Annotated in this window: 106 protein-coding genes (2 of these 106 only partly in view); 58 read left to right on the top strand and 48 right to left on the bottom strand. The window is 63.4% G+C overall.

Features of this window, described 5'->3' with window-relative positions:
• Window positions 1–1,092: the beginning of a penicillin acylase family protein gene (locus tag ATY02_RS07930; protein WP_068581851.1), read on the bottom strand. Its footprint begins 1,338 nt before the window's first position; only the first 1,092 of its 2,430 coding nucleotides appear in the window; the start codon lies at window positions 1,090–1,092; the stop codon falls past the left edge of the window.
• 147 nt (window positions 1,093–1,239) lie between these two features.
• The gene (locus ATY02_RS07935; RefSeq protein ID WP_068581854.1) at window positions 1,240–1,878 is read right to left on the bottom strand and encodes a glutathione binding-like protein; all 639 of its coding nucleotides are present in this window, start codon (window positions 1,876–1,878) and stop codon (window positions 1,240–1,242) included.
• Window positions 1,879–2,012: 134 nt separating this feature from the next.
• Here ATY02_RS07935 and ATY02_RS07940 point away from each other — a divergent pair, with 134 nt between their 5' ends.
• A complete protein-coding gene (locus ATY02_RS07940; RefSeq protein WP_068581857.1) occupies window positions 2,013–2,573 on the top strand; it encodes a cysteine hydrolase family protein in 561 nt (186 codons plus the stop codon).
• A 55-nt stretch (window positions 2,574–2,628) separates the two neighbouring features.
• Here the strand turns inward: ATY02_RS07940 and ATY02_RS07945 are convergent, their stop codons facing one another.
• Genes ATY02_RS07945 through ATY02_RS07960 form a run of 4 tightly spaced genes read right to left on the bottom strand, consistent with a single transcriptional unit; the run spans window position 2,629 to window position 4,352 of the window.
• A complete protein-coding gene (locus ATY02_RS07945) occupies window positions 2,629–2,829 on the bottom strand; it encodes an SEC-C metal-binding domain-containing protein (RefSeq protein WP_010221064.1) in 201 nt (66 codons plus the stop codon).
• A gap of 6 nt (window positions 2,830–2,835) precedes the next feature.
• Window positions 2,836–3,321 carry an LEA type 2 family protein gene (locus tag ATY02_RS07950; RefSeq protein WP_068581864.1) on the bottom strand — a complete coding sequence of 162 codons (486 nt, stop codon included), beginning with the start codon at window positions 3,319–3,321 and terminating at the stop codon, window positions 2,836–2,838.
• Window positions 3,322–3,373: 52 nt separating this feature from the next.
• Entirely contained in the window at window positions 3,374–3,850 is a 477-nt protein-coding gene (locus tag ATY02_RS07955; protein WP_068581866.1) for a YchJ family protein, read from the bottom strand.
• A gap of 4 nt (window positions 3,851–3,854) precedes the next feature.
• Window positions 3,855–4,352, bottom strand: coding sequence for a DUF6231 family protein (locus ATY02_RS07960; RefSeq protein WP_068581869.1), 498 nt, complete (start codon window positions 4,350–4,352; stop codon window positions 3,855–3,857).
• Between the two features lie 190 nt (window positions 4,353–4,542).
• On the opposite strand from ATY02_RS07960, the gene ATY02_RS07965 reads away from it, so the two are divergent.
• The 3 genes from ATY02_RS07965 (at window position 4,543) to ATY02_RS07975 (ending at window position 6,461) form a co-directional block, all read left to right on the top strand.
• A complete protein-coding gene (locus ATY02_RS07965) occupies window positions 4,543–5,232 on the top strand; it encodes an OmpA family protein (protein ID WP_068581871.1) in 690 nt (229 codons plus the stop codon).
• 199 nt (window positions 5,233–5,431) lie between these two features.
• On the top strand, window positions 5,432–5,710 hold the full coding sequence (locus ATY02_RS07970) for a DUF1145 domain-containing protein (protein WP_068581884.1): 279 nt from the start codon (window positions 5,432–5,434) through the stop codon (window positions 5,708–5,710).
• Window positions 5,703–6,461 carry a hypothetical protein gene (locus tag ATY02_RS07975; protein ID WP_068581887.1) on the top strand — a complete coding sequence of 253 codons (759 nt, stop codon included), beginning with the start codon at window positions 5,703–5,705 and terminating at the stop codon, window positions 6,459–6,461. The genes ATY02_RS07970 and ATY02_RS07975 overlap by 8 nt, the downstream gene beginning before the upstream one ends.
• A 52-nt stretch (window positions 6,462–6,513) precedes the next feature.
• Here ATY02_RS07975 and ATY02_RS07980 read toward each other — a convergent pair whose 3' ends face one another.
• Complete coding sequence (locus ATY02_RS07980) at window positions 6,514–6,978, bottom strand: CopD family protein (protein ID WP_068581889.1); 465 nt, start codon at window positions 6,976–6,978, stop codon at window positions 6,514–6,516.
• 99 nt (window positions 6,979–7,077) lie between these two features.
• Here ATY02_RS07980 and dinG point away from each other — a divergent pair, with 99 nt between their 5' ends.
• The 5 genes from dinG to pdxH all read left to right on the top strand — a co-directional run bounded on the left by dinG (window position 7,078) and on the right by pdxH (window position 15,067).
• Window positions 7,078–9,222 carry an ATP-dependent DNA helicase DinG gene (dinG, locus tag ATY02_RS07985; RefSeq protein WP_022642691.1) on the top strand — a complete coding sequence of 715 codons (2,145 nt, stop codon included), beginning with the start codon at window positions 7,078–7,080 and terminating at the stop codon, window positions 9,220–9,222.
• Window positions 9,223–9,411: 189 nt separating this feature from the next.
• Window positions 9,412–11,772: a beta-galactosidase gene (locus tag ATY02_RS07990; RefSeq protein ID WP_068581890.1), complete on the top strand. Its 2,361-nt coding sequence runs from the start codon at window positions 9,412–9,414 to the stop codon at window positions 11,770–11,772.
• A 103-nt stretch (window positions 11,773–11,875) separates the two neighbouring features.
• Entirely contained in the window at window positions 11,876–13,021 is a 1,146-nt protein-coding gene (locus tag ATY02_RS07995) for a serine hydrolase domain-containing protein (protein ID WP_068581893.1), read from the top strand.
• 141 nt (window positions 13,022–13,162) lie between these two features.
• On the top strand, window positions 13,163–14,398 hold the full coding sequence (locus ATY02_RS08000; RefSeq protein ID WP_068581895.1) for an OmpA family protein: 1,236 nt from the start codon (window positions 13,163–13,165) through the stop codon (window positions 14,396–14,398).
• Between the two features lie 21 nt (window positions 14,399–14,419).
• Window positions 14,420–15,067, top strand: a complete 648-nt coding sequence (gene pdxH, locus ATY02_RS08005; protein WP_068581897.1) for a pyridoxamine 5'-phosphate oxidase — start codon at window positions 14,420–14,422, stop codon at window positions 15,065–15,067.
• Between the two features lie 10 nt (window positions 15,068–15,077).
• Here pdxH and ATY02_RS08010 read toward each other — a convergent pair whose 3' ends face one another.
• Window positions 15,078–15,314, bottom strand: a complete 237-nt coding sequence (locus ATY02_RS08010; RefSeq protein ID WP_068581899.1) for a hypothetical protein — start codon at window positions 15,312–15,314, stop codon at window positions 15,078–15,080.
• A 174-nt stretch (window positions 15,315–15,488) separates the two neighbouring features.
• On the opposite strand from ATY02_RS08010, the gene ATY02_RS08015 reads away from it, so the two are divergent.
• Window positions 15,489–15,953, top strand: coding sequence for a glycine zipper 2TM domain-containing protein (locus ATY02_RS08015; protein ID WP_031321034.1), 465 nt, complete (start codon window positions 15,489–15,491; stop codon window positions 15,951–15,953).
• 77 nt (window positions 15,954–16,030) lie between these two features.
• On the opposite strand, the gene nhaA is transcribed toward ATY02_RS08015, so the two are convergent.
• A complete protein-coding gene (nhaA, locus tag ATY02_RS08020; RefSeq protein WP_068581907.1) occupies window positions 16,031–17,218 on the bottom strand; it encodes a Na+/H+ antiporter NhaA in 1,188 nt (395 codons plus the stop codon).
• Window positions 17,219–17,540: 322 nt separating this feature from the next.
• Between nhaA and ATY02_RS08025 the strand changes: the two genes are divergently transcribed.
• Window positions 17,541–18,635 (top strand): PLP-dependent cysteine synthase family protein, encoded by a 1,095-nt coding sequence (locus tag ATY02_RS08025; protein WP_068581909.1) that lies wholly within the window; start codon window positions 17,541–17,543, stop codon window positions 18,633–18,635.
• Between the two features lie 40 nt (window positions 18,636–18,675).
• On the opposite strand, the gene ATY02_RS08030 is transcribed toward ATY02_RS08025, so the two are convergent.
• The 3 genes from ATY02_RS08030 to ATY02_RS08040 form a co-directional block, all read right to left on the bottom strand.
• Window positions 18,676–20,289, bottom strand: a complete 1,614-nt coding sequence (locus ATY02_RS08030; RefSeq protein ID WP_068581910.1) for an NAD(P)/FAD-dependent oxidoreductase — start codon at window positions 20,287–20,289, stop codon at window positions 18,676–18,678.
• Between the two features lie 112 nt (window positions 20,290–20,401).
• Entirely contained in the window at window positions 20,402–21,076 is a 675-nt protein-coding gene (locus ATY02_RS08035) for a COG3650 family protein (RefSeq protein ID WP_068582203.1), read from the bottom strand.
• A 70-nt stretch (window positions 21,077–21,146) separates the two neighbouring features.
• Window positions 21,147–21,746: a short chain dehydrogenase gene (locus ATY02_RS08040; protein ID WP_068581913.1), complete on the bottom strand. Its 600-nt coding sequence runs from the start codon at window positions 21,744–21,746 to the stop codon at window positions 21,147–21,149.
• A 105-nt stretch (window positions 21,747–21,851) separates the two neighbouring features.
• Between ATY02_RS08040 and ATY02_RS08045 the strand changes: the two genes are divergently transcribed.
• Window positions 21,852–22,760: a LysR family transcriptional regulator gene (locus ATY02_RS08045; protein ID WP_068581916.1), complete on the top strand. Its 909-nt coding sequence runs from the start codon at window positions 21,852–21,854 to the stop codon at window positions 22,758–22,760.
• Window positions 22,761–22,920: 160 nt separating this feature from the next.
• Here ATY02_RS08045 and ATY02_RS08050 read toward each other — a convergent pair whose 3' ends face one another.
• From ATY02_RS08050 to ATY02_RS08090, 9 genes are all read right to left on the bottom strand, one after another.
• Entirely contained in the window at window positions 22,921–23,421 is a 501-nt protein-coding gene (locus ATY02_RS08050) for a DoxX family protein (protein ID WP_068581918.1), read from the bottom strand.
• Between the two features lie 19 nt (window positions 23,422–23,440).
• Window positions 23,441–24,193, bottom strand: a complete 753-nt coding sequence (locus ATY02_RS08055) for a DNA-binding domain-containing protein (protein WP_068581921.1) — start codon at window positions 24,191–24,193, stop codon at window positions 23,441–23,443.
• Window positions 24,190–25,074, bottom strand: coding sequence for a DUF692 domain-containing protein (locus tag ATY02_RS08060; RefSeq protein ID WP_141698274.1), 885 nt, complete (start codon window positions 25,072–25,074; stop codon window positions 24,190–24,192). Before ATY02_RS08060 ends, ATY02_RS08055 begins: the two co-directional genes overlap by 4 nt.
• A 28-nt stretch (window positions 25,075–25,102) precedes the next feature.
• Window positions 25,103–25,405 carry a DUF2282 domain-containing protein gene (locus tag ATY02_RS08065; RefSeq protein WP_022642707.1) on the bottom strand — a complete coding sequence of 101 codons (303 nt, stop codon included), beginning with the start codon at window positions 25,403–25,405 and terminating at the stop codon, window positions 25,103–25,105.
• A 154-nt stretch (window positions 25,406–25,559) separates the two neighbouring features.
• Entirely contained in the window at window positions 25,560–26,261 is a 702-nt protein-coding gene (locus tag ATY02_RS08070; RefSeq protein ID WP_068581931.1) for an ABC transporter ATP-binding protein, read from the bottom strand.
• Window positions 26,262–27,029: a high-affinity branched-chain amino acid ABC transporter ATP-binding protein LivG gene (livG, locus tag ATY02_RS08075; protein ID WP_068581936.1), complete on the bottom strand. Its 768-nt coding sequence runs from the start codon at window positions 27,027–27,029 to the stop codon at window positions 26,262–26,264.
• A complete protein-coding gene (locus ATY02_RS08080) occupies window positions 27,026–28,282 on the bottom strand; it encodes a high-affinity branched-chain amino acid ABC transporter permease LivM (RefSeq protein ID WP_068581938.1) in 1,257 nt (418 codons plus the stop codon). Before ATY02_RS08080 ends, livG begins: the two co-directional genes overlap by 4 nt.
• On the bottom strand, window positions 28,279–29,202 hold the full coding sequence (gene livH / locus ATY02_RS08085) for a high-affinity branched-chain amino acid ABC transporter permease LivH (RefSeq protein WP_068581942.1): 924 nt from the start codon (window positions 29,200–29,202) through the stop codon (window positions 28,279–28,281). Before livH ends, ATY02_RS08080 begins: the two co-directional genes overlap by 4 nt.
• A gap of 230 nt (window positions 29,203–29,432) precedes the next feature.
• Complete coding sequence (locus ATY02_RS08090) at window positions 29,433–30,560, bottom strand: branched-chain amino acid ABC transporter substrate-binding protein (protein WP_068581943.1); 1,128 nt, start codon at window positions 30,558–30,560, stop codon at window positions 29,433–29,435.
• 338 nt (window positions 30,561–30,898) lie between these two features.
• On the opposite strand from ATY02_RS08090, the gene ATY02_RS08095 reads away from it, so the two are divergent.
• Window positions 30,899–31,204 carry a DUF2288 domain-containing protein gene (locus ATY02_RS08095; protein ID WP_068581949.1) on the top strand — a complete coding sequence of 102 codons (306 nt, stop codon included), beginning with the start codon at window positions 30,899–30,901 and terminating at the stop codon, window positions 31,202–31,204.
• Window positions 31,205–31,491: 287 nt separating this feature from the next.
• Here ATY02_RS08095 and ATY02_RS08100 read toward each other — a convergent pair whose 3' ends face one another.
• The gene (locus ATY02_RS08100; RefSeq protein WP_068581955.1) at window positions 31,492–33,672 is read right to left on the bottom strand and encodes a hypothetical protein; all 2,181 of its coding nucleotides are present in this window, start codon (window positions 33,670–33,672) and stop codon (window positions 31,492–31,494) included.
• Between the two features lie 197 nt (window positions 33,673–33,869).
• Between ATY02_RS08100 and ATY02_RS08105 the strand changes: the two genes are divergently transcribed.
• On the top strand, window positions 33,870–34,763 hold the full coding sequence (locus tag ATY02_RS08105; RefSeq protein WP_068581957.1) for an NAD(P)-dependent oxidoreductase: 894 nt from the start codon (window positions 33,870–33,872) through the stop codon (window positions 34,761–34,763).
• Here ATY02_RS08105 and ATY02_RS08110 read toward each other — a convergent pair.
• Window positions 34,657–36,933, bottom strand: a complete 2,277-nt coding sequence (locus ATY02_RS08110) for a putative bifunctional diguanylate cyclase/phosphodiesterase (protein WP_068581960.1) — start codon at window positions 36,931–36,933, stop codon at window positions 34,657–34,659. The genes ATY02_RS08105 and ATY02_RS08110 overlap by 107 nt on opposite strands.
• Window positions 36,934–37,075: 142 nt before the next feature.
• Window positions 37,076–37,444, bottom strand: a complete 369-nt coding sequence (locus tag ATY02_RS08115; RefSeq protein ID WP_068581968.1) for a YkgJ family cysteine cluster protein — start codon at window positions 37,442–37,444, stop codon at window positions 37,076–37,078.
• Between the two features lie 313 nt (window positions 37,445–37,757).
• Here ATY02_RS08115 and ATY02_RS08120 point away from each other — a divergent pair, with 313 nt between their 5' ends.
• Window positions 37,758–39,104, top strand: coding sequence for a spinster family MFS transporter (locus tag ATY02_RS08120; protein ID WP_068581970.1), 1,347 nt, complete (start codon window positions 37,758–37,760; stop codon window positions 39,102–39,104).
• A 69-nt stretch (window positions 39,105–39,173) separates the two neighbouring features.
• On the opposite strand, the gene rapA is transcribed toward ATY02_RS08120, so the two are convergent.
• Complete coding sequence (rapA, locus tag ATY02_RS08125) at window positions 39,174–42,023, bottom strand: RNA polymerase-associated protein RapA (RefSeq protein ID WP_068581971.1); 2,850 nt, start codon at window positions 42,021–42,023, stop codon at window positions 39,174–39,176.
• A 218-nt stretch (window positions 42,024–42,241) separates the two neighbouring features.
• Here rapA and ATY02_RS08130 point away from each other — a divergent pair, with 218 nt between their 5' ends.
• Window positions 42,242–42,583: an aspartate-semialdehyde dehydrogenase gene (locus ATY02_RS08130; RefSeq protein ID WP_068581972.1), complete on the top strand. Its 342-nt coding sequence runs from the start codon at window positions 42,242–42,244 to the stop codon at window positions 42,581–42,583.
• Here the strand turns inward: ATY02_RS08130 and ATY02_RS08135 are convergent.
• The 3 genes from ATY02_RS08135 to gcvA all read right to left on the bottom strand — a co-directional run bounded on the left by ATY02_RS08135 (window position 42,553) and on the right by gcvA (window position 45,208).
• On the bottom strand, window positions 42,553–43,785 hold the full coding sequence (locus ATY02_RS08135) for an aminotransferase class V-fold PLP-dependent enzyme (protein ID WP_068581974.1): 1,233 nt from the start codon (window positions 43,783–43,785) through the stop codon (window positions 42,553–42,555). The genes ATY02_RS08130 and ATY02_RS08135 overlap by 31 nt on opposite strands.
• Window positions 43,782–44,252: a RidA family protein gene (locus ATY02_RS08140; protein WP_068581980.1), complete on the bottom strand. Its 471-nt coding sequence runs from the start codon at window positions 44,250–44,252 to the stop codon at window positions 43,782–43,784. The genes ATY02_RS08135 and ATY02_RS08140 overlap by 4 nt, the downstream gene beginning before the upstream one ends.
• A 65-nt stretch (window positions 44,253–44,317) precedes the next feature.
• Window positions 44,318–45,208, bottom strand: a complete 891-nt coding sequence (gene gcvA, locus ATY02_RS08145) for a transcriptional regulator GcvA (protein ID WP_416220655.1) — start codon at window positions 45,206–45,208, stop codon at window positions 44,318–44,320.
• A gap of 164 nt (window positions 45,209–45,372) precedes the next feature.
• Between gcvA and ATY02_RS08150 the strand changes: the two genes are divergently transcribed.
• Complete coding sequence (locus tag ATY02_RS08150; RefSeq protein ID WP_164487266.1) at window positions 45,373–45,534, top strand: hypothetical protein; 162 nt, start codon at window positions 45,373–45,375, stop codon at window positions 45,532–45,534.
• Between the two features lie 144 nt (window positions 45,535–45,678).
• Window positions 45,679–45,795, top strand: a complete 117-nt coding sequence (ccoM, locus tag ATY02_RS36415; RefSeq protein WP_007959205.1) for a cytochrome c oxidase subunit CcoM — start codon at window positions 45,679–45,681, stop codon at window positions 45,793–45,795.
• A 148-nt stretch (window positions 45,796–45,943) separates the two neighbouring features.
• Here the strand turns inward: ccoM and ATY02_RS08155 are convergent, their stop codons facing one another.
• Both ATY02_RS08155 and ATY02_RS08160 read right to left on the bottom strand, forming a co-directional pair.
• Complete coding sequence (locus tag ATY02_RS08155) at window positions 45,944–47,419, bottom strand: inorganic phosphate transporter (RefSeq protein WP_053135489.1); 1,476 nt, start codon at window positions 47,417–47,419, stop codon at window positions 45,944–45,946.
• 375 nt (window positions 47,420–47,794) lie between these two features.
• Window positions 47,795–47,995, bottom strand: a complete 201-nt coding sequence (locus tag ATY02_RS08160; protein WP_068581982.1) for a hypothetical protein — start codon at window positions 47,993–47,995, stop codon at window positions 47,795–47,797.
• Between the two features lie 656 nt (window positions 47,996–48,651).
• On the opposite strand from ATY02_RS08160, the gene pcaR reads away from it, so the two are divergent.
• From pcaR to pcaC, 9 genes are all read left to right on the top strand, one after another.
• On the top strand, window positions 48,652–49,494 hold the full coding sequence (gene pcaR / locus ATY02_RS08165; protein ID WP_068581983.1) for a pca regulon transcriptional regulator PcaR: 843 nt from the start codon (window positions 48,652–48,654) through the stop codon (window positions 49,492–49,494).
• 114 nt (window positions 49,495–49,608) lie between these two features.
• Entirely contained in the window at window positions 49,609–50,955 is a 1,347-nt protein-coding gene (locus ATY02_RS08170; RefSeq protein WP_068581985.1) for an MFS transporter, read from the top strand.
• 269 nt (window positions 50,956–51,224) lie between these two features.
• Entirely contained in the window at window positions 51,225–52,085 is an 861-nt protein-coding gene (locus ATY02_RS08175; RefSeq protein ID WP_068581988.1) for a CoA transferase subunit A, read from the top strand.
• On the top strand, window positions 52,082–52,861 hold the full coding sequence (locus tag ATY02_RS08180; protein WP_068581991.1) for a CoA-transferase subunit beta: 780 nt from the start codon (window positions 52,082–52,084) through the stop codon (window positions 52,859–52,861). Before ATY02_RS08175 ends, ATY02_RS08180 begins: the two co-directional genes overlap by 4 nt.
• Window positions 52,858–54,063 carry a 3-oxoadipyl-CoA thiolase gene (gene pcaF / locus ATY02_RS08185; protein ID WP_176719745.1) on the top strand — a complete coding sequence of 402 codons (1,206 nt, stop codon included), beginning with the start codon at window positions 52,858–52,860 and terminating at the stop codon, window positions 54,061–54,063. The genes ATY02_RS08180 and pcaF overlap by 4 nt, the downstream gene beginning before the upstream one ends.
• Window positions 54,064–54,177: 114 nt before the next feature.
• Window positions 54,178–55,473, top strand: coding sequence for an MFS family transporter (locus ATY02_RS08190; RefSeq protein ID WP_068581998.1), 1,296 nt, complete (start codon window positions 54,178–54,180; stop codon window positions 55,471–55,473).
• Between the two features lie 48 nt (window positions 55,474–55,521).
• On the top strand, window positions 55,522–56,886 hold the full coding sequence (locus ATY02_RS08195; RefSeq protein WP_068582000.1) for a 3-carboxy-cis,cis-muconate cycloisomerase: 1,365 nt from the start codon (window positions 55,522–55,524) through the stop codon (window positions 56,884–56,886).
• Window positions 56,887–56,897: 11 nt separating this feature from the next.
• Complete coding sequence (gene pcaD, locus ATY02_RS08200) at window positions 56,898–57,686, top strand: 3-oxoadipate enol-lactonase (protein ID WP_068582003.1); 789 nt, start codon at window positions 56,898–56,900, stop codon at window positions 57,684–57,686.
• Between the two features lie 21 nt (window positions 57,687–57,707).
• A complete protein-coding gene (pcaC, locus tag ATY02_RS08205; protein WP_068582006.1) occupies window positions 57,708–58,106 on the top strand; it encodes a 4-carboxymuconolactone decarboxylase in 399 nt (132 codons plus the stop codon).
• 75 nt (window positions 58,107–58,181) lie between these two features.
• Here the strand turns inward: pcaC and adeC are convergent, their stop codons facing one another.
• Genes adeC through emhA form a run of 3 tightly spaced genes read right to left on the bottom strand, consistent with a single transcriptional unit; the run spans window position 58,182 to window position 63,943 of the window.
• Window positions 58,182–59,645 (bottom strand): AdeC/AdeK/OprM family multidrug efflux complex outer membrane factor, encoded by a 1,464-nt coding sequence (gene adeC / locus ATY02_RS08210; protein ID WP_068582010.1) that lies wholly within the window; start codon window positions 59,643–59,645, stop codon window positions 58,182–58,184.
• Window positions 59,642–62,782 carry an efflux RND transporter permease subunit gene (locus tag ATY02_RS08215; protein ID WP_068582012.1) on the bottom strand — a complete coding sequence of 1,047 codons (3,141 nt, stop codon included), beginning with the start codon at window positions 62,780–62,782 and terminating at the stop codon, window positions 59,642–59,644. The genes adeC and ATY02_RS08215 overlap by 4 nt, the downstream gene beginning before the upstream one ends.
• Before the next feature lie 3 nt (window positions 62,783–62,785).
• A complete protein-coding gene (gene emhA, locus ATY02_RS08220; protein WP_068582014.1) occupies window positions 62,786–63,943 on the bottom strand; it encodes an efflux RND transporter periplasmic adaptor subunit EmhA in 1,158 nt (385 codons plus the stop codon).
• A 265-nt stretch (window positions 63,944–64,208) separates the two neighbouring features.
• On the opposite strand from emhA, the gene emhR reads away from it, so the two are divergent.
• Both emhR and ATY02_RS08230 read left to right on the top strand, forming a co-directional pair.
• The gene (emhR, locus tag ATY02_RS08225) at window positions 64,209–64,841 is read left to right on the top strand and encodes an efflux system transcriptional repressor EmhR (RefSeq protein ID WP_068582020.1); all 633 of its coding nucleotides are present in this window, start codon (window positions 64,209–64,211) and stop codon (window positions 64,839–64,841) included.
• 162 nt (window positions 64,842–65,003) lie between these two features.
• Complete coding sequence (locus ATY02_RS08230) at window positions 65,004–65,888, top strand: DMT family transporter (RefSeq protein WP_068582023.1); 885 nt, start codon at window positions 65,004–65,006, stop codon at window positions 65,886–65,888.
• Window positions 65,889–65,985: 97 nt separating this feature from the next.
• On the opposite strand, the gene ATY02_RS08235 is transcribed toward ATY02_RS08230, so the two are convergent.
• The 3 genes from ATY02_RS08235 to ATY02_RS08245 are packed head-to-tail and all read right to left on the bottom strand — an operon-like array spanning window position 65,986 to window position 68,556.
• Window positions 65,986–67,035 (bottom strand): alkene reductase, encoded by a 1,050-nt coding sequence (locus ATY02_RS08235; protein WP_068582026.1) that lies wholly within the window; start codon window positions 67,033–67,035, stop codon window positions 65,986–65,988.
• A gap of 33 nt (window positions 67,036–67,068) precedes the next feature.
• Window positions 67,069–68,235: an MFS transporter gene (locus tag ATY02_RS08240; RefSeq protein ID WP_068582031.1), complete on the bottom strand. Its 1,167-nt coding sequence runs from the start codon at window positions 68,233–68,235 to the stop codon at window positions 67,069–67,071.
• 18 nt (window positions 68,236–68,253) lie between these two features.
• Window positions 68,254–68,556 (bottom strand): ArsR/SmtB family transcription factor, encoded by a 303-nt coding sequence (locus tag ATY02_RS08245; RefSeq protein ID WP_068582035.1) that lies wholly within the window; start codon window positions 68,554–68,556, stop codon window positions 68,254–68,256.
• A 154-nt stretch (window positions 68,557–68,710) separates the two neighbouring features.
• Here ATY02_RS08245 and ATY02_RS08250 point away from each other — a divergent pair, with 154 nt between their 5' ends.
• Window positions 68,711–69,301: an ACP phosphodiesterase gene (locus tag ATY02_RS08250; protein ID WP_068582039.1), complete on the top strand. Its 591-nt coding sequence runs from the start codon at window positions 68,711–68,713 to the stop codon at window positions 69,299–69,301.
• A 7-nt stretch (window positions 69,302–69,308) separates the two neighbouring features.
• On the opposite strand, the gene ATY02_RS08255 is transcribed toward ATY02_RS08250, so the two are convergent.
• Both ATY02_RS08255 and olsB read right to left on the bottom strand, forming a co-directional pair.
• Window positions 69,309–70,103 (bottom strand): lysophospholipid acyltransferase family protein, encoded by a 795-nt coding sequence (locus tag ATY02_RS08255; protein WP_068582045.1) that lies wholly within the window; start codon window positions 70,101–70,103, stop codon window positions 69,309–69,311.
• On the bottom strand, window positions 70,103–70,858 hold the full coding sequence (gene olsB / locus ATY02_RS08260) for an L-ornithine N(alpha)-acyltransferase (RefSeq protein WP_068582048.1): 756 nt from the start codon (window positions 70,856–70,858) through the stop codon (window positions 70,103–70,105). The genes ATY02_RS08255 and olsB overlap by 1 nt, the downstream gene beginning before the upstream one ends.
• A gap of 141 nt (window positions 70,859–70,999) precedes the next feature.
• On the opposite strand from olsB, the gene ATY02_RS08265 reads away from it, so the two are divergent.
• From ATY02_RS08265 to ATY02_RS08310, 10 genes are all read left to right on the top strand, one after another.
• A complete protein-coding gene (locus tag ATY02_RS08265; protein ID WP_068582052.1) occupies window positions 71,000–71,896 on the top strand; it encodes an acyl-CoA dehydrogenase in 897 nt (298 codons plus the stop codon).
• Between the two features lie 70 nt (window positions 71,897–71,966).
• Window positions 71,967–73,064 carry a serine hydrolase domain-containing protein gene (locus ATY02_RS08270; protein WP_068582053.1) on the top strand — a complete coding sequence of 366 codons (1,098 nt, stop codon included), beginning with the start codon at window positions 71,967–71,969 and terminating at the stop codon, window positions 73,062–73,064.
• 11 nt (window positions 73,065–73,075) lie between these two features.
• The gene (locus ATY02_RS08275) at window positions 73,076–73,390 is read left to right on the top strand and encodes an amidase (RefSeq protein ID WP_228022310.1); all 315 of its coding nucleotides are present in this window, start codon (window positions 73,076–73,078) and stop codon (window positions 73,388–73,390) included.
• A gap of 154 nt (window positions 73,391–73,544) precedes the next feature.
• A complete protein-coding gene (locus tag ATY02_RS08280) occupies window positions 73,545–74,720 on the top strand; it encodes a M20 aminoacylase family protein (protein WP_068582059.1) in 1,176 nt (391 codons plus the stop codon).
• Window positions 74,721–74,819: 99 nt separating this feature from the next.
• Window positions 74,820–76,130, top strand: coding sequence for an MFS transporter (locus ATY02_RS08285; RefSeq protein ID WP_068582063.1), 1,311 nt, complete (start codon window positions 74,820–74,822; stop codon window positions 76,128–76,130).
• The gene (locus tag ATY02_RS08290; protein WP_068582065.1) at window positions 76,127–77,590 is read left to right on the top strand and encodes an amidase; all 1,464 of its coding nucleotides are present in this window, start codon (window positions 76,127–76,129) and stop codon (window positions 77,588–77,590) included. Before ATY02_RS08285 ends, ATY02_RS08290 begins: the two co-directional genes overlap by 4 nt.
• Before the next feature lie 84 nt (window positions 77,591–77,674).
• Window positions 77,675–78,448, top strand: coding sequence for an IclR family transcriptional regulator (locus ATY02_RS08295; RefSeq protein ID WP_068582068.1), 774 nt, complete (start codon window positions 77,675–77,677; stop codon window positions 78,446–78,448).
• A 136-nt stretch (window positions 78,449–78,584) separates the two neighbouring features.
• Window positions 78,585–79,892 (top strand): OprD family outer membrane porin, encoded by a 1,308-nt coding sequence (locus tag ATY02_RS08300; protein ID WP_068582070.1) that lies wholly within the window; start codon window positions 78,585–78,587, stop codon window positions 79,890–79,892.
• 109 nt (window positions 79,893–80,001) lie between these two features.
• Window positions 80,002–80,583 (top strand): YceI family protein, encoded by a 582-nt coding sequence (locus ATY02_RS08305; protein WP_068582072.1) that lies wholly within the window; start codon window positions 80,002–80,004, stop codon window positions 80,581–80,583.
• A gap of 1 nt (window position 80,584) precedes the next feature.
• Window positions 80,585–81,742, top strand: coding sequence for a phospholipase D-like domain-containing protein (locus ATY02_RS08310; protein ID WP_068582074.1), 1,158 nt, complete (start codon window positions 80,585–80,587; stop codon window positions 81,740–81,742).
• 96 nt (window positions 81,743–81,838) lie between these two features.
• Here ATY02_RS08310 and bglX read toward each other — a convergent pair whose 3' ends face one another.
• Window positions 81,839–84,130 (bottom strand): beta-glucosidase BglX, encoded by a 2,292-nt coding sequence (gene bglX / locus ATY02_RS08315; RefSeq protein WP_068582075.1) that lies wholly within the window; start codon window positions 84,128–84,130, stop codon window positions 81,839–81,841.
• A 331-nt stretch (window positions 84,131–84,461) separates the two neighbouring features.
• Between bglX and ATY02_RS08320 the strand changes: the two genes are divergently transcribed.
• The 7 genes from ATY02_RS08320 (at window position 84,462) to ATY02_RS08350 (ending at window position 89,820) form a co-directional block, all read left to right on the top strand.
• Complete coding sequence (locus ATY02_RS08320) at window positions 84,462–85,070, top strand: LemA family protein (RefSeq protein WP_068582077.1); 609 nt, start codon at window positions 84,462–84,464, stop codon at window positions 85,068–85,070.
• Complete coding sequence (locus ATY02_RS36330) at window positions 85,070–85,993, top strand: TPM domain-containing protein (protein WP_068582079.1); 924 nt, start codon at window positions 85,070–85,072, stop codon at window positions 85,991–85,993. Before ATY02_RS08320 ends, ATY02_RS36330 begins: the two co-directional genes overlap by 1 nt.
• 33 nt (window positions 85,994–86,026) lie before the next feature.
• Window positions 86,027–86,782, top strand: coding sequence for a TPM domain-containing protein (locus tag ATY02_RS08330; RefSeq protein ID WP_068582205.1), 756 nt, complete (start codon window positions 86,027–86,029; stop codon window positions 86,780–86,782).
• 29 nt (window positions 86,783–86,811) lie between these two features.
• Entirely contained in the window at window positions 86,812–87,429 is a 618-nt protein-coding gene (locus ATY02_RS08335) for a TPM domain-containing protein (RefSeq protein ID WP_068582083.1), read from the top strand.
• A gap of 129 nt (window positions 87,430–87,558) precedes the next feature.
• Window positions 87,559–88,773 (top strand): class I SAM-dependent methyltransferase, encoded by a 1,215-nt coding sequence (locus tag ATY02_RS08340; protein ID WP_068582086.1) that lies wholly within the window; start codon window positions 87,559–87,561, stop codon window positions 88,771–88,773.
• A gap of 148 nt (window positions 88,774–88,921) precedes the next feature.
• Window positions 88,922–89,503: a DJ-1/PfpI family protein gene (locus ATY02_RS08345; protein ID WP_068582089.1), complete on the top strand. Its 582-nt coding sequence runs from the start codon at window positions 88,922–88,924 to the stop codon at window positions 89,501–89,503.
• A gap of 14 nt (window positions 89,504–89,517) precedes the next feature.
• The gene (locus ATY02_RS08350; RefSeq protein ID WP_068582091.1) at window positions 89,518–89,820 is read left to right on the top strand and encodes a ribbon-helix-helix domain-containing protein; all 303 of its coding nucleotides are present in this window, start codon (window positions 89,518–89,520) and stop codon (window positions 89,818–89,820) included.
• 148 nt (window positions 89,821–89,968) lie between these two features.
• Here the strand turns inward: ATY02_RS08350 and ATY02_RS08355 are convergent, their stop codons facing one another.
• The 7 genes from ATY02_RS08355 to ATY02_RS08385 all read right to left on the bottom strand — a co-directional run bounded on the left by ATY02_RS08355 (window position 89,969) and on the right by ATY02_RS08385 (window position 97,643).
• Window positions 89,969–90,589: a hypothetical protein gene (locus tag ATY02_RS08355; RefSeq protein WP_053135436.1), complete on the bottom strand. Its 621-nt coding sequence runs from the start codon at window positions 90,587–90,589 to the stop codon at window positions 89,969–89,971.
• A gap of 9 nt (window positions 90,590–90,598) precedes the next feature.
• Window positions 90,599–90,889, bottom strand: a complete 291-nt coding sequence (locus ATY02_RS08360) for a hypothetical protein (RefSeq protein WP_228022260.1) — start codon at window positions 90,887–90,889, stop codon at window positions 90,599–90,601.
• Between the two features lie 199 nt (window positions 90,890–91,088).
• Window positions 91,089–93,650 (bottom strand): TonB-dependent receptor, encoded by a 2,562-nt coding sequence (locus ATY02_RS08365; protein ID WP_068582096.1) that lies wholly within the window; start codon window positions 93,648–93,650, stop codon window positions 91,089–91,091.
• A 121-nt stretch (window positions 93,651–93,771) separates the two neighbouring features.
• The gene (locus ATY02_RS08370) at window positions 93,772–94,734 is read right to left on the bottom strand and encodes a FecR family protein (RefSeq protein ID WP_068582099.1); all 963 of its coding nucleotides are present in this window, start codon (window positions 94,732–94,734) and stop codon (window positions 93,772–93,774) included.
• A complete protein-coding gene (locus ATY02_RS08375) occupies window positions 94,731–95,279 on the bottom strand; it encodes an RNA polymerase sigma factor (protein WP_068582101.1) in 549 nt (182 codons plus the stop codon). The genes ATY02_RS08370 and ATY02_RS08375 overlap by 4 nt, the downstream gene beginning before the upstream one ends.
• A 154-nt stretch (window positions 95,280–95,433) precedes the next feature.
• The gene (locus ATY02_RS08380; RefSeq protein WP_068582103.1) at window positions 95,434–97,017 is read right to left on the bottom strand and encodes a rhodanese-related sulfurtransferase; all 1,584 of its coding nucleotides are present in this window, start codon (window positions 97,015–97,017) and stop codon (window positions 95,434–95,436) included.
• Window positions 97,014–97,643, bottom strand: coding sequence for a cysteine dioxygenase (locus tag ATY02_RS08385; protein ID WP_068582105.1), 630 nt, complete (start codon window positions 97,641–97,643; stop codon window positions 97,014–97,016). Before ATY02_RS08385 ends, ATY02_RS08380 begins: the two co-directional genes overlap by 4 nt.
• A 106-nt stretch (window positions 97,644–97,749) precedes the next feature.
• On the opposite strand from ATY02_RS08385, the gene ATY02_RS08390 reads away from it, so the two are divergent.
• From ATY02_RS08390 to ATY02_RS08425, 8 genes are all read left to right on the top strand, one after another.
• The gene (locus ATY02_RS08390) at window positions 97,750–98,649 is read left to right on the top strand and encodes a LysR family transcriptional regulator (protein ID WP_068582107.1); all 900 of its coding nucleotides are present in this window, start codon (window positions 97,750–97,752) and stop codon (window positions 98,647–98,649) included.
• Between the two features lie 156 nt (window positions 98,650–98,805).
• Window positions 98,806–99,627, top strand: coding sequence for an ABC transporter permease (locus ATY02_RS08395; protein WP_068582110.1), 822 nt, complete (start codon window positions 98,806–98,808; stop codon window positions 99,625–99,627).
• 3 nt (window positions 99,628–99,630) lie between these two features.
• Window positions 99,631–100,425 carry an ABC transporter ATP-binding protein gene (locus tag ATY02_RS08400; RefSeq protein ID WP_068582113.1) on the top strand — a complete coding sequence of 265 codons (795 nt, stop codon included), beginning with the start codon at window positions 99,631–99,633 and terminating at the stop codon, window positions 100,423–100,425.
• On the top strand, window positions 100,422–101,621 hold the full coding sequence (locus tag ATY02_RS08405) for an acyl-CoA dehydrogenase family protein (RefSeq protein ID WP_068582115.1): 1,200 nt from the start codon (window positions 100,422–100,424) through the stop codon (window positions 101,619–101,621). Before ATY02_RS08400 ends, ATY02_RS08405 begins: the two co-directional genes overlap by 4 nt.
• A complete protein-coding gene (locus tag ATY02_RS08410) occupies window positions 101,618–102,556 on the top strand; it encodes a D-isomer specific 2-hydroxyacid dehydrogenase family protein (protein ID WP_068582117.1) in 939 nt (312 codons plus the stop codon). Before ATY02_RS08405 ends, ATY02_RS08410 begins: the two co-directional genes overlap by 4 nt.
• A gap of 154 nt (window positions 102,557–102,710) precedes the next feature.
• Window positions 102,711–103,520, top strand: coding sequence for a class II aldolase/adducin family protein (locus ATY02_RS08415; RefSeq protein ID WP_068582119.1), 810 nt, complete (start codon window positions 102,711–102,713; stop codon window positions 103,518–103,520).
• A gap of 11 nt (window positions 103,521–103,531) precedes the next feature.
• Entirely contained in the window at window positions 103,532–104,494 is a 963-nt protein-coding gene (locus tag ATY02_RS08420; RefSeq protein WP_068582128.1) for an ABC transporter substrate-binding protein, read from the top strand.
• Window positions 104,495–104,532: 38 nt separating this feature from the next.
• Window positions 104,533–105,732, top strand: a complete 1,200-nt coding sequence (locus tag ATY02_RS08425; RefSeq protein WP_068582137.1) for a dipeptidase — start codon at window positions 104,533–104,535, stop codon at window positions 105,730–105,732.
• Between the two features lie 7 nt (window positions 105,733–105,739).
• Here ATY02_RS08425 and ATY02_RS08430 read toward each other — a convergent pair whose 3' ends face one another.
• Both ATY02_RS08430 and ATY02_RS08435 read right to left on the bottom strand, forming a co-directional pair.
• Entirely contained in the window at window positions 105,740–106,489 is a 750-nt protein-coding gene (locus tag ATY02_RS08430; protein WP_068582139.1) for a hypothetical protein, read from the bottom strand.
• On the bottom strand, window positions 106,483–107,499 hold the full coding sequence (locus ATY02_RS08435) for a hypothetical protein (protein WP_068582141.1): 1,017 nt from the start codon (window positions 107,497–107,499) through the stop codon (window positions 106,483–106,485). Before ATY02_RS08435 ends, ATY02_RS08430 begins: the two co-directional genes overlap by 7 nt.
• A 321-nt stretch (window positions 107,500–107,820) precedes the next feature.
• Here ATY02_RS08435 and ATY02_RS08440 point away from each other — a divergent pair, with 321 nt between their 5' ends.
• The 3 genes from ATY02_RS08440 to ATY02_RS08450 all read left to right on the top strand — a co-directional run.
• A complete protein-coding gene (locus ATY02_RS08440) occupies window positions 107,821–109,398 on the top strand; it encodes a flavin monoamine oxidase family protein (RefSeq protein ID WP_068582143.1) in 1,578 nt (525 codons plus the stop codon).
• An 89-nt stretch (window positions 109,399–109,487) separates the two neighbouring features.
• The gene (locus ATY02_RS08445; RefSeq protein WP_068582146.1) at window positions 109,488–109,985 is read left to right on the top strand and encodes a RidA family protein; all 498 of its coding nucleotides are present in this window, start codon (window positions 109,488–109,490) and stop codon (window positions 109,983–109,985) included.
• A gap of 25 nt (window positions 109,986–110,010) precedes the next feature.
• A protein-coding gene (locus tag ATY02_RS08450; RefSeq protein WP_068582148.1) for a TonB-dependent receptor plug domain-containing protein crosses the window boundary here: on the top strand, window positions 110,011–112,270 show its 5' portion. Its footprint extends 209 nt past the window's final position; 2,260 of the gene's 2,469 nt are visible here — the first part of the coding sequence; it begins with the start codon at window positions 110,011–110,013; its stop codon lies off the right edge, out of view.

Below are 112,270 nucleotides of genomic sequence, written 5' to 3' on the forward strand. Positions count from 1 at the left end.
TTTGACGAAGTAGGTCTCATTGCGCACGGTCACCGGCTGCCATTTGCCGTTGTTCTGGTAGTACAGCGAGTTGCCCTGGCGCTTGAGTTTTTCCAGGAACAGGTCCTGGTTGTCGCCCACCACCGAACTCAGGCTCCAGGCCACCTTGCCATTGAAGCCCTGGAGAATGGCTGGCAGGCCGGCGATCGAGGCGCCGGCGGCCTGGTACTTCGGCGCCCGGATCTGGACGTAGTGCCAGGCGGCGATCTGGCTGTCGCTGGCCAGCAGGCTGCGGCCACTGCGGCTGCGCTGGGGAGCGATGGCCAGGCTGCTGCCGCCGCTGAGGCCCAGGCTGTTGAGCTGGGCCAGCCGGTTGGCCGCCTGGCTGACGTCGCCCAGCCCGGGAATGGCCAGGTTCAAGCCCTTGAGCTTGTCGGCCTCGGCCAAGGGCAGAGGCTCATCGGGGTAGCTGGGGGTCAGCCATGGCAGCTTGTCGGTGCCGACTTTTTGCGCCAGTACCAGGGTATTGATCTCTTCGAGCAGGTTGGCGGACTGGCCGAAATTCAACAGGCAGAAGATCAGCGCCGAATCCTCGGCCTTCCAGTATTCGGGGGTATAGCCATGGGCCGCCAGGTCCGGTGGCAGCTTGTCGCGATAGCGGAACAGGTAGGCGTTGACGCCCCGGGCATAGACTTCGAAGAAGCGCTTGATCCGTGGCGACGAGGCCTTGTAAAGCTCGTCGGCGCTTTTCTTCAGGTTGACCGCGCGCATCAGGCGATCGACGTCCAGGGCCTCGGCACCGGACATCTCGGCCAAGCGGCCCTGGGCCAGCAGGCGCAGGGTCACCATCTGGCCGATGCGATCGCTGGCATGCACGTAGCCCAGGGTGAACAGGGCATCGTGGAAGCTGTTGCTTTCGATCAGGGGAACGCCGACGGCGTTGCGTCGCACGGAAACGTTCTGTGCCAGGCCCTTGAGGGGTTGCACGCCAGAGGCCGGAGGCAGGCTGTCCTGGGCATTCCAGGACTGGCATCCGGTCAGGCTCAGGGCGCCGGCCACTGCTGCGGCGACGCCGAACCGGGGAAGAAAATGTAAGAAGGCTGGCGAGGCCATGGCAAAGCTCCTGCGGGGGGTAGCGTCGATAAAGGCGCTACGTTAGTGAGCAGGCGAGTGCCGCGCAAGCGGGGCGACAGGTATTTGTCGGGCGCTGCGCACATGACCTTCGCCAGCAGGCCGGCGGACGGTGGGCGGACGCCTTGATCAGGCCGGGTTGACCCGCTCCACCAGGGCATAGGCACGCTCGGTGGCCGGACGCGCCTGGATGCTGTCGAACCAGCGGTGCAGGCGGGGGAAGTCCTCGAGTCGCTGGCTCTGTTTCTTGTGGGACGCGACCCATGGATAAATCGCCATGTCGGCAATGCTGTACTGCTGGCCGGCGACGAACGGCCGGTCTGCCAGGCGCCGCTCCAGCACCCCGTACAGCCGCGCCGTTTCATCGATGTAGCGCTTGATTGCGTAGGGAATCTGTTCCGGTGCGGCATGGCTGAAGTGATGGTTCTGCCCGGCCATCGGTCCCAGGCCCCCCATTTGCCAGAACAACCACTGCAGGGTTTCCTGGCGGCCGCGCAGGTCCTTGGGCAGGAACTGGCCGGTTTTTTCCGCCAGGTACAGCAGGATGGCGCCGGACTCGAACAGCGACAGAGGCGCGCCCCCGTCGAGGGGTTGGTGATCGACGATGGCCGGTATGCGGTTGTTGGGGGCGATCCTGAGGAAGTCAGGCTTGAACTGTTCGCCCCGGCCAATGTTGACCGGGTACAGGGTGTAGGGCAGTCCGGCTTCTTCCAGGAACAGGGAAATCTTGTGACCGTTGGGGGTGGTCCAGTAGTACAGGTCGATCATGCAGTGCTCCAGGTGGGAAGTATCCGGGGTCAACGACAGCAAATTCGGGGGCTGGTTACTCGATGGCTCGCTGGGCAAGGGAGGCCATGCTGAAGTGGGTACAATCCGCTGATCGTCCCGGGAGAATCGACTCCATGTCCCTCAACGCTGATACGGCACTGATCATCATCGACCAGCAACAAGGCATCCTGCACCCGCGGCTTGGCCCGCGCAACAACCCTCAGGCCGAGGAGCGCATGTTGCAGTTGCTGGCCCACTGGCGTGACCGAGGCTGGCCGGTGATTCATGTACAGCATCTGTCGCGCTCCACGGAGTCGGTGTTCTGGCCCGGGCAAGCCGGAGTGGAGTTCCAGCCACGCTTTCGCCCGCAGGGGGCCGAAGGGCTGCTCCAGAAGCAGGTGCCGGACGCATTTTGCGCCAGCTCGCTGGAAGCGCAGTTGCGCCAGAAGGGGATCGGGCAATTGGTGATTGTCGGCGTGGCCACCAATAACTCAGTAGAGGCAACGGCGCGGACGGCTGGCAACCTGGGGTTTGCTGTGTGGGTGGTGGCCGATGCCTGCTACACCTTCGACAAGCCCGATTTTGCCGGACGGCGACGCTCGGCCCAGGAGGTACATGACATGTCGCTGGCCAATCTGCATGGCGAGTACGCCACGGTGGTGAATCTGGAACAGCTCCTTGCAGGAACTGCCTGATAGGAGGAGCGCTTGCCGGCAAGCCAGTGCCGGCAGGCGTCGGTTCACGGCTTGATCAGGCGCCGTGGCACTTCTTGAACTTCTTGCTGCTGCCGCATGGGCAAGGATCGTTGCGACCGACGTCTTTCAACGCGTTGCGCACAGGCTCCTGGTGGCCGTGGTTGCAGTGCGGGCCGTGAACATGGCCATGGTCGTGATCATGATGGTCGTGATCGTGGTTGCAGTCAGGGCCATGGACATGGGGTTGCTGGGTCATTGCGGGTCACTCCGGGATAAAATCGCCGGGAATTATCACGCCATTGCGCTTCAGGTGCACGTCTTTGCCGATGAATAATCCCACCTCCAGTTCTCCTTCCAGGCGGTAGGGAATGGGATGGTCGGGCTTGTGCAGGAGTTTCACCAGGTCACGAATCTGCGGCCACAGGTTGGTGCGTACCGGCACCTTGAAGTAGCGGCTGCTGTGGGGGCTGACGGTGAACCATTGCTCATGCTCACCGTCGCTGAGCAGGAAGCGCTCCAGGTAGACCCGATAGGTCAGGCGGCGCACGGTCAGGTCGTCGTCGTTGGGGTTGTCTACCCGCAGGTGCAAGGTGAAGCGCTGTTCCAGCAGGTTGGCCTTGACCACCTCGACCTTCACCAGATGCACCTCGGGGGCGGGCTGCTCGTCGGTGAACCAGGACGCGCAACCGGACAGGCCCAGGATCACTGGCAGGCAGATGGCGCGTAGCAGGCGTAGCTCACCAAACATTGCAAGACTCCCTTTGTAGTGGCTGCTGCCCATCCTGGGCCTGGATCGATCTTCAGCGGATGAAGTAGCTGGCGCAGCACTTCTTGTATTTCTGTCCACTGCCACAGGGGCACGCGTCGTTGCGCCCAGCCTTGAGGGGCACCGTGGGGTCGATGAAATACCAGCGTCCCTGGTTCTGGACGAAGGACGAGCGTTCGCGATGGCTGTGCTCGCCCTGGCTATCGTGCCAGCGGGCGGTGAAGGTCACGAAGGCGTGTTCGGGCTGGCCGCCGAAGACCTCCGAACTTTCCACGTGCAGCCCCAGCCAGGTGCTTTGCGCGCTCCAGTCGCTGATGGACTGGCGATCCAGACCCGGCTGCTGCACCGGCAGGGTCGTGGCCAGCAGGTAATCCACCTGCCCCAATACATAGGCGCTGTAGCGCGAGCGCATCAGGGCTTCGGCGCAGGGCGCCGGATGGCCCGCGTGGTAGTGGCCGCAGCAGGCATCCAGCAGGTTGCCGCTGCCGCAGGGACAAATCGAGGCACTCATTGTGTTACCACCAGTACTTTCCAAAATTTTCCGGGTTTGCCCAGAAGCGTGAGTTGAGCCAGTCGGGCACTTGCTTGTATTCAAGCAGATCGTAGGTAAACAGCGTCAGCACCTGCTGTTCCCGCTGGAAGCGTTCGCTGGCTTGCAGGGCCAGGGAGAAGAAATCGGTTTCCTGCCAGTTGCACGCGGCCAGGTCGGCCAGCACGGCGATACGGCTGGCATTGAGATTGCGAATGCCGCCCAACAGGTTCAAGCCGTCGCGCTTGGGCAGGTGCTCCAGGCAATCCACCGCCAGGGCGAGGTCGAAGCGTCGTGCCGCCAGGTCTGCCGGCAAGGGGCCGGGGGCGGCCTGGAAGACGTCGCATGCAGGGTGGGCTTGCTTGAAGGCAGCCAGGGCCGGGAAGTCGCTGGCCCCGATCAGCAGCAGCTGTTTGGGTGCATAGCGCTCCAGCAGGGCGGCCAGTGCCTGTTGTGGTGTTCGGGAAGAAATGCTGGCGCTCATCATCGGTCCTCGGTCAGAGCGCCCAAGACTAGCGTGCCGGCATCCTCGGGCCTAGAGCGGTTCGCCAGTTAATCCACGATCCCCCCGTATTTACGGGACAAAACCGGGGCTGGCCCTTTGCTGGCGCAGATCAATAGCCAGGTCTTTACTCCGTGAATCGGCCTCGAGCCGATCCCTGAGGAGAAATCAGATGAGCATCATTCGTACGGCAGTACCCCTGGTTCTGTTGACCGGTGTGTTGACTGGTTGTGCAGGCCTGCAGAAAACCGACTGGCCGATCTGCGCCGCGGTGGGTGGCGTCACGGGCGCGGCGCTGGGCGCCACCGAAAGCTCGGCATGGGCGGGCGGTGGCGCACTGTTTGTCGGCGGCCTGGCAGGCGCCTACTGCTGGGTGCATGGCGATGGCGACGAGGACGGCGATGGCGTGCCGGACAGTCGCGACAAGTGCCCGCATACGCCCAAAGGCGTGCAGGTCGATGCCAACGGCTGCCCATTGCCTCCACCCGTGGTGGAAGAGGTCGTGGTGGTCAAGGAAGAAACCATCGTCATTCGCGATGTGCACTTCCATTTCGACTCGGCCAAGCTGACCGATGCCGACAAGGCCAAGCTCAACACCATCGTGACTCGCCTGAAGCAGGAGTCCGCTTCGGCGCAGCTGCGCGTGACTGGCCATACCGACAGCGTCGGCAAGGCAGCCTATAACCAGAAACTGTCTGATAAACGCGCTCACTCGGTGGTGGAGTACCTGATCGAGAACGGCGTTTCCCGCTCCAGCTTCGTTTCGGTCACCGGTGCCGGTGCCAGCAAGCCGGTGGCGGATAACAAGACAGCTGAAGGACGGGCGATGAACCGGCGCACCGAAATCCAGATCAATCGTTGAGGCATATCGCCCCGCGCGTCCCATGGAGCGCGCGGGGTCCCGGGGGCATTTCAGAAGAGGGTGACCAGAAGATCAGGGGCGCGATCCTCGTCGATCCGGCAGCTAAACTGTCGTCGGGGGAGAATTTGCATCGCCCTCTGGCTTATCCCGGTAAGAAGTCGTTACTGTGCGCGCAAAGAATAATTCACAAGGGGAGCATATGAAGGTTTTATGGGGGCTGGGGAAGTTTCTAACGCTGGTGTTTTGGCTGGTGGTGTTGATCAACCTGGCCAAGCCATTGATCAACCCGCTGCACCTGCTGGTCAATCTGGCCGGTTGTCTCTTGTTGCTGACCCACCTGCTGGAGCTGGCGCTGTTCAATGGCAGCCTCACGGGGCGGGCGCATCCCTGGCGTGATCGCTTGCAGATCCTGCTGGTAGGCGTCTTCCACCTGCAAACCCTTCCAACCCCTGTCGTTGTCGAGGCCGACCATGCGTAAGCTCTGCCTGCTCGCCCTATTGTGTAGCCCCCTGGCCATGGCCCAGGACGTCAAGGTCGACACCAACTCGTTCATGCGGTTGCCCAATACCGCCAGCACCTTGCAGTTGCAGCGGCTGGACGTCGCCGACCATGCCACTTTGCTGGTGCCGGCCAATGTAACCGAGCTCAAGGTCGAGCAGATGCACTTGGGACGCGAAGCGCGGATTGCCATCGTGCCCACGCAGCAGAGCCTGCAGTTGCTGGTCCGACATGCGCAGTTGGACGCTGGCAGCCAGATCACCTCCCGAGGAGCGCCGGGTACCTATGAGAAGACGGCCAAGCCCGGTCGCAACCTGAATTTGCGCATCGAGTCGCTGGACGCCCAGGAGTTGTCGGTGGATGCCCGGGGCGGTGCCGGGGCACCAGGGTATGTCGGTCTCGATGGTGCCAATGGCCAGGAGCCTGGCTGCACCTGGGGCGAGGCCGGGCGTGGTGCCGATGGCGACAATGGCGGCAACGGGCACCCAGGCGCGGCGGGTGGCCAGGTTCGCCTGGAGCTGCCGCGGGATTTCCCGAGTGAGCAGATCAAGGTCCTGGTCGATGGTGGCGCCGGTGGCCTGGCCGGTGTCGGTGGCAAGCCGGGGGCCGGTGGCAAGTCCAAGGGCTGCCTGGTCTATCGCACCGATGGCGGCAAGAGCGGGCGTCCCGGCGCCCAAGGCGAGCCCGGGGCGGTGGGCGCGGCAGGGTCTCTGACGGTGCAGCGCCTGTAGCCGTTCCGTCAGTCGCCTATATAGATCGCCCGCTTTCGCGGGCGATTTCGTTTCAGAAGGTCGGTCGGGCTGCCGCCAGGGCCACCAGCAGCAGGCCGATGATCAAGTTGATGCCTACCAGGCGGCGGATTCGCCCCAGCACCGCGGCCCCGGCCGGCCAGTCCTGGCTCGCCACTGCCTGGCGCAGCTCCGGCAGTTGCAGCGACTGGATGCGGATGAACAGGGCAGTCATCACCAGATAGATCCCCATCATGATCTGCACATAGCGCGGAGCGGTTTCAAAACCGTTGAAGCGCAAATGCAGCAGGCCGATGCCACTGATCGGCAGGATCACCACCGCTACCCAGACCCAGGCGAAAAAACGCGGGAATACCTGGGCCCACAATTGAAGCCGCTGTGGGCCCTCCAGGGCCGCCACGGCTGCAGGGCGCAGGACCATCCAGGCGAAAAACATGCCGCCAACCCAGACCAGGGCGGCCAGGACGTGCAAGCTGTAGGCGAGGGCGAAAGCGGTCATTCGGGTACTCCGTTCTGCGCAGGATGAATTAGCGGGGTATGATAGCGGCCGATTCGAACCACTGAAAATTTATCCAGCGTTTTGTGCGCCTGAAGAACCATGATCAGCAACGAACTCAAAACCACGATCCAGGGCGCCTACTCGCGTTTTCTCGAAGCCAAGAGCCTCAAGCCGCGCTATGGCCAGCGCCTGATGATCGCCGAGGTGGCCAAGGTCCTGGGTGACGTCGATACCGACGACGAGGGCCGGCGCAGCGGCGATCCGGCGGTGGTCGCGGTAGAGGCTGGCACCGGTACCGGCAAGACCGTGGCCTACAGCCTGGCGGCGATCCCCACGGCCAAGGCCGCCGGCAAGCGCCTGGTGATCGCCACCGCCACCGTCGCCCTGCAGGAGCAGATCGTCTACAAGGACCTGCCCGACCTGATGCGCAACAGCGGCTTGAACTTCAGCTTCGCCCTGGCCAAGGGGCGCGGGCGCTACATGTGCTTGTCCAAGCTCGACATGCTGCTGCAGGAAGGCCACGCGCAGACCGCCACCGCCCAGCTGTTCGAGGAAGAAGGCTTCAAGATCGAGGTGGACGAGGCCAGCCAGAAGCTGTTCACCAGCATGATCGAGAAACTGGCCGGCAATAAGTGGGACGGCGACCGCGACAGCTGGCCCAACGCCCTGGAAGACGCCGACTGGGCGCGCCTGACCACCGACCACAGCCAGTGCACCAATCGCCATTGCCCCAACTTCGGCCAGTGCGCCTTCTACAAGGCCCGGGAAGGCATGGGCAAGGTCGACGTGATCGTCACCAACCACGACATGGTCCTGGCCGACCTGGCCCTGGGCGGCGGCGCCGTACTACCCGACCCGCGCGACACCCTCTATGTGTTCGACGAAGGCCATCACCTGCCGGACAAGGCCATCGGCCACTTCGCCCACTACACTCGGCTGCGCTCCACCGCCGATTGGCTGGAACAGACCGCCAAAAACCTCACCAAGCTCCTGGCCCAGCACCCGCTGCCGGGTGACCTGGGGCGGCTGATCGAGCAGGTGCCGGAGCTGGCGCGGGAGATCAAGACCCAGCAGCAGTTCATGTTCACCGCCTGCGAGCAGATCGCCGATTTCAAGACCGGTGAAGACATGGAAGGCCGCGAGCGGCCGCGCCATCGTTTTGTCGGCGGGCTGATTCCCGATCACATGCGCGAGATGGGCATCGAGCTGAAGAAAGGCTTCTCGCGACTGACCGACCTGTTCACCCGCCTGACCGACCTGCTCAAGGAAGGCATGGATGGCGAGGTCAACATCGGCATCGCCAGCAACCAGGCCGAGGAGTGGTACCCGCTGTTCGGCAGCCTGCTGGCCCGAGCCTCGGGCAACTGGGAACTGTGGACGGCCTTCACCGTCGAGGACCCGGAGGACAACCCGCCCATGGCCCGTTGGTTGACCCTGGCCGAGAGTGGCTCGCTGTTCGATATCGAGGTCAACGCCAGCCCGATCCTGGCCGCGGAAATGCTGCGCCGCAACTTGTGGAACGTGGCCTACGGCGCCCTTGTGACCTCGGCGACCCTGACCGCCCTGGGCACCTTCGACCGCTTCCGCATGCGTGCCGGCTTGCCGAAGAAAGCGGTCACCGCCGTGGTGCCCAGCCCGTTCCACCATGCCGACGCTGGCGTGCTGCGGGTTCCCGACCTGCGGGCCGACCCACGGGATGCCGCGGCCCATACCGCTGCGATCATTCGCGACCTGCCGGAACTGGTGGAAGGCTCCCGGGGCAGCCTGGTGCTGTTCTCCTCGCGCAAGCAGATGCAGGACGTGTTCGACGGCCTGGATCGCGACTGGCGCAAGCAGGTGTTCATCCAGGGCAACCTGTCCAAGCAGGAGACCCTCAACAAGCACAAGGCCCGGGTCGATGGTGGCGATTCCAGTGTGCTGTTCGGCCTGGCCAGCTTCGCCGAAGGGGTGGACTTGCCTGGCGCCTATTGCGAGCACGTGGTGATCGCCAAGATCCCGTTCTCGGTTCCGGACGATCCGGTGGAGGCCGCGCTGGCGGAGTGGATCGAGGCCCGGGGCGGCAATCCGTTCATGGAAATCTCGGTGCCGGATGCCTCTCTCAAGCTGGTCCAGGCCTGTGGCCGGCTGCTGCGTACCGAGCAGGACCGCGGCACCATCACCCTGCTGGATCGGCGCCTGGTCACCCAGCGCTATGGCAAGGCGATCCTCAACGCCCTGCCGCCTTTTCGCCGGGAAATATCCTAGGCTGGCCCAGACCGCATTGCGCCGGGCAGGCGAGCACGCCGCCCGGCGACGGCTTGGGTATCCACATCGTCCAGGGTATTTTCCCTGGTTTACCGGGCAGGGCCGCACCTTTGCGCGCCCCGCTGTCTATTTCACGTCAATGCTTGAGCACCGGCCGCCCAGCGGCCCTACAAGGAGAAACCGGCCCATATGATTCGCCGCTCGTTGCCCGTCGTACTTGCCCTGTTGTTTGCCGCGCCTGTGTTGGCGGCCCCTGCCGGACAACAAACGTTGTTCAACTTTGTCCGCCCGGCCTCGGTGGTGCAGGTAGCGACCCAGGATGCCAACCTGCCGCAGTACAACGCCGAACAGACAGCCGAGGGTGAAGTGCTGCGGCGGGTGACGTTCAATCCGACGCTGCGTCCCAGCTTGCGCCTGAGCCCCCAGGAGGGTGCCTGGGACTGGTCGCAATCGGGGCTGATGAGCCTGCGTATCCAGAGTGCGATGAATTGGGCCCTGACCCTCTACGTGACCATCCAGAGCAACGATGGCCAGACCCTGGTCAGCCGAGTCGATTTACCCGCCGGCCCGGCGCAGACGCTGCTGGTGCCCTTGGTGGCCAGCAGTGCCCTGGAGCAGGGCATGAAGGCTGCGCCGCCGATGCCCATGACCGTGGACGGCCAGCGCATCCTGCTGGCCAGCAGCGAAGGGCAGCTGGACCGCAGCCAGGTGGTATCGGTGACCCTCTCTCTGGACAACCCCAAGGCTTCGCAAAGCATCCTCCTCGAGCGTTTTGGTGTGCAGGACAGCGAGGGTGTGGTTCGTGCCGTGTATGGCTCCCTGGTGGATGGCTATGGCCAGTCGACCCGGGACCGCTGGCCGGAGAAGGTCGCCAGCGACGAGCAGCTCAAGGCTGCAGCCAGCAAGGAGCAGCAACAGCTCAAGGGCTGGCTCGCCGAGCGCGAAAAGGCCCCCCTGGATCGCTTTGGCGGCTTGAGCCAGGGGCCGGCCTTCAAGGCCAGCGGCTTCTTTCGCACCCAGAAGCGTGATGGTCGCTGGTTCCTGGTGACTCCCGAGGGGCATCCGTTCTATTCCCTGGGGGTCAACACCCTGGCTGCGGACAACAATCGTACCTATGTCGCCGGGCGCGAATGGATGTTCAGCGACCTGCCCAAGGACGGCGAGCCGCTGGCGGCCTACTACGGTGACGGCGACAACCGTGGCGGCAACGGTGCCGACCGGGGCCGGGGCTACAACAGCGGGCGCTGGTACGACTTCTACCGGGCCAACCTGCAGCGTACTTATGGCGCACCTTGCGCCGCTGCTGGCGCGGCCGTGTCGGCGCCCGACCAGGCGGCCCCCTGCGCGGCACCGGGGTTCGACCAGAAGCGCTGGCTCGGCCACACCCTGGACCGCCTGCAAGCCTGGGGTTTCAACACCATCGGCAACTGGAGCGCGCCGGCCCTGGGCCTGGCCGCCCGGGTGCCCTACACCCTGCCGCTGTCGATCGTCGGCGACTACGCCAGCATCAGTACCGGCAGCGATTGGTGGGGCGGCATGCCCGATCCCTTCGATCCGCGCTTTGCCATGGCCACCGAGCGCGCCGTGGCCATCGCCGCCCGGGATCATCGTGACGATCCGTGGTTGATCGGTTACTTCGCCGACAACGAGCTGGCCTGGGCAGGTCCGGGAAATGACGCGAAATCTCGCTTCGCCCTGGCCTACGGCACTTTGCGCCTGACCACCGATGTCCCGGCCAAGCGCGCTTTCCTCAAGCAACTGCGCGACAAGTATCGCAACCAGCAGGGGCTGTCCAAGGCTTGGGGGATCGATCTGCCGGCCTGGGAGTTGCTGGAAGACCCGGGCTTCGAGGCGCCGCTGCCAAGCCCCGAGCATCCCGAGATCGAGGCTGACTACCGGCATTTCCAGCGAGTCTTCGCCGACACCTACTTCAAGACCATCGCCGATTCGTTGAAGTGGCACGCCCCCAACCACCTGCTGCTGGGAGGGCGGTTTGCCGTCAGCACACCTGAGGCGGTGGCGTCCTGCGCCCAGTATTGCGACGTGCTGAGCTTCAATATGTACACCCTCAAGCCCCAGGACGGGCAGGACTTCGCCTACCTGCGCAGTCTCGACAAGCCGGTGCTGGTCACCGAGTTCAACTTTGGCTCCCGGGATCGCGGCCCGTTCTGGGGCGCAGTCACCGAACTGGCCCGGGAGGAGGAGCGGGGACCGGCCTATGCCAACTTCCTCAAGCAGGCGCTGAGCGAGCCATCCATCGTCGGAGTGCACTGGTTCCAATACCTGGACCAGCCGGTGACCGGACGCCTGCTGGACGGTGAGAACGGTCATTTCGGCCTGGTGGGTATTACCGATGTGCCGTTCCAGGGCTTTGTCGAGACCGTGCGCAAGGGCAACCTGCTGGCGTTGGAGCAACTGGGCAAGGCCGCGCAGCTCGCGCGGGCCCAGGCCGAGCAGGCGGCCGCCAGCGGGCCTGCGGCGCAAAACCGGAACGCACCGAGCGCCACGGGTGAAGCGCACGCTGGTGGCCATTCCGGCAACGGCCACTGACGACTTTCGGGCCCCGCCGGGTGGGCCCGGTTGTTCCCAAATCCCCTCGAGGCTGAAACAATGCGCGCCACGTTGCCGAGCATTGTCGCAGGGGGATTCAGGGGTGCAGATTCAAGGTCATTACGAGCTCAAGTTCGAGGCGGTACGCGAGGCTTTCGCGGCGCTGTTCGAAGATCCCCAGGAGCGTGGCGCCGCGCTGTGCATCCAGGTCGGCGGGGAAACCGTGGTCGACCTTTGGGCCGGCACGGCCGACAAGGACGGCGCCGAGGCCTGGCACAGCGATACCATCGCCAACCTGTTTTCCTGCACCAAGACCTTTACCGCCGTGACCGCGTTGCAACTGGTGGCCGAGGGCAAGCTCAAGCTGGACGCGCCGGTGGCCGACTACTGGCCGGAATTCGCCGCGGCGGGCAAGGCGGCCATCACCTTGCGCCAGTTGCTGTGCCACCAGGCCGGCTTGCCGGCCCTGCGCGAGATGTTGCCGCCCCAGGCGCTGTACGAGTGGCAAACAATGGTCGACGCCCTGGCGGCCGAGCAACCCTGGTGGACGCCGGGGGAGGGGCACGGTTATGCCGCCATTACCTATGGCTGGCTGGTGGGCGAGCTGATCCGGCGGGCCGATGGCCGCGGCCCGGGCGAATCCATCGTGGCCCGCGTGGCCAAGCCCCTGGGACTGGACTTTCATATCGGCTTGGCCGACGAGGAGTTCCACCGGGTGGCGCATATCGCACGGGGCAAGGGCAATGTCGGCGACGCTGCGGCCCAGCGCTTGTTGCAAGTGACCATGCGTGAGCCTGAGGCGATGACTACCCGGGCCTTTACCAATCCTCCGTCTATCCTGACCAGCACCAATAAGCCGGAGTGGCGGCGCATGCAGCAGCCAGCGGCCAACGGCCACGGCAATGCCCGCAGCCTTGCCGGGTTCTACAGTGGCTTGCTCGATGGCAGTTTGCTGGAGGCCGAGATGCTCGATGAGCTGACCCGCGAGCACAGCCTGGGCATGGACAAGACCCTGTTGACCCAGACGCGCTTCGGCCTGGGCTGCATGCTGGACCAGCCCGATGTGGCCAATGCCACTTTCGGTCTGGGTGGGCGGGCCTTCGGGCATCCGGGGGCGGGTGGTTCGGTAGGTTTTGCCGATCCGGAGCGCGATGTAGCGTTCGGATTTGTCACAAATACCCTGGGACCCTACGTGTTGATGGATCCTCGTGCACAGAAACTGGTGCGGATTTTGTCGGATTGTCTGTAAAAAGGTTGCTGTTAAGAACTTTTTTTGCTTAAACATGCGTGGAAAGCTGCAGGATGGAACCCTGTGGCTTTTATAATTTCCAAGCGTCTGTTTATAACGGTTATTTAGACCGAATTTTTTATCTCATTTTGTGGATATCCCATGTCGTCGAACAAGTCTCTAGCCTTGGCCATCTGCTTGACCGTAACCGGTTGTGCACAAACCCCACAAAATGAAGCGGACGGCGGCCATTGGTGGTCGTTCGGTACCGATAAGGCCAGCAGCAAGGAAGTTTCGGCTGCCCCTGCCAACGACAAACCCGCTACCGCCGAAGCCGCTCCGGCTGCCCCGGCGAGCAAGCCAGCCGCTCCGGCTGCTGCTGGCAAGGCCACCGCGTCGGCCAAGCAGGCCGCTCCTGCCGCCAAGCCTTCCGCTGGCAAGCCTGCTGCAACCGCCGCTGCCGAGCCTGCCCCGGCTCCTGTCGCCGCGACCCCAGCCCCAACCCCAGCTCCAGCCGCTCCGGTCGCCAAGGCCGAGAGCAGCAACTGGTGGTGGCCGTTCTCTTCCTCCAAGGATGAGGCCGACAAGCCGGTAGCCGATGCCAAGAAGGCCGAGCCAGCTCCAGCGGTGGCCAAGGCCGTCGACTCCGAGAGCAACTGGTGGTGGCCATTTGGCAAGAGCCAGCCCAAGCCCCTGAGCAAGGTCAACGTGGCGGACATTCCGATGCCTGACCCGAAAATCACCCAGGCCTGGCTGGACGACTACGAGCCTCGCCTGCGTGAAGCGGTGAAGGACAGCAAGCTGCAAGTGGAGCGTCGCGAGAACGTGCTGGTGGTTACCGCGCTGGTCGATGCTTCTTTCAACCCGGATCGTCCGGCCATGCTGCTGCCCGTCACCCTCGGCCCGTTCACTCGCGTGGCCAAGGCGGTGGAAGGCGACTCTAAGACTGCCGTGCTGATCCTCGGCCATGCCGACGCCACCGGCCCGACCCTGGCCAACCAGAAGTTGAGCCGTGATCGTGCCCAGTCCGTGGCCGCTATCTTCAGCCTCAGCGGCTTGAAGCAAGACCGCCTGATGCTGCGTGGCATGGGCGCGGTGATGCCGCGTGCCGCCAACGACAGCCCGCAAGGTCGCTCGCTGAACCGTCGCGTGGAAATCATGCTGACCCAGCGCAGCACCATGCTTGGCCTGCTGAGCAAGTACAACCAGCCGACGCCGTCCGAGACTGAAATGGTTGCCGTGCAGGACGCCAAGCCTCCGGTCCCAGCCCCGGCCAGCAAGAAAGCCGCTGCCGCCAAGAAGGCCCCGGCCAAGAAGCCAGCGGCCAAGAAGGCTCCGGCCAAGAAAACCGTCGCGGCTGCCAAGAACCCTACGGCCACCGCCCAGGCCAAGAACTGATTTGCAGGATAAGGAAGCAGCATGACTCAGTCTCTGGCTGATATGCGCCGCGACTATACCCGTGACGGCTTGTCCGAGGCCCAGGCCCCGGTCGAGCCCCTCGCGTTGTTCCACCAGTGGTTTGCCGATGCGGTGAAAACCGAGCAGCCACCGGTGGAGGCCAATGCGATGACCCTGGCGACCGTCGATGCCGACGGCCGTCCCCACTGCCGGGTCCTGCTGCTCAAGGGATTGGACGAACAGGGTTTTACCTTCTTCACCAACTACGACAGCGCGAAGGGACAGCAACTGGCTGCACGGCCCTTTGCCGCCATGACCTTCTTCTGGCCGACCCTGGAGCGCCAGGTACGGATCGAGGGGCGGGTAGCGAAGGTCAGTGCGCAGGAATCGGATGCCTATTACCAGGTGCGTCCCCTGGGAAGTCGCCTGGGAGCCTGGGCATCACCGCAGAGCCGGGTGATTGCCGATCGTGCCGAATTGCAGGAGCTGCTCAAGGCCACCGAGGCCCGCTTCAGCGATAGCCAGCCCGATTGCCCCGAGCACTGGGGAGGCTATCGACTGGTGCCGGAACGCATCGAGTTCTGGCAGGGGCGTGCCAGTCGCCTGCATGACCGCTTGAACTACCGCCTGCAGGCCGGGGAGTGGGTCCGCGAACGCCTGGCTCCCTGAACCTTGCCGATCACTCGCCGGGATAACCGGCCGCAGCGGCCTCCAGCCATTGCGGCAGGTCCCGGCGTTTTACTTTCTGGCGCTGGGCTTCTGCCAGTCGCTGCAACATGTACTGCTTCTTCTGTTCGTCGCTGCCTGCCATGGACAGCGCCAGGTCCCGGTCTGTCCAGCGCTTGATGCGTACGTACAGCCACCAGTGGAAATACAGGCCGGCGACCGTGACCACGAAGATGATGAAGTAATCCATGGAAAATCCTTTGTTCGATAGCGTTATGCTGGAGGCTGGGGCTACCGTAGCGAGGGTGCCAGGTGCTCATTCAGCCTGTACTTGGGCTGAATGAAAGCAATTTTATCCGGGCCGCGCCGTGACAGGTGTCAAGCTGCGGAGTCTAATGATTTATTGTCCCTTGGAGTTGATCCTATGCGTAAGTCTGTTTTGCTGGTTGCGTCCTTTACCACGATGGCCATGTTGCTCGGCGGTTGCGCCTCCAACCTGACCGGTGATTCCTATTCCCGTGATGAAGCGCGTCGTGTGCAAAACGTGCGTCTGGGCACCATCGAATCCCTGCGTCCAGTGAAGATCGAAGGCACCAAGACCCCAATCGGCGGCGCTGCTGGCGCAGTGATCGGCGGTGTGGGTGGCAGCGCCATCGGCGGTGGCCGTGGCAGTATCGTCACTGCAGTCATCGGTGCTGTGGCTGGCGGCCTGCTCGGCTCGGCTACCGAAGAAGGGCTGACCCGTACCCAGGGCGTGGAGATCACCGTGCGTGAAGACGACGGCAGCATGCGCGCCTATGTACAACAAGTTCAGGAAAACGAAGTGTTCCGTGTTGGCGACCGCGTTCGCATCATGACCGTCAACGGCACCAGTCGTGTAACTCGCTGATTTTCCATCAGCCAAACAAAACCCCGGCCAGGCGACTGACCGGGGTTTTGTTTTTTAAGCCAGGGCTCCTTGGGATATCAAGAGGCTACTGGATTGCTCTTGCGGCTGGCGGCAGCCGTCACGGCATAACCGATCAGCGCGGCCAGCAGTGAGCCGGTGAGAATACCCATGCGATCCATGCCCGCGTATTCGCTGGCGCCAGGTACAAAGGCCAGGGAACCGACGAACAGGCTCATGGTGAAGCCGATTCCGCAGAGAATCGCCACACCGAACACCTGTCCCCAATTGGCGCCGGCAGGCAGTGCGGCAAGACCGGTCTTGACCGCCAGCCAGGTCAGGCCGAATACACCGACCGTCTTGCCCAGCAGCAGGCCGACGGCGATGCCCATCGGTACGAAGTGGGTGAAGCTCTCCAGCGTCACGCCGCTGAGCGACAGCCCGGCGTTGGCAAAGGCGAACAACGGCAAGATGCCGAACGACACCCAAGGGTGCAGCGCATGCTCAAGGGCCAGCAGTGGCGACGGCTCGGCGTTACGAGTGCGCAGGGGAATGCAGAAGGCCAGGGTCACGCCTGCCAGGGTGGCATGGACACCGCTCTTGAGTACGCAGACCCAGAGGATCAGGCCGATGATCATGTAGGGCCCGAGCTTCACCACGCCCATTCGGTTCATCGCGACCAGGGCGGCGATGCAAGCTGCCGCCAGCATCAGCGACAGGGTCGACAGGGCGCCTGAATAGAAGATCGCAATGATCACGATCGCCCCCAGGTCATCGATGATCGCCAGGGTCATCAAGAACAGCTTCAACGAGGTCGGTACCCGCTTGCCCAGCAGCGCCAGTACCCCGAGGGCGAAGGCGATATCGGTGGCGGTAGGAATCGCCCAGCCGCTGAGGGCTGGCGGGTTGTCGCGGTTCAGGTACCAGTAGATCAATGCCGGCACCAGCATGCCGCCAATGGCCGCAGCGCCAGGCAGGACTATCTGCGAAGGCTTGGACAACTGGCCATCGAGGACTTCCCGCTTGACCTCCAGGCCGATCAGCAGGAAGAACAGCGCCATCAGGCCATCGTTGATCCACAGCAGCAACGGCTTGGCGATCTTCAAGGCGCCCACCTGGGCAACCACCGGGGTTTCCAGGAGACCGTTGTACAGCCAGGACAACGGCGAGTTGTTGATGATCAAGGCCAGGACGGCAGCAGCGATCAACAGCAGCCCGCTGGCGGCTTCCATGGCAAAGAAACGGGTGAAAGTACTACGCAGAGGCAAGGTCGCTCTCCATTTAAAACCAGACAAAGGTGGCACACCCTAACCCGTACACTTGGTTGTTAAAACAAAAGTTATATTCTTTTTTGTTATAAGCAGGAAGCAAGCGGCCTGCTGAAAAAGTCCGCTGGCAGTTGTGTTTCCAATTGCTTCACAGCTGTACCTGTCAGGGCTGGAAGATATTTCCTAACATGTCCATCCCCGTGGCTTGCAGGGCCTTTCCCGACAACGGGAAGTGCCTTGTCGTCCCGGGCCTGGATCACCTATGCAGGGTGCATTTCATCTTCTTGCGCCGGTATGGCGTTCGATCCGCAGAGAATAGAACATGAGCGACAATCGCCAGTGGGCCCGTGAGGCCATCCGCATCATCGAAGCCGATTTCCAGCGCAGCGCCGATACTCACCTGATCCCGTTGGCGTTGCCTGGGCGTCCGGGCATCGAGCTGTACTTCAAGGACGAATCCAGCCATCCCACCGGTAGCCTCAAGCACCGCCTGGCCCGTTCGCTGTTCCTCTATGCCTTGTGCAATGGCTGGCTCAAGCCCGGGGCGCCGGTGATCGAAGCCTCCAGCGGCTCCACGGCGATTTCCGAGGCCTACTTCGCGCGACTGCTGGGCTTGCCCTTTATCGCGGTGATGCCGGCCACCACCTCCCAGGAAAAGATCGCCCAGATCGCCTTCTATGGCGGCAAGAGCCATCTGGTGCAAGACCCCACGCAGATCTACACCGAGTCCGAGCGCTTGGCCCGTGAAAGCGGCGGGCACTTCATGGACCAGTTCACCTACGCCGAACGCGCTACCGACTGGCGGGCGAACAACAACATCGCCGAGTCGATCTTCCAGCAATTGCGCTTCGAGCGTTACCCGGAGCCTGCCTGGTTGATTTCCAGCCCGGGTACTGGCGGCACCACTGCAACCCTGGGACGCTATGTGCGTTACCGCCAGCACCAGACCCGGGTGCTGTGCGCCGATGCCGAGCGCTCGGTGTTCTTCGACTACTACAACAGCGGAGATGCCAGCTTGCGCCTGGATTGCGGTTCGCGGATCGAAGGCATTGGCCGGCCCCGGGTCGAAGCCTCGTTCCTGCCCCAGGTCATCGATGCCATGGTCAAGGTCCCGGACGCCCTGTCCCTGGCGGCCATGCACTACCTGGCCCAGCGCCTCGGGCGGCGGGTCGGTGGTTCCAGCGGCACCAACCTGATCGGTGCCCTGATGGCCGCGCAGCAGATGGCATCTGCCGGCGAGGCGGGGTCGATCGTGGCGATTCTCTGTGATGGTGGCGAGCGTTATGCGACCACCTACTACGATGAGCAGTGGCTGGCGGAGCAGGGCTATGAATTGACGGCCTTGATCGAGGCAGTGGCCGCGAGCGTAGAGCAGGGGGCTGCCTTGCCTGCCAGCGTATTGCGCGCTGGTATCTGAATGATGAGGGAGCTGCACCGGCAGCTCCCTCATTCCGGCCTCAGCCTTGGATACCGAGGATGTTGCGGGCCACGGCTTCGGCGATACGGATGCCATCGACGCCGGCGGACAGGATGCCCCCGGCATAACCGGCGCCTTCACCGGCCGGGTACAGGCCCTTGAGGTTCAGGCTCTGCATCGAGGCATCGCGAGTGATGCGCAGTGGTGACGAGGTACGGGTCTCGATCCCGGTCAGCACCGCGTCATGCAGGGAGTAACCCTTGATCTGCCGCTCGAAGGCCGGCAGGGCTTCGCGGATGGCTTCGATGGCGAAGTCCGGCAGGGCCAGCGCCAGGTCACCCAGGTTTACCCCAGGCTTGTAGGACGGCTCGACGCTGCCGATGGCGGTGCTGGGCTTGCCGGCGATGAAGTCACCCACCAGCTGCGCCGGGGCCTGGTAATTGCTGCCGCCGAGGACGAAGGCGTGGGACTCCAGGCGTTCCTGGAGCTCGATACCCGCCAGCGGGCCGCCCGGATAGTCCACTTCCGGGGTGATGCCCACCACGATGCCGGAGTTGGCGTTGCGCTCGTTACGCGAGTATTGGCTCATGCCGTTGGTGACCACGCGGTTCGGCTCGCTGGTAGCCGCCACCACGGTGCCTCCCGGGCACATGCAGAAGCTGTACACCGAGCGGCCGTTCTTGGCGTGGTGCACCAGCTTGTAGTCGGCGGCGCCGAGTTTCGGGTGCCCGGCGTACTTGCCCAGGCGGGCGCTGTCGATCAGTGATTGCGGGTGCTCGATGCGGAAGCCGACCGAGAACGGCTTGGCCTCCATGAACACGCCCTTGGCGTGGAGCATGCGGAAGGTGTCGCGGGCGCTGTGGCCCAGGGCCAGGACCACATGGCGCGAATGCAACTGCTCGCCGCTTTCCAGGACCACGCCGGTCAGTTGCTCGCCGTCCACCAGCAGGTCGGTGACTTTCTGCTCGAAGCGCACTTCACCGCCCAGGGCGATGATCTCTTCGCGCATCTTCTCCACCATGCTGGTCAGGCGGAAGGTGCCGATGTGCGGCTTGTTGATGTAGAGGATCTCTTGCGGCGCGCCGGCCCGGACGAACTCAACCAGGACCTTGCGACCGTGGTGCTGGGGGTCCTTGATCTGGCTGTACAGCTTGCCGTCGGAGAAGGTTCCGGCACCGCCCTCGCCGAACTGCACGTTGGACTCGGGGTTGAGCACGCTCTTGCGCCACAGGCCCCAGGTGTCCTTGGTGCGCTGGCGCACTTCCTTGCCGCGCTCGAGGATGATCGGCTTGAAGCCCATTTGCGCCAGCAGCAGGCCGGCGAAGATCCCGCAGGGCCCGAAGCCCACTACGATCGGCCGTTCCTGGAGGTCGGCCGGGGCCTGGCCCACGACCTTGTAGCTGACATCCGGCGCCGGGTTGACGTTACGGTCGTCAGCGAACTTCTGCAGCAGGGCCGCCTCGTCGCGTACGGTGAGGTCGATGGTGTAGATGAGCAACAGTTCCGAGGACTTCTTGCGCGCGTCGTAGCTGCGCTTGAACAAGGTGAAGTCCAGCAGGTCGTCGCTGGCGATGCCCAGGCGCTGCACGATGGCGGCGCGCAGGTCTTCATCGGGGTGGTCGAGCGGCAACTTGAGTTCGGTGATTCGTAACATGACAGGGTCCGGGTAGGCGGTGCGCAACAGTGCGCCGGCTTGCTTTGCACAAACCGGCGATTATAAGCCGCAATCCACCCTTGCCGTGAGGCTAAAACGGTTGCTCGTCGAATCAGTCGTTGCGCGAGGCCCCGAAATAACCGCAACCGCGCTGGACCTGGCCATCCACCCGCAGCTCCGCGCTCAGGTGCTGGACGCTGCCGGTGACGCTATCGACGCAGCGTTGTGGTGCAACCCACAGTTCCACGCGTTGGTGGTTGGCTTCGCTGGTGAGGTTGAAGCGGCCGTCGCCCAGCTGTTCTTCCAGATAGGGCAGGGCCAGGGTCGGTTGGCCGACTCGTTCGATCATCATGCCCCGGGTGCTGACATCGACGTTCCACACCGGGTTCTTGCCACTGGCCCGCAGGATCAGGCGCTGGAAGTTGGGATCGCCGCAGGCACTGGAACGCTCGACCCGATACAACTGGCGCAGGTCCAGTTGGCCATCGCCGCTACCACTGGCAGAGAACTTGCCTCGCAGGTCGGCGAACAGCTTGCCCTGCTTTTCAGCCAGGGTCGCGGCCTCTTGCAGCACGCTGGTGCCCCCACCATCGGTGATGACGTAGCGGCGATCTTCACTGCAAGGCTTGAACAGCAACTGGCCGTCGGCGGCGCTGAGTTCGCCCTGCATCCGGGTCAGGCCGGCCATGGAAGGGGCGCTAGGCTGATCATTGAACAGGGGCAGCACCTGGCAGCCGGCAAACAGCGGCAACAAGGCAAAACAAAGCAGGGAACGGGCGGTGCGCATCATGGGGCCTCCAGGCGGAAGCCGACACGTTACGCAGCCCGACCGCTCACCACAACCCCGGATTCAGCGCTCAACCGACGTGATAGGTCTGGCCGGTCTGCAAGCCTTCCACGCTCTTGGCATAGGCCAGGCCCACGTCGGCGCCCGCTACGGGCTTGAAGCCGCGGAAGTACGGGGCGTAGCTGTCCATGGCCTCCAGCAGCACGGTGGGGCTCACGGAGTTGACGCGCAGGCCCCGCGGCAGGTCGATGGCCGCCGCGCGGACAAAGCTGTCGATGGCTCCGTTGACCAGGGCGGCCGAGGCCCCGCTGCGGATCGGGTCATGGCTCAGCACGCCGCTGGTGAACGTGAAGGAGCCTGCATCGTTGGCGTATTCGCGGCCGATCAACAGCAGGTTGACCTGGCCCATCAGTTTGTCTTGCAGGCCCAGTTGGAAATGCTCAGCGGTCATCTCCCCCAGGGGCGCGAAGGTGACGTTGCCGGCGGCGCACACCAGGGCATCGAAGCGGCCGGTCTTCTCGAACAGGGCGCGGATCGACTGGCTGTCGCTGATATCCACCTGGAAGTCGCCGCTGCTGCGGCCGATACGGACGATTTCGTGGCGCTGTGCCAGTTCCCGGTCCACCGCCGAGCCAACAGTGCCGTTGGCACCGATCAGGAGAATCTTCATGGGCTGTTCCTCGTGAGAAGGGAGATGAGGTTGCAGTCTAGAGTGGTTTTTTTCATGAATTAACGCGCTAATAGGCAACCTTTGGTTTTCTGGTGGAAACAATCCATGAGCGAGATGGATGACCTCGCGGCTTTTGCCGTATTGGTGGAGGCAGGCAGTTTCACCTTGGCGGCCCAGCGCCTGGGGTGCAGCAAGGGCCAGTTGTCCAAGCGCATCAGCGCCCTGGAGGCGCGGTTCGCAGTGGTGCTGCTGCAACGCACCACCCGCCGCCTGGACCTGACCGCCGCCGGTGCCGCGCTGCTGCCCCAGGCCCAGGCGCTGGTGGCCCAGGTGGAGCGCGCCCACCAGGCCCTGGCCCGGCTCAAGGACGATGTCGCAGGCCCGGTGCGCCTGACGGTGCCGGTGTCCCTGGGGGAAACCTTTTTCGACGGCCTGTTGCTGGAGTTCTCCCGGCAGTATCCCCAGGTGCAGATCGAACTGGACCTGAGCAATGCCTACCGCGACCTGGCCCGGGAGGGCTTCGACCTGGCGGTGCGCTCCGCGGTGGACAATGACCAGCGCCTGGTGGCCCGGCCACTGCTGGCCTGGCATGAAGTGACCTGCGCCAGTCCGGCATACCTGGAGCAATACGGTGAGCCCCGCACGCCCATGGAACTGGCCAACCATCGCTGCCTGCTCAACAGCCACTACAGCGGGCGTGAGGAATGGCTCTACCACCAGCGTCACGAGCTGTTGCGGGTGCGGGTCAACGGGCCGTTCGCCAGCAATCACTACAACCTGCTGAAAAAGGCCGCCCTGGTGGGGGCCGGTATCGCCCGGCTGCCATCCTATGTACTGCATGGCGAGCTGGCCGATGGTGGCCTGCGCTGGCTGCTGCGGGACTACCAGACCCGCAGTATGCCCATGTACCTGGTGCATCCCTACCAGGGGGGATTACCCAGGCGCACCCAGGTCCTGGCCGATTACCTGATGGACTGGTTCCGCCGCAGCGGCGAAGCCCTGGACCGCTTGTAGCCGCCTCGAGCCGATCCGCCGGCCATGGCCACACGAAGCGAGTTGGCTGTTGTGGCCGCTGCCGAGCCTGCGAGGCTGCGCCAAGGTCCGCAGGAGCTTCCAGTGCCAGCCCGGCCAAGCTCATTATTCAATCGATCCGGCTACAGGATGCAGAGTCGCTTCAATGTCCGAGTCGGCGACGCAGCAGGTGGTCGACAGACAGCACCCCAGGCCCGCGAGCCATCAGCAACAGCAGGATGGCGATCCAGGTGCCATGGGTCGGGTAGGCGTCCGGGTAGACGAACAGCTGGATCACCAGGGTCATGCCCAGCAACGCCAGGGCAGAAAAGCGCGTGGCCAGGCCGAACAGAATCAACACCGGGAAAAAATGCTCGGCAAAGGCCGCCAGGTGCGCCGCCAGTTCCGGAGCCAGTATCGGCAAGTGGTACTCGCTCTGGAACAAGGGAATGGTCGAGTCCGCCAGGTGCGGCCAACCGAACTCGAACGTCCCGGAAACCAGGTCGATAGCCAGTCCTTCGACCTTGGTCTGCCCGGATTTCCAGAACACCGCGGCAATACTGAAGCGCGCGATGAAGGCCACCAGGCTGTAGGGGATGAGTTCCAGTTTCTGGCAGGCCCGCATCAGCAGGCTGGCGATAGGGGAGTGGGTCCGGGTATTCATGATCGGTCTTCTTCTGCGGTTACAAGTCAATGAGTGCGCCGTGGCCAAGCAGCAGGCCCAGGCAACGGCCCAGGTCGAAGTCGGCTTGGGCGTCCAGGGCCTGGGCGGCGGCGACCGCCAGCGGTTGCCGGGTGCGCAGGCTGTCGGTGAAGGCCAGGCAGCCGGCATCCACGGCCAGTACCTCGACCTCCAGGGCGTTGCGTAGCACCAGGATGTGTTGTTCCCGATGCAGGTAGAACGATGGCCATTGCCGGCCATCCTGGTGCGCGGCCCACAGGCTGGCCACGGCGTAGTTCGATTGCAGACTGCGCAGCGATGGATGCAGGTGCAGGTGCAACCGGCCAAGCTGCTCCGGTCGGCTCATGGCTTCTTGCAGTTGCGTCGCTGCCAATGGCCGGGCATCGGCGGCGTGATAACTCTCGACCCGCAAGCGTTCCAGGCGGGTGATATCGCCCAGGTAGGGCAAGGAGGCGGCCGGAGTGAAGTCATCGATGAATTCGGCAAACCCCTCGCCGTAATCGTTGAGCCGTGGGGTGCTGGGAGGCTGGCGCTCGATATAGGTTCGGGCCATGGCCCTGAAAAACGCTTGGCCCACCAGTTGCTCCACCACCGGGTAGCTGTCTGCCAGGGCGTTGATCAGCGAGCCCTGCACATTGTTGCGATAGACCGCGAAGCGACTGGCCGGATCGGCGCCGTTGCTGCTGTACAGGCCCGGCGGGCAGGCCTGCCCGGTGTCCAGCAGGGCCCTGGTGAAATCAGCCTGGCTGCTCATGTGCGCTCCTTGAGCTGGCGCAGCAACGCCTCGGCCTTGCCGGCTTCGGCCTGGAGGGTGGCGAAGGGCGGAATGCGATTGTCCCTTTCGATCAGCGTGGCCATGGGGCCGATACGTTCCAGGACTTGCTGGTACAGGGCCCAGACGGCATCGTCCACCGGGGCGCCGTGGTCGTCGATCAACAGGCGATCTCCCAGCCCATCGCGGTCCTCGGCAAAGCCTGCCAGGTGGATTTCCCCTACGGCATGCAATGGCAGCGCCTGTAGGTAGGCCAGCGGCTCACGCTGGTGATTGACGCAGCAGACATGCAGGTTGTTGATGTCCAGCAAGAGGCCGCAACCGCTGCGGCGGACCACCTCGCTGATGAAGTCCGGCTCATCCAGGGTCGAGCGCTGGAACTGCAGGTAGGTGGCCGGGTTCTCCAGCAACAGCTGGCGACCCAGGCGTTGCTGTACCTGGTCGATGTGTTCGCAGACCCGTTGCAGGGTCGGTTGGTCATAGGCCAGGGGCAACAAGTCGTTGAGAAACACCGGGCCATGGCTGGACCAGGCCAGGTGCTCCGAAAAGGACTGGGGCTGGTAGCGCTCGATCAAGGCCGCCAGGCGCGCCAGGTGCTGGTTGTCCAGCGGGCCTTCGCCACCGATGGACAGGCCGACACCATGCAGCGACAGCGGGTAGTGCTCGCGAATCAGGCCCAGGTAGTGATGGAAGGGGCCGCCGTCCACCATGTAGTTCTCGGCATGGACCTCGAAGAAACCGATGTCGGGCCGTTGGCCGAGCACGTGCTTGAAGTGCTCGGTCTTGAGCCCCAGGCCAGCACGAGGCGGCAGGCTTGGCGCCAAGGCCCGAGTGTCGTCGTGGCGGTGCGGGTTCAGGGGCATGTTCATGATCGACACTCAGGCCGCGGCATCAGGACTTGGCCTTGAAGGCCGCGAGTTGGCCGAAGCCGGTGGGGGAGGTGCTGCTGGCGGTTTTCTCGCAGGTGCCCTTGGGCACCAGTTTCCAGGCGTTGGCCTGATGGTCGGTCTTCGAGGTGCCCGCGCAGGTGGTTCCAGCACCTGCCGCACAATCGTTCTTGCCCTTCATGGCGACGCCGAAGCACTTCTCCATGTCGCCCTCGGCATGGGCCGTGACCGGCAGGGCGGCGATGCTCAGGGCAGAGCCCAGCGCCAGGACCAGGGCAGTGGCGGACAGGGTACGAGGATGGCTCATGTTGTTTCTCCAGGTTTGGGTTTGGACAAGGAAGCATTTGTGCTCGCTTGTCCTACTAGAGATGGCACCTGGCGATTCGTTACAGCCCCTGGCGATTTTTTATTGGCCCCGAAAAAAAACGGCCCCGAAGGGCCGTTTCTGGTTCCGCTGGCGCTTAGCCGCCGAGATAGGCGTCGCGTACCTTGGGGTCGGTCAGCAAGGCTTCGCCGGTGCCTTGCATCACCACCCGGCCGTTTTCCAGGACATAGGCGCGATCGGCGATCTTCAGCGCCTGGTTGGCGTTCTGCTCCACCAGGAACACCGTCACGCCGTCACGGCGCAGTTGTTCGATGATGTCGAAGATCTGCTGGATGATGATCGGCGCCAGGCCCAGGGACGGTTCGTCCAGGAGCAACAGCTTGGGCTTGCTCATCAGCGCCCGGCCGATGGCGAGCATTTGCTGCTCGCCGCCGGACATGGTGCCGCCACGCTGGGTGAAGCGCTCCTTGAGCCGTGGGAACAGGTGCAGGACCTTGTCCATCTGCTCCTGGAAGTCGCCCTTGTCGGTGAAGAAACCGCCCATGGCCAGGTTTTCCTCTACCGTCAGGCGGGCGAATACCCGGCGTCCTTCGGGCACCACGGCAATGCTCTTGCGCATGATGTGCGCCGAGCTTTGCCCTACCAGTTCCTCGCCCAGGTAGCGGATGCTGCCGCTGTGGGCCTGGGGCGAACCACAGAGCGTCATCAGCAGGGTGGACTTGCCGGCGCCGTTGGCTCCGATCAGGGTGACGATCTCGCCCTGGCGGATCTCGACGTTGACGCTGTGCAACGCCTGGATCTTGCCGTAGTAGGTGGAAACGTTCTCGAACTGCAGCATTTACGCTTCCCCCAGGTAGGCTTTGATCACTTCGGGATTGTCGCGGATCTGCTCCGGCGTACCGTCGGCCAGTGGCGTGCCCTGGTTGATCACGACGATATGGTCGGAAATGCTCATGACCAGCTTCATGTCGTGCTCGATCAGCAGCACGGTGACGTTGTGCTCCTCGCGCAGCATGCTGATCAGGGCCTTGAGGTCCTCGGTCTCCTTGGGGTTGAGGCCGGCGGCCGGCTCGTCGAGCATGAGGATTCGCGGGCGAGTCATCATGCAACGGGCGATTTCCAGGCGCCGTTGCTGACCATAGGCCAGGGTCCCGGCAGGGCGGTTGGCGAACTCGCGCAGGTTGACCTTGTCCAGCCAGTAGCCGGCGTATTCCATGGCCTCGCGCTCGCTCTTGCGAAACGCCGGGGTCTTGAACAGGCCGGACAGGAAGTTGGTGTTCAAGTGGCGATGCTGGGCGATCAAGAGGTTCTCGACCGCGGTCATGTCCTTGAACAACCGCACGTTCTGGAAGGTCCGTACCACGCCCTTGCGGGCGATCTTGTGGCCGGGCAAGCCCTGGATCGGCTCGCCGTCCAGCAGGATGCTGCCGGCGCTGGGCTGGTAGAAGCCGGTGAGGCAGTTGAACACGGTGGTCTTGCCGGCGCCGTTCGGGCCGATCAGCGCCACCACTTGTTTTTCCTTGACGGTCAGGGCCACGCCGTTAACCGCCAGCAGGCCGCCAAAACGCATGGACAGGCCGGTTACTTTGAGGATCTCGCGGCTCATTTTCGCAGCTCCATGTGAGGGCGTTGCATGGGCAGCAGACCTTGGGGACGCCAGATCATCATCAGCACCATCATGGCGCCGAACATCAACATCCGGTATTCGCTGAATTCACGCATCAGTTCAGGCAGGAGGATCATCACGATCGCCGCGAGGATCACCCCCAGTTGCGAGCCCATGCCACCGAGCACCACGATGGCGAGGATGATCGCCGACTCGATGAAGGTGAAGGACTCCGGGGTCACCAGGCCCTGGCGAGCAGCGAAGAAGCTGCCGGCGAAACCGGCGAAGCAGGCACCCAGGGTGAACGCCGAGAGCTTGATCACGGTGGGGTTCAGGCCCAGGGCACGGCAGGCGATCTCGTCTTCACGCAGGGCTTCCCAGGCACGCCCGATCGGCATGCGCAGCAGGCGGTTGATCACGAACAGCGCCAACAAGGCCAGCAGCAGTGCCACCAGGTACAGGAAGATCACCTTGTTGATCGAGTTGTATTCCAGGCCGAAGAACTCATGGAAGGTCTGCAGGCCTTCTGCAGCCTTGCGCTCGAAGGTCAGGCCGAAGAAGGTCGGCTTCTCGATGTTGCTGATGCCGTTGGGGCCACCGGTGAGGTCGGTCATGTTGCGCAGCAGCAGGCGGATGATTTCACCGAAGCCCAGGGTCACGATCGCCAGGTAGTCACCGCGCAGGCGCAGCACCGGGAAGCCCAGCAGGAAGCCGAAGGTGGCCGCCATCAGGCCAGCGATCGGCAGGCAGATCCAGAAGCTCAGGCCGAAGTAGTGCGACAGCAGCGCGTAGCTGTAGGCGCCAACGGCATAGAACCCCACATAGCCCAGGTCCAGCAGGCCGGCCAGGCCTACGACGATGTTCAGGCCCAGGCCGAGCATCACGTAGATCAGGATCAGCGTGGCAATGTCCACCGCTCCCCGGGAGCCGAAGAACGGCCAGACCAGGGCGCCGACGATCAGGGCCAGGATGAGCCAGCGCTGGGTGCTCGGCAGGGTCAGGAAGTTGCTGGCCTTGGCCGGGATCAGCGGCATTTTCGGCGAGGACTTCCACATGGCGCTGACCTGGGTATGGAACAGCACCCGCAGGAACATCAGCACCGAACACACCGCAATGGTGGTGAGGATGGCCGGGCTGGTGCCGTGGACCTCCAGGTTGATGCCGACGATGCTCAGTTTCAGGCCCAGGATCGGATACGCCACGGCCCATACCAAGAGTGCGCTGAAGAGCGCTTGCTTAATATTCCTAGTCATACTTTCTCAACCTCCGGACGGCCCAGAATGCCGGTCGGCCGGAACAACAGCACCAGAACCAACAGGCCGAACGCCACGACATCCTTGTACTGGTCGCCGAACACATCGGCACCAAAGGCTTCGGCCACCCCCAGCACCAGCCCGCCGAGCATCGCGCCCGGGATACTGCCGATGCCGCCCAAGACCGCCGCCGTGAAGGCCTTCAGGCCCACCAGGAAGCCGGCGTTGGGGTTGATCACGCCATACTGCATGCTCAGCAGCACGGCGGCGATGGCCGCCAGCGCAGCACCGATCACGAAGGTCAGGGCGATGATGTTGTTGGTATTGATCCCCAGCAGGTTGGCCATCCGGATGTCCTCGGCGCAGGCACGGCAGGCGCGGCCCAGGCGAGAGCGGGAGATGAACAGGGTCAGGCCGAGCATGGCGATGAGGGTCACCACGAACACCACGATCTGCATGTAGGAGATCAGCACTTCTTGTGCGCCACCCGGCCCGATGGAAAAGCTGCCCGGGATCAGGTTGGGAATGGACTTGTCCTTGGAGTCCTGTGCCAGCAGAACGGTGTTCTGCAGGAAGATCGACATACCGATGGCGGAGATCAGCGGGATCAGGCGGTTACTGCCACGCAAGGGGCGGTAGGCGATCCGTTCGATACTGTAGCCATAGGCACTGGTGACGACGATGCTCGCGATGAAGGCTGCGGTCATCAGGAGTGGGACGCTGTCGAGTCCCATCATGGCCAGCCCCGCGATGGCGATGAACGCCACATAGGAACCGATCATGTAGACCTCGCCGTGGGCGAAGTTGATCATTCCAATGATGCCGTAGACCATCGTATAGCCGATGGCGATCAGGGCATACGTGCTGCCAACGGTCAGGCCGTTAACCAGCTGTTGGAAGAAGTGATAGATGTCAGGCATTACAACGCTCCTAAAAACCTGATACGCATTTCACTGGTGGAGTCATTTTCCCGCCCAGGCCCCGTGGGTCTGCACCCACTTCGGGCTGGACTTTGCCAGCGAACCGCTGATGACGGTTTTGAGATTTTCAGGTGGACAGGCTTCCGGATCACGGGAGCACGGCCCATAGATTCGTAAAACAAAGCCCACGGCAAGCCGTGGGCTCTATCGGCAGTCAGCCAGGCGCAGCCTTACTGGGGCGAGACTTGGGTCTTGGGCTTACCGAAGTGCCACTCGTAGACCACGAACTTGAAGTCCTTCAGGTCGCCCTTGGAGTCGAAGCTCAGGTCGCCAGTCGGGGTCTTGAAGGTACCGGCGTGGATGGCTTCAGCCACCTTGGCCGCGTCTTCGCTCTTGGCGTTGGTGATGGCGCCGGCGATGACTTCAACTGCGGAGTAGGAAGGGAATACGAAAGGACCGCTCGGGTCTTCTTTCTTGGCCTTGAAGGCGTCAGCCAGGGCGACGTTGGCCGGGTCCTGGTCGAAGGATTTCGGCAGGGTGACCAGCAAGCCCTCGGAGGACTCCTTGGCGATCTGCGAGATGGAGTCGTTGCCCACGCCCTCCGGACCCATGAACTTGGCGTTCAGGCCTTTTTCCTGGGCTTGGCGCAGGATCAGGCCCAGCTCTGGGTGGTAGCCGCCGTAGTAGACGAAATCGACGTTGGCTTGCTTGAGCTTGGCAATCAGGGAGGAGAAGTCCTTGTCGCCGGCATTGATGCCTTCGAACACCGCGACCTTGGTGCCTTTTTTCTCCAGGGTCTGCTTCACGGCGGTGGCGATGCCTTCACCGTACTGCTGCTTGTCGTGGAGCACGGCGACGATCTTGGGCTTCACGTGGTCGGCGATGTAGTTGCCGGCGGCCGGGCCCTGGGCGCTGTCCAGGCCGATGGTGCGGAACACCATCTTGTAGCCACGGGAGGTGATGTCCGGGCTGGTGGCGGCGGGGGTGATCATGACCACGCCTTCATCTTCATAGATGTCGGAGGCTGGTTGAGTGGAGCTGGAGCAGAGGTGGCCGACGACAAACTTGACGCCGTCGTTGACTACCTTGTTGGCGACTGCGACGGCTTGCTTTGGATCGCAGGCGTCGTCGTATTCGACGGCTTCGAGTTTCTTGCCGTTGACGCCGCCCTTGGCGTTGATCTGTTCAATGGCCATCTTGGCACCACTGAACTGCATGTCTCCGTACTGTGCTACAGGGCCGGTTTTGGGGCCGGCGATACCGATCTTGATGGTGTCAGCTGCGAACGAATGGCCGGCAACACCTGCCAGGACCATAGCGGCAAACAGTTTGGAAATCTGCTTAGTAGCCTTATTCATAGTGCTCCACTCTTACTGTTGTAATTTTTATAGTTCCGGCGGCCTTGAGTCGCAGAACCGAGTCAGATATCGCGATATCCCTCGGAAATGTCCCTGGCAACTGTACCGGTACAGTGTAGTGCGCCGGTCGTTCGCTTGAAAAGCTGGCTGCTGGGGGCAAAAACGCGGAATGTCGCTTGCTTGAAAGAAAAAGACAGATTTGCGGCGTGGCTTTCGCAACGAATCGGCGTCAATCCCTGGCGCTTCTGAGCTTCTCGATCTTTGACGCTTTTGCTTCTGGGTTTTTCTGCCAGGGCACCGACGTTATGATTGCGCCGATTTCTTTTCTGGACAGTCCCATGACTCAAGAACCTAGCACCCTCTATGCCAAGCTGCTTGGTGAGACCGCATCGATCAGTTGGAAGGAACTGGAACCGTTCTTCGCCAAGGGTGCCCTATTGTGGGTCGATGCCGACCTGGATCTGATCGAAGCCGCCCAGGCGGTGGCCGAGAATCAGGCGGAAAAAGTGGCGGCCTGGTTGGCCGAAGGGAAGGTTGAAAAGCTGTCTGCGACGCGGGCATCCGATCTATTGGAGCGTGATCCGACGCTGTGGGCGGTGGTGGTATCGCCCTGGATCCTGACCCAGGAACGAGCGTCGAGCTGAGGCTGTGCGCCGATCTGGTGCGTGCTTTTGTCGGACAAAAGTGTGTAGCCGAGTAACCGTGAATCCAGTGATGGCATCTTGCCGTAGAGAAACGCCCCACCCGTTATTCGGCCAGGGTGACGTTCACGGAATGGGAACAGTTTCAAGCCCAGCCGACGGGCTGCTCAATTGTTGTGCAACCTGAACATGCCAGCCGGCCTTGAGCGATTCATTCGCTGGCTCGCCGGCTCGTGCGTCACCGAGGCTGCTGCCTCGGTTCGTAGTGGAGCCGGCGGGCTGGCGAGGCCTCAATAGGCGGTCTTGCCGGTGTGGCTATTCAGGGAGATGACCCGGGTCTTGCCGATGCGATGACGGTAGATTTCCCGCAGGTACTTGATGGCCTTCTTCACGCAATCCCGGGATAGGCGGATGTCATTGATCGAGACGAACTTGTCCTTGTCGTTGATCAGTTCGCGGTACTTCTTCTCGTACATCGGCTTGATCGCATACCAGTTGGTATCCAGGATCTTCGCCGGGTTCTCGAACTCGTTGAGCAAGTCGTCGATACGGTCTTCTTCGAAGTGGTCGCTGGTGATGAAATCCAGGACGGAATTGTCCAGGGTGTCGTCGAAGCGGTACGGATTGCGTGCGAAGCAGCGCTTGATGAAGGCCACGATCAGGGTCAGGAAGTCATCCGACAGGCAGGGGCTCTTGGCGATCAGGGTGGTCAGCGACAAGTTGGCCGAGGCGCCGATCACCAACGCGTAGCGCTTGAGCGTGGTGTTGGGGAACAGGCTGTTGAGGTGGGTCTTGAGCCGGTTCAGGTCCATGTAGGACAGCTTGTAGTCCTTGGGCAGCGAGACGATGGACACCACCGACGAGCAGTTCTTGAAGAAGTGCAGGTCGTGCAGCGCCGCGGCGTCGAAGCCCGAGGCCTTGTATTGCTCCAGTGCCGCGCGATAGCGCTTGGACTCTATGGGCAGCAGGCTGATGCCCTCGATGGCCTGGGTCTGCTTGTTGAAGTGCGGCAGGTCGATGGAGCGGAAGAACAGGTCGTCGATGTTCAGGCGCTGCGGCTCTTTCTCGAACACCTTGAACTTGTCGCCGGTGGGCACCGGTTGCTCGGGCACCACGGACTCGGCATAGGCGATCGCCACCGGGCCGGCTAGGCTCATGAACAGGTCGTTGGCATCCAGGCGGATGGTCTCGCCGATATCGATACCGGCACGCCGGAAGTAGTTCTGGTCGTAGTCGGTGGTCACCGCCTGGGCGGTGAGGATGTTGAAGATCTGCTGGGAGATGTACTGGTTGGCGTGCTTCTCCATGGCGTTGACGTCGATGTTCTGGATGTTGCCGTCATCGCTTTCTTCGGCGTAGCGCATGATGTCGTTGGAGATCAGCATCATCGCGTTCCATGGGCGGATCCGCCCCATCACGCTGGCTTCGCTGCTGTCTTCGTTATCAAAGTTGTAGGAGAAGTCCCACTCCTCGGACAGGTACTTGCACAACAGGCGGCCGGCGTTGATGTGCAGGGCCTCGGACATCTCGCTGCGATGGTCGGAGATGTTCGGCAGCACGCAGATGCCGCTGGTGAAGATCGGCTCGAAGACGAAGGAGTGCCCGCTCTTGCTGTCGTGCTCGTCCATCGGCTTGGTGTCGAAGGTCTTGTTCATGTACGAGTACTGCTGGGCCAGGCCGAACTCCGAGGCCATGCCCGAACCCGTACCGCCACCGGCGCTGAAGATCGAGAAATACAGGCGCGACTGGTTGGCCTTGATCCCGCAGGAATCGATCAGGTACGAGTGGATCATCTTCCAGTCGGGGCTGGAGAAACGCTGGGTGTCCTTGTTGAGGATGATCTTGGCCAGGTACTGGCCGAGGATCGGTGCGTTACCGGCACCGCCAGCATGGACCTCGGAGAGGTCCATGATCTTCATCTTGCTGTAGTCGCGGATGAAGCCGCTCTTTTCACCCTTGCGGGAAAAACGGATACGGCCGGCGATGTCCTTGTCCAGGTCGCCGAGCATCACCAGCGGTTCGACCAGGAACACCGGCTTGCTGGCCTTGTTCTGTCCCAGGCGCAGGTTCTGGCGGATCCACTGGCCGGGGCTGTAGCTGCCCTCGTAGGCCTTGTCCTCATTGTTGAATTCGTTGAGGTAGAACTTGCGGGCGTTGTACACCAGCTCCGCGACGTCCAGGGCGATATTGGAGCCGCAGCGGCCCAGGCCGATCAGGCAGACCGAAGGGAACTCCTGGTCGCGGCGGTTTTCCTGCTCGTCCTCCAGGTGCGCCGGGCGCGGGAAAACGGTGTCGCGCAGGCCGTCGAGGTTGTCGAGGATGCGGTCGGTATTGGTTTCGGTGAAGTACAGGTATTGCTGGGGCGACTGAGGGCGTGAACTGGACAATGGCTTCGTATCTGAGTGGCTTGGAAGGGGAGAGGTCAGCGTCATCTCGGAAACTGCGTTGGCAGGATTATTCTTAGAAGTCATTGTGCGCCATATGCCTGGTCAGGTTGGCTCGGGGACAAGGTGTCGTCGAACCATCACGGAATGGGACCTCGTCGCTGGGTGGAGCGCGAATTTTGCCCAAGGCGCCAAAGGTTTTCTGAAAGACGCTCGGGGGAATCCTTTCCTGAATCATCATGGATCGGCCAGTATTCAATGATCTTTAATCCAATGAGGGCAATATGATGTCAGCGTTACCTTCGCTCGGTTTTGCCGGAATTGGCCTGATGGGCCTGCCAATGTGCCGGCGCCTGCTGGCTGCGGGCTATTCGCTGACGGTGTGGAACCGCGATCCGCGAAAGTGCGCACCGCTGGTGGCCGCCGGGGCGCGACAAGTTGCCGCGCCGTCGCAGCTCTGCGAGCAGGCCGACCTGGTGCTGTTGTGCCTGGCCAATACCGAGGTGGTACGCGAGGTGGTCTTTGGCGCCGCCGGCATCGCCGAGGGCGCCAGGCCTGGCCAACTGTTGCTGGACCTGTCGAGCCTGGAGCCGGCCGCTACCCGGGAAATGGCCGCCACGCTGGCCCGCGATACCGGCATGGGTTGGGTCGACGCTCCGGTGTCCGGCGGGACCCAGGGGGCGGAGGCCGGGAGCCTGGCGATCATGGTCGGTGGCGAGTCGGCAGACGTCGAGCGAGTGCGTCCGGTGCTGCTGGCCATGGGGCAGCGGGTGACACACATGGGGGCCGTGGGGGCGGGTCAGGTGACCAAGGCCTGCAACCAGATGATCGTTGCCTGCAACGCCCTGGTGATTGCTGAGGTCGTGGCCTTGGCCGAGCGATCCGGGGTCGACGCACGCTTGCTGGCCGAGGCCCTGGCAGGAGGGTTCGCCGACTCCAGGCCTTTGCAGATCCTGGCGCCGCAAATGGCCGAAAGCCGTTTCGAGCCCGTGAAGTGGCATGTGCGCACCCTGCTCAAGGACCTGGACAGCGCCGTGAAGCTGTCCCGGGAGCAGGGCGCCGCGACGCCGATCAGCGGGTTAGCTGCGCAGTTGATGCGCTTGCATGGTGGGCAAGGCTATCTGGAAAAAGATCCAGCGACTCTGGTTCGGCTATTCCGAGACCCGTCAGCGGGTTGACACCACCGGCATGGCGCTGGTCGAGCTCCTCCAGCACGGCATGCAATTCCTGCAGCGTGACCGGGCGACTGAGCAGGTAGCCCTGCAGGTAGTCGCAGCCGTAGTGCTCGAGGAATTGTTGCTGCTCCAGGGTCTCGACCCCTTCGGTGACCACCTGCAAATGCAGGGTATGGGCCATGACGATGATCGCCTGGACGATTTCCATGTCCTGGGTCGACTTGGGAATGTCCTGGATGAACGAGCGGTCGATCTTCAAGGTATTGAGTGGCAGGCGCTTGAGGTAGGCCAGGGATGAATAGCCGGTGCCGAAGTCGTCGATCGACAACGACACGCCCAGGCCGCGAATCTGCTTGAGCAATGCCAGGGTGCTGGAGATGTTGCCCATCAAGGCGTTCTCCGTGACCTCCAGCTCCAGGCGTTGCGGCGCTACCTGGGCATTGTGCAGGGCGCTTTCGATTTCTCCTGCCAGTTCCTCGCGAGTCAGGTTCAGGGCCGAGCAATTGACTGCGATCTTCAACTCGCCACGGCCGTGGTGCGAGAGGTAGGCCAGATCCTGGCAGGCCTTGCGCAGCACCCAGTTATCCAGCTCGGCGATCATGCCGTTGGCCTCGGCGATGCTGATGAAGCGATCCGGGCTCAGCAGGCCGTGCTGCGGATGTTGCCAGCGCACCAGGGCTTCGAGCTTGGTGACCCTGGCGCCCTTGAGATCGTAGATCGGCTGGTAGTACAGCTGCAGCCCCTGGTTGTCACGCAGGGCGTTACGCAGTTCCTCCTCCAGTTGCAGCTCCAGGGTGGCCCTGGTCTTGAGGCTGGAACTGAAGAAGTGCAGGTTGTTGCGACCTGCATCCTTGGATTGGTAAAGGGCCAGGTCGGCGTTCTTCAGCAGTTCCTCGCACGTCTTGCCGTCGTCGGGAAAGATACTGATGCCGATGCTGGTGGTCATCACCATGCGCCGGCCGCCCAGCTCGATCGGCTCCTTCATCTTTTGCATGATGCGATGGGCCATGTTCCGTGCCTCTTCGCGGTCATACAGGTTGATGAGGATGCAGAACTCATCGCCCCCCAGGCGCGCTACCACGTCCTCGTGATTGCGGGTGGAGTTCTTGATATGCCCGGCAATCACCTTGAGCAGTTCGTCCCCAGCATCGTGGCCGAGACTGTCGTTGATACGCTTGAAGTGGTCGATATCGAGGAACATCACCGCCAGCATGCCGCCGAAGGTGGACTTTTCCATGAGTTTTTCAGCGAACAGCTGGTTGAATCCGCGTCGGTTGATCAGGTTGGTCAGGGCGTCGTAGTGGGCCACGTGTTGCAGCGACACCCGGGCCTGGTCCAGTTGCGAGAGCAGGGTATTGACCCGGCGCAGGTCGCGTTCCTTGTGCTGCAGCTTCTTGTCCGCAAGGGCTGCGCTGATACCGCTGCCAATGATCAGCAGAATGATCACGCACAGGGTCAGCCCCAGTTGCAGGTGGCCGTTGGGCACTATCGGGCCGGGCGGGTTGCCGGCTGGCAGGACGAGGGTCATGGACCACATGCCGGTGAAGTGCATGAGTACGATGGCGCCACCCAGTACCAGGCTGCTGGCGTACTTGAGCAATTGATGGAACATTCCACTGCCGTCACGCAAGTAGCGTGAAAGCAGCAGGGCGGCGAGGCTGCAGGCGATAGCCACCAGCAGCGACAACACCATGAGCGAAGGTTCGTAGTACTGGCTGGCGACCGAGCGAATGGCCGCCATGCCCACGTAGTGCATGGCGCTGATGCCCAGGCCGATCCACAACGAGGCCAGCGCATAGCGCCATAGCGGCAACTGGGCGTGGCTCAGGGTATCCATCGCCATCCAGGCCGCGACCAGGGCGATGAACAGTGACAACAGGGTCAGGGGCAGGTCGTAGCTGATCTCGAAGGGGGCCTCGAATGCCAGCATGGCGATGAAGTGCATGGCCCAGATACCGCCAGCCAGGCAGCAGGCGCCGACCCAGCGCCACAGGCGTTGGCTGGTGGCGTGTTCGACATGGCTGACGCGCTCGGCCATGTCGAGCGTGGCGAAGCTGGCAGCGCAGGCCACCAGGTAAGCCAGGAGTACCAGCACCGGATTGTGGCTGCAATGGAGAACCACCTGCCCGCTGTCCGGAAGCTCGGTAATGAAATGCAAACCCAGCCAATCCATAGCGTGCCCATTATTGAGTCATCTGGCATTGGCGGACTCGTGCGCCAATAAGTGCTTGGAGTATAGAAGGCACCCGGTGGCTGCAATGGGCGGTGGCACTTTGGTTCTAATGATTTGCTTATTGAACCTATCGCCAATAGTGCTAAGCGCTCTCCTCGTACCAGGGCTCGTCGTTTGCCGGTTCCAGTGGGGCGAGGCCGAAGGCGGCGCGGGCTGCATCGCAATCGCCGTTGTGCTGGCCGTCGACCCAGGAGGCCTCGAATTCCCGGCACGGACTGGCGCGCTGGGCGTAGATCGAGCAGCTCACGCCTTTGCCGACCTCCCCTTCAAGGGCGATGCAGCGTGGCGACTTGCAGTCGGTGCCCAGCATCGCCACCCGGCTGGGGCTGATGCTCTGGACCAGTTCGTCGGGGACCGTTCCGCCCGAGGAGGCGCATTCGCCCCAGAAAAAAGACACACGAAAGTATGAACAGCAGGCACCGCAATTCAGACACGGACTGGCTTCGGACATAGGCGTATTCAACGGAGGAAGGTGTGGATGAGGGGGCAGGCAAGGCGGCTATTCTAGGCTTCGCATCGGCCTTGGGAAGGGGGGGCGCAAGGTATTTTTTTGACCTCTGCCAAGCCCTTGAAAAGACTAGCAAAGCCCCGGGATGCGGGGGCTGTGGCGACGTTCGAGAGACTGGCGCAGGCGCCTCTGCGAGAGCCTGGCGGGATGCCCGGGTATCAGGCTGGCGAATGATCACAGACAGGCGCGGCGCGGCTGACTAGATTGCAGTGTCCAGGCTCGTGCCTGGTCCAATAACAATAAAAGAGGTCGACCCATGGATAACTCGACTCAAGCGGCAAATGCCTGGCGCATCCTGTTCCTGTTGTTCCTGGCCAACCTGTTCAATTTCTTCGATCGCACCATCCCCGCGATCATCATCGAACCGATCCGCATGGAATGGCACTTGAGCGATTTCCAGCTGGGGATCATCGGCACCGCCTTCACCATCGTCTACGCCATCGCCGGCCTGCCCCTGGGGCGGATGGCCGATACCGGCTCGCGCAGCAAACTGATGGGTTGGGGGCTGGCGGTCTGGAGTGGGCTGACTGCGGTCAATGGCATGGTCGGCAGCTTCTGGAGCTTCCTGCTGGTGCGCATGGGCGTCGGCATCGGTGAGGCCAGCTACGCTCCGGCGGCCAACTCGCTGATCGGCGATTTGTTCCCGGCCCACCGTCGGGCCCGGGCCATGGGCATCTTCATGCTTGGCCTGCCCCTGGGCCTGTTGCTGGCCTTCTTCACCATCGGCGCCATGGTCAAGGCATTCGATAGCTGGCGCGCGCCGTTCTTCATCGCCGCGGTACCGGGCCTGTTGCTGGCGGTGTTCATGTTCTTCATTAAGGAACCCAAGCGCGGGGCAGCGGAAGCGACCAAGGTGTCCCAGGAGCGAATCGAACGGCCGATCCGCCGGGTACTGGCGATCCCGACCTTTCTCTGGCTGACCTTGGCGGGCCTGACCTTCAACTTCGCTACCTATGCCTGCAACTCGTTCCTGGTGCCGATGCTGCAGCGCTACTTCCTGATGCCCTTGCAGGAGGCGGCGGTGGCCACGGGGCTGATCGTCGGGGTAACCGGCCTGGTCGGCCTGACCCTGGGGGGATGGGTGGCCGACAAGATTCACCAGCGCGTCGCCAACGGCCGGTTGTTGTTCGCCGCCGCCAGCCTGCTGATTTCTACCCTGTGCACGGCCTGGGCCCTGCATGCGGGAAGGATCGAGATTGGCGTGTTCGTGGCGGTGTTCAGTATCGGTTGGTTGTTTGCCTACAACTTCTATACCTGCGTCTACACCGCGATCCAGGATGTGGTGGAGCCCCGTTTGCGGGCCACCGCCATGGCGCTGTTCTTCGCCGGTCTGTACCTGCTGGGGGGCGGCCTGGGGCCGGTGGTGGTGGGGGCGCTGTCCGATCACTTCGCCCATTCGGCGATGTATGCCGCCGAGGCGGGGCAGATGACCGAAGCGTTCAAGGCCATCGGCCTGCACGACGCCATGTACCTGATCCCGGTGGCGCTGCTGTTGACCTTGGTGTTCCTGCTCATGGCTTCACGCAGCTTCGTGCGTGATGCCCAGCGCATGCGCGAGGGGCTGGCGCCGGGCGAACCGGTTGGAGCGCCAGCGACCGCCTGATCGCTCCTACGGACGACGATAAAAAAGGCCCGCATGAGCGGGCCTTTTTCATGGCGGCGCAACCGGTGGTCAGCCGGCCACCAGGACCCGGATCGCTTCCAGGCGCAGGGCGGCTTTTTCGAGCATGGCCAGGCCTTGCTCGCGCTGCTTGCGCAAAGCGACCAGTTCACTGTCGCGGACGGTAGGGTTGACCGCCTGCAATGCGGTCAGGCGCGCCAGTTCTTCATCGGTATCGGCAGCCAGGCGACGCTGGGCCTCGGCCACGCGCTCGGCGTGACGGGGGGCGACCTTGGCCTCGCCGGCGTTGATCTTCGGCGCCAGCTGGTCGCGCTGGGCCTGGATGAACTTGTTGGCGCTGGCCTTGGGCACGCTTTCCAATTGGTCGTTCAGGGTTTCGAAGGCCACCCGTGGCGACAGGTCGTTACCATTGGCATCCAGCAGGCAGCGCAGGGCGGCCGGCGGCAGGTAGCGGCCCAGTTGCAGCGAGCGTGGAGCCACTACTTCGCTGACGTAGAGCAATTCCAGCAGCACGGTACCGGGCTTGAGCGCCTTGTTCTTGATCAGCGCCACGGCGGTGTTGCCCATGGACCCGGACAGCACCAGGTCCATGCCGCCCTGCACCATCGGGTGTTCCCAGGTGATGAACTGCATGTCCTCGCGGGACAGGGCCTGGCCGCGGTCGTAGGTGATGGTCACGCCTTCGTCATCGCCCAGGGGGAAGCTGGCGTCGAGCATCTTCTCGCTGGGCTTGAGGATCAGGGCGTTTTCCGAATGGTCCTCGCTGTCGATGCCGAAGGCGTCGAACAGGGTCTCCATGTAGATCGGCAGGGCGAACTGGTCATCCTGCTCGAGGATCGCTTCCACCAGGGACTCGCCTTCGCCGGCACCACCGGAGTTCAACTCCAGCAGGCGGTCGCGACCTGCGTGCAGCTCCGACTCCAGGCTCTCGCGTTCACCACGGGCTTCGTCGATCAGGGCTTGCCACTGGCCGTCGTCGGCGTTTTCCAGCAATGGCAGCAGGCGTGGGCCGAACTGGTGCTGCAGGGCGTTGCCGGTCGGGCAGGTATTGAGGAAGGCGTTAAGCGCCTCGTGGTACCACTGGAACAGGCGCTCTTGCGGGCTGGTCTCCAGGTACGGCACATGCAGCTCGATCACGTGCTTCTGGCCGATCCGGTCCAGGCGGCCGATCCGCTGTTCCAGCAGGTCCGGGTGCGAGGGCAGGTCGAACATCACCAGGTGATGGGCGAACTGGAAGTTGCGGCCTTCACTGCCGATTTCCGAACAGATCAGCACCTGGGCGCCGAACTCTTCGTCGGCGAAGTAGGCGGCGGCGCGGTCGCGCTCGAGGATGTTCATGCCTTCGTGGAAGACCGTGGCCGGGATGCCGGAACGTACGCGCAGCGCGTCTTCCAGGTCCATGGCGGTCTCGGCGTGGGCGCAGATCACCAGGACCTTGGTGCGCTTGAGCATCTTCAGTTGGTCGATCAGCCACTCGACCCGAGGGTCGAACTTCCACCAGCGCTGTTCGTCGTCGCCGGCATCGGGCTGGGCCTGGAAGCTGACTTCCGGGTACAGCTCGGCGTGTTCGCCCAGGGGCAGTTCCAGGTATTCGTCCGGGCACGGCAGCGGATAGGCGTGCAGCTTGCGCTCTGGGAAGCCCTGGACCGCGGCGCGGGTATTACGGAACAGCACGCGGCCGGTGCCGTGGCGGTCCAGCAGTTCACGTACCAGGCGTGCGCTGGCTTCGCTGTCGCCATCATTGACGGCGGCCAGCAGGGCTTCACCTTCGTTGCCGAGGAAGCCCTGGATGGTCTTGTGCGCTTCGGGAGACAGGCGACCCTGGTCCAGCAGTTCTTGCACGGCCTCGGCCACCGGCCGGTAGTTCTCGCTCTCGGCGCGGAAAGCCGCCAGATCGTGGAAACGGTTCGGGTCCAGCAGGCGCAGGCGGGCGAAGTGGCTATCCTGGCCCAGTTGTTCCGGGGTCGCAGTCAGCAGCAGCACCCCAGGGATGGTCTCGGCCAGTTGCTCGACCAGGGCGTATTCCGGGCTGGCTTGTTCTTCGTGCCAGACCAGATGGTGGGCTTCGTCCACCACCATCAGGTCCCAGCCGGCGGCGAACAGCGCGTCCTGGGCCTTTTCGTCGTCCACCAGCCATTCCAGCGCCACCAGGGCCAACTGGGTGTCTTCGAACGGGTTGCTGGCATCGCTTTCGATGAAGCGTTCTTCGTCGAACAGTGCGACCTGCAGGTTGAAGCGCCGGCGCATTTCCACCAGCCACTGGTGCTGCAGGTTCTCCGGAACCAGGATCAGCACCCGGCTGGCACGGCCCGACAGCAGCTGGCGATGGATCACCAGGCCGGCCTCGATGGTCTTGCCCAGGCCCACTTCGTCCGCCAGCAGGACCCGTGGCGCGATACGGTCGGCGACTTCACGGGCGATATGCAATTGGTGGGCGATGGGTTGGGCACGCACGCCGCCCAGGCCCCAGAGTGGCGATTGCAGCTGGCGGCTGGTGTGTTCCAGGGTGTGGTAGCGCAGCGAGAACCAGGCCAGCGGGTCGATCTGCCCGGCGAACAGGCGATCGCTGGCCAGGCGGAACTGGATGAAGTTCGACAGCTGGGTTTCCGGCAGGGTGACCGGTTCGTTCTGCCCATTGAGGCCGTGGTAGACCAGCAGGCCGTCGACGTCCTCGACTTCCTGGACGGTCATTTTCCAGCCTTCGAAGTGGGTGATGCTGTCACCCGGCGAGAACCTCACGCGAGTGAGGGGCGCATTCCGTAGCGCATACTGGCGAGTGTCGCCAGTGGCCGGATAGAGCACGGTCAGCAAGCGGCCGTCCTGTGCCAGAACGGTGCCTAGACCTAGCTCGGCTTCGCTGTCACTGATCCAGCGTTGCCCCGGTTGATACTGCTGCGCCATGCTGCCTGACTCCCGCTTTGAAAAAGCCGACTATCTTAACGGAACGTAGCTTGCAGTCCAAAGAACTCTGATTAAAACCCTTGGAGAAAAAGTAGCGTAAGCGGCGTATTCGTCGGGGCGCAGGGCACTATTGGCTGACGACTGGGTCACACTTTTGCGACCGATGGCTCAAGTCGCCCATGCCGCGGCCGACAGCCTGCCGACAGGAGACCAATAACATGTTGCCACCGATGCTCCCCTTGAGCGCCGTGCCCGTCACCTCCCAGCAGGATCCGATCCGCCAGCGACCGGATATCCCGCCTGTGGTGCCGGTGCAGGAGAGCTCCAACGAAAGCACGATCGACCTGCAAAAGCGCGATGCCGAGCAGTCGGCCCTGCTTTTGCGCGAGGAGCAGCAACGCCAGCAGGAGCGGCAACGTCGCCAGCGTGAAGAGCACGAGGACCCGGAGCAGCATCTGGCGGTGCCCGGCGACGAGTTGAATGCTGACAACACGGTGCCGGTGGTGCCATTGATCGAAGATGCCCCGCGTCAGGGGTTGTGGGTCGACGTCGAGGTCTGACTCCCGGGGCCGCAAGCGGCCCGTTCCCGAAGCGCTTGCAGCAGGCGCTCGATTTCTTCCTCGCCGGTCAAGTGGCTCAGGGCGATCCGCGCAATGCTGGTCAGGCCGCGGGCCTGCATGTCCAGCGGGGTGTAGGCCACGCCGTTGGCTCCGATATTGATGCCCTGGCGCGCCAGCTGTGCCTTGAGGGCAAAACTGTCCCAACCTGCCAGCGTGAAGGCGATCAACCCCGATTGCTGCCCAGGTGTGCCCAGGTCCTGGCGTTGCAGGCCGGGGATGCGGTCCAGGGCCGGGCGCAGCCGGTCGCTGAGGTCTCGGATGCGCTGGTGGATGGCCGCGATGCCGATCGCGTTGAGTTCCTGCAGGGCATTGGCCAGTCCGGCCAGCAGTACTTGTGACATCTCGCTGGTTTCAAAGCGCCTGGCATCGCCACGCAGGCTGAAGCCTTGCCCATTCCAGGGGGCCGACAGCACATCCCGGGGCTGGGGTTGCAAGCGTTCGAGGAAGCCAGGCCTGATATAGAGCAGTGCAGTGCCCCGTGGGCCGCGCAGGTACTTGCGTCCAGCGCCCTTGAGCACGTCGCAGCCCAGGGCCTGGACATCGCAGGGTATCTGCCCCAGGGCCTGCCCGGCATCGATGAAGTAGGGAATGCGCCAGCGGCGCGCCACCTGGCCAATGGCAGCCGCCGGATTGATCAGGCCGCCATTGGCCGGAAGCCAGGTGAGGGCGATCAGCCGGACCCGGGCATCGAGCATGGACTCCAATGCCGACACCGATACCGCGCCATGGCTGTCGCAGGGAATCACCTCCAGTTGGGCGCCGGCCGCCACGGCACTGGCCATGCAGGCCAGGTTGCCGCCCCATTCATGTCGTCCCACGAGGATTCGATCGCCGGGTTGCCAGCGGGGCAGGGCGCTGAAGGCCATGCCCCAGGCAGCCGAGCCACTGCTGGTCAAGGCGATGGCGGTAGTTGAAGTATTGAGCAGGCGGGCTGCGGCCTGGCGGGCTTGTTCCGACCAGTCTGTAGCCGTTGCGGCCTCCATCGGCCCTGCATGGGCCTCGTGTTGCAGTTGCCCAAGCATGGCATCCAGGGTGCCCTGGCTGGGTAGCGACGCTCCGGCGTGGTTGAAGTGGCAGACCCGGGCGCAGCCAGGGGTCGCCTGGCGCAAACGAGCGAGGTGCCCCGGGTCCAGATTGTTCATGGCCTGAGCTCGAAGATCGCGTCCACTTCTACGGCAACACCGGCCGGCAAGCTGGCCACTCCAACGGCGGTACGGGCATGCCGCCCTTTCTCCCCGAGGGCGTTGACCAGCAGGTTGGAGGCGCCATTGGCCACGGTGCTGTGGTCCTGGAAGTCGCCGCTGGCGGCAATGAAGACGCCCAGCCGGTCGATGCGTTGCAGTTGTGCCAAGTCATCGTCCAGGGCCGCCCCCAGTTGGGCCAGCAAGCCCAGTGCGGCCAGCTCGGCAGCCTCGGCGCCCTGTTCCGGCGAGAGGCTTTCGCCAAGCCGCCCGAGCAGGACCGGGCGGCCCTGTTGCAGGGGAATCTGCCCGGAAATGAACAGCAGGTTCTGGCTGCGCACCTGGTTGAGGTAGTTGGCGGCGGGCTGGCTGGGTTCAGGCAGTTCCAGGCCCAGTTGTCGTATGCGCTGCTTGAGTGAGTCGTGCATGGTCGGTCCTCGAGTGGAAGGCTGGCAGCTTCGGCCTTCGCTCCAGGATCGACAAACGGATAGATCTAATCCGACGTATCTATATTTCTCATGGGTGCCTGTCCCGATAACCATTGGGCGAAACACTGCGCCGCCGGATTCAGCCGATCTTCGGCGCTGACCAGCCAGTAGCCGATCTGGCTTTCCAGGGCGGGCAGGTCGAACGCATCTACCAGGCTGCCCTGGGCCAGGTGGCGCTGGATCAGTTGGCGGCGCCCCATGGCGATGCCCTGGCCGGCTACCGCAGCTTCCACCACGATGTTGTAGTCGTGCAGCATCACCTGCGGGTGCGGGGCGAGGTTGACGCCGTACCTGGCGCTCCAGTCGTCCCATTCAAAGGGCTGGTGGGAGCGGGACATCAACAGCGGTGCCTGAGCCAGGGTGGTGGCCTTGAGTTCAGGGCTGCAGACGGGAGACAACTGCTCGGCGAGAAAACGTGTGGCATGGACCTTCGGCCAGGGGCCCTTGCCGTAGCGAATGGCCAGGTCGACTTCGGCGCCGGCGACGTTCGCCAGTTCGATGGCCGGCTGCAGTTCCAGCTGGATCTCTGGATGGCGTCGGCTGAAGTCCGTCAGTCGCGGTGCCAGCCACAAGGTGGCAAAGGAGGCCAGCAGGCCCACGCGCAGGACCTGCCGGGTGCTGGGGGCGAGCAGCTCCTGGGTTGCCAGGGCGATTTGCTCCAGGGCTGGACGGATCTGTTGGTAATAGGCGGCTCCCACGGCAGTCAGGTCGATGGCCCGAGTGCGGCGGACGAACAGCGATTGGCCCAGGTAGTCCTCAAGCTTGTGGACTTGATGGCTGACTGCGCTTTGGCTCACGCACAGTTCGCGGGCGGCCTTGATAAAGCTCAGGTGGCGGGCCACGGCTTCGAAGGCGCGTAGCGCCAACAGTGGCGGCAGGTGCTTGGGCATGTCCACAAAGCGTTTCCTGGGGCGGTTCCGAATGGGCCATTGTGCGGATAAAAAATCCCGGCGGCAGCGATTTTATAGCCCGGTTGCGGGTCTGATGGCTGGTCAGGGGCCGCGTCAAACCGCATTATTGATCCCATTCGCCATTGAACTTCTGTGATACCAGGCAAGCCATGAATCAAGAACCCAAGCTGATCGATCTGAATGCCGAACGCGCCAAGCGCGTACATGACCTCAATGAGAAGCGCCTGAATGAAGTACGCCAGGCTTTCGAACAGGCGATGCCCTTGGGCAAGACCAAGAAAAAGCCAAAAAACAAACCGAAAAAGCGCTGATCAGGGCGTTTTCCGTTGATATAGGTCAGTTATTCCCCCTTCCTCGTTCCCCGTCTTTGGCGTCATTGACGCCGGTCAATTTTCCCCTGCGCCTCTTTGGTTAACTTAGCTCCATCGCAACGAGGCACGAGCAGGAGGCTGGTCATGTTTTTCGACAATGTGGTGTTCGCCGGAGTGCTGACAGTCGGCCTCATGGTTTTGTTCTTCGCAGGTTTTGGATTCTTCATCTGGAAAGACGCAAACAAGCGTAAAAAACCTTAAGTCTCTCCAGAGCAACGAGCACGCAAGGCATTTTGGGCAACTTCGGTTGCCCTTTTTTTTGCCCGCGAAAAAGTGGTCCGGCATTGAATGCCAGGCATAAAAAAGGTGCGCCCTGGGGCGCACCTTTTTTCTGGCCGGGACTCGCTCGTCAGCTGCCCAGGACCTTGGAAGCGGCCCAGAACAGGCCGGCCGACAGGGCTACGGTGGCGGGCAGGGTCAGGACCCAGGCCATCAGGATGGTCTTCACCGTGCCGCTCTGCAGGCCGCTCTTGTTGGCGACCATGGTCCCGGCCACGCCGGAGGAGAGCACGTGGGTGGTGGAGACGGGCAGGCTGAACACGTTGGCCAGGCCGATCAGGCCGGCTGCGGTGATCTGCGCCGACATGCCCTGTGCATAGGTCATGCCTTGCTTGCCGATCTTCTCGCCGATGGTCTGCACCACGCGTTTCCAGCCGATCATGGTGCCCAGGCCCAGGGCCAGGGCCACGGCCAGGATCACCCAGAATGGTGCGTATTCGGTGGTGGCGGTCAGGTCCTTGCGCAGCTTGTCCAGGTCGGCCTTTTCACGGGCGGCCAGGCCAGGCAGCTTGCCGACCTTTTTCGCCGTGTCGTCCAGGCACAGCAGGTAGCGACGCACTTCGATACGGTCTTCCGGGGACAGCGAGTGGTAGTCGGAAACGCCTTTGAGGCTGCTCAGCAGGGCGCTGATGGTCGGTTCGGTCTGCTGTGGGTTGCAGCGGAACTTGCCGGGAAGGTCGTCCTTCACGCTCTTGCCCAGGGCCAGGAACTCGCCCAGGGATTCATGGTTGCGCTGGTAGAACTGGCTCAGGTGCAGGGTGGCGTCGCGGGTACGCTCGATCTGGTAGGTGGTGCTGTTGAGGTCCAGCACGAATTGCGCGGGCACGATGCCGATCAGCACCAGCATGATCAGGCCGATGCCTTTCTGGCCATCATTGGAGCCGTGGACGAAGCTTACGGCCATGGCCGAGATCACCAGTACCAGGCGGTTCCAGAACGGTGGGTGCTTCTTGTCGTCGACCTTGCGCCGTTGCTCCGGGGTCTTGTGCATCTTCGAGATCGGGCGCCACCACTTCAGGCCGATCAATACCAGCGCTGCAATAATGAAGCCGGCCATGGGCGAGAACACCAGGGATGCACCGATATCGATCGCCTTCTGCCAGTTCACGCCGTCGCCCAGGGGGATGTCGTTGAGCAGGGCATTGGCCAGGCCGACACCGAGGATCGAGCCGATCAAGGTATGAGAGCTGGAAGCCGGGATGCCGAAGTACCAGGTGCCCAGGTTCCAGGCGATGGCCGCGGCCAGCAAGGAGAAGACCATGGCCAGGCCGTGGCCGGTGTTGACGTTGATCAGCAACTCGACCGGCAGCAGATGGACGATGGCATAGGCCACGCCGACACCGCCAAGGAGTACGCCGAGGAAATTGAATACACCGGAAAAGAATACGGCCAGGTGCGGCGGCATGGCTTTGGTGTAGATAACAGTGGCAACCGCATTTGCGGTGTCATGAAAGCCGTTGATGAACTCGTAGGCGAGGACAAAAGCCAGGGCGAGCAAGAGGCTCACAAGCACCCAAGCATCCAGTCCGCTGAATAAATCGATCATGAAGGTTTTCTGACCCGGTCATAAGGGGGCGCGATTATGCCAGAAAACCCTGCTAATCAATGCACAAGGTGCTCACCGGTAACATTCTTCAACGAAAAAGCTGACCCAGGGCAGAGTTTTTTCCGATCCACACCAGAGGCCGCAACCCACTGATTTCACTGGGGGAGGGCGGGTTGAACGCAAGTCGGAGCCAGGTTTTCTCGAGGTTAAAACGTTTGTATGAAATTTCAGGGAAAGGGCTTGTCGGGTGCTGTCTCTCGCCAGGATGGAGCTAGACAGAGAGCGGCTCGGGGTGTTGAGCGTCGATGACTGGCCTGGCCGTCGAGATCATCGATCGGACCAGGAGCAAGCCCCAGGCGTGTCAGGCCGATAACGTCACGGTTGTTCGGTCTTGAGCTCTTTTTCCATCTTTTGCAGTTCTTGGCTGAAGGCTTGGTCGGCGATGCTTGCACGTTTGCGCCAAGGTTTACGTTCAGGCTCTGGTTGGGCGGCATAAAGGGTGACTTCGCCACCGTAAACTTCCTTGTAACGTTGTTCCTGGCGCTCAAGTTCCGCGCGCAGTTCGTCTTTCGTCACAGTGTTACCTAATTGAGTAAAGGTCCATCCCGGTGTAACGCATGGCTGGGTACGGCTGTAAAGAACTTGGGCATCGCCCACTAGAGCTCCTTGCTCCTGGCTCTTTCGCTCGTACCTTCTTGTTGTATGCGGCTACGCCACCGGATGAAGACAACTGTCGTAGCAACAGTGTTGTTTGTTGCAGGCGAATGAACCGAATCTATTTTAGGGTCAAGCGCTTGCATTCGGCGACCAACTAAAGCTTGAGGTCACCTGAGCGAGATATCGCAGAACTGATTCTGCACTCCACACTCGACTAGTATAGCTTTGCTAAAGAATAACTCTATGACTGAGAAGCTTAAAATAGCCAACTTTATTATGAGAGTTTTGTTACATAGAAGTGTAATGGTTGCTCAAAAAAGGAGCGCCTAGTGTCGGTTTGTACAAGTCCAAATGAAGTGAATCTACCGGTTACGGGTTACAAAAATGGCATTGCAGCGCATAGAGCTTCCACTGGCAGCGATGCGGGCCCATGAAGCAGGGATACCGTGCCCGAATCCATAGGCTACGATGAGCGCCCCATAGTTCGATAATCGCCCTGGGTCGCTGGCAAGAACTTGTACTGCATCTCCAATGCAGTTTGTAATACGGCAGAATTTCGCCGCACAGAGCCCGCCATGAACGACCAGATGCGCAACTCCTTCACCTCGGCGGCGCCGCCGATCGTAGCGTCCGCGGCGAAGAGAATTCAGGCATTTGCCGGTGATCCGGACTTCATGACCTCCCTGGCCCGGGGCCTGGCGGTGATACAGGCGTTCCAGGAGCGCAAGCGGCACCTGACGATTGCCCAGATCAGCCACCGTACGGAGATTCCCCGGGCAGCGGTGCGGCGTTGCCTGCACACCCTGATCAAGCTTGGCTATGCCACTACCGACGGGCGTACCTACTCGTTGTTGCCCAAGGTCCTGACCCTGGGCCACGCGTATCTGTCGTCCACGCCCCTGGCCGTGTCCGCGCAGCCTTACCTCGATCGCATGAGCGAGCAACTGCACGAAGCTTGCAACATGGCCACCCTGGAGGGGGATGACATCCTTTATATCGCTCGTTCGGCCACCACCCAGCGGCTGATTTCCGTCGACCTTTCGGTGGGCGGGCGGTTGCCAGCCTATTGCACCTCCATGGGTCGGATCCTGCTGGCTGCGCTGGATGACTCATCGTTGCGTGAGTACCTCGAGCGTGCCGATCTGCAAGCCAAGACCAGTCGTACCCTGCATACCCCAGAGGCCCTGCTCGAGTGTTTGCACCAGGTTCGCCAGCAGGGTTGGTGCATTGTCGATCAGGAACTGGAGCAAGGGCTGCGTTCTATCGCGGTGCCGGTGTACGACGCTTCGGGGCAGGTGCTGGCGGCGCTGAATGTCAGCACCCATGCTGCTCGGGTCAGCCATGGCGAACTGGAGCAACGTTTCCTGCCTGGCCTACTCAGCGCTAGTCGTGAGCTCAGTGCCCAGTTGTTCGCTTAAGTCGTTCGATAAACGCACGAATATGCCGTTGGTGAATTGACGCTGTTTCCCCTGGCTCTTTAATGTCGCTGCAGCGAGATGGGTGACCTGTGTTCCAGCCTGGAAATAATAACAATGAACCAGCCGCAATCCGTTGTAGGAAACTGCCTGGATGTGCAGTCCTTTATCAATAACCAGCCCTTGTCGCTGTATCAGTGGCGCGTGGTGCTGTTGTGTTTCCTGATTGTCTTCCTCGATGGCCTGGACACCGCGGCGATGGGCTTTATCGCCCCGGCGCTGTCCCTGGAATGGGGGATCGAGCGCGCCAGCCTTGGCCCAGTGATGAGCGCCGCATTGATCGGCATGGTATTCGGAGCCCTGGGCTCCGGTCCGCTGGCTGACCGTTTTGGGCGCAAGATGGTGCTGGTAGGCGCGGTGCTGCTATTTGGCGTCTTTAGCCTCGCCTCGGCCTATAGCACTAGCGTCGACCAGTTGCTGGTGCTGCGTTTTCTGACCGGGTTGGGGCTGGGGGCGGGAATGCCCAACGCCACGACGTTGCTTGCCGAGTACACCCCCGAACGCCACAAGTCGTTGTTGGTGACCGGCATGTTTTGCGGTTTCAACCTGGGCATGGCCGCTGGCGGATTCATTTCTGCCACATTGATCCCCGCCTTCGGTTGGCACAGCTTGCTGCTGGTGGGTGGCATCTTGCCGATCTTCCTGGCCCTGGTGCTGATGGTGTGGTTGCCGGAGTCGGCGCGTTACCTGGTGGTTCGCCATCATGCTCCCGACAAGGTGCGCAAGGCCCTGGCACCGATCGCTCCGTCCATGGTCCATCAGGCCGGCAGTTTCAGTGTGCCGGAACTGCAAGCGGTCAAGGCGCGCAATGTCTTGGCCGTGATCTTTGGCGCGACCAGCGGCATCGGCACCTTGCTGCTGTGGCTGACTTATTTCATGGGGCTGGTGATTGTCTACCTGCTCACCAGCTGGTTGCCCACCTTGATGCGCGACAGCGGGGCGAGCATGGAGCAGTCAGCCTTCATCGGCGCCCTGTTTCAGTTGGGGGGCGTGCTCAGTGCGGTGCTGGTGGGGTGGGCGATGGATCGCTGTGATCCGCACCGGGTCATCGGTGCCTGCTACCTGCTGGCCGGGGTCTTTGCTTATGCCGTCGGCCAGAGCCTGGGCAATATCACATTGCTCGCCACCCTGGTGCTGATCGCCGGGATGTGCGTCAACGGCGCGCAGTCGGCGATGCCATCCCTGGCCGCACGCTTCTATCCCACCCAGGGCCGGGCCACCGGAGTCTCGTGGATGCTGGGCATCGGTCGTTTCGGCGCCATCCTCGGAGCCTGGATGGGCGCGACCCTGTTGGGCCTGGGGTGGAGCTTCGAGCAAGTCCTGACGGCCCTGGTGGTTCCAGCAGTCCTGGCCACTGCCGCGGTCGTGATCAAGGGCCTGGTCAGCCGGGCTGATGCCACCTGAAATCCACCGTTGGCGATTGCAGGTCGCGCCTGGCCGCCGGGGAGGGTCATTGCGAGGGCAAGCGCCTGTCAGAGCCGACAGACCTGTCCAAGACCCGGAATTCCCGCGCTGAAAGAGCAATCGATAGCTTTGCAAGAATATGTTCGATAATCGAACACTTAGTCGATTATCGGATTGTTCGACGTTTTTGCCCGGCTTAACCTTCAGCCACTGCCAGGCGCCACGGCGTCTTTTTTCCAGTCGCTGGACACCAACCGGGAGATCCATCCATGGCTGCAATCCTCTCGCTACGCGAGGCCGTGAAGCAGTTCATCCACGACGGCGATACCGTCGCGCTTGAAGGCTTCACCCACCTGATCCCTACGGCCGCAGGCCATGAAATCATTCGCCAGGGCAAGCAGGACCTGACCCTGGTGCGGATGACCCCGGACCTGATCTACGACCAGTTGATCGGTGCCGGCTGTGCTCGCAAGCTGGTGTTCTCCTGGGGGGGTAATCCTGGAGTGGGGTCGCTGCACCGCCTGCGCGATGCCGTGGAGAAACACTGGCCGCGGCCATTGGAGATCGAAGAGCACAGCCATGCCGACCTGGCCAACGCCTATGTCGCCGGTGCCTCGGGCTTGCCGTTCGCGGTGCTTCGCGCCTATGCCGGCTCCGACCTGCCCAAGGTCAATCCGCTGATCAAGAGCGTGACGTGCCCCTTTACTGGCGAGGTGCTGGCGGCAGTACCTTCGGTTCGTCCCGATGTCACGGTGATTCATGCCCAGAAGGCCGACCGCAAGGGCAATGTGTTGCTGTGGGGCATCCTCGGGGTACAGAAGGAAGCAGCCCTGGCGGCCAAGCGCTGCATTGTCACCGTCGAGGAAATCGTCGATGACCTGGCCGCGCCGATGAACGCCTGTGTACTGCCGACCTGGGCCTTGAGTGCGGTCTGCCATGTGCCGGGCGGTGCTCATCCGTCCTACGCCCATGGTTACTCCGAGCGTGACAACCGTTTCTACCAGGCCTGGGACCCGATTGCCCGGGATCGCGAGACGTTTACCGCATGGATCGACCACTACATCCGCGGCACCGCCGACTTCAGTGAATTCCAGGCCAAGCTGGCCGCAGCCCCGGAGGCCAAGCAATGACCTACTCCACGAGTGAGATGATGACTGTCGCTGCGGCCCGGCGGTTGCAGAACGGCTCGGTGTGTTTCGTCGGTATCGGCCTGCCATCCAAGGCCGCCAACCTGGCGCGCCTGACTTCCTCGCCCGATGTGGTGCTGATCTATGAGTCTGGCCCCATCGGTGCCAAGCCCAGTGTCCTGCCGCTGTCCATTGGCGATGGCGAGCTGGCGGAGACCGCCGATACCGTGGTACCCACCGGTGAGATTTTCCGCTACTGGCTGCAGGGTGGGCGGATCGACGTAGGATTTCTCGGTGCAGCCCAGGTCGACCGTTTCGGCAACATCAACACCACGGTGGTCGGTGACTACCACCAACCCAAGGTTCGCCTGCCCGGGGCCGGTGGTGCTCCGGAGATCGCAGGCTCAGCAAAAAGCGTGCTGATCATCCTCAAGCAGTCCGCTCGTTCCTTCGTCGACAAACTGGACTTCGTGACTTCGGTCGGCCACGGCGAGGGCGGTGATTCACGCAAGCGCCTGGGGCTGCCGGGAGCCGGGCCGGTGGGGATCATCACCGACCTGTGCATCATGGAGCCCGAGGCCGATAGCAACGAGTTCATCGTCACCTCCCTGCACCCTGGGGTCACTCGCGAGCAGGTAACGGCCGCCACCGGCTGGGCCATTCGTTTCGCCGATGAAGTCGCCGAGACCGCCGCTCCCACCGCTCGCGAGCTGACGGCCTTGCGTGAGCTGGAGGCGCGCACCGCCCAGGCCCATGGCCAAGCCCCAGGAGAAGCCTGATGCGCGACGTATTCATCTGCGATGCCATTCGCACCCCCATCGGTCGCTTTGGCGGTGGTTTGTCGACTGTACGGGCCGATGACCTGGCGGCGCTGCCCATCAAGGCGCTCATGGAGCGCAATCCACAAGTGGACTGGAGTGCACTGGATGAAGTGTTCCTCGGTTGTGCCAACCAGGCTGGCGAGGACAATCGCAACGTGGCGCGCATGGCCCTGTTGCTCGCCGGCCTGCCCGACAGCGTACCGGGGGTGACCCTGAACCGCCTTTGTGCCTCGGGCATGGACGCCATCGGCACGGCGTTTCGCGCCATTGCCTGCGGTGAGATGGAGCTGGCCATCGCCGGCGGTGTCGAGTCCATGTCGCGCGCGCCCTTTGTCATGGGCAAGGCCGACAGTGCCTTTTCCCGCAGCATGCAGCTGGAGGACACCACCATCGGTTGGCGTTTCATCAATCCGCTGCTCAAGGCCCAGTACGGCGTGGATGCCATGCCACAGACCGCCGACAACGTGGCAGACGACTATCGGGTTTCCCGGGCAGACCAGGACGCCTTCGCCTTGCGCAGCCAGCAACGCGCCGCTGCCGCTCAGGCCGCTGGCTTCTTCGCCGAGGAAATCGTTGCGGTGCGGATCGTCCACAAGAAGGGCGAGACGCTGTTGGCACAGGATGAGCATCCCCGCGCGGATACCAGCCTGGAGGCGTTGGGGCAGCTCAAGCCGATCAACGGGCCAGGCAAGACCGTCACCGCCGGCAATGCTTCTGGAGTCAACGACGGCGCTGCGGCGCTGATCCTGGCCTCTGCCGAGGCGGTGCACAAGCATGGCCTGACACCCAGGGCCAGGGTACTGGGCATGGCCAGTGCAGGAGTCGCGCCGCGGGTCATGGGTATCGGTCCGGTACCGGCGGTACGCAAGCTCACCGAGCGCCTGGGCCTGGCAGTCGATGCCTTCGACGTGATCGAGCTCAACGAGGCGTTCGCCAGCCAGGGCCTGGCGGTGTTGCGTGAGTTGGGGCTGGCCGACGATGCGCCGCAGGTCAATCCCAATGGCGGCGCCATCGCCCTGGGGCATCCCTTGGGCATGAGCGGCGCGCGACTGGTACTGACGGCCCTGCATCAGCTGGAGAAGACCGGCGGCAAGCGAGGCCTGGCCACCATGTGCGTGGGGGTGGGCCAAGGCCTGGCGCTGGCCATCGAGCGGGTTTGATGCGGTGCGCCAGTGGCCGCCGCAGCGGCTGCTGGCCGCTGTTCACTGATTGCGTGGAACGGGAATGTTGCCAAGTGTGTCTAGACTCACACTGTCCCCCATGAGTGAAAAGACATGACTACAACGACAAGTCACTACACCGCAGAGGAGCGCAGCAAAAGGATCTTTGCCATCGTCGGCGCTTCGTCCGGCAACCTGGTGGAATGGTTCGACTTCTATGTCTACGCCTTCTGCGCCATTTACTTTGCCCCGGCTTTCTTCCCTTCCGACGACCCTACGGTGCAGTTGCTCAATACCGCCGGGGTATTCGCTGCCGGGTTCCTGATGCGTCCGATAGGTGGCTGGTTGTTCGGCCGGGTCGCCGATCGCCATGGGCGCAAGAACTCGATGATGATCTCGGTCTTGATGATGTGCGCCGGTTCCCTGGTCATCGCCTTTTTGCCCACCTACGCCAGCATCGGTGCCTGGGCGCCGTTCCTGCTGTTGATGGCACGCCTGTTCCAGGGGTTGTCGGTGGGGGGCGAGTACGGCACCACTGCGACCTACATGAGTGAAGTGGCGCTCAAGGGCCAGCGTGGCTTCTTCGCCTCTTTCCAGTACGTGACCCTGATCGGTGGGCAATTGCTGGCGGTGCTGGTCCTGGTGATCATCCAGCAATTTCTCGACGAGGCTGAACTCAAGGCCTGGGGTTGGCGCATTCCGTTCGTGATCGGCGCCATTGCCGCGTTGATCTCGCTGCTGTTGCGGCGTTCGCTGAAGGAAACCAGCAGCAGGGAAACCCGCGAGGACAAGGAAGCCGGCAGCGTTGCCGCCTTGTTCAAGCATCATTCGGCGGCGTTCATTACCGTTTTGGGATACACCGCCGGCGGTTCGCTGATTTTCTATACCTTTACCACCTACATGCAGAAGTACCTGGTGAATACCGCCGGCATGCCGGCCAAGACGGCCAGCTATGTAATGACTGGCGCGCTGTTCCTGTACATGTGCATGCAGCCGTTGTTCGGCATGCTGGCGGATCGGATCGGCCGGCGTAACTCCATGCTCTGGTTCGGTGCTTTGGGCACGTTGTTCACGGTGCCGTTGCTGTTGAGCCTGAAGACCGTCAGCAGCCCGTTCCTGGCTTTCGTTCTGATCACCCTGGCCCTGGCCATCGTCAGTTTCTACACCTCAATCAGCGGTCTGGTGAAGGCCGAGATGTTTCCGCCACAGGTGCGGGCGCTGGGGGTAGGGCTGGCTTACGCGGTGGCCAATGCGATTTTCGGCGGCTCGGCGGAATGGGTGGCCCTGAATTTCAAGAACATGGGCATGGAGAACACCTTCTACTGGTACGTTACGGCGATGATGGCGATCGCCTTCCTGTTCAGTCTGCGATTGCCCAAGCAAGCCGCGTACCTGCACCACGATCTTTGACTGGCCGACCTGCACCGCTACAGGGAGCAGGTTGCCAAAGGACTGTTTATGACCCCAGCTGCGAGCAACCAACTGTTCGATGCTTATTTCATTGCCCGGGAAATGCGCGGCGTGTTCTGCGACCAGGGGCGGGTCCAGGGCATGCTCGACTTCGAAGCCGGGCTGGCCCGAGCCGGAGTGCGGGCTGGGCTGGTTCCGGCCAGTGCGCTAGGGCCTATCGAGGCTGCCTGCCAAGCCGGCCTTTATGATCTTGAGGCCCTGGGCGAGGCCATCGCCACGGCCGGCAATCCGGCCATTCCCCTGGTCAAGGCCCTGGGCCAGCAGGTGGCGCAGCACAGTATCGAGGCCGAGCGTTATGTGCATCTCGGGGCCACCAGCCAGGACGCGATGGACAGCGGGCTGGTCCTGCAATTACGCAGTGCCTTGTTCTTGCTGGAGCAGGACCTGCAGCGCCTGGGCGATGTGCTCGCTACCCAGGCCCAGCGCCATGCCCTGACCCCTCTGGCAGGCCGGACCTGGTTGCAACAGGCCACTCCGGTGACCCTGGGGATGAAGATCGCTGGTTGGCTGGGGGCGCTGACGCGCAGTCGCGAGCGCCTGCAACAACTCAAGCCGCGCCTTCTGGTGCTGCAGTTTGGCGGCGCCTCCGGCACCCTGGCGGCCTTGGGCGAGCAGGCACTGCCGGTGGCCCGGGCCCTGGCCGAGGAGTTGCAACTGCGCCTGCCGGAACAGCCCTGGCACACCCAGCGCGACCGCCTGGTGGAGTTCGCCTCGGTGCTGGGCTTGCTGGCCGGTAGCCTGGGCAAGTTGGGGCGGGACGTCAGCCTGTTGATGCAGACCGAAACTGCGGAAGTATTCGAGCCTGCGGCGGCGGGCAAGGGCGGTTCATCCACCATGCCCCATAAGCGCAATCCGGTGGGCTCGGCCGTGCTGATCAGCGCAGCGACCCGGATTCCCGGGTTACTGGCGACCCTGTTCAGTGTCATGCCCCAGGAGCATGAGCGCAGCCTGGGGTTATGGCATGCGGAATGGGAAACCCTTCCAGAGATCTGCTGCCTGGTTTCTGGCGCCTTGCGCCAGGGCCTGTTGTTGGTGGAAGGCCTGGAGGTGGATGGACAACGCATGGCTCGCAATCTGGAGCTGACCCAGGGATTGGTATTGGCCGAGGCAGTGAGTATCGCCCTGGCCCAACGGCTGGGGCGGGAGGCCGCCCATCATCTGCTGGAGCAGTGTTGCAGGCGTGCGGTGGCCGAACAGCGCCATCTGCGTGCGGTATTGGGCGACGATGAAAAGGTCGCCGCCGAACTGTCGGCGGCGGAACTGGATCGCCTCTTGGACCCGGCGCATTACCTGGGCCAGGCGCAAGCCTGGATCGAGTGCGCCGTGGCTGAACATTTTGCCTTTAAGGCCTGAAGGAGAAAGCCGTGGGATTCGTGAAACTCGCCGGGGGCGAACTGCACTATCAACTGGAAGGCCCGGCGCAGGCGCCGGTGCTGGTGTTGTCCAATTCCCTGGGTACCAACCTGCACATGTGGGACAAGCAGATGCCGATCTTCAGCCAGCACTGGCGGGTGCTGCGCATGGATACGCGGGGTCATGGCCGGTCCCTGGTCACCGATGGGCCCTACAGCATCGAGCAACTGGGGCGCGATGTCCTGGCCTTGCTCGATGCCCTGGATATCCCGCGAGCTCATTTTTGTGGCCTATCCATGGGTGGGCTGATCGGCCAGTGGCTGGGGATCAACGCCGGTGAACGCCTGGACAAGCTGGTGGTGTGCAACACCGCCGCGAAGATCGCTGATCCTACGGTGTGGAACCCGCGGATCGAGACGGTCTTGCGTGACGGCCAGGCTGCGATGGTAGCCCTGCGGGATGCCTCCATCGCTCGCTGGTTCACTGCCGATTACGCCGAGGCCCATCCGGACCAGGCCAAGCTGATCACCGATATGCTGGCCGCCACCTCGCCCGAGGGCTATGCGGCCAACTGTGCGGCGGTGCGTGATGCCGACTTGCGCGAACAACTGGCGGCGATCAAGGTGCCGACCCTGGTGATCGCCGGCAGCGAGGATGCGGTGACTCCACCTGCCGGAGGGCGCTTTATCCAGCAGCAGGTAGCGGGTGCCGAGTACGCCGAGTTTCGTGCCGCGCACCTTTCCAATGTCCAGGCTGCCGATGCGTTCAGCGCTCGGGTCGTGGATTTCCTGCTGGCTTGAGATCGATCGAAGGAGCCTTGCATGGATGAGAAACAGCGTTATGCCGAAGGTCTGGAAGTACGGCGTGCGGTCTTGGGCGATGCCCATGTCGAGCGCAGCCTGGCGGCCCTGAGCGAGTTCAATTCGGAGTTCCAGGACATGATTACCCGCCATGCCTGGGGCGACATCTGGACCCGTCCGGGCTTACCACGACATACCCGCAGCCTGGTGACCATCGCCATGCTGATCGGCATGAATCGCAACGAGGAGCTCAAGCTGCACCTGCGGGCGGCTGCCAACAATGGTGTGAGCCGAGGAGAAATCAAGGAGGTGATCATGCAAAGCGCGATCTACTGCGGGATTCCTGCGGCCAACGCCACCTTTCACCTGGCCGAGTCAGTGTGGGACGAGTTGGGAGTGGAGTCTCGCCAGGCGCCTTAGGCGAGGGGGCGTGGCGTTCAGGTACAAACGAAAAACCCACCGTCAGGTGGGTTTTTCATGCAGCCAGGTCAGGCTTTAGAACAGGTGCAGCGCGGGGGCTTTCTTTTCCGCCGTTTGCTCGTTCTTCGCGGTCTGCTCGCTCCAACCGCCACCTAGGGCCTTGTACAGGTTGACCTCGCTGGTCAGCTGCGCCAGGCGATCGGTGATCAGCGCTTGTTGAGCACTGAACAGCGAGCGCTGGGCGTCGAGGAAGGTCAGGTTGCTGTCGACCCCGATGCGGTAGCGGCGCTCGGCCAGACGGTAGTAGTCCTGGTTGGCGCTGACGAAATCACGCTGGGCCTGCAACTGCTGGTTGTAGGTCTGGCGTGCGGCCAGGCCATCGGAGACTTCCTGGAAGGCGGTCTGGATGGACTTCTCGTACTGCGCGACGCTGATGTCCTTCTGGATCTTGGAGTAGTCCAGGCTGGCGCGCAGGCTGCCGGCGTTGAAGATCGGCAGGTTGATCTGCGGCTGGAACAACCAGGTACCCGAGCCGCCCTTGAACAGGCCGGAGAGATCCGGGCTCAGGCTGCCGGCGTTGGCCGTCAGGCTGATGCGCGGGAAGAATGCCGCGCGGGCCGCGCCGATATTGGCGTTGGCTGCCTTGAGCTTGTACTCGGCCTCGAGGATGTCCGGACGGCGTTGTAGCAATTCCGACGGCAGGCCCGCTGGCAGTTCGCTCAGCAGGTCGGCCGACAGCGGTTGCGAGGCTGACAGGTTGGCCGGGATCGCAGTGCCCAACAGCAGGGTCAGGCTGTTTTCATCCTGGGCCACCTGGCGGGTGTAGCGGGCCAGTTGCACCCGGGCGTTTTCCACTGAGGTACGCGACTGGCTCAGGTCCAGGGCGGAAGCGACGCCGACCTCGTTGCTGCGGGAAGTCAGGCGGTAGCTTTCTTCGTAGGTCGCCAGGGTTTCCTGGGTCAGCTTCAGCAGTTCCTTGTCGGCCTGCCAGGTGATGTAGGCGTTGGCAACGCTGGCCACCAGGCTGATCTGGGTGCTGCGCCGCGCTTCTTCAGTGGAGAAGTAGTTCTGCAGCGCTTGCTCGCTCAGGCTGCGCACGCGACCGAACAGGTCCAGCTCGTAGGCACTGATGCCCACGGTAGCCGAGTGCTGGCCGGTGATCCGGTCCTCTCCTGTCCCGTTTACCCGGGCCGGCGTGCGTTGGCGCTGGCCGCTGACGTTGGCGGAAACCGCGGGGAACAGGTCCGCCCGCTGGATCTGGTACTGCGCCGCATAGGCATCGATGTTCAGCGCCGCGACCTTCAGGTCGCGGTTGTTTTCCAGGGAAACCTGGATCAGCTGCTGCAGCGCCGGGTCATGGAAGAACTGCCGCCAGCCCTGTTCGGCGGCCGCCACGTTGGCGGCCTCCTTTGGCGAGTAGGCCGGGCCTTGGGGGAATTGCGCCGCCACCGGCGCGTCCGGGCGCTGATAATCCGGTATCAGCGAGCAACCACTTAGCGCGATGGCGGTGATTGCCAGGGAGAGTAGCGACTTGCTCATTGGCCAGCCTCATTAGAATTTTCAGTGGTTTCTGATTGGTCCGCTTTCCTGCGGCCCATGGACGACACGACGACGAAGAACAGCGGGACCCAGAAGATCGCCAGGATCGTCGCGGTAAGCATACCGCCAATTACACCGGTACCGATGGCATGCTGGCTACCGGCACCTGCACCACTGGAGGTGGCCAGGGGCACGACCCCGAGGACGAAGGCCAGGGAGGTCATGATGATCGGTCGCAGACGCATGCGGCAGGCTTCGACCGCGGCATCGATCAGAGAGCGTCCCTGCTCGTGCAGTTCTTTGGCGAACTCGACGATCAGGATGGCGTTCTTCGCCGCAAGGCCGATGGTCACCAACAGACCTACCTGGAAGTACACGTCGTTGGATAGGCCGCGCAGGCTGGTGGCCATCAGCGCACCGATGATCCCCAGTGGTACCACGAGCATGACCGCGATCGGAATCGACCAGCTTTCATACAGGGCCGCCAGGCACAGGAACACCATCAACAGGGACAAGGCGTACAGCGCTGGCGCCTGGGAACCCGAGAGGCGTTCCTCGTAGGACAGGCCGGTCCAGGAGATACCGACACCTGGCGGCAGCTTGGCGGCAATGGCCTCGACCTCGGCCATGGCTTCACCGGTGGTGTAGCCAGGAGCCGGGGCCCCGAGGATCTCCATGGCCTCCACACCGTTGTAACGGGCCAGCTTCGGCGAACCGTAGATCCACTCACCCTTGGCGAAGGACGAGAACGGCACCATGGTCCCGGCGCTGTTGCGCACGTACCACTTCTTCAGGTCCTCGGGGCTCATGCGCGCACCGGGTTGGCCCTGGATGTACACCTTCTTCACCCGACCGCGGTCGATGAAGTCGTTGACGTAGCTACTACCCAGGGCGATCGACAGGGTGTTGTTGATATCGCTGAGGGTCACGCCCAGGGCGCTGGCGCGCTCGTCGTCGATGGTCAGCTGGTATTGCGGCTCGTCGTTCAGGCCGTTCGGACGGACCTGGGACAGCACTTTGCTCTGGGCTGCCATGCCGAGGAACTGGTTGCGTGCAGCCATCAGTTTCTCGTGGCCGATACCGGCGCGGTCCTGGAGGAACACGTCGAAACCGGTGGCGTTACCCAACTCCAGTACCGCAGGCGGGGCGAAGGCAAACACCATCGCGTCGCGGAAACTGAAGAAGTGCATCTGCGCGCGCTGGGCCAGGTTGAACACGCTGTTTTGCGCAGAGCGCTCGCCCCATGGCTTGAGCATGATGAAGGCCATGCCGGAGCTCTGGCCGCGGCCGGCGAAGTTGAAGCCGTTCACGGTGAACACCGAGGCAACGGTGTCCTTTTCCTTGTCCAGCAGGTAGGAACGCATTTCGTCGACCACCACCTGGGTCCGCTCGGCACTGGAGCCGGCTGGCGTCTGTACCTGGGCGAACAGTACGCCCTGGTCTTCTTCCGGCAGGAACGCGGTCGGGATACGGGTGAACAGCCACATCATGCCCACCACGATCAGCAGGTAGGCCAGCAGGTACGGCGCCTTGTGCCGCAGGATGCTGGCGACGCCGCGCTCGTAGCGTTTTACGCTGTAGTCGAAGGTACGGTTGAACCAGCCGAAGAAGCCGCGCTTCTCGCCATGGCCTTCAGGGATGGCCTTGAGCATGGTGGCGCACAGGGCCGGGGTGAAGATCAGGGCTACCAGTACCGACAGGGCCATGGCCGAAACCACGGTGATCGAGAACTGCTTGTAGATCACGCCGGTGGAGCCGCTGAAGAACGCCATCGGCAGCAATACAGCCGACAGCACCAGGGCGATACCCACCAGGGCGCCCTGGATCTGGCCCATGGACTTCTTGGTCGCTTCCTTGGGCGACAGGCCTTCCTCCTGCATCACCCGCTCGACGTTCTCCACCACGACGATGGCGTCGTCCACCAGCAAGCCGATGGCCAGTACCATGCCGAACATGGTCAGGGTGTTGATGCTGAATCCGGCTGCCGCGAGGATGCCGAAGGTACCCAGCAGTACTACCGGAACCGTCATGGTGGTGATCACCGTGGCGCGGAAGTTCTGCAGGAACAGGAACATCACCAGGAACACCAGGACGATGGCCTCCACCAGCGTCTCGACCACGCTCTTGATCGATTCGGTCACCACCGGGGTGGTGTCGTACGGGAATACCACCTTCATGCCTTGCGGGAAGAAGGGTTCCAGATCGCTGATGGTCTTGCGCAGTGCTTTTGCGGTATCCAGGGCGTTGGCACCGTTGGCCAGCTTCACCGCCAGGCCGGAAGCCGGATTACCGTTGAACTGGGCGCTGATGGCGTAGTTCTCGCCACCCAGGGCCACATCCGCAACGTCACCCAGGCGTACCTGCGAACCATCCTTGTTGACCTTCAGCAGGATCGCCTTGAACTGCTCGGCAGTCTGCAGGCGGGTCTTGCCGATGATGGTGGCGTTCAGTTGCTGGCCAGGCATGGCAGGCAGGCCGCCGAGCTGGCCGGAGGACACTTGCACGTTCTGTGCGGCAACCGCGGTCTTCACATCCACCGGGGTCATGTTGAAGTTGTTCAACTTGGCCGGGTCGAGCCAGATACGCATGGCGTACTGGGCACCGAACACCTGGAAGTCACCGACGCCCGGAGTCCGGGAAATCGGGTCTTGCATGTTCGACACGATGTAGTTCGACAGGTCGTCCTTGGACATGCTGCCGTCCTCGGATACCACGCCGATCACCAGCAGGAAGTTCTTCACGGCCTTGGTAACGCGGATACCTTGTTGCTGCACTTCCTGGGGCAGCAGCGGGGTGGCCAGGTTCAGCTTGTTCTGTACCTGGACCTGCGCGGTGTCCGAGTTGGTGCCCTGCTCGAAGGTGGCAGTGATGGTCATGCTGCCGTCAGAGTTACTTTCCGAGGACACATAACGCAGGTTGTCGATACCGTTGAGCTGTTGCTCGATCACCTGGACCACGGTGTCCTGCACGGTTTGTGCAGAAGCACCTGGGTAGGTCACGGAGATCGCGATCGATGGTGGTGCGATGCTCGGGTATTGGTTGATCGGTAGTTTGAGGATCGCTAGAGCCCCGACCAACATGATCACCAGGGCGATTACCCAGGCGAAGATCGGACGGTCGATAAAGAATTTCGACATGGTTTACTCCCCTTTGCCGCCTGCAGTCTTGTCAGTTGCCTGTGCAGGGGCCGGGTTCTTCGCAGGTACGTTGGTGGCTTCGCTGGCCTTGACTTCGATGCCCGGCTTGACGAACTGCAGGCCTTCGGTGATCAGGCGGTCGCCGGCCTTCAGGCCGTCTTCAACCAGCCACTGGCTGCCGACGGTGCGGCTGGCCTTGAGCTGGCGCAGCTCGACCTTGTTGTCGGCACCCACTACCAGCGCGGTAGGGGCACCCTTGAGGTCACGGGTCACGCCTTGCTGTGGCGCCAGGATCGCCGCGCTGTTCACCCCGGCTTGCAACTGGGCATGTACGAACATGCCAGGCAGCAGGGTGTGTTCCGGGTTCGGGAACACTGCACGCAGGGTCACCGAGCCGGTGGTCTCGTCCACCGAGACTTCGGAGAACTCCAGCTTGCCGTCGAGCTTGTACTGGCTGCCGTCTTCCAGGGTCAGCTTGACCTTGGCAGCGTTGTCGCCAACTTTCTGCAGGCGACCGCTTTCCAGCTCGCGCCGCAGCTCCAGCAACTCAACCGAGGACTGGGTGACATCGACGTAGATCGGATCCAACTGCTGGATCACTGCCATGGCAGTAGCCTGGCCGTTGCTCACCAGGGCGCCCTCGGTCACCGAGGAGCGGCCAATGCGGCCGGTCAGTGGCGACAGCACTTTGGTATAGCGCAGGTTGATCTGGGCGTTTTGCAGCGAGGCCTCGGACTGCAGGCGGTTGGCCACGGCAGTGTCGTATTCCTGGCGGCTCACGGCCTGTTCACTGACCAGTTGCTTGTAGCGATCGGAAATCGACTTGGTCGACTGCAGGTTCGCTTCGGCACTTTTCAGCGTGGCTTCATAGATCGATGGATCGATCTGATAAAGCTGCTGGCCTTCTTTCACATCACCGCCTTCCTTGAACAGGCGCTTGAGAATGATCCCGTTTACCTGTGGACGAACTTCAGCAATACGGAACGCAGTGGTCCGCCCCGGGAGTTCGGAGGTCAAGGTAAAGGCTTGTGGTTGCAAGGTGACGACGCCGACCTGAGGGGCTTGAGGGGCAGGGGCCGCCTCTTCCTTTTTACATCCGCTGAGCAGCGATGCCAGGGCGACGGCAGTGACCAGGGCGGTAACAGCTGGCTTGAATTGCATGAAGATCCTCGGGTCAGGCACGCAAGATGCGCACAAGAAAAGTGGAAGGATAAAAAGAATTGGCTGAGTGGATTAGTAGCTTGCTAATGAATATACTTACGTACATGGTTGTTTGTAAATACCTTAGCGGAGTACCCATCCGGTTACAAAAGCTCCCGCTGGTGTTGAATTGTAGGCTGGGTAAACGGCACCCGAGATGTCGTTCCATATTTATTCAGAAGGCCCTCGCGTATCGCTGGAGGGACCTGATCGAGGTTTTACTGCCATGGTCCGTCGTACCAAAGAGGAAGCTCAAGAAACCCGTGCCCAGATACTCGAAGCGGCCGAAAAGGCCTTTTACGAACGTGGCGTGGCGCGTACTACCCTGGCCGATATTGCGACGCTGGCAGGCGTGACGCGCGGGGCGATCTATTGGCACTTCAGTAACAAGGCCGACCTGGTGCAGGCCATGTTCGACAGCATGCGCGAACCCTTGAGCGAAATGGCGGCCGCCGGTGAAAATGTAGAAGAGTTGGATCCATTGGGTTGGATGCGCAAGCTGCTCATTCATCTGTTTCATCAAATAGCCCTGGACCCGAAAACCCGACGCATCAATGAAATTCTGTTTCATAAGTGTGAGTTCACCGATGAAATGTGCGACCTGCGTCGTCAGCGCCGTGCGGCCAGCCTGGAGTGCAACCTGCATATCGAACTGGTGCTGAGCAACGCAGTCAATCGCGGCCAGTTGCCGGAAAACCTCGATACAAGGCGGGCGGCTATCAGCATGCGGGCCTTTATCGATGGCATTCTCTACCAGTGGCTGTTGGCCCCGGACAGTTTTGCCCTGCATACCGAAGCGGAGCGCTGGATTGACATTGGACTCGACATGTTGCGCCTGAGTCCGAACCTTCGTCATTAAGACAAAATGCGTAATTGAATCTGGTTGTGTCAAGATTTATGACAAGGGAGTTCACTCTTGCTCTCGCCAGGTCGCGGCGGGGTGCTTTTATATACCGTGCCAGGCATATCTTGATAGATAGCGAGCTACGTATTTTGTAGGTAATTTGTTGCGGGTGTGTGAATGAGTGTGAGTCCTTCACCGTTCAACGACACAGAGCAGCCCCTGAAGGGGATTGTCCTGATTTGCCTGGCCGTCTTGCTTTTTGCCAGCCACGACACCCTGTCCAAGTACCTCTCGGCCTTTTACCCCATCGTCATGGTGGTATGGGCTCGCTATGTGGTGCATACCTTGCTGATGCTGGTGGTGTTCGTGCCGCGTAGCGGTTTTTCCGCGGTGGTGCGGACCAAGCGTCCCGGCTTGCAGTTTCTCCGGGCCTTGTGCCTGATCGGAACCAGCATGCTGTTCACCAATGGCCTGCGCTACATCCCCCTGGCCGAGGCTACCGCCGTCAACTTTCTCGCTCCCTTGCTGGTTACAGCCCTGTCCGTACCGTTGCTGGGCGAACGGGTCGGCCGTGGTCAATGGCTGGCCGTACTGGCCGGGTTTGTCGGGGTGCTGATCGTGGTGCGTCCCGGTGGCGCCTTGTTCACCCCGGCGATCCTGCTACCCCTGGGATCGGCTCTGTGCTTCGGTTTCTATCAATTGCTGACCCGCAAGCTCAGTGGCATCGACAGCCCGACCACCAGTAACTTCCTCACTGGAATCCTCAACAGCCTGATCATGAGCGCACTGCTGCCGTTCTTCTGGAGTACGCCGACGTTGCTCCATGGCCTGTTCATGATTGGCCTGGGCACTTGCGGCATGCTCGGCCACCTGCTGCTGACCCAGGCGTTCCGCCATGCTGCGCCCGCCATGCTGGCTCCCTTCAGTTACGGGCAGATCCTGTTTGCCGGGATGTACGGCTACCTGATCTTTGGCCATACCCCGGACAACTATGGGCTCGTGGGGATCACGGTGATCTGCCTCAGCGGCCTGGCAGTGGCCTGGACCCAACGCAAGCGCTGAACCCGAGTCGCTGCCATATGCGGCACCGGGATCGAATGATCAACAGGCAATAAAAAGCCCCGGCTCTGGCGAGTCGGGGCTTCTTTCTCACGGGGCCTTACAGCACCGGGTAGTCGATGTAGCCGACCGGGCCCTTGGCGTAGAAGGTTTCCGGATGCGGCTCGTTCAATGGAGCATCGGCTTTCAGGCGGGCAGGCAGGTCCGGGTTGGCGATGAAGGGCACGCCGAAGGCCACGGCATCGGCCTTGCCTTCGGCCAGCCAGGCATTGGCGCTGTCCTTGGTGAAGCGTTCATTGGCGATGTACAGGCCGCCGAAGGCTTCCTTGAGCTGTGGCCCGAGGCTGTCAGAACCTTCCTTCTCGCGAGCACAGATGAAGGCGATGCCACGCTTGCCCAGTTCACGGGCGACATAAAGGAAGGTTTGTGCCAGGTCGGCATCGCCCATGTCATGCAGGTCGGCACGTGGCGACAGGTGCACGCCGACGCGGCCGGCGCCCCAGATCTCGATCATGGCATCGGTGACTTCCAGCAGCAGGCGGGCACGGTTCTCCAGGGAGCCACCGTACTGGTCGGTACGCTGGTTGGTCGTGCTTTGCAGGAACTGGTCCAGCAGGTAGCCGTTGGCGGCGTGGACTTCCACACCGTCGAAGCCGGCGGCCTTGGCGTTCTCCGCACCGACGCGGTAGGCCTCGATCACATCGGCGATCTCGGCGGTTTCCAGGGCCCGTGGCGTTGGGAAGTCGGCCAGTGGCCGCACCAGGCTGACATGTCCCTTGGGCTGGATGGCGCTGGGTGCCACTGGCGCCTCGCCGTCCAGGTAGATCGGATGGGAAATCCGTCCCACATGCCACAGTTGCATGAAGATCTTGCCGCCGGCGCCGTGCACTGCCTTGGTCACGTTGGCCCAGCCGCGGACCTGGTCGTTGGACCAGATGCCAGGGGTATCGGGATAGCCGACGCCGATCGGCGTCACCGACGTGGCTTCACTGAGAATCAGCCCGGCCGAGGCCCGCTGTACGTAGTACTCGGCCATTAGGGCATTGGGCACCCGGCCGGCATCGGCACGGCAGCGGGTCAGCGGCGCCATGATGATGCGGTTGGGCAGTTCGATGTCGCCGAGTTTGAGCGGATCAAAGAGAGTGGTCATGGAATGCAGCCTTCTTTAAAGGAAAGGAACGTTTCAGTGAGTCGCAGGGGCCAGTTCGGCATTGCCGCCCTGGCGGAAAGTGATCAGCGTCACCAGCAGGGCCAGGATCGCTAGCGCTGCGGCTGCCAGCGGCACGTTGGTGAGTCCGAAACCGTGGGCGATGACGCTGCCGCCGACCCAGGCACCCAGGGCGTTGCCGATGTTGAAGGCGCCGATGTTCAGGGTCGAAACCAGGTTGGGCGCGGCCTTGCCGAAGGTCACTACGTTGACCTGCAGGGCCGGGACCGCGGCGAAGGAGGCGGTGGCCCAGAGGAACAGGGTGATCTCCGTGGGGATCAGCGCGACGCTGGTCCAGGTCAGCACGGTGGAGACCACGGCCATGGCCGCGAACACGCCCACCAGGGTGGCGCCCAGGCGCTTGTCGGCCATCTTGCCGCCGATGATGTTGCCCAGGGTCAGGCCCAGGCCGATCAGCAGCAGGGTCCAGGTCACGCCCTTGGGCGATACGCCAGTGACTTCGCCCAGCAGCGGGGCCACGTAGGTGAACAGGGTGAACATCGAGGCTGCGAACAGTGCGGTCATGCCCAGGGACAGCCAGATCCCGGCACCCTTGAGGGCCGCCAGTTCCGCACGCATGTCGAGTTTCTCCTCGTCGCGCTTGGCTGGCAGGAACCGCAGCAGGCCAATCAACGCTACCACGCCGATCACAGTCACCGCCCAGAAGGTCGAGCGCCAGCCGGCTTCCTGGCCCAGCGCAGTTCCCAGGGGGACGCCGAGCACGTTGGCCAGCGTCAGGCCGGTGAACATCAGGGCCACGGCCGAGGCGCGCTTGTTGGCCGGCACCAGGCCGGCGGCCACCACTGAACCGATACCGAAGAAGGCTCCGTGGCACAGCGCCGTAATCACCCGTGCGAACATCAGCACGTTGTAATCACTGGCCAGTGCACACAGCAGGTTACCGATAATGAAGATCCCCATCAGGGTCACCAGGGCGGCCTTGCGTGGCAGCCGGGCGGTGGCCAGGGCCATGAATGGCGCGCCGATGGCCACGCCCAGGGCGTAGCCGGTCACCAGCCAGCCTGCGCCGGGAATCGACACCCCGAGGTCCGCCGCCACATCGGGCAGCAAGCCCATGATGACGAACTCGGTGGTGCCGATGGCGAAGGCACTCAAGGCCAGGATGAGAAGCGAAAGGGGCATTATCGGGTCCTTGTCAGATCAGAGCTGTTGGCTCATTTGCGTGAGGAACTGCTGGATGGTGTCCTCGTTGCGTTTAAAAAAATGCCATTGGCCGACTTTGCGGCTGGTGACCAGGCCGGCGCGCTGCAAGGTGGCCAGGTGGGCCGATACGGTCGACTGCGACAGGCCGCAGCGTTGATCGATCTGCCCGGCGCAGACACCGTGCTCGTTGCTGTGGGCCTGGTCGGGGAATTCGACTGTCGGGTCTTTCAGCCAGTGCAGGATTTCCCTGCGAACCGGGTGCGCCAGGGCTTTTATTATTTCGTCGAGGTCGATGGACATGGCGTTGCTCGCTTTTCCATGAAACGTTGTATCGCGATGAGGCGAAATTTAAATCGTTATTTCGCGATATACCAATATGATTTTGATCTTACTTAAGCATTTATCGGTATATCGGGTTATAACGATATGGTGGGCGCGGTGCTAAGCTGCGCAAATGAATTATCTCGCACATCTGCACCTCGGCGGCCAGCGCCCGGGTCAATTACTTGGCAGCCTCTACGGCGACTTCGTCAAAGGCCGCCTGCAAGGGGAGTTCACCCCGGAGGTCGAGGCGGCGATCCAGCTGCATCGGCGTATCGACACCTACACCGACAGCCATGCGCTGGTGACGGCGGCGTTGGGACGTTTTTCCCTGACCCGGCGGCGTTACGCCGGCATCGTCATCGACGTGTTCTTCGATCACTGCCTGGCCCGGGACTGGGTCCAGTACGCCGATCACCCGCTGCAGTCGTTCACTGCCAATGTGTACCAGGTATTGGCCGCCGAGCCGCAGCTACCAGGGCGCCTGGCACAGATCGCGCCCTACATGGCGGCCGATGACTGGCTGGGGTCCTATCGGGATTTTCAGGTGCTGGAGCAGGTTCTGAGGGGCATTGCCCGGCGTCTGTCGCGGCCTGAGGAACTGACCGCGGCGATGGGCGAGCTGGAGCGGCTATACCAGCCCTTGAGCGAGGATTTTCGCGAGTTCTACCCGCAGTTGCAGGCCTTCGCCGCGCAGTACACCGCCCCGTCGCCGGGGCGCTGAAGCCCTTTCAGGCGGCGACCAGTTCGCCATTGCGGCGCGGTTCGGCTGGCTGCAATACATCATCGAACAGGGCTTTGTGCACCGCCTGCTGGGCCTGGAAGGCCAGCGCCGCGCGTTCCTGGCCCAGGCAGGGAATCGGCTTGAGCAGGTGGATTTCCACCTGGCCCTGGTCGTTGGCGAACAGGCGCAGCAGGTGGGACAGCAGGTCATCGTCGCCCACGAAGGGTGCCAGGTTATCGATCTGGCCATCGCGCAGGTAACGGATCGCCACCGGTTGCAGGCACACCTCGGCCTCGATGGCACTGGCCAGCAAGCGACCATGGAAGGTACGCAGGCCCCGGCCGTCGGTCGTGGTGCCTTCGGGAAACAGCAGCAGGGGATGCTGCTCCTGCAGGTGCCGGGTCATTTGCTTGCGGATCAATTGGCTATCCCCGGCGCCGCGGCGGATGAACAGGCTGCCGGCCTTGGCGGCCAACCATCCGGCCACGGGCCAGGTACGCACTTCAGCCTTGGACAGGAACGACAACGGCGCGAGCATGCCCAGCAGCGGAATATCGGTCCAGGACACATGGTTGCTGACCCAGAGCATCGGCTGGCTTGGCAAGTCACCATGTACCCTGACCTGGAAAGGCAGGGCGTTGCTCAGGCGAGCCATGAAGAAGCGCGACCAGCGTTGGCGCCGGACCATGGAGTGGCTCACCCTCAGGCGTTCCAGTACCCCGAAGACGCTGGCCATGCTCAGGCCCAGCGCCACCACCAGCAGCACCCGGGCGATGCGCCCGTAGACCCGGAGCCGGCGCATCAGACAGCCGCCTTGAAGTGCCGGGCATAGCGTGGGCACAGTTCGTCGCGCTTGAGCAGGATGAAGACGTCCGCCACCTGGAAGTCCTGGTCCCAGCAGGGCTCGCCGCAGATCTTCGCGCCCAGGCGCATATAGGCCTTGAGCAGTGGCGGCATCTCGGCGATGACGTTGGAAGGAATGTCCAGGCTCGGCAGTGGGTGTTTGGGTTCGGCGCGTAGGTGCTCGTTGCTCAGGTAGCGTTCGCGCAGGCGCTGCATGATGGCATGGGCCTGCACGCCACCGTCTTGCATGGGGATGCTGGCGCAGCCCATCAGGTAGCTGTAGCCACCTTCGTTGAGGACTTCGGCCAGTTCGCCCCAGAGCACCGCGATGGTGCCGCCATTACGGTAGGCCGGGTCGACGCAAGTGCGGCCGATTTCCAGGATCGGCCCCTGCAACTGCACCAGGCCGTGCAGGCTGAACTCTTCCTCACTATAGAAACGCCCCAGGCTGCTGGCGGCCTGGTGGTCCAGCAGGCGGGTGGTGGCCACCAGGCGCCCGGTGTTCAGATCGCGCACACCGATATGGCTGCAGTGAACGTCGTAGTCATCCATGTCCAGGCCCAGTTCAGCGCCCTTGAGCTTGGCGTTGAACTCATCACTGAAGACGTTGAAACGCAGGGCCTGGGCTTCCAGCAGGGCTTGGGCGCCGATCAGGCGCTCGGCTTGCAGGCGGCGTTCAGTGCCGGTGTCGCTGATGCGGGCGATCTGAGTCATCGTGAATCTCCGTGCGGGCTACCGACCCGCCTTGGGTTGCAGCCAATCGACTTTGTTGTGCAAAGTCAGGCTATGTAGCCGCGGTGTCATCGCCATGAAACTTTGGTGATGCTTATGTGACAGCCCCTGAGGATCTTCGAAATGCCCTGGCAAGCCCTGCTCGAGACTCGTGAACGAATGCCCGCCAACCCCGATCTGGCGGAGGGTTACGGCGCTTTGCTGGCCCATCTTGGCGCGGTCACGCCTTTCGAACTGGCGGTGCTTGGCGGGCGCTTGATGGCGACGCCGGGGTTGGCGTTCCTGGTGGGATACCAGGCGGCATTGCGCATGTTGTGGCCCAGCGCGCCGCCCAGCCTGGGGGCCTTGTGCGCGACCGAGCGTCGCAGCCTGCGCCCGGCGGACATGCAGACGCGGTTGCAGGACTTGCGCCTGCACGGACGCAAGGATTTCGTCACCGCCGGGGATGCCGCCGACTGGCTGCTGGTGGCGGCACGCAGCGAGGCCCCTGGCGAGCAGCCAGGGCTGCGCCTGACCGTGGTCTACCCGGGGGAGCCGGGCGTGAAGGTCCAGACCCTGCCGGCTATCGCCTTGATGCCGGAGATCAGCCACGGTTGCCTGCTGCTGGACAACGCCGCCTGCGAGCTGCTGGCCGGTGATGGCTGGGATGCCTATGTCAAACCCTTCCGCACCCTGGAAGATATCTATGTACTGAGTGCCATGGGCGCCTGGCTCTACGGGGTCGGCCAGGACAGCGGCTGGCCGCAGCCCCTGTTGTTGCAATTGTTGGGGTTGCTGGCCGGTTGTGCCGAAGCCAGCCGGCAGAACCCGGCCCTGGCCAGTGGGCATGTCCTGTTGGGCGGGCTGTTCGTGCAGTTCGAAGCGTTGAAGCCGGAGATCGCCATGGCGTTCGCCCAGGGCCCCGAGTTCTGGCGCGAGCAGTGGACCCGCGACCAGGCCCTGCTCGACCTGGCTTCCGGCGCCCGAGCCAAACGCCTGGCCAAGGCCCTGGCGGCCTTGCACGAGCCGGCGGGGCGCTGAGCGCGCCAATGCAGTGAAACTGTCATCGGCCTGGGCTAGGCTCGGTCATTGGTTTTCTTGAGTGCCCTCCATGTCCAAAGGCTCCTTCTTGCTGGTGCTGCTTGCCTGGCTCGGTCTACCGGCCTGGGCCGAGGAGTGGCCGGCAGAGCAGTGGAGTCGGGCCGCACAAGCCTCGGGGCCGGCGCTCCAGGCACTGGAGGACTATGCCTTTACGCCTCGCGACGATGAGTCGCGCCAGGGCGTGCGTACCGATGCCCTGCTGGTGGTGCACGATGGCCGCCTGCTCTACGAGCGCTATGCCGGCCCGACCGGGCCGCAAACCCCGCACCTGATCTGGTCCGCCAGCAAGAGCGTACTGGCGGTGGTCATGGGGGTCGCCTATGGCGAGGGGCGCTTTACCCTGCAGGACCGGGCAGCGGGTTTCTACCCGGCGCTCAAGTCCCACCCGGACATCACCCTGGCCGACCTGCTGCACTGGGGCTCGGGGCTGGCCTGGCAGGAAGACTACGAATATGCGCCGCTCAACTCGTCGGTGGTGGCCATGCTCTACACCCGTGGCCATGGCGATATGGCGGCCTTCGCCGCGCAGCAAGCGGCGGCGTCTGCCCCTGGCCAGGTCTTTCGCTATTCCAGCGGCGACAGCAACCTGCTGGCCGCCAGCCTGCGTGCGATGGTGGGAGCGCAGCAATATGCCGACTATCCGTGGCACGCCCTGTTCGAACCCCTGGGCATTAGCCAGGCGGTGTGGGAGCGCGATGGCGCCGGAACCTTCGTGGCCTCGTCCTACCTCTACATGAGCGCGCCTGACCTGGCCCGCATTGGCCTGTTGATGCAGCGCGAGGGCCGCTGGCGCGACCGGCAACTGTTGCCCAAGGCCTGGGTCGAGTTCTGTCGCACTCCTTTCTCCGGCTACCGAGCGGGCCAGGATGTAGCGGTGGCCGGTGGGCACTGGTGGCTCAACCGTGCGTTGGACGGCGCTTCGCGACCCTGGCCCGATGCTCCCGCCGAGACCTACGCGGCCCTGGGGCATTGGGGGCAAGCCCTGTATGTATTGCCGCAGCAGCGCCTGGTGATCGTGCGCTATGGCGACGATCGCGACGGCAGCTACCAGCACAACGAGTTGCTCAAGCGGGTGCTGGCAGCCTTTCCCGGTTCGCAGCAGCCATGAGCCGGCCCAGCCTGGTCCTGCGTCATCCGTGGCTGTGCCTGCTGCTGCTCGGGTTGCTGGCGCTGGCGGCGTGGGCCTGGCAGCAGCGAGTGGCCCTGCAAGCCTTCCCGGATATCCTCGGCGCCTATACCGCCAAGGAGTACTGCTCCTGCCGCTACGTGATGGGGAACCCGGCCGACTATTGTCGCGCCTACGTCCGCCAGTACCTGCCCATCAGCGACTTCAACGATGACTCCCAGGCCCGACGCGTCACCGCCAGTGCCCTGGGGCGCACCCATGGCGCGTCCTGGCTGGGGCCACGGGAAGGCTGTCGCCTCGACCCCTGAGCCATCCTTCGGTTCCATCCAGCGGAACCAGATTCGATTGTCCTGTGCATCGGCCCGCGGTTATCTAGCGCAGAGCGTCGCGCACGCCCTGAGATCCCGTGCCGCGCCCCGTACAACAAGAACGGGAACCCACCCGGCCCAGAGGACAGACGCCATGACCCGACATCAGCACATCCTTGCCTGGCTCGACGACATCGCCGGCGACCTGCGGGACATCCGCCAGGACATCCATGCCTACCCTGAACTGGGCTTCCAGGAAAATCGTACCGCCGCACTGGTGGCCCGCCTCCTGGAGGATTGGGGATTCGAGGTGCATCGGGGCGTTGGCTGCACCGGAGTGGTGGGTGTCCTGCGCAATGGCCAAAGCTCGCGAACCCTGGGCTTGCGGGCGGACATGGACGCGCTGCCGATCGTCGAGGACAGCGACGTACCCTATAGCAGCCGTCATCGTGGCTGCATGCACGCCTGCGGCCATGACGGCCATACCACGATCCTGCTGGGGGCTGCCCGTTACCTGGCAGCCACTCGGCAGTTCGATGGCACCCTGAACCTGATCTTCCAGCCGGCGGAAGAAGGGCAGGGCGGTGCCGAGGCTATGCTTGCCGATGGCCTGTTGGAGCGCTTCCCCTGTGATGCCTTGTTCGGGTTGCACAATATGCCTGGCTTGCCGGCTGGGCACCTGGGGTTTCGCCAGGGGCCGATGATGGCCTCCCAGGACCTGCTTGAAGTGGTGGTCGAGGGCGTCGGCGGCCACGGTTCGATGCCACACCTGGCGGTAGACCCGTTGGTGGCGGCGGCCAGCATGGTCATGGCCCTGCAGACGGTGGTGGCGCGCAATATCGATGCCCAGCAGGCGGCGGTGGTCACCGTCGGTGCGTTGCAGGCCGGCGAGGCCGCCAACGTGATCCCCCAGCAGGCGTTGTTGCGCTTGAGCCTGCGCGCCCTCAATGCCCCCGTGCGCGAGCAGATGCTGGAGCGGGTCAAGGCAATCATCCAGACCCAGGCCGAAAGCTTCGGCTGCAGCGCCAGCATCCTGCACCGCCCGGCATACCCGGTGCTGGTCAACAGCCCGGAGCAAACCGAGTTCGCCCGGCAAGTGGCGGTGGAACTGCTGGGCGAGGCCGCGGTGGATGGCAACACGCCAAAACTGATGGGCAGCGAAGACTTCGGCTGGATGCTACAGCGCTGCCCGGGCAGCTACCTGTTCATCGGCAATGGCGTGGGGCAGCCGATGGTGCATAACCCCAGCTATGACTTCAACGACGACATCCTGCTCACCGGTGCGGCTTATTGGTGCGCCCTGGCGGAAAGCTGGCTCAAGCCTTTCTGACCCCACCCTCTTCCTGTTCCCGATTACCCGGGCGCGCCTGCGTGCGCCCGGCACTTTCCCGAGCCCGCAAGAAGGCTCAAAAGTAGCCAAGGAGCCGCCATGAGCGTTTCGATACCCACTGCCTCCAAGACCCGGCAAGTGATTGCTGCCGTCGTCGGCAATGCCCTGGAATGGTACGACTTCATCATCTATGGCTTTCTCGCCAGTTTCATCGCCCGGCAGTTCTTCCCGGGTGGCGATGAGTACACCTCGCTGCTGATGGCCCTGGCCACCTTCGGCGTGGGTTTCTTCATGCGTCCGGTAGGCGGTGTGCTGCTGGGGATCTATTCCGATCGCAAGGGGCGCAAGGCGGCGATGCTGCTGATCATGCAACTGATGACCCTGGCCATCGCGATCATAGTGTTCACCCCCGGTTACGCGGCTATCGGCGTTGGGGCGCCGTTGCTGATCGTGGTCGCGCGCATGCTCCAGGGGTTCGCCACCGGTGGCGAGTATGCCAGCGCCACGGCCTACCTGGTGGAGAGTGCGCCGCCCCACCGCAAAGGCTTATATGGTTCCTGGCAGTTGGTCGGGCAGTGCCTGGCGGTGTTCAGTGGCGCGGCGATGGCTGCGGCGGTGACGCATTTTTTCTCGTCACAGACCTTGGAGCAGTGGGGATGGCGCCTGCCGTTCGTAGTGGGCCTGCTGATCGGCCCGGTAGGGCTGTGGATTCGCAAGTACATGGAAGAGCCCGATGCCTTTGTCGAGGCGCGCAAGCACGTGCGCGGCAACGGACCTGGGTTGCTGGAGGTGATCCGCACCCAGCGTCGGGGAATCCTGGTCGCAATGGGCCTGGGGTGCGGCGGCACCGTATCGTTCTATGTCCTGCTGGTGAACATGCCGACCTTCGCCCATAACAATCTCGGCCTGCCCCTGGACCAGGTGCTGCTGGTTCAGATGCTCGCCGTGGCACTGATGACCCTGGTCATCCCCCTGACGGGAGCCCTGTCGGATCGTTATGGCCGGCGGCCGGTGCTGATGGTCTTCACCCTGGCATTCTTCGTGCTGGTCTACCCCCTGTACGCCTGGGTCGCTGCTGCCCCGTCCATCGAGCGCCTGCTGGTGATGCAACTGCTGTTGTGCGCTGCCATTGGCGGTTCTTTCGGGCCTGCACCCACGGCCCTGGCCGAGCAATTTCCCATCGAGGTGCGTTCCACCGGAGTGTCGGTGGCGTATAACGTCACCGTGATGCTGTTCGGTGGTTTCGCACCGTTGGTCGTGACCTGGCTCAGCAAGACCCTGGCCACGCCGGTAGCGCCTGCCTTCTATGTGTTGTTGACTTCGGTCCTGAGCCTGCTAGCCATCTACTGCCTGCATGACCCGCTCAGGACCGTCAAACCCAATGCCCTGCCCCTGGGAGGTGAGTCTTGAGCAAGCCCCATGAACCCTCGACGAACGATTCGATCGTCGAGCTCGACGCCCTGGCATTGTCCCGGGCGATCCATGGCCGTGAGCTGTCCTGTCGGGAAGTGATGCAGGCCTATCTGGCACAGATCGAACGTCTCAACCCTGAGGTCAACGCACTGGTATCGCTCTGTGAGCCCGAGATCCTGCTGGACCAGGCCGACGAGCGTGATCGGCAACTGCTCCAGGGACAATCGCAGGGCTGGATGCATGGCATGCCCCAGGCGATCAAGGACCTGGCAGCGACCGCTGGCATGACCACCAGCATGGGGTCGCCGCTGTTCGCCGATCAGGTGCCGCAGGTCGACGCGATCAGCGTGGCACGGGTGCGAGCCCAGGGTGCGATCATCGTCGGCAAGAGCAACGTTCCTGAGTTCGGCCTCGGCTCGCACACCTACAACCAGCTGTTCGGGACCACCGGTAATGCCTACGACAGCAGCCTGAGTGCTGGCGGCAGCAGCGGTGGGGCGGCCGTTGCCCTGGCCTTGCGCATGCTGCCGGTGGCCGACGGCAGCGACATGATGGGTTCGCTGCGCAATCCGGCAGCGTTCAACAATGTATTCGGCATGCGGCCGTCCCTGGGCCGTGTGCCCCACGGTCCGGCCCCCGAGCTGTTCGTCCAGCAACTGGCCACGGAAGGGCCGATGGGCCGCACCGTGGCCGATGTGGCACGGTTGCTGGCGACCCAGTCTGGCTACGATCCTCGCTCGCCCCTGTCGTTGAAGGAGGACCCGTCGCTGCTCGCGGCGCCCCTGCAGCGCGATGTTCGCGGGCTGCGCCTGGGATGGCTGGGGGACTACAACGGTTACCTGCCCATGGAGCATGGGGTGCTGGATCTGTGTGAGAAGGCCCTGGGGGACTTCGTCAGCCTGGGCTGTGAAGTGGAGCGCTGTCAGCCGGAGTTCTCCCTGGCGCAACTCTGGGATTGCTGGCTGGTGCATCGCCACTGGTTGATCCAGGGTTCCCTCGGCCTGCTGTACAACGACCCGGACAAGCGTCGCTGGCTCAAGCCCGAGGCCCGCTGGGAGGTGGAGGGCGGGGCCAGCCTCGGCGCCGCCGATGTGTACCGGGCGTGCCAGAGTCGCAGTGATTGGTATCGGGCTTTGCTGCACTTGTTCGAGCGTTACGATTTCCTGCTGCTGCCCACCGCCCAAGTGTTCCCTTTCGATGCACGACAGGCCTGGCCACGCCAGGTGAATGGGCAGGAAATGGACACTTATCATCGCTGGATGGAGGTCGTGATCGGCCCGACCCTGGCGGGCTTGCCTTGCATCAGCATTCCCGTGGGCTTCAACCTGGCCGGGTTACCCATGGGGATGCAGATCATCGGCCCGCCCCAGGCCGACCTCGCGGTGCTGCAGCTGGCCCATGCCCATGAACAGTTGACGCAATGGGTCCGGCGGCGGCCTCCCGGCAACATCCGGTAATCGGGCAAGGACCTCGGGATCAAAGCCGGGGCCCGTATCTTGCTGGGAAATTTTTCACCCACCCTCAAGCCAGGAGTCCGGGCCATGGCCAGCAAGGTAGAAAGCGGCAGTGTGCGTTCCGTGGAGCGGGCCCTGGCCATCGTCGAGCTGCTGGGCCAGCACCAGGCCCTGGGCCTGGAGGAGTTGCACTACCTGACCGGCCTGCCCAAGGCCACGGTGTCGCGCCTGCTACTGACCTTGCAGGAACAAGGCTGGATCTACCGTGGGCTGAGCGACCGGCGCTACTGCCTGAGTGCCCGCAGCCTGTTCGGTGACAGCCGGCAGCGCTCCAAGCGCCAGCTGGCGGAGCAGGCCGGGCCCTGGCTGCTGCAACTCAGTGCCCGCACCGGCCTGGTGAGCGACCTGTCGAGTTTCGATGGCGAGCATCTGGAGGTGCTGGAAAGCGTGGTGCCCGAGGTGTTGCGCAAGCGCTATCCCAGCAGTAGCAGTCGGGTGGTCGGCCAACATTCCAGCCTGTTTCATTCGGCCATGGGCAAGGCTCGCCTAGGGGCCTTGCCTTGGGAGGAAGTCGAGCGCCTGGCCGTGCGTGAGGCCGTGTCACTCGACACCTGGCAACACTCCGGCCTGCAGTTCCAACAGCTAGGGTTCGGCCAGCGTACCGAGGGTTATTGGGAGTACCCGATGCGCCTGCCGTTCCTGATTCGCGCGGTGGCCCTGCCGCTGCAGGTCGAGGGTCGGGTGGTGGGCAGTATCGCGCTGCATTGGCCGCAGGATCTGTCCTTTGTGGAGCAGGTGCGCCACCGGCACCTGGCGTTGTTGGCCGAAACCGTCATGCAATTGCAGAAACACCTCGCCTGATCTCATCCGCTGCCCATGGGTTCCACCCTGCGGAATCAATGATCGTTGCCCTTTGCCTGGCGGCCCCGACAATAGCTGCCAGGCCACCTTGGCGATGGCCATGACACCCATTCCAAGAATAAGAACAGGTGATTCCATGCGTGCGCAGCAGCGTTGTCTAGCGGGTGTGTTGTGCTGTCTGTTGGGGGGCGGGGCGGGGGCTGAGGACTTTATCCAGGACAGTCGCATGTCCTTGCGCTACGGCCAGTCCTACTGGAAAGAAAATGCCAACGGCGGTGTCGGTCCGACCCGGGATGAATGGGTACAGGCCGCGCAGTTCAACTTCAGCTCCGGCTGGTACCGCGATGTGCTGGGGCTGGATTACAGCTATGGCCTGGCCGATGCCCTGCATGTGGGAAGCAAGGCCGACAGCATCAGCAACTTGCGGGCCGACCGCAGCGTGCAGAATCCCCACGGTATCGCCAAGCCCCTGGCGTTGTATGTGCGTGGGCGCTGGGTCGAAGAAGGCTGGACCCTGAGTGGCGGAGTGGGGAAAAAGAGCCGCCAGCTCGAGCTGTACACCGACGACCGCTTTACCCGAATCCTGCCGGCAGCGAGCCTGGGCCAGGACCTGGGGTATGAGCGAGGGGGCTTGAGCCTCAACCTGAGCCGTATCGAGGGCTTCAGCCCGCGCAACGAGTCGGGCTGGAGCCAGGACCTGCGCAATTATCGAGGGCAAAAGATCGATGACCTGCGGATCTATGCCCTGGGTTATGTCTTTCCCGATGGCAGCAAGCTGCGTGTGGAGCATGGCGTGGCCCGGGACTACCTGCGCAGTTCCACGGTGAAGTTGTCCCGCAGTTTCGCCCTGGCTCCCGGGCACGACCTGGACCTCCAGGCAATCTGGGGACGCCAGCAGGATGCCGGTCGCTTGTTCGAGTACTCAGGAGTGCGTGGGTTGTACGAGGCGCAGTCGTCCCATGATGCCCGGCATCTGGACCTGGCCATCAATTACCGCTTCAGCCACTACTATCTGGGACTGAGCTGGAACAAGGTGCGGGGCGATGATTTCGATCGTATGTTCTTCGCCCAGGACCATGGCACCTGGAATAGCAGCGCCAAGCGCTTCTATTACTTCGGGTTGGAGGATGAGGCGCTGCTCAAGGTCGCTTCTGGCCTGGACTTCACCGCGTTCGGCCTGCCCCGGCTCAAGCTCGATGCACACTATGTGTTTTCCAATGCCGCCCGAGGGTACGAGGACTTCTCCCGCAGCGAGTTCCAGAGCCTGTTGCGCTATTCGTTCGATGGGCTTCTCAAGGGCTTGGAACTGGCCTGGCTGCACACCCGTTTTCGCACCCGAGGCGAGCCTGACGGTGTCCTGCGCCGGAGCATCTCCAGGGGACCGGCGGGCATCGTCAGTCATCACTCGGAGCGCTTCTTCTTCAACTACACCTATCGCTTCTAGCGCAGGGCCCGATCACTCAGGGAGCACCGGGCCGGTAACCGGTCGCCGGGAGGTTTGCCAGCTTCCTGGCAGCCGGTTAAGGTGGCGCCTTCTGTTTACGGGAGCTTGCATGCGTACGCCGATCCGCCTTCTTCTCAGTCTGTTGGCAGTACTGGCCCTGCCGGTCCAGGCCAACTGGTACCTGGACAACGAGTCCTCGCGTATTTCCTTCGTGACCACCAAGAACGCCAGCGTTTCCGAGGTCCAGCGCTTTCTGGTGCTGCATGGCAAGGTCGATGGCAAGGGCCTGGCCCAGTTACAGGTGGAGCTGGAGTCGGTCAGCAGCGGCATTCCGTTGCGCGACGAACGCATGCGCCAGGAGCTGTTCCAGATCCAGCAGTTTCCCGAGGCCCTGATCAGTGCCCAGATCAACCTGCGCCCCATCAATGACCTGGCCCCCGGAGCGCAGATCGAGCTGCTGTTGCCGGTCACCGTGAGCCTGCATGGCCGGGAGCACACCTATGACGCCGAACTCCTGGCCACCCGCCTGGATGACCGGCGCTTCCAGGTGGTGACCCTGGAGCCCCTGGTACTCAATGCCGAAGACTTCGGCCTGGCGCCTGGCGTGGACAGCCTGCGCAAGGTCGCGGGCCTGTCGGGTATCAGTCTCTCGGTGCCGGTGGGTGCGGTGCTGATCTTCACGGCCCGCTGACATGCGCGCAGCGGTGTTTCCTTGGCGCGAAGGCAACCGCTTCGAATTGCTGGTCGATGGTCCCGAGTTCTTCCCACGCATGCTGGTGGCCATTGCCCGGGCCCAGCAACAGGTGGAGCTGGAGCTGTACCTGGTGGAGGCCGGTTCCTGCGCGCAGGCCATGGTCGAGGCCATGGTCCTGGCTGCCGAGCGAGGGGTACGCGTGCGCTGCCTGTTCGACGACTACGGCAGCCTGGCATTTCCCCAGGCTTTGCGCCGTACCCTGACCGAAGCCGGGGTCGAGCTGCGTTTCTATAATCGCCTGCGCTGGCGCCAGGGGCTGCTCAATCTGTACCGCGATCATCGCAAGCTGTTGCTGGTGGACCAATCCTTGGCGGTGGTGGGGGGAACCGGTGTCACCGACGAGTTCTGGCTGCCCGAGAGCAATAGCTGCGAGTGGCATGAAGTGATGGTGCAGGTCAGCGGCCCGATAGTGCGCGACTGGCAGTTGTTGTTCGATCGCCAGTGGGACGCCAACCTGCACCGTGGTGCCTGGAAACCCCATGCCGATTTCGGCCTGCAACGCCTGCCGCGCCTGCCCGATACCGGTGAGGGCCTGGGGCGGCTCGCCTATGCCGACGCCCGCCAACACCGGGACATCCTGCATTCGCTGATTCGCGCCTTGCACAGCGGCCAGCGGCGCATCTGGCTGGCCACGCCTTATTTCCTGCCGACCTGGTCGGTGCGCCGTTCGCTGCGCAAGGCCGCAGCCCGAGGATTGGATGTGCGCTTGCTGTTGACCGGGCCGCGTACCGACCATCCGGCGGTGCGCTACGCCGGGCACCGCTATTACCCGCGACTGCTCAAGGCCGGGGTGCGGATCTTCGAGTACCAGCCGCAGTTCCTGCACCTGAAGATGGTGCTGGTGGACAATTGGGTGAGCGTCGGGTCCTGCAACTTCGACCACTGGAACCTGCGCTTCAACCTGGAGGCCAACCTGGAGGCCGTGGACCCGGTGCTGACCGCCGCCGTGGTGGCGAGCTTCGAGAAGGACTTTGTCCAGAGCGAGGAGGTCAGTCTGGCGGTGTGGCGCAACCGGCCCCTGTGGCGCCGGATCAAGCAGCGGATCTGGGGCTGGGTCGATCGCCTGGTGGTCAACCTGCTGGATCGTCGCGGCTGACCGTCACGGCTGATACGGCTACAGATATTGCGGGGATTACAGGGGATTGCAGAAGGAGGCGGCCGGCGCAGGTCATGCGCCAGCCGGTGAGGGGGATCAGAGCAGTTCGAAGCTCTGTTGCTGGACGTCCTGGGAATCCAGGCCGATCTGTACGTTGAAGTCGCCAGGTTCGGCGGCGTACTTGAGCTGGGCGTTGTAGAACTTCAGGTCGTCTTCGCTGATGTTGAAGCGGATGACCTTCTCTTCGCCGGCCTTGAGCATGACCTTCTGGAAGTTCTTCAGCTCCTTGATCGGACGAATGATCGACCCGGCCACATCCTGGATATACAACTGCACCACGGTCTCGCCGTCGCGCTTGCCAGTATTCTTCAAGGTCACGCTGGCCTCCAGTTTGCCGCCCTTGTGCAGGGTGGTGGAGGACAGGGCCATGTCCGACAGGCTGAAGCGGGTGTAGCTCAAGCCATAGCCGAACGGGAACAGCGGGCCGGTGATGTCATCGAAGTACTGCGAGGTGTAGTTGCCCGGCTTGCCTGGGGTGAACGGCCGGCCGATGGTCAGGTGGTTGTAGTAGGTCGGGATCTGGCCCACGGAGCGCGGGAAGGTGATCGGCAGTTTGCCCGACGGGTTGTAGTCGCCGAACAGGACGTCGGCGATGGCGTTGCCGCCCTCGGTGCCGCTGAACCAGGTTTCCAGGATCGCGTCGGCCTGCTGGTTTTCCTCCAGCAGGGTCAGTGGCCGGCCATTCATCAGCACCAGCACTAACGGTTTGCCGGTGGCCTTGAGGGCCTTGATCAGCGCTCGCTGGTTGGCCGGGATGTTCAGCTCGGTGCGGCTCGAGGATTCATGGGACATGCCCCGCGACTCGCCCACGGCCGCGACGATCACGTCAGAAGCCTGGGCCGCCTTCACGGCCTCGTCGATCATCTGTTGCGCTGGACGTGGGTCGTCCACCACTTCCGGGGCGTCGAAGTTGAGGAAGTTCAGGTAGTCCACCACCTTCTTGTCGTCGGTGATGTTCGAGCCCCGGGCGTAGACCAGCCGGGCCTGGTCGCCCAGCACATTGCGCATGCCGTCGTAGAGGGTTACCGACTGTGCCGGCACGCCGGCGGCGGCCCAGCTGCCCATCATGTCGATCGGTGCCTTGGCCAATGGGCCGACCACGGCGATCTTCGCGGTCTTTTTCAGCGGCAGGGTGTCGTTCTGGTTCTTCAGCAGCACCAGGCTGCGCCGGGCGATATCCCGGGCGTCGCTGCGATGCAGGCGGCTTTCGGCGTTGGTGTCGGCCGGATCGTCCTCGGCCTTGCCGATGCGCAGGTACGGATCCTTGAACAGGCCCATGTCGTACTTGGCCCCCAACACCTCACGCACGGCGTTGTCGATGTCCTTCTGTTCGATCTCGCCGGACTTGAGCAGCCCTGGCAATTCCTTGCCATACAACGAGTCGTTCATGCTCATGTCGATGCCGGCCTTGATCGCCAGCTTGGCGGCCTCGCGACCGTCCTTGGCGACACCGTGGCGGATCAGTTCGATGATCGCGCCGTGGTCGCTGACAGCCAGGCCCTTGAAACCCCACTCCTTGCGCAACAGGTCGTTCATCAGCCAGGTGTTGGAGGTGGCGGGCACGCCATTGATCGAGTTCAGGGCCACCATCACCCCGCCGGCACCGGCGTCGATCGCCGCGCGGTAGGGCGGCAGGTAGTCCTGGTACATCTTCACCGGACTCATGTCGACGATGTTGTAGTCGCGACCGCCTTCCACCGCACCGTACAGGGCGAAGTGCTTGACGCTGGCCATGATGCTGTCGGGGGCCGCCGGGCTCTTGCCCTGGTAGGCGTTGACCATCACCTTGGCGATTCGCGAGACCAGGTAGGTGTCTTCGCCGAAGCCTTCGGACGTCCGGCCCCAGCGTGCATCGCGGGAGATGTCGACCATCGGTGCGAAGGTGATGTCCAGGCTGTCGGCGCTGGCTTCCTGGGCGGCGATGCGCCCGGAGCGGCCGATGGCGTCCATGTCCCAGCTGGAGGCCAGGGCCAGGCTGATGGGGAAGATGGTCCGGTGGCCGTGGATCACGTCGTAGGCGAAGAACATCGGGATCTTCAGGCGGCTGCGCATGGCCGCGTCCTGCATCGGCCGGTTTTCCGGGCGCGAGATGGAGTTGAACGTGGCACCGATGTTACCGGCGGCGATCTCCTTGCGGATCAGCTCCCGGGGCATTTCCGGGCCGATGCTGATCAGGCGCAGTTGGCCGATCTTTTCCTGCAGGGTCATCCGCTTGAGCAGATCGGTGATAAAGGCTTCCTTGTTCTCCAAGGGGACCGGGGCAGACTCGGCCAATACAGGGTGACTGGCCAGGCTGACCAGCAGACCCAGCAAACACAGCTTCTTCATGAATTTGTTCTCAAGGGCTCAAGCCCGACGCATGAGTGACGCGCCGAACAGCCAAAATTTAGGGGGCAGCTATTGTTGTTCAGATAATTCCCGCACACTTCAGGTCGTGTGAAAACGACTACCTTGGGCAATATGGCGTTAAAAACAGGCTTGTCTTGCCTTGACTCGCGACGTTTTCACACAGCCTTATTTCTGAACTCTTTTTCGCGCTGGGCATCTTTTAGCCCATCAGCCCGATGCATTCCAGTAGCGTTGGCAGATTTTGCCCTGCCAGGCCTGAAAACACGGGCAAAAGATTCTCTTCAACCAGGTTGTGCAAGGAGCCTCACCCATGAACATCACCCAAAGCCTGCGCTCGAGCTGGCCCGTCGCCGCCCTGTTGCTGCTCACCAGCCTGCTCAGCGGCTGTGGCATCAACAACATCCCGACCCTGGACGAGCAGGTCAAGGCCGATTGGGGCCAGGTACAGAACCAGTACCAGCGCCGTGCCGACCTGATCCCCAACCTGGTGGAGACCGTCAAGGGCTACGCCAAGCATGAGGAAGAGACGCTGACTGCGGTGGTCGAGGCGCGGGCCAAGGCGACCTCGATCCAGGTGGACGCCAAGACCCTGGACAACCCGGAAAAGCTCAAGCAGTTCCAGCAAGCCCAGGATCAGCTCAGCGGTGCCCTGAGTCGCTTGATGGTGGTGTCCGAGCGCTACCCGGACCTCAAGGCCAACCAGAACTTCCTGGCCCTGCAGTCCCAGCTTGAAGGTACCGAGAACCGCATCGCCGTGGCCCGTCGCGATTTCATCCTGGCAGTGCAGAAGTACAACACCGAGATCCGTACTTTCCCCGGTCGTCTCTGGCACAGCTTGATGTACAGCGACCTGCCGGTGCGTGAGTCGTTCGAGGCCACCAGCCCCGATGCTGACAAGGCCCCGCAAGTGAAGTTCTGATGAACCACGGGCAGCGCGTGCTGCGAGGCGCGCTGCTGTGGCTATGGCTGGTGAGTGGCGCCGTACTGGCGCAGCAACCAGGGCCAACGCCCACGGATGGGGTGCAGTTGCGTTCGGCGCAATCCACTGTCCAGGTCGAGCCCGCACCGGCCACTGCGACAGCGGTGCCGCTTGAAAGCCTGTTTCCCAAGCTGACGGGCAGGGTGGTGGACACCGCGCAGATGCTCACGCCTTCGGCGCAGGTCTACCTGGCGCAGATGCTCGAACGGCTCGAGCAGAGCACCACCGACCAGGTGGTGGTGGTCACTGTGCCGAGCCTGGGCGGCTACAGCATCGAGGAGTTCGGCCTGCAACTGGGGCGGCACTGGGGTATCGGCCAAAAGGACAAGAACAACGGAGTCCTGCTGCTGGTGGCCAAGGATGATCGCAAGGTGCGGATCGAAGTGGGCTACGGCCTGGAAGGGCGGATCGACGATATCTGGGCGCACCTCATTATCAACGACTCGATCATTCCGTATTTCAAGGATGAGCTGTACTCCTCCGGGATCATTACCGGCACCACCTCCATCGTGCGTCTGCTGGAGCCCAACAGCACGCGGATGCTGGCGCACCGCTGGGTGGTGCAGAGCTGGTACCAGCAGATCGAATGGATGTGGTGGTTCAAGGTGTTGTTCTTCCTGGTGTTCGCCGTCTTGCCCCTGGGCGCGATACTGGCTTCGTGGCGCAACAGCGAGGCTGAACCAGGCCGTGCCAGCGATGATCCGCCCACACGTGAACCCAGGGCCGAGCGTGATTCGGGATCGAGCAGTTCATTCGACTGGTTCGACTCCGGCAGTTCGAGTTCCGGCTCAAGTTCCGATTCGGATAGTTTCAGGGGCGGCGGTGGCAGTTTTGGCGGTGGCGGGGCATCCGGCAGTTGGTAGTGCAAGTGAAAAGTCATTGAGGACGAGGTGCTGATGCGACTCTATAAAATCGGCCTGGTGCTGTTGCTCTGGGTCTTGGCAATTTCGGCCCAGGCCGAGCTGAAGTTCCCAGCCCTGAGCGGGCGGGTGGTGGACGATGCGCAGATGCTCGAGCCGGCCACGCGCGCCCAGTTGACCCAGGAACTTGCGGCCCATGAGCAGGCCACCAGTGAACAATTGGTGGTGGTGACCCTGGCGAACCTGCAGGGCGCCACCATCGAGGATTATGGCTACCAGCTGGGGCGCCACTGGGGCATTGGCCAGAAGGACAAGAACAACGGCGCGCTGCTGATCGTTGCCCGGGATGAGCGCAAGCTGCGCATCGAAGTGGGCTATGGCCTGGAAGATCGCCTGACCGATGCCCAGGCCTCGGTGATCATCAACCAGGTCATCACCCCGGCGTTCAAGAACGGACAGTTCAGCAAGGGCATCAGCGACGGGGTTTCGGCGATGCTCCTGGTGCTGGGCGGCACGCCGCTGGATGAGCCTGCCACCGCTTACGGCACGGGTGAGAGCAGCGCTCAGGACGATTTTGTCCAGCGTCACCCGTTGCTGTTCATCTTCCTGGTGCTGCTGTTCATCCTGGTGGTCATGGTCGCGCAGGCGCTCGGTTTGATCTCCACTACCAGCGGGCGCGGTGGCGGCGGAGGCGGTGGCTTCGGCGGTTTTGGTGGCGGGTCCGGCGGTGGCGGCGGCTTCAGTGGCGGTGGCGGCAGCTTTGGCGGTGGTGGCTCCTCCGGCGGCTGGTAACTGACAATAAAAAGCGGAAATCTAACGACATGGCATTACTCAGTGAATTCGAACAACGGCAGGTGGCCGAAGCCATCGCCCGGGTGGAACAGCAGACCGACGCCGAACTGGTGACGGTGCTGGCCGCCCGCGCCGACGATTACGCCTACATCCCGCTGCTCTGGGCCAGCCTGCTGGCGCTGGTGGTACCGGGACTGGTGCACTACGCCACCGGCTGGCTGAACATGCATCTGTTGCTGCTGGCGCAGTGGGCGACCTTTATCGTGCTGTGCCTGGTGTTCCGCCTGCCGCGGATTACCACCCGGCTGATTCCGCGTTCGGTGCGCCACTGGCGTGCCTCGAACCTGGCCCGGCGCCAGTTCCTCGAACAGAACCTGCACCACACCGTGGGCGGTACCGGGGTGCTGATCTTCGTCAGCGAAGCCGAGCGCTATGTGGAGATCCTGGTGGACGAAGGCATCTCCAGGCGCCTGGACAACAAGAATTGGCACGCTATTGTCCAGGCCTTTACCCAGCAGGTGAAGCAGGGCCAGACCTTGCAGGGCTTTCTCGACTGCATCGCGTCCAGTGGCGAGCTGCTCAAGGAGCACGTGCCGCTGACCCAATCGCGCAACGAGCTGCCCAACCGCCTGGTGGTGCTCAACTGAGCCCTGAGGGCTCGGTTGCTGAAGAATCTGCGCCGTCGGGTCAATAACTCCGTGCCCCGACGGCTCATCCCCCCTAAAATACCCGCCATTTCCCGATTCGCTCCCCGCACCGCCCGAGGCTCCAGCCCCATGTCCGTCACCGCACCTTCCGTCCGGCCCACGCCGGACCACCATGCCCAGTTCCTGCAATTGCTGGAGACCAGCCTGGCGCAAAACGCCTTCATCAAGCTGGTACTGGCCAAGCACGTGGGCGCCGAGGCGGACCTGCAACGGCTGATCATCAAGCAGCTGACGGTCAAGGAGCAGCCGTGCCTGTCCTTCGTCTATCGCTACAAGACCCGCGATATCACCAAGAACTTCTCCCTGGACGAAGGCATTGCCGCCATCGCCGAGCTGCTGCCGGCTTCGTTCAAGAACGCCCATTTGCTGACCCTGACCGATGAGGTCCAGCTGGAATACAGCAAGAAGGGCAAGAGCTCGCTGTTCAAGGGCAAGCCGCAAACCCAGCGCGATGTGCCGTCCGCCGAGCACAACCGCGAGAAGAACCGCTTCCTCGACCTGGACCGGCCGTTCCTCGCCGACCTGGGCGTGACCAACAAGCAGCACGAGCTGATTCCGGCGATGTCGCGCAAGTGGAAGCAGATCAACAAGTTCATCGAGGTGTTCAGCCATGCCCTGGGCAGCTCGCCGATCGACCTTGCGCAGCCGGTGCGGGTGGCGGACTTCGGTTCCGGCAAGGGCTACCTGACCTTCGCCATCCACGACTACCTGCGCAATACCCTCAAGGCCCAGGGCGAAGTCACCGGGGTCGAGCTGCGCGAGGACATGGTGACCCTGTGCAACGCCGCCGCGCAGCGCCTGGAGCATCCGGGCCTGGTGTTCAAGTGCGGTGACGTACGCAGCGTGGCCCCCAGCGAACTGGAAGTGATGATCGCCCTGCATGCCTGCGACATCGCCACCGACTACGCGATCCACACCGGCATCCGCTCCGGGGCGGCGATCATCATGTGCTCGCCGTGCTGCCACAAGCAGATCCGCCAGCAGATCCAGAGCCCGGCGTTGCTCAAGCCCATGCTGCAATACGGCCTGCACCTGGGGCAGCAGGCGGAGATGGTCACCGACAGCCTGCGGGCGCTGTTCCTCGAAGCCTGTGGTTACGAAACCAAGGTCTTCGAGTTCATCTCCCTGGAGCACACCAACAAGAACAAGATGATCCTCGCGGTCAAGCGTGCCGAGCCCCAGGACCCGACCCAGTTGTTGGCGCGGATCGACGAACTCAAGGCTTTCTACCGCATCAGCGAACACTGCCTGGAGACCCTGCTCAAGGCAGACAAGCAGCTGTAAGCGGCCAGTGGATGGCTGCAAGCGAGAAGCTTGCAGCTTGCCGCTTGTGGCTTGCAGCTGTAGTACCTGGCTATTACCCGGCCCGGCCGATTGCGACTACCTTGAGTACTTCTTCTGTCCACGTGTTTCCTTGAAGGGAGTCCACTCCATGGCCGCGAAAAAGATCCTCATGCTGGTTGGCGACTACGTCGAAGACTACGAAGTGATGGTGCCGTTCCAGGCACTGCAGATGGTCGGGCATACAGTGCATGCCGTCTGCCCGGACAAGAGCGCCGGGCAGACCGTGCGCACGGCGATCCACGACTTCGAGGGCGACCAGACCTACAGCGAGAAGCCTGGGCACCTGTTCGCCCTGAACTTCGATTTCGCCAAGGTGCAGTCCAGCGACTACGACGGGCTGCTGATCCCCGGTGGCCGTGCCCCGGAGTACCTGCGACTGAATGAAAAGGTCCTGCAACTGGTCAAGGAATTCGACCGGGCCGGCAAGCCGATTGCTGCGGTGTGCCATGGCGCGCAACTGCTGGCCGCGGCAGGCATCCTCGAAGGCCGTGAATGCAGCGCCTACCCGGCCTGCGCCCCGGAAGTGCGGCTGGCGGGGGGCACCTATATCGATATCCCCGTGACGCAAGGCCATGTCCAGGGCAACCTGGCGACCGCCCCGGCCTGGCCGGCCCACCCCAGCTGGCTGGCCGGTTTCCTCGGCCTGCTGGGCACCCGGATCGCCCTGTAAGCGAGTGCCACGCCATGTGCGAACTGTACGTCAAGGCTGACCCGATCCTCTACGAATCGCGTTCGCGCTCGCTGCGTATTCGTGGCGTGGTCACCACCCTGCGCCTGGAAAACCAGTTCTGGGACATCCTCAGCGAGATCGCCGAGGTGGACGGCATGACCACCAACCAGCTGATCGCCAAGCTCTATGAAGAGGTCATGGACTACCGCGGCGAGGTGGTGAATTTCGCCTCCTTCCTGCGGGTCAGCTGCACCCGCTACCTGAGCCAGCGGCGTAGCAGCGCTCCCGATCTCAACCTGGTTCGCCTCAACCGATGACCCGTAGCCGCTGCTGAGCCTACGAAGCTGCGCACGCCCCGAAGGGGGGCAAGGTCTGCGCTGTAGATTGCCAAGCAAGGTCCTGCGGACCTTTGTGCAGCCTCGCAAGCCCTGTAGTGGCTACAGGGCCTCTGCTCAAGGCTGAAGGTCACAGCCCCAGGCGCACCAGCTGGCGCAGGTCGGCGATCACCGCCGGGTTGCCGCCTTCGAGCACATCCAGGCGAATCTGCGCGATCAGTGATTTGAGCAGTTCGGTCTGGGTCATCCGCGTCGCCTGCAGCAGGCGCGCGAGATCCTCGGCCACATAGTGGTTCACCTTAAGCGACAGGCGTTTCATTGCATTCACGGCAGGTATCTGGCGGACCTCGGCCTGTTGGGCCAGGTACTGGGCGAAGCCGTCGTGCACTTGTTCCAGGGCAGGTACAAGGGGGGCGCTGAAGTAGTAGCTGAAGAACAGCTTGCGCATCTGCACCCCGGCGTCCTCGGCCACCGAGTGCATCGCGGCGTCCAGCACGTCGAGGTAGACCGCAGGCAGCCGCGCCTCGATGGAGGTCAGTTGCTGGCGGCGCGCTTCCTTGATCGCCGGGGTCGACTGGGGGGGAATGGCTACCGTGGTAGCGCACTGATCACAGACCCCCACCAGGATCTCCCGGGCCTGACCGTTGCCGTCGCTGAAGGGCACGTCGCGCCGGGTGTAGGTAATGCCCACGACCTGCTGGCAATGCTCACAAAGTGCCTTGCCCCGGTCGCCCTGCAGATAGAGTTTCATGGGTTGTCCTCATCGGTGAACGCTGATGAACCACGCATCTGGCTCGATAAAGTAGAACTTGATGTACCAGCCCGCCTTCCTCAGCACATGGACGGCAAGGTCCGGGGCGCTGTGGTGGGCACTGCACTGGTGGTCGGTGCCCTTGCAGGCGACGATGACCTCGATCAGTTGGCCGGCCGAAACCTCGCCGGTGGCCAGCAGGTTCTTGACCTCGATCGAGGCGCGTGCGGCATGTAGATAGTTACCGCTCTGTAGTGCATTGATCAGGTCCCGCCTGACCTTCCTGAAGCCTCTGTCCATGATGCTTGCCTGTTTGTACGATAATATTCGTACGAGATCAATGGGGCGTTGGCTGAAAGCGCCCAAAGGCATTCCAACGGTTTTCAGGGGGGGAGGTCGATCCTAGCCCAGGGAGGGCCAGTGGGAGGGCGAAGCTAAAGGTTTGCAATACATCGGTGGTGCTTCGCCTGGCGCAGCGTGCTGTGCCAGGCGAAGGCCTTCAGAAGAACCGCGTCACGCTGATCTTGGCGTTGCGCCCCAGGCTGTAGGCGTTGTCGCCACTGAGCGGCGGGCGGTAGTCGCGGTTGAACATGTTGTCCAGGGTGAAGTTGACTTCGGTGCCCTTGAGGTAGGCCTGCTGGGGTTTCCAGTTGGCGAACAGCCCGTGCACGTTGTAGCGGTCGTTGCCGTACTGGTTCCAGTAGGAGTCGCCCAAGTCGCTGGCCGGACCGCTGGGGTACTTGTCGCTGGGCAGGCGGTCGGTCTGGCGCACCCATTGTCCCTGCCAGCCCACCTGGGCGTCCCACTGGGGAATCTTCAGGCCCAGGGTTGCCACCCATTTGCGCGGCGGAATGTCCCGGGCCCAGACGTTCGGCCCCCAGGGGTTGGTGTAGGCGCCCTGGTGCTTGCCGGTGATCCACGAATAGGACAGCGCGCCGAATAGGTAGGTGGAGTCGTAGTAGCTTTCGACTTCGAAGCCCTTGATGGTCAGGTCGCCGATATTGCGATACACCGACATCGGCGACTCCTTGCACACCTGGGCGATGCTCTTGCCGGTGCTCAGCTGCTCGGCGCAGCCGATGCCGGTGGCCTTGAGAATCTCGTCGCTGATCTTGTTCTGGAACACCGTGGTGCGAATCTGTGCGCTGTCGTTGTCGGTCAGCAGCTTGGAGAAGTTGTGGATGGTCCCCGCCCGCAGCGCGGTGATGCGCTCCGGATCCAGGTTGCGGCTGGTGGAGGAGCGAGTGCTACCCGGGGCCTGGACTTCGTACTGCTCGTCGATCACCGGCGCGCGCCAGGTCTTGCTGTAGTCGGCGAACAGCGCCAGGTTCGGGTTGACGTTCCAGTACGCCGAGAGCCGTGGCGACCAGCCGGTGTAGGTCTTGTCGCCATAGTCATGACCGTCCTTGGGGTTGCTGCTGTTGTACAGCGGCGCATCGTTCTCCTCGCCACGGTTGCGCACATGGTCGTAGCGCAGAGACGGGGTCAGGGTGAAGTCGCCCAGGGTGATGGCGTCCTGGATGTAGAAGGCGTTGTTGTCGACCTTGCCATGAGGCATGAACCCCGGCTGGTAGTGGCCGTAGTTGTACTTGGGCACTTCATAGGTCTTGCCCGGCATCCACATGTCCACCTCGCGGGTGTGCTTGCGGATCTGCGTGCCGAGAGTCAAGGCGTGGTCCAGAGGACCGGTGCTGAAGCGGCTGATGTTGGTCACTTCGAGGATCTTGTCCTCGTAGCCCACGGTGATCTTGCGCCCGCCGGTGACCGGTTGATAGAAGGCGGTCGGGCCGCGTTCGTCGGTCTGATCGGTCTTGGAGTTGGAATACTGGACCTTGAGGTCGACCCAGGGGTTGTCCACCGGCTGGTACTCGTACTTGGCCAGCCAGGTGGTGTCGATGGTGTTGCGCTGGGCCAGGTAGCGCTTGGTGGCGCCGTCATAGCCGTACTTGTCGATGTTGGCCTTGCTTGGCGGCTCCGGGTAGTTCTTGGCCGAGAAGGGCGCCCAGATATCGCTGTCGGAGCTGCTGTAGGTGAAGCCCAGGCGCTGCTCGTCGGTCAGTTGCATGTTGAGCTTGAACAGCTGGCCGTCCAGGTCCTGGGCGGTATTGGGCTGGCGCTTGGGGTTGACCAGGTACTGGTTGCGCGGATCGGGGATCGAGCTGGCCAGCTTCATGTCGTCGCCATCGCGCTTGGTCCAGTAGGCCAGGGCATCGAAGCGATGATCGTCGGTGCGGCCATAGACCGCCGAGGTATAGGCCTGCTGATGGTCGTTGCTGCTGTAGCCGTACTTGACCATGGCGCCGACATTGCGCCCGTCCTGCAACAGGTCCGGGGCGTCCTTGGTCTCGGTGTGCACGGTGCCGCCGAAGCCGCCGTTGCCGGTCTTGGGCGAGTGCGGGCCCTTTTCCACCTCGACCCGGCGGATCAGCTCCGGCTCGATGAAGATCACCCCTTGCTGGTAGCGCTCGAAGCCGCTCTTGGTGGCGCCGTCGACGGTGATCGGCACATCCTCGGCGTCTCCCAGGCCCCAGATATTGATGGTCTGGCCACCCGGTTTCAGCGAGCCGCCCAGGCTCACGCCGGGCAGGGTATCGATCAGGCTGACCACGTTGTTGGCCTGGTGGCGATCGATCTCTGCCTGGTTCAGGGTCGAGCGGCCAACGCTGGAGGAGTCCACCACCGAACCGTTGCCGATCACGCTCATGGCCCCTAGTTGCAAGGCCGAGCCGCTGCTCTGGCTGGTTTCGGCGGGACGCACGATATAGGTGTTGTCGACCTTGACCAGGCTGAACTGGCCGTTGCGCAGCAACTGGCGGATCGCCTCTTCCGGGCTGAAGTCACCTTGCAGGGCTGGCGCCTTGGCATTGCGCAGCAGTTGCTCGTCGAACAGCAGCTGGATTTTCGCTTGCTGAGCGATCTGGCTCAGGGATGCGGCCAGGGGCTGCGCCGGCAACTGGAAATGGAGTGATCCGGCGTGGGCCTGCAGGCTCAACGCCAGGCAGGCGGCCAGCAGGGTCGGACGGGTACGGACTAACGGTACAGGCAAGAGCGCGCGAAACATGACTTCCCCCAGAGCGGCTTAAAGGCCAGAAAAGCGCTGCGGACAAATCGCAGACGGGAGGAAGACGCGGCAGTGAAAAAAAACCTCATGTGCAAATGAAAAATATTCTCATGTGTGAATTTCAGCGGGCTTCGATCTTCAACTGGCCATTGGCCTGGGCCACGGTTTTGACCGGGATCAGCGCGGGCAGGGCCTTGATCAGGGCGTCCGGATCGTTGACGTCCAGGTTGCCCGAGACCTTGTAGGCACCCAGGGGGCCATCGGCCAGTTGCACTGGCTGGCGCCGGTACAGGTTCAACTCGTCCACCAGGCTGGCCAGGTCGCGGTTGCGAAAGGCCAGGCGCCCGCTACGCCAGTCCGCCACGTCGTCTTGATCCAGGGACTGCTGGCGCAAGGTGCCTTTTTGCAGGTCGTAGATGGCCTGTTGCCGGGCACCGAGCAAGGCCAGTTCGGCGGGGCGCCCGTCCGGGCTGAAGGCTACTTGCCCGTGGGCGACGCTGACCACCAGCTGGCGTTGGCCACGGCGCACATCGAAGGCCGTGCCAACGACCCGTACCTTGGCCGCGCCACTGTGCACCCACAGCGGTCGCTCCTTGTCGGCGGCGACCTCCAGGTACAACTGGCCGTGTTGCAAGTAGATATCGCGCTGTTGTGCGCTGAAGTCGATTTGCACCTGGGTATTGGCGTTGACGTACAAGGTGCTGCCATCGGGGAGCTTGAAGGCTCGTGCCCCCTGTTCCTGGGCCGCGACCTGCTGGACGTAGGGTGTCCTGGACGTGCCGAGGTTGACTGCCAGCACCGTGCACAGCACGGCAGCGGCCACCGCCAGGGCCGGACGCCAGACCGGATTCCTGCGCTGGGGCAGTGCAATCGGCTTGCTCAGTTGCTGCAATTGCGCCAGGTCGACCCACAACTCTTCGAATTCGACATAGGCCCGGGCATGGGCCGGGTGCGCCATCCAGGCTTCGAAGGCCTTGCGGGTAGCGCGGTCCGGGGAGTTGCGGTTACGGGCGAACCAACCGGCGGCCTCGCTATCGATTTGTGCGGTACCGGGGTCGTCATGGTTGCCGGGAAAGCGGGTCATTCAGGCAGCTCCTTGCCGTTTTCTCGTTGTAGATGCTGCTTGCAATGCAGCAGGGCAAAGGCGATGTGTTTTTCCACCATGCTGACGGAAATTCCCATGCGCTTGGCAATCTGTGCCTGGCTCAACCCTTCGAAGCGGTGCAGCATAAGGGCTTCGCGGCGGCGCGGCGAGAGTTGGGCAAGGACTTCTTTCAATTGTTCCAGGCGTTGCAGGCGCTGGGCCGCAGGCAGCGGCTCGTGCTGTTCGTCGGCCAGCGGTTCGCTGTCGAAGCTTTCTTCGGGATGGGCGTCCTGGTGCACCTTGCTGCGCACCTGCTGGCGTCGCCAGTGATCGCGCAACAGGTTGCGGGCCATCTGGAACAGGAAGGCCCGGGGCTGCTCCACCTGGGCCCGGTCACGGTAATCGAGCCATTGGGTGAATACGTCCTGGGTCATGTCCGCCGCGTCGTTGGCGTTGTCCGTCCGTTTACGCAGGAAATGCAGGATGTCCGCATAGAACCCGCGAACTGAGTCCACCGAAGCAGAGTCGGGCTTGGAGCGAGACATGGATATCCTTCTTGACGACGCGGTGGGCAGGAGGTCGCGAATGATATCGAGAATTATTGCCATTTGTCACTTGGCCATTTGATGGCACTTTCCAGGTGCCCATCAGCCCCCCGCAATGGCTTGTCGACCCGCGCCGACAAGCCGTTGGCTGCCTTCAGATCACGAAGAATCCATGGGTGCCATCGCGTCCCAGCTGCGCCACCAGGCCGAATTCCCAGTCCAGGTAGGCCTGCATGGCTTCCCGGGGATTATCGGTACCTTCATAAGGGCGCCGGTAGCGATCGATGCGTGGTGAGGCCAGGCGCTGCTGGCCTTCTTCCAGGGGCAATCCGGCTTCGATCCAGGCGCTTGTGCCGCCGCTGAGAACGAACACCGGGCGTTGGGTCAGGGCCTGCAAGTGCGGTACGACGAAGCGCGCCAGCAGGCTGCTGCCACAGGTCAGGACGAAGCGCTCGGGTGGCGGCAGGCGCTCCAGGGCCTGGGCCAACTGGCTGGGCAGTACCCACCAGGCGCCAGGGATATGGCGTTGCACATGATTGGCGCTGGCAGTGACATCCAGCACCAGGGTGCCGGGCTCGCGCAGCCAGTCGGCCAGGGTCCGCGGGCTGATTTCCTCGACTACCGGGCTGTCCGGCAACGGTGCCTGCCACGGCCCGCGCACGCTGAAGTCGCTGCCCCGCAAGCCGTCGAGCACGGCTACTTGCCAGCCCATCTGCGCCAGCCATGAAGCGCTCATGTTGGCCCGCACGCCATCGTCGTCCACCAGCACCAGGCGCGCGCCGCGCACGCTGGCGAAATGGTCGGTCTCCTGCACCAGCTGGCCGCCTGGGGTGGAGCGGGCGCCGGGCAGGTGGCCGGCGGCGAATTCTTCCGGGCTGCGCACATCGAACAGATAGCTGGTGCGCTGGGGTTCGGCCTGCCAGCGGCGCCACTGGGCCAGGTCGATGCGCGCCACGTCGGCCCGGTCGGCCACCGCCCGGGCCGCGGCCTGGGCTTGTGCGCGGTGGGCGCCGACGTGTGTGGTGACGCGCCGCTGCTGGCCGTGTTCCAGGGCCTGGCCGGCGAGGGTCCAGCCGATGGTGCCGTTGCGCAGGGCCGCCACCGGGTTGGGAATACCGGCGTTCACCAGCGATTGGGTGCCGATGATGCTGCGGGTGCGCCCGGCACAATTGACCACCACCCGGGTTTGCGGATCGGGCGCCAGTTCACGGACCCGCAGCACCAGCTCGGCCCCGGGCACGCTGGTACTGCCAGGGATGCTCATGGTCTGGTACTCGTCGAAGCGCCGGGCATCGAGCACCACCAGGTCGGCTTGCTGATCGAGCAGGGCCTGCAACTCCTCGGCAGCCAGCGATGGCGTGTGGCGCTCGGTCTCCACCAGTTCGCCAAAGGCCTTGCTCGGCACGTTGACGTCCTTGAACAACTCGCCCCCGGCGTTGTGCCAACCGTCGAGGCCGCCTGCGAGCAGGGCGACATCGCTGTAGCCCAGTTGCCGCAGGCGGGTTGCGGCGCGTTCGGCCAGGCCTTCGCCTTGGTCGTAGAGAGTGATGGCGGTATCGCGCCTGGGGATGCGCGCATACACCTCCAGCTCCAGTTTCGACAGCGCGATGTTGGTGGCGAACAGCGGATGGGCCTCGGCGAAGGGCGCTTCTTCACGCACGTCCACCAGGGCCAGTTCCTGGCGTTCGAGCAAGGCCTGGCGGATCTGTGCCGGGCGGCGGGTCGGGAAATCGGTCATTGCAGGGGCTCCTTCGACAGGTCCCAGAGGTTGGGCAGCAAGGTATTGGAATAGCCGGAGATGAAGAGCTTCTCGTGACCGTCCAGGTCATGCACCCCACGCCGCACCGCGCCGATGTTGGCGCCGTAGACATGGATGCTGATGGACACCCGGTCGGCATGGGCGTTGGTCACCTGGTGGATATCGCCAATACGCGGCGACACCGCTTCCACCTGGCCCGGCACCAGGCGCACCGGTGAGCCGGCAGGTTGCAGGCGGCCGTCGGCCAGGCGCTCGAAGCCCTGGGAGTCCTCGGCGCCGCGCAGCATGCCGATCAGGCCCCAGGTGCGGTGGTCATGAATCGGCGTGCATTGGCCCGGGCCCCAGACGAAGCTGACGATGGAGAAGCGCTGGCGCGAGTCGGTGTGCAGCAGGAATTGCTGGTAGCGCTGCGGGTCGGCCTGGGCGAAGGCGTCGGGCAGCCAGTCGTCCTGGCTTACCAGGCGTTGCAGCAAGGCCGCGCCCTGGTCCAGGACCCGGACTTCGTCGGGATGACTGTCGAGCAGTTCGGCCAGGTCGCCGATGAAGCCGCGCAGGCGGGCCAGGTTGGGTGAGGCGATGGAGACGGTCGAGGCGTTGTGGGGCATGGGTTCCCTCCGTGGACACAGGACGAACGACACGAACTACACGGTCGAGCTAAAAGGTATTATTCTTATCGAACATTTTTCCAGTCATTTATTATGCGAAAAAAGAATGAAGATAGATGATCTGAACGCGTTCGTGGCGGTGATCCGCTGCCAGACCATCAGCCAGGCGGCCGACGCCCTGCAACTGACCCAGCCGGCCATCACCCGCCGGGTGCAGAACTTCGAGGAGGCGCTCGGGGTCGAGCTGCTGGACCGCAATACCAAGCCGCTCAAGCCCACCAGCATGGGCCTCAGGGTGTATGGCCAGTGCCTGGAGGTGCTACGCAGCATCGATGCGCTGAACGAGCTGGTGGCCAGTGACGGCGCGCCCAGCGGCGCCCTGCGCATCGGCGTGCCACAGACCATTGGCGATGTGGTGCTGCTCGATGCCTTGAGCCAGTTGAAGACCCTCTACCCGCAGTTGCAGACCTCGGTGGCCACCGGTTGGGGCAGCCACCTGCTGGGCAAGGTCGAGAACGGCGAGCTGGATGTGGTGGCCGCGCTGTTTCCTGCCGGCAAGGTGTTTCCCGAGGCGGTGGTGGGGCGCTCCCTGGGCAGCATGAACCTGGTGGTCGTGGCGGCCCGGGGCGAAGCGCGCAAGCGTTCCTGCAAGCTTGCCGATTGTTACCAGCGCGGCTGGGTGCTCAATCCCGATGGCTGCGGTTTTCGTGCTGGCCTGCAACGGGCCCTGAGTGCACAGGGCCTGTCGCTGCAGATCAACCTGGAGACCTTCGGTACCGAGCTGCAACTGGGGTTGATCGCCAATGGCCTGGGGTATGGCCTGGTGCCGCTGCCGTTGCTGGAAAACAGCAGCCACCGGGACAAGCTGGAGATCGTGCCGGTCAGTGATTTCAAGCCGGTGATCGACCTGTGGCTGATCCATCCGCGCTTCCTCGGCAACCTCCAGGAGCCTGTGAGCATGTTCGGCGAAATGGTGGCCGCCCGTGTCGGCCAGTCACCGTCCTGAACGGGGCGGATAGCTCGCTGATTTGCAAGTGAATTGCATATCTCAATTGTCAGTTAATGCAATATATGTATATTAATTTAGAGCCAAAACGAATTTCACGGACGTTTTTTATGTAGTTAGCATGGGATTCGAACGCGCTGAAATAGGGATATTGAAATGCCTGCGCAAGCCCCGCTCAAAGTCTCCGGCCATTGGACCGCAAGCCCTGGATATCGGGCCCTGGTGCAACTGCTGCTACGCCTGGCCAGCCCCTTGCTGCTGCTCTTGCTGTGGGAATTGGCCGCGCGCACCGGGTTGTTGCCGGCGCGGGTCATCGCCGCCCCCAGCACCATCGGTGCCACCCTGTGGCAGATGCTGGGCAGCGGTGAACTGGGCGGGCATCTGTGGGTGTCCCTCAAGCGCGCTTTCGCTGGCCTGGCCATCGGCGTCAGCCTCGGTACGCTGCTCGCCCTGTTGGCCGGCCTGTCGCGCGGTGGCGAGCTGGCCATCGACTCACCGATGCAGATGCTGCGTACCCTGCCGTTCCTGGCCATCGTGCCGCTGTTCATCCTCTGGTTCGGGGTCGGCGAGACGCCCAAGATCGCCCTGATCGCCCTGGGTACCACCTTTCCTATCTACCTCACGCTGTTCTCCGGCATCCGCAGCCTCGATCCCAAGCTGGTGGAGGCCGCGACCCTGATAGGCCTCAAGCGCTGGGAACTGATCGTCCACGTGATCCTGCCCGGGGCCCTGCCGGCGTTCTTCGTCGGCTTGCGCTACGCCTTCGGCATCAGCTGGCTGGGCCTGGTGGTGGTGGAGCAGATCAACGCCAGCGCCGGCATCGGCTACCTGGTCAACGACGCCCGGGACTTCATGCGCACCGACGTGATCGTGATCTGCCTGCTGGTCTACAGCGTGCTCGGCCTGGGCATCGATGCCCTGGTACGGGGCCTTGAACGTTTCGCCCTGGCCTGGCGGCCGACTTTCATCAGGAGTTGAGCCATGCACCTGTCATCTTCGCTATCGGGCCCGACCGCAGCGGGCCATTCGCTGACCGCTGTCGAAGGCCGTGGCATCACCCGGCGCTTCGCCGGGCAGGCGGTACTCGACGAACTGGACCTGGATATCGCCCCGGGAGAGTTCGTCGCCCTGCTGGGCCGCAGCGGTTCGGGCAAGACCACTTTGTTGCGCGCCCTGGCCGGCCTGGAACCCATCGACGCCGGGCGCTTGCAGGTACCGACGGCCATGGCTGCGGTGTTCCAGGAGCCACGCTTGATGCCCTGGAAGCGCGTTTGGCGCAACGTCGCCCTCGGCGTGCGGGGCGAGCAGGTGCGGCAGCGGGCCCAGGCGGCGCTGGAGGAAGTGGACCTGGCCCATCGGTTGCAGGCCTGGCCCGGCACCTTGTCCGGTGGCGAGGCCCAGCGCGTGGCCCTCGCCCGGGCCCTGGTGCGTGAGCCGCAGCTGTTGTTGCTGGACGAACCCTTTGCCGCCCTCGACGCGCTGACGCGGATCCGCATGCATCGGTTGATCATCCGCCTGTGGCAGGCCCATGCCCCGGCGGTGCTGCTGGTGACCCACGATGTCGATGAAGCCCTGCTGCTGGCCGATCGCGTGCTGGTGCTGGTCAACGGGCGTATTGCCGAACAACTGCCGATCCGCCTGCCGCGCCCGCGCCAGGCCGGCCTTCCCGGGTTCCAGCAACTGCGTGGGCGGTTGCTGCAATTACTGGGCGTCGAAACCGAGGCCGAGCCGGCCCCCCTTGTTGCCCCACCACTGAGCAGGATTGCCAGCCGATGAGCCTTTGCACCGAACCATCCATCGCCACTGCGGCGCCCCTTGAGCTGGACTCCGTAGCGTTCGCCGACCTGCTGCAGCAGTTGAGCGAGGAGTTTGCCGCCACGGCGGCCCACTATGATCGCCACAGCGAGTTTCCCCATGCCAACCTGCAACGCCTGCACCAGCATGGCTTGCTGGCCTTGACCGTACCCCGGGCCCTGGGCGGCAGCGAGGCGACCCTGGCCCAGGCGCGGCGGGTGATCGGCGCCGTGGCCCAGGGCGAACCTTCCACCGCCCTGGTGTTGGTGATGCAGTATTTGCAGCACACGCGCCTGCAGCAGAACACCGCCTGGCCCCTGCACCTGCGCCAGCAAGTGGCCCGCGAAGCGGTGCAGGACGGAGCCCTGATCAATGCGTTGCGGGTCGAGCCGGACCTGGGCACTCCCGCTCGTGGCGGCCTGCCGGCCACCCTGGCGCGGCGGGTCGAGGGCGGTTGGTCGCTCAGCGGTCGCAAGATCTACTCCACCGGCATTCCCGGGCTGACCTGGCTGGCGGTGTGGGCCCGCAGCGACGAGCCCGAGCCCCGCGTGGGCACCTGGCTGGTGCACCGTGACAGCCCGGGCATCCGCATCGAGGAAACCTGGGACCATCTGGGCATGCGTGCCACCGGCAGCCACGATGTAATCTTCGATGAGGTGTTCGTGCCCCTGGAGCGGGCGGTGGACATCCAGCTGGCCAACGTCCCGCGACCTTCGGAGCTGGACAGCAAGGGCGTGCTCTGGCTGGCGGTCTTGCTGTCGGCGATCTACGACGGGGTGGCCCGTGCCGCCCGCGACTGGTTGCTGGGCTGGCTCGCTCAACGGGCCCCGGCCAACCTCGGCGCGCCGCTGTCGAGCCTGCCGCGTTTCCAGGAACTGATCGGGCGTATCGATGCCTTGTTGCTGAACAACCGGGTACTGCTCGACGCCGCCGCCGAAGGGCGGATCGCCGCCAGCGAGGCCACCCAGGTCAAGTACCTGGTCACCAGCAACGCCATCAGTGCGGTGGAACTGGGGATCGAGGCCATCGGCAACCCGGGGCTGGCCCGGGGCAATCCCATCGAGCGCCACTATCGCGATGTGCTGTGCAGCCGCATCCATACGCCGCAGAACGACGCCATCCTCGGCGCGGTGGGGCGTGCCGCGTTCGCCTTGCCCAGCCGTGGAGCCCAGGCGTGACGCGCATCGCCAGCCAGCTCGACGCAGCCTTCAACCGGCAATTGCGCCAGTGGCTGCCCGGGATCGAGGTGCTGGACCTGCCCCGGGGTATTCCCGCCGGCTTGCCCACGGATATCCAGGTGCTGCTGGCCGCGCCCCATGCCGATTTTCGCGACGCGGCGCAGCCACCGACCGGCTGGCCCTTCGGCCTGGGTTTCGTGCAACTGGCCAGTTCCGGCCTGGATTACTTTCCCCGCTGGCTGTTCGAGCACCTGCCGGTGGCCAGTGCCCGGGGCTGCACTGCGTCCAGCATCGCCGAGTTCGTCCTGGCGGCGATCTTCGCCGCCGCCAAGGGATTGCCCCAGGTGTGGGTCGAGCGCGCCGAACATTGGCAGCAACGACCGCTGGCGGCGGTGGCCGGCAGCACCCTGGGCTTGTTCGGTTTTGGCAGCATTGCCCGGGAACTGGCGCCCAAGGCCCTGGCGCTGGGCATGCGGGTGCTGGCCCTGCGGCGTTCGCCGCAGCCTTTGCAGGTGCCCGGGGTGGAGTCGGTGAGCGACCTGGGGCAACTGTTTTCCCGCGCCGACCACCTGTTGCTGGCGGTGCCGCTGACCGAGCAGACCCGCCAGGTGGTCGACGCCGATGTGCTGGCCATGGCCAAGCCGGGGCTGCACCTGATCAATATCGCCCGGGGCGCGCTGATCGATCAGCCGGCGCTGCTCAAGGCCCTGGACAGCGGGCGCATCGGCCTGGCCAGCCTGGATGTGGCTGATCCCGAGCCGTTGCCCGAGGGGCATCCGTTCTACCGCCATCCACGGATTCACCTGTCGCCACACACCTCGGCCAACTCGCCCGGGGTCTACCTGAATATCGCCCGGCTGCTGGAGCGCAACCTCCGGCATTGGGGCGATGGTTTGCCGCTGGAAAATCCGGTGCAGATCCAGCGTGGCTACTAGCGTGCGGTGCCTAGGTCTTGCGGTAATCGCCAGGCAAGGCCCATGGCGGTTTGTGTCGCCGCTGCCAAAGGCTGCGTAGCAGACGCGGGGATCTTGAGACCGCAGAAGGTCAGGCGGGAGCAGGGTATTGATGAGCACTTCAAGGAGAGTGGATATGACCGCACATTTTCGTCCCGCGGTGTATGACTTGCCCCGCGATGGGCATACGGTTTTTCGCTGGGAGCACCCGCCGCGCCAAGCCAGCGTCGAGCTCGAGCGATTGCAACGCAAGCAGAGCCTGGCGGCGGCGTTCCGGGTCTTCGCCCGTCTGGGTTTCGACATGGGGGGGGCCGGGCATATCACGGTGCGCGACCCGGAGCACCCGGAGCATTTCTGGGTCAACCCGGTGGGGGTGTATTTCGGCCATGTACGGGTCTCCGACCTGTTGCTGGTGGACCCCGACGGCGCCATCGTCGAAGGCGAGGGCGCGTTGAACCTCGCGGCGTTCGCCATCCATGCGGCGCTGCACCAGGCCCATCCTGAGGTGGTGGCCGCCGCCCATGCCCATTCGTTGCACGGCAAGGCCTGGTCGAGCCTGGGTCGCCTGCTGGACCCGCTGACCCAGGATGCCTGCGCCTTCTATGAGCGGCACGCGCTGTTCGACAACTTCTCCGGGGTGGTGCTGGAGGCCAGCGAAGGGGCGCGGATCGCCGCCGCCTTGCACGGGCACAAGGCGCTGATCCTGCAGAACCATGGCCTGCTCACGGTGGGCGAGACCGTCGAGGCGGCGGCCTGGCGCTTCATCGCCATGGACAACGCCGCCCAGGCCCAGCTGCTGGCCGAGGCTGCCGGTACGCCACGGCCCATTCCCCATGATGTGGCCCGCCACACGGCGCGCCAGGTGGGCACCGAGTTTGGCGCCTGGTTCAGTTTCCAGCCCTACCGCGAGCGCATCCTGCGCGAAGAAGCAGATTTTCTCGATTGAGGACAGCCAGCATGCAGCGTCGTCGTTTCCTGCAACTCTCGGCCCTCGCCGGCCTGGCCGGCGCCTTGCCGCGCCTGGGGCTGGGAGCCACCACCGATTGGTCCGGGGTCACTCTGAACGTCGCGACCTACAAGGGCGCGGCCCCGAGCTTCTTTACCCAGGCGGGCATCGAACCACCCCCTTACCAGGTCAAGTACGCCGAGTTCACCGGCGGCAACCTGAGCTTCGAGGCCCTGGTCAGCGGCACCCTGGACATCTCACCGATGAGCGAGATCCCACCGATCTTCGGCATCAAGAACCAGGCCCCGGTGAAGCTGATCGCGGTGCTCACCGGCGACGTCAACAACCAGGCCTTCATCGTGCCCAAGGGCTCCACGGTGCAGTCGGTGGCCGAGCTCAAGGGCAAGCGCGTCGGCTACATCCGCTCCACCAGTTCCCATTACTTTTTACTCAAGGCGCTGAAGGAGCAGGGGCTGGGTTTTGCCGACATCGTGCCCATGGCCCTGACCCCGCAGGATGGTTTCGCCGCGTTCCAGAACGGCGCCCTGGATGCCTGGGTCAGCTTCGGCTACTTCATCCAACTGGCCGAGCTGCGTGCCGGGGCCCGGGTGCTCAAGACCGGGCAAGGCTACCTGTCGGGCAACTACGTGATCGCCGCCAACCAGCAGAGCATCGCCGACCCGCGCAAGCATGCGGCGATCACCGACTACATCCTGCGCGAGTACCGCTCCTGGCAGTGGATCGCCAGCCACCCCGAGGAGTGGGCGACCCGCAGCGCGCAGATCCTCGGTATGCCCCGGGAAGTGTTCCTGGCCCAATACCGCGCCCAGAGCGGCCCGCGCTTGCTGCAACCGGTGGACGATGCGGCGGTGAAGTCCCAGCAGGACGTGGCCGATCTGTTCTACGAGGCCGGGATGTTGCCCCAGCCGCTGGATGTTTCCGGCCTCTGGGATCGCAGCTTCCATTGGGGCTGAGGACCTGGCGTGTTTTTCCATCCGGCCCTGGAGGCCCCATGCTGCGCCGATCCTTGCTGACCCTGGCCCTGGCCAGCCCGTGGGCACTGGCCCAGGAGCCCGCCGCGGCCCTGCACCAACGCCTGACCGTACTCGACAGCCACCTCGACACCCCGATGCAACTGGCCCGGCCGGGCTGGGACATCCGCCAGCGCCATCGTTACCAGGACGACCTGTCCCAGGTCGATCTGCCACGGATGCGCGAGGGTGGCCTGGATGGCGGCTTCTGGGCGATCTTCACGCCCCAGGGGCCGCTCGACGCCGAAGGCCGGACCCAGGCCAGCGAACACGGCCTGGCGGTGTTGACCCGAATCCGCGACCTGGTGGCCGCCCATCCCCAGGACTTCGCCCTGGCCCTGCGCGCCGAGGATGTGCCGGCCATCGTCGGCCGTGGCCAGCGCGTGGTGTTCATCAGCATGGAGAACGCCGAGCCCCTGGCGGCCGATCCCCAACGGCTGCTCACCTACCATCGCCTGGGCCTGCGCATGCTGGGGCTGGTGCATTCGGCCAACAACGATTTCGCCGATTCGGCCACCGCCTTGCCGCAATGGCGGGGCCTGAGCCCGGCCGGGCGCGAGCTGGTGAGCGCGGCCAATCGCCTGGGCATCCTGCTGGATGTGTCCCATGCCTCGGACCAGGTGTTCGACCAGGTGCTGGCCCTGTCCACGGCGCCGATCATCGCCTCCCATTCCAGCAGCAGGGCCATTACCCACCATCCACGCAACCTGGATGACCAGCGCTTGCGCCAGCTGGCGGCCAAGGGCGGGGTGGTGCAGGTCAACAGTTTTCCCAGCGACCTGATCGACGCCGTCCCCAACCCCGAGCGTGCCAAGGCCCTGGGGCCGCTGTACCGTGAGTTTCGCCTGGCCGCCAGCCTCAGCCCCGAACAAGTGGCGGACCTGGCCGAGCGCATCCGCCAGGTGGAAGCCCGTTACCCGCAACCCAGGGCGACCCTCGACGACTACATGAAACACCTGCTGCATATCCTCGACGTGGTGGGGCCTGAGCATGTGGGCATCGGCGCCGACTGGGATGGCGGTGGCGGGGTCGAGGGGCTGGAGGATGTGACGCAACTGCCACGCATCAGCGAACGCCTGCTGGCGGCGGGCTACAACGAAGCCGACCTGGAGAAGATCTGGGGCGGTAATTTGCTGCGGGTGCTGGCAGCGGCCCAGGCCAAGGCAGTTGCGGATAACTGAGCCCAGGTCAGGCCAGGTGAAAGGCTTGTCTGATTCGCTGGAGCACGGCGGGCAGTTCTTCGTTCAGGCCAAGGGTTGCCGGCTCAATCGACTGTTCGGCCAGCAGCGCCAGGCACCGGCTCAATTCCTCGGCGATGGCTTGGGGCAACACTATCGATCGGGGGGCCAGCAGCACCGAAAGGCTGAGAATGTCATTGCGATGCTTGCGAATATTCCTGCTATCGACACTTTCACCGTTGCTCTGTTGCTGGGTCAGGTTCAGCCAGGCATGAGCCTTGAGTGGGATCAGGCGATCGGCCCCGATGTGGCTGATGAAGTCGGTTTGCTGTATGCCGCCCAGCAGGAAGTCGTAGTAACGGTCGTCGAGCAGGATGGCGGACAGGCTCGATACGGCTTCTTCGACGGGAAGCGGGCTCAAGGTTGCCCCCTCGGCGAGGTCGATTCCACTGGGGCTGCGTGAGAAAAGTTCGAGCTGCGCTGGAAAGCTGTCGTCTTGCGGTGTGGTGAATCGATAGAAGACCGGCCTGTCGTTACGTTGCCTGATCCGATAACCACCATGCCGCACAAAGTCCCAGAAGCTGGCGGCGAAGGAGCTGTCCAGGGCCTCGACGATCAGCACGATGTCCAGATCCCTGGTGGCCCTGAATGCCTGGCCGGCTTCCTCCATGCTCAGGTAGGCGGCTACCCCGCCGATCAGCACATAGCGATCGCTGTAGTCGGCAAAGAACTCTCGAAAGCGCTCCAGCCCCCTCACCATTGCATGTCTTCCTCCAGTTGGCCCAGGGCGATCTGGATCCGTTCATCCTTGCTCTCCTGCAGGCTCAGGAGCAGCGAGAAAGGATCGACCCAGGGCTTGGCCCACGCATAGATCGTGGGTTCGTAGGTCCAGATTTCCAGCGCGCAGACTGCTTCGTCCCGAGCGACTTCGATGATCGTCGCGTCGATGCCCTGGAGACTGGCCAAGGTTTCACTCGAGCAGGCATAGATCGGCAACCGGGGGGCGACCAACAGTGTCTGGCCTGCCAGGGCCGACTCGCCCGCGAGCAGCAAAGGTTGCCCATCGAGCTGCGGGACCGTATTCAGCCACAGGGTTCTCCTGGTCGGGGAACGCATGTGTTTCCTGGCGTTGCGCCAGAGCTGGCGGGCAGGAGTATGAATCTCGATGTGTTGCTGGCGATCTGCGCCCAGCGTGACCAGATCCAGACTCTTGAGCTCTTTCACTGCCCGCGAGATGGTCATCTTGGAGTATTTGAACGGTTGGCCCAGGGTCGCCTGGGAGAGCTGCAGGGAGGATGTGCAGTTGTTCATCAGCAGGTGAATCAGCATGGCTTGGGTCGCCGGGCTCAGGTGTTCGATCTTTTCCTGACGGGCCCGGAAGTATTCCCGCAGATCCAGGCCCAGCTCGGGAATGAACAGCTGGTTGCCTGGCACGATGAACTGCACGCCTGCTTCGATTAGCCGCTTGCGTTCATAGGAAGCCAGTGCGGGCGCCACCAGCAGCAGTGGTGCATCGGTCAGCTTGCGCAGAGCCTGCAGGTGTTTCTTGATATCGGGAAGGCTGATGGACACCTGCTGGTTTTGCATGAGCACGATACAAGCCTGCCCCAGCAGCTTCATCTCCGGGCAGGAATAGGTACTGGTCAGGTAATGGGGGAGTTTGGCGGCCTGGGACCAGGTAGCGAATGTTGGCCGGTCGCCTAGCACGGTTTCGATATAGGCGGCCAACAGCAGCAGATCTGCTTCGATTGGCTGGAAATCTTGAGTCATGACTCATCCTTGGTAACTATTTTTTTGAACGGTATCATTGTAAATGTTACTGTTCAATAATTATGTTATAGACGTAGACGAGTGGAGCCAGGCTAGTCTTTTCCACGCAGTGCACTGAGGCTATGCAGGGGTGAATATTTATGCGTGTGACGCAGTTCATAATCGCTTGAATATGAAACAAAGTAATATTTGCATATGCTTAAAATGTATTTCTCTTATTAAATAAGCGCCCCTAGGATGGCTTTACATAGACCCAAGTGACTGCACAAGTTGCCGGGCTATAACCGAACGTACTATCCATCCGCAGCAGGGAGCGCTGGCATGCCACTGACCAGAAGACAATTGATTGCCCGTATCGCCGCGGTTGGCGGCGTCCAGGCGGCAAGCGCGGTCATGGGGTTGTTCGGCATGGCGGGCAATGCCGAGGCGGTCGAGGAAAACTACGCCTCGTTGCCGGCCACACCGGTGGGCAAGGGCGCCAGGGTGGTGGTGATCGGTGCCGGGATCGGCGGTCTGGTCAGTGCCTATGAACTGCACAAGGCCGGGTTCAAGGTGACCTTGCTCGAGGCCCGCGACCGGGTCGGCGGGCGCAATTGGACGGTGCGCGGCGGCGATCGGGTGGAGTACAGCGATGGCAGCGCGCAAGTAGCACGCTTCGATCAGGGTTTCTACCTCAATGCCGGCGCCGGGCGCCTGCCCAGCCACCATCAATTGATGCTCGGCTATTGCCGCGAGCTGGGGGTGGAGCTGGAGGTGCTGGTCAACACCAGCCGCAATGCCCTGGTCCGCCCTGATTTGAACCAGCCGGCGCTGCAGATCCGCCAGGCGGTCAATGACAGTCGCGGGCATTTTTCCGCACTGCTGGCCAAGGCGGTCAACCGCCATGCCCTGGACCAGGAACTGAGCGCGGCGGATCGCGACAACCTGCTGAGTTTCCTCAAGACCTGGGGCGACCTGTCGGACAAGCTCGAGTACCTGGGCTCGGCCCGTTCCGGCTACAAGGTCTGGCCCGGGGCCGGCGACCAGTTGGCGCAGAAGAACGATCCGCTGCCCTTGCAGACCCTGCTCAACCCGGCGCTGACCACGGCGCTGATGATCGACGAATACCCGGAGTTCTCGCCCACCATGTTCCAGCCGGTGGGCGGCATGGACCGCATCCCCCAGGCCTTTGCCCGGCACTTGAAGGGGCAAACGCGGCTGCACAGCGAGGTGCGTTCGATCAGCAACCGCCAGGACAGCGTCGAGGTGACCTACCTGGACCGGCGTACCGGCCGCAGCCAGCGCCTGGTGGCCGACTATGTGATCAGCTCCTTGCCCTTGCCGCTGCTGGCCCGGGTCGAGAACAACTTCAGCGCACCGGTACGCCAGGCCATCGCCGCCGTGCAGTTCGGCTACGCCAACAAGGTGGCCTGGCAGTCGCGGCGCTTCTGGGAGAGCCAGTACCAGATCTACGGCGGGCTGTCCTTCATCAACCAGGAGGCCTCGGGGCTGTGGTATCCCAGCGGCGGCTTCAACCAGCCCGAAGGGGTGCTGGTGGCGGCCTACAACAATGGCGAGACCGCGCGCAAATTCGGCGAGAAGAGCCTGGCCCAGCAGATCGAGATCTCCCGCCAGGCAGTGGAGCTGCTGCACCCGGGCCACAGCCATGAACTGCGCAATCCGCTGGTGATCGCCTGGAGCCGGATTCCCTACAACTTCGGACCCTGGATCAGCCATGAAGTGGTCGAGCCGGACTACAGCCTGCTCAACCAGCCCCAGGGCCGGGTCTACCTGACCAGCGACGGCCTGGCCCACAGCGGCGTGGGTATCTGGCAGGAGGCCGCCGCCGGCGCCGCCCGCCGGGTGGTGCGGCAACTGTTCCAGCGGGCGCAAGGCGCATCGCTACAGCAAACGGCCTGAACCGGCCGAACATTCATAAAAACAGCGGTAACCCATGCCGGGTAGCGGACCTCCGAGGCTGGCAACCACAACCTTGGGAGCGTCTTTGCATGTCTTTGAAAAATACCGTCGTAGGGCTGGGGCTGCTGTTCGCTGCCGCCAATAGCTGGGCCGCAGGAATCCAGCGCATACCGTCCACCTATCCCAATTCGCCGATCCTGCAGGCCGTGACCCTGCCGGCCAATAGCGAGGTGACCTACCTGTCCGGCCTGCTACCGGACCCGGTGGACCCCAAGGCCGCCAAGGAGCAGATCCATGCGGTGGGCAATACCCAGGCCCAGGCGCGGGTGGTGCTGGGCAAGGTGCAGGCGATCCTCGCCAGCCAGGGCTTGGGCTTGGGCGATGTGGTGCAGCTGCGCATCTACCTGGTGGGCGATCCGGCGCTGGGCGGCAAGCTGGACTTCGATGGCCTGCAAACCGCCTTTCGCGAGTTCTTCGGGACCCAGGAGCAGCCGTTCAAGCCAGCCCGGACCACGGTGCAAGTGGCGGGGCTGGTCCTGCCCGGCGCCTTGATCGAAGTCGAAACCGTTGCCGCCCGAGCGCGCTGAGCATTCTTCGAAAGGATCTGAAGTCATGGGTATTTCCTTGCATAAAATCGCCTTGGGCGCTGCCCCCCTGGGCCTCGGCCTGCTGGGCCTGGCCCCGGCGCAACAGGTGCTGGCCGCCGACGAGACCCTGGGCACCGTGGTGGTCACCGGGGTGCGTGGCAGCCAGCAACGCACGGTCACCGACAGTCCGGCGCCGATCGACGTGATCGACAGCGAACAACTGCGCAGCATTGGCCAGAACGGCCTGAAAGAGATGCTCGGACGGCTACTGCCGTCGTTCAACGTGCCCACCATCAATGGTGGCGGCACCGCGTTCCTGGTGCGTGGGGTGAGCATGCGCGGCCTGGGAGGCGACCAGGTGCTGGTGCTGATCAACGGCAAGCGCCGGCACAACTCGGCGTTGATCAACAACGGTGCCCGGGTCGGCAATGCCTCGGTACCGGTGGACCTGGACCTGATCCCTACCGCCGCTATCGAACGTATCGAGGTGCTGCGCGATGGCGCGGCGGCCCAGTACGGTTCCGACGCCATCGCCGGGGTAATCAACATCATCCTCAAGCGCAATGCCGAGGGCCTGACCTCCGACACCAGCCTGGGCCAGTACTACGACGGCGACGGCACCACCGGCCACGAGGCCTTCAACTGGGGCAACAAGCTAGGGGACAACGGCGGGTTCATCAACCTGTCCTGGGACGCCAAGCTCCAGGAACCCTACGAGCGTTCCAGCGCTGCCAGCGGCCAGCTGTATTTCAACCAGCCCGACGGTTCGCCCGATCCCAGGGAAAGCCATCGCCAGGGCTGGGGCACCGAGTACGGCCTGGGGCGCGATCGCACCACCAGCCTGGCCTACAACGCCGAATTGCCCCTGGAGGACGACCTCAAGCTGTATTCGTTCTCCACCTTGAGCTACCGCAACAGCAACAAGGACCTGGGGCACCGCAAGCCCACCGACATCACCAGCCTGGCCGGGGTGCCCAACGCCCCGTACCCCAACGGTGGCCAGGCCCGCCGGGAAATCCGCGAGACCGACTTCCAGGTCGCCGGCGGCGCCAAGGGTCTGTTGGGCGGCTGGGACTGGGACCTGTCCAGCACCTATGGCAAGGACCGTGGGGTGCTGGACACAGCCAACAACCTGAACATTTCCAACGGCCCCTACAGCCAGCACGACTTCCACCTGGGCAACCTGGTGTTCGACCAGTGGACCAACAACCTGGATTTCTCCCGGGCCCTGGACATCGGCTGGAGCAGCCCGCTGGAAACATCCTTCGGTGTGGAATACCGCTGGGAGAAGTACGCGCTGGAGGAGGGCGAGGCCAACTCCTATAACCAGGGCGGCTACATTCCTGCCACCGGACCTTTCGCCGGCGTGGTGCCCGACCCGGGGCTGTTCTCGGTCAATGGCACCACCCCCGAGGATGCCTACAGCCTCAAGCGGCATAGCGAGGCGGCCTATATCGACCTGGGCCTGAACATCACCCCCAACTGGTACGTGGGGGCGGCGGCGCGCTACGAGAAGTACAACCTCGGAGTGGGTGATACCACCAGCGGCAAGCTCACCACCCGTTACGAGTTCCTGCCCGGCTACGCGGTGCGAGCAGCGGTGAGCAACGGCTTTCGCGCACCGTCCCTGGCCCAGAGCGTGTTCTCCACCACCAGCACCGTGACCCAGTTCGGCGCGGCCGGCACCACTACTTCGGTGCGCACCAAGCAGATGCGTCCCAACTCGCCCGAGGCCATCGCCCTGGGCGCCAAGGACCTGGAACCGGAAACCTCGCGCAACTACAGCCTGGGCTTTACCGCCGAGCCCACCGAGCGCCTGCGCTTGACCGCCGACTTCTACCTGATCGACATCGACAAGCGCATCCTCCAGACCGGCATCCTCAAGGGCCCGGCGGTGTCGCAGATCCTGGTGGAGAACGGCCTGTCGCCCAACCTCGCCGGGCAGTACTACACCAACGCCGCGGACACCCGGACCAAGGGCGTGGATGTGGTGGCCGACTACAGCCAGTCGTTCGGCGAGTACGGCACGGCCAAGTGGAGCATCGCCTACAACCACAACAAGACCACCATTCGCGACCTGGCCGACACCCCGGCGGCGCTGTCGCGGCTGGGGGCCGGTTATGTGCTGTTCGACCGCCAGCAACAGATCGACCTGACCCAGTCCACGCCCAAGGACAAGTGGATCCTGTCCACCAACTACAAGGTCGGCGACTGGACCACCAACCTGCAGCTGACCCGTTTTGGCGAATACACCGAAGGCTCGAACATCCCGGCCAACGACCGGA

Origin of the sequence: Pseudomonas sp. BIOMIG1BAC (assembly GCF_001705995.2) — a bacterium.
Lineage (GTDB): Bacteria > Pseudomonadota > Gammaproteobacteria > Pseudomonadales > Pseudomonadaceae > Aquipseudomonas > Aquipseudomonas sessilinigenes.

Excerpts from the sequence above, each read along its gene's own strand:
- ATY02_RS07935 (WP_068581854.1), bottom strand. The coding sequence starts at position 1,878 with ATGATCGACCTGTACTACTGGACCACCCCCAACGGTCACAAGATTTCC.
- ATY02_RS07940 (WP_068581857.1), top strand. The coding sequence starts at position 2,013 with ATGTCCCTCAACGCTGATACGGCACTGATCATCATCGACCAGCAACAA.
- ATY02_RS07945 (WP_010221064.1), bottom strand. The coding sequence starts at position 2,829 with ATGACCCAGCAACCCCATGTCCATGGCCCTGACTGCAACCACGATCAC.
- ATY02_RS07950 (WP_068581864.1), bottom strand. The coding sequence starts at position 3,321 with ATGTTTGGTGAGCTACGCCTGCTACGCGCCATCTGCCTGCCAGTGATC.
- ATY02_RS07955 (WP_068581866.1), bottom strand. The coding sequence starts at position 3,850 with ATGAGTGCCTCGATTTGTCCCTGCGGCAGCGGCAACCTGCTGGATGCC.
- ATY02_RS07960 (WP_068581869.1), bottom strand. The coding sequence starts at position 4,352 with ATGAGCGCCAGCATTTCTTCCCGAACACCACAACAGGCACTGGCCGCC.
- ATY02_RS07965 (WP_068581871.1), top strand. The coding sequence starts at position 4,543 with ATGAGCATCATTCGTACGGCAGTACCCCTGGTTCTGTTGACCGGTGTG.
- ATY02_RS07970 (WP_068581884.1), top strand. The coding sequence starts at position 5,432 with ATGAAGGTTTTATGGGGGCTGGGGAAGTTTCTAACGCTGGTGTTTTGG.
- ATY02_RS07975 (WP_068581887.1), top strand. The coding sequence starts at position 5,703 with ATGCGTAAGCTCTGCCTGCTCGCCCTATTGTGTAGCCCCCTGGCCATG.
- ATY02_RS07980 (WP_068581889.1), bottom strand. The coding sequence starts at position 6,978 with ATGACCGCTTTCGCCCTCGCCTACAGCTTGCACGTCCTGGCCGCCCTG.
- dinG (WP_022642691.1), top strand. The coding sequence starts at position 7,078 with ATGATCAGCAACGAACTCAAAACCACGATCCAGGGCGCCTACTCGCGT.
- ATY02_RS07990 (WP_068581890.1), top strand. The coding sequence starts at position 9,412 with ATGATTCGCCGCTCGTTGCCCGTCGTACTTGCCCTGTTGTTTGCCGCG.
- ATY02_RS08000 (WP_068581895.1), top strand. The coding sequence starts at position 13,163 with ATGTCGTCGAACAAGTCTCTAGCCTTGGCCATCTGCTTGACCGTAACC.
- pdxH (WP_068581897.1), top strand. The coding sequence starts at position 14,420 with ATGACTCAGTCTCTGGCTGATATGCGCCGCGACTATACCCGTGACGGC.
- ATY02_RS08010 (WP_068581899.1), bottom strand. The coding sequence starts at position 15,314 with ATGGATTACTTCATCATCTTCGTGGTCACGGTCGCCGGCCTGTATTTC.
- ATY02_RS08015 (WP_031321034.1), top strand. The coding sequence starts at position 15,489 with ATGCGTAAGTCTGTTTTGCTGGTTGCGTCCTTTACCACGATGGCCATG.
- ATY02_RS08025 (WP_068581909.1), top strand. The coding sequence starts at position 17,541 with ATGAGCGACAATCGCCAGTGGGCCCGTGAGGCCATCCGCATCATCGAA.
- ATY02_RS08030 (WP_068581910.1), bottom strand. The coding sequence starts at position 20,289 with ATGTTACGAATCACCGAACTCAAGTTGCCGCTCGACCACCCCGATGAA.
- ATY02_RS08035 (WP_068582203.1), bottom strand. The coding sequence starts at position 21,076 with ATGCGCACCGCCCGTTCCCTGCTTTGTTTTGCCTTGTTGCCGCTGTTT.
- ATY02_RS08040 (WP_068581913.1), bottom strand. The coding sequence starts at position 21,746 with ATGAAGATTCTCCTGATCGGTGCCAACGGCACTGTTGGCTCGGCGGTG.
- ATY02_RS08045 (WP_068581916.1), top strand. The coding sequence starts at position 21,852 with ATGAGCGAGATGGATGACCTCGCGGCTTTTGCCGTATTGGTGGAGGCA.
- ATY02_RS08050 (WP_068581918.1), bottom strand. The coding sequence starts at position 23,421 with ATGAATACCCGGACCCACTCCCCTATCGCCAGCCTGCTGATGCGGGCC.
- ATY02_RS08055 (WP_068581921.1), bottom strand. The coding sequence starts at position 24,193 with ATGAGCAGCCAGGCTGATTTCACCAGGGCCCTGCTGGACACCGGGCAG.
- ATY02_RS08060 (WP_141698274.1), bottom strand. The coding sequence starts at position 25,074 with ATGCCCCTGAACCCGCACCGCCACGACGACACTCGGGCCTTGGCGCCA.
- ATY02_RS08065 (WP_022642707.1), bottom strand. The coding sequence starts at position 25,405 with ATGAGCCATCCTCGTACCCTGTCCGCCACTGCCCTGGTCCTGGCGCTG.
- ATY02_RS08070 (WP_068581931.1), bottom strand. The coding sequence starts at position 26,261 with ATGCTGCAGTTCGAGAACGTTTCCACCTACTACGGCAAGATCCAGGCG.
- livG (WP_068581936.1), bottom strand. The coding sequence starts at position 27,029 with ATGAGCCGCGAGATCCTCAAAGTAACCGGCCTGTCCATGCGTTTTGGC.
- ATY02_RS08080 (WP_068581938.1), bottom strand. The coding sequence starts at position 28,282 with ATGACTAGGAATATTAAGCAAGCGCTCTTCAGCGCACTCTTGGTATGG.
- livH (WP_068581942.1), bottom strand. The coding sequence starts at position 29,202 with ATGCCTGACATCTATCACTTCTTCCAACAGCTGGTTAACGGCCTGACC.
- ATY02_RS08090 (WP_068581943.1), bottom strand. The coding sequence starts at position 30,560 with ATGAATAAGGCTACTAAGCAGATTTCCAAACTGTTTGCCGCTATGGTC.
- ATY02_RS08095 (WP_068581949.1), top strand. The coding sequence starts at position 30,899 with ATGACTCAAGAACCTAGCACCCTCTATGCCAAGCTGCTTGGTGAGACC.
- ATY02_RS08100 (WP_068581955.1), bottom strand. The coding sequence starts at position 33,672 with ATGACTTCTAAGAATAATCCTGCCAACGCAGTTTCCGAGATGACGCTG.
- ATY02_RS08105 (WP_068581957.1), top strand. The coding sequence starts at position 33,870 with ATGATGTCAGCGTTACCTTCGCTCGGTTTTGCCGGAATTGGCCTGATG.
- ATY02_RS08110 (WP_068581960.1), bottom strand. The coding sequence starts at position 36,933 with ATGGATTGGCTGGGTTTGCATTTCATTACCGAGCTTCCGGACAGCGGG.
- ATY02_RS08115 (WP_068581968.1), bottom strand. The coding sequence starts at position 37,444 with ATGTCCGAAGCCAGTCCGTGTCTGAATTGCGGTGCCTGCTGTTCATAC.
- ATY02_RS08120 (WP_068581970.1), top strand. The coding sequence starts at position 37,758 with ATGGATAACTCGACTCAAGCGGCAAATGCCTGGCGCATCCTGTTCCTG.
- rapA (WP_068581971.1), bottom strand. The coding sequence starts at position 42,023 with ATGGCGCAGCAGTATCAACCGGGGCAACGCTGGATCAGTGACAGCGAA.
- ATY02_RS08130 (WP_068581972.1), top strand. The coding sequence starts at position 42,242 with ATGTTGCCACCGATGCTCCCCTTGAGCGCCGTGCCCGTCACCTCCCAG.
- ATY02_RS08135 (WP_068581974.1), bottom strand. The coding sequence starts at position 43,785 with ATGAACAATCTGGACCCGGGGCACCTCGCTCGTTTGCGCCAGGCGACC.
- ATY02_RS08140 (WP_068581980.1), bottom strand. The coding sequence starts at position 44,252 with ATGCACGACTCACTCAAGCAGCGCATACGACAACTGGGCCTGGAACTG.
- ATY02_RS08150 (WP_164487266.1), top strand. The coding sequence starts at position 45,373 with ATGAATCAAGAACCCAAGCTGATCGATCTGAATGCCGAACGCGCCAAG.
- ccoM (WP_007959205.1), top strand. The coding sequence starts at position 45,679 with ATGTTTTTCGACAATGTGGTGTTCGCCGGAGTGCTGACAGTCGGCCTC.
- ATY02_RS08155 (WP_053135489.1), bottom strand. The coding sequence starts at position 47,419 with ATGATCGATTTATTCAGCGGACTGGATGCTTGGGTGCTTGTGAGCCTC.
- pcaR (WP_068581983.1), top strand. The coding sequence starts at position 48,652 with ATGAACGACCAGATGCGCAACTCCTTCACCTCGGCGGCGCCGCCGATC.
- ATY02_RS08170 (WP_068581985.1), top strand. The coding sequence starts at position 49,609 with ATGAACCAGCCGCAATCCGTTGTAGGAAACTGCCTGGATGTGCAGTCC.
- ATY02_RS08175 (WP_068581988.1), top strand. The coding sequence starts at position 51,225 with ATGGCTGCAATCCTCTCGCTACGCGAGGCCGTGAAGCAGTTCATCCAC.
- ATY02_RS08180 (WP_068581991.1), top strand. The coding sequence starts at position 52,082 with ATGACCTACTCCACGAGTGAGATGATGACTGTCGCTGCGGCCCGGCGG.
- ATY02_RS08190 (WP_068581998.1), top strand. The coding sequence starts at position 54,178 with ATGACTACAACGACAAGTCACTACACCGCAGAGGAGCGCAGCAAAAGG.
- ATY02_RS08195 (WP_068582000.1), top strand. The coding sequence starts at position 55,522 with ATGACCCCAGCTGCGAGCAACCAACTGTTCGATGCTTATTTCATTGCC.
- pcaC (WP_068582006.1), top strand. The coding sequence starts at position 57,708 with ATGGATGAGAAACAGCGTTATGCCGAAGGTCTGGAAGTACGGCGTGCG.
- adeC (WP_068582010.1), bottom strand. The coding sequence starts at position 59,645 with ATGAGCAAGTCGCTACTCTCCCTGGCAATCACCGCCATCGCGCTAAGT.
- ATY02_RS08215 (WP_068582012.1), bottom strand. The coding sequence starts at position 62,782 with ATGTCGAAATTCTTTATCGACCGTCCGATCTTCGCCTGGGTAATCGCC.
- emhA (WP_068582014.1), bottom strand. The coding sequence starts at position 63,943 with ATGCAATTCAAGCCAGCTGTTACCGCCCTGGTCACTGCCGTCGCCCTG.
- emhR (WP_068582020.1), top strand. The coding sequence starts at position 64,209 with ATGGTCCGTCGTACCAAAGAGGAAGCTCAAGAAACCCGTGCCCAGATA.
- ATY02_RS08230 (WP_068582023.1), top strand. The coding sequence starts at position 65,004 with ATGAGTGTGAGTCCTTCACCGTTCAACGACACAGAGCAGCCCCTGAAG.
- ATY02_RS08235 (WP_068582026.1), bottom strand. The coding sequence starts at position 67,035 with ATGACCACTCTCTTTGATCCGCTCAAACTCGGCGACATCGAACTGCCC.
- ATY02_RS08240 (WP_068582031.1), bottom strand. The coding sequence starts at position 68,235 with ATGCCCCTTTCGCTTCTCATCCTGGCCTTGAGTGCCTTCGCCATCGGC.
- ATY02_RS08245 (WP_068582035.1), bottom strand. The coding sequence starts at position 68,556 with ATGTCCATCGACCTCGACGAAATAATAAAAGCCCTGGCGCACCCGGTT.
- ATY02_RS08250 (WP_068582039.1), top strand. The coding sequence starts at position 68,711 with ATGAATTATCTCGCACATCTGCACCTCGGCGGCCAGCGCCCGGGTCAA.
- ATY02_RS08255 (WP_068582045.1), bottom strand. The coding sequence starts at position 70,103 with ATGCGCCGGCTCCGGGTCTACGGGCGCATCGCCCGGGTGCTGCTGGTG.
- olsB (WP_068582048.1), bottom strand. The coding sequence starts at position 70,858 with ATGACTCAGATCGCCCGCATCAGCGACACCGGCACTGAACGCCGCCTG.
- ATY02_RS08265 (WP_068582052.1), top strand. The coding sequence starts at position 71,000 with ATGCCCTGGCAAGCCCTGCTCGAGACTCGTGAACGAATGCCCGCCAAC.
- ATY02_RS08270 (WP_068582053.1), top strand. The coding sequence starts at position 71,967 with ATGTCCAAAGGCTCCTTCTTGCTGGTGCTGCTTGCCTGGCTCGGTCTA.
- ATY02_RS08280 (WP_068582059.1), top strand. The coding sequence starts at position 73,545 with ATGACCCGACATCAGCACATCCTTGCCTGGCTCGACGACATCGCCGGC.
- ATY02_RS08285 (WP_068582063.1), top strand. The coding sequence starts at position 74,820 with ATGAGCGTTTCGATACCCACTGCCTCCAAGACCCGGCAAGTGATTGCT.
- ATY02_RS08295 (WP_068582068.1), top strand. The coding sequence starts at position 77,675 with ATGGCCAGCAAGGTAGAAAGCGGCAGTGTGCGTTCCGTGGAGCGGGCC.
- ATY02_RS08300 (WP_068582070.1), top strand. The coding sequence starts at position 78,585 with ATGCGTGCGCAGCAGCGTTGTCTAGCGGGTGTGTTGTGCTGTCTGTTG.
- ATY02_RS08305 (WP_068582072.1), top strand. The coding sequence starts at position 80,002 with ATGCGTACGCCGATCCGCCTTCTTCTCAGTCTGTTGGCAGTACTGGCC.
- ATY02_RS08310 (WP_068582074.1), top strand. The coding sequence starts at position 80,585 with ATGCGCGCAGCGGTGTTTCCTTGGCGCGAAGGCAACCGCTTCGAATTG.
- bglX (WP_068582075.1), bottom strand. The coding sequence starts at position 84,130 with ATGAAGAAGCTGTGTTTGCTGGGTCTGCTGGTCAGCCTGGCCAGTCAC.
- ATY02_RS08320 (WP_068582077.1), top strand. The coding sequence starts at position 84,462 with ATGAACATCACCCAAAGCCTGCGCTCGAGCTGGCCCGTCGCCGCCCTG.
- ATY02_RS36330 (WP_068582079.1), top strand. The coding sequence starts at position 85,070 with ATGAACCACGGGCAGCGCGTGCTGCGAGGCGCGCTGCTGTGGCTATGG.
- ATY02_RS08330 (WP_068582205.1), top strand. The coding sequence starts at position 86,027 with ATGCGACTCTATAAAATCGGCCTGGTGCTGTTGCTCTGGGTCTTGGCA.
- ATY02_RS08335 (WP_068582083.1), top strand. The coding sequence starts at position 86,812 with ATGGCATTACTCAGTGAATTCGAACAACGGCAGGTGGCCGAAGCCATC.
- ATY02_RS08340 (WP_068582086.1), top strand. The coding sequence starts at position 87,559 with ATGTCCGTCACCGCACCTTCCGTCCGGCCCACGCCGGACCACCATGCC.
- ATY02_RS08345 (WP_068582089.1), top strand. The coding sequence starts at position 88,922 with ATGGCCGCGAAAAAGATCCTCATGCTGGTTGGCGACTACGTCGAAGAC.
- ATY02_RS08350 (WP_068582091.1), top strand. The coding sequence starts at position 89,518 with ATGTGCGAACTGTACGTCAAGGCTGACCCGATCCTCTACGAATCGCGT.
- ATY02_RS08355 (WP_053135436.1), bottom strand. The coding sequence starts at position 90,589 with ATGAAACTCTATCTGCAGGGCGACCGGGGCAAGGCACTTTGTGAGCAT.
- ATY02_RS08360 (WP_228022260.1), bottom strand. The coding sequence starts at position 90,889 with ATGGACAGAGGCTTCAGGAAGGTCAGGCGGGACCTGATCAATGCACTA.
- ATY02_RS08365 (WP_068582096.1), bottom strand. The coding sequence starts at position 93,650 with ATGTTTCGCGCGCTCTTGCCTGTACCGTTAGTCCGTACCCGTCCGACC.
- ATY02_RS08370 (WP_068582099.1), bottom strand. The coding sequence starts at position 94,734 with ATGACCCGCTTTCCCGGCAACCATGACGACCCCGGTACCGCACAAATC.
- ATY02_RS08375 (WP_068582101.1), bottom strand. The coding sequence starts at position 95,279 with ATGTCTCGCTCCAAGCCCGACTCTGCTTCGGTGGACTCAGTTCGCGGG.
- ATY02_RS08380 (WP_068582103.1), bottom strand. The coding sequence starts at position 97,017 with ATGACCGATTTCCCGACCCGCCGCCCGGCACAGATCCGCCAGGCCTTG.
- ATY02_RS08385 (WP_068582105.1), bottom strand. The coding sequence starts at position 97,643 with ATGCCCCACAACGCCTCGACCGTCTCCATCGCCTCACCCAACCTGGCC.
- ATY02_RS08390 (WP_068582107.1), top strand. The coding sequence starts at position 97,750 with ATGAAGATAGATGATCTGAACGCGTTCGTGGCGGTGATCCGCTGCCAG.
- ATY02_RS08395 (WP_068582110.1), top strand. The coding sequence starts at position 98,806 with ATGCCTGCGCAAGCCCCGCTCAAAGTCTCCGGCCATTGGACCGCAAGC.
- ATY02_RS08400 (WP_068582113.1), top strand. The coding sequence starts at position 99,631 with ATGCACCTGTCATCTTCGCTATCGGGCCCGACCGCAGCGGGCCATTCG.
- ATY02_RS08405 (WP_068582115.1), top strand. The coding sequence starts at position 100,422 with ATGAGCCTTTGCACCGAACCATCCATCGCCACTGCGGCGCCCCTTGAG.
- ATY02_RS08415 (WP_068582119.1), top strand. The coding sequence starts at position 102,711 with ATGACCGCACATTTTCGTCCCGCGGTGTATGACTTGCCCCGCGATGGG.
- ATY02_RS08420 (WP_068582128.1), top strand. The coding sequence starts at position 103,532 with ATGCAGCGTCGTCGTTTCCTGCAACTCTCGGCCCTCGCCGGCCTGGCC.
- ATY02_RS08425 (WP_068582137.1), top strand. The coding sequence starts at position 104,533 with ATGCTGCGCCGATCCTTGCTGACCCTGGCCCTGGCCAGCCCGTGGGCA.
- ATY02_RS08430 (WP_068582139.1), bottom strand. The coding sequence starts at position 106,489 with ATGGTGAGGGGGCTGGAGCGCTTTCGAGAGTTCTTTGCCGACTACAGC.
- ATY02_RS08435 (WP_068582141.1), bottom strand. The coding sequence starts at position 107,499 with ATGACTCAAGATTTCCAGCCAATCGAAGCAGATCTGCTGCTGTTGGCC.
- ATY02_RS08440 (WP_068582143.1), top strand. The coding sequence starts at position 107,821 with ATGCCACTGACCAGAAGACAATTGATTGCCCGTATCGCCGCGGTTGGC.
- ATY02_RS08445 (WP_068582146.1), top strand. The coding sequence starts at position 109,488 with ATGTCTTTGAAAAATACCGTCGTAGGGCTGGGGCTGCTGTTCGCTGCC.